This window comes from Solibacillus sp. FSL R7-0682 (genome assembly GCF_038005985.1).
Taxonomy (GTDB): Bacteria; Bacillota; Bacilli; order Bacillales_A; family Planococcaceae; genus Solibacillus.
In genome coordinates this window covers 107,501-222,843 of record NZ_JBBOUI010000001.1, presented here as the reverse complement: position 1 = coordinate 222,843, position 115,343 = coordinate 107,501, and the positions used below count along the sequence as shown (strand labels likewise).

The 115,343-nt window shown below is 35.7% G+C and carries 109 protein-coding genes, 6 tRNA genes, 2 rRNA genes, 3 pseudogenes, 5 riboswitches and 1 other annotated feature (2 of these 126 running past the window's edge); of the genes and pseudogenes, 30 read left to right on the top strand and 90 right to left on the bottom strand.

Features of this window, described 5'->3' with window-relative positions:
* From MKZ17_RS01160 to MKZ17_RS01145, 4 genes are all read left to right on the top strand, one after another.
* Positions 1–1,582, top strand: partial view of an ABC transporter ATP-binding protein gene (locus MKZ17_RS01160; protein WP_340721994.1) — the 3' portion only. 161 nt of this gene lie to the left of the window's left edge; 1,582 of the gene's 1,743 nt are visible here — the last part of the coding sequence; the start codon falls outside the window, past its left edge; the stop codon is at positions 1,580–1,582.
* Entirely contained in the window at positions 1,579–3,315 is a 1,737-nt protein-coding gene (locus tag MKZ17_RS01155; protein WP_340721993.1) for an ABC transporter ATP-binding protein, read from the top strand. The genes MKZ17_RS01160 and MKZ17_RS01155 overlap by 4 nt, the downstream gene beginning before the upstream one ends.
* A 140-nt stretch (positions 3,316–3,455) precedes the next feature.
* Positions 3,456–3,773, top strand: coding sequence for a hypothetical protein (locus MKZ17_RS01150; protein WP_340721992.1), 318 nt, complete (start codon positions 3,456–3,458; stop codon positions 3,771–3,773).
* Positions 3,774–3,784: 11 nt separating this feature from the next.
* On the top strand, positions 3,785–4,618 hold the full coding sequence (locus MKZ17_RS01145) for an IS3 family transposase (RefSeq protein WP_340721991.1): 834 nt from the start codon (positions 3,785–3,787) through the stop codon (positions 4,616–4,618).
* 125 nt (positions 4,619–4,743) lie between these two features.
* Here the strand turns inward: MKZ17_RS01145 and MKZ17_RS01140 are convergent, their stop codons facing one another.
* Complete coding sequence (locus MKZ17_RS01140) at positions 4,744–6,942, bottom strand: MMPL family transporter (RefSeq protein ID WP_340721990.1); 2,199 nt, start codon at positions 6,940–6,942, stop codon at positions 4,744–4,746.
* Positions 6,943–7,074: 132 nt separating this feature from the next.
* Between MKZ17_RS01140 and MKZ17_RS01135 the strand changes: the two genes are divergently transcribed.
* A complete protein-coding gene (locus MKZ17_RS01135; RefSeq protein ID WP_340721989.1) occupies positions 7,075–7,938 on the top strand; it encodes a MerR family transcriptional regulator in 864 nt (287 codons plus the stop codon).
* A gap of 29 nt (positions 7,939–7,967) precedes the next feature.
* Here the strand turns inward: MKZ17_RS01135 and MKZ17_RS01130 are convergent, their stop codons facing one another.
* From MKZ17_RS01130 to MKZ17_RS01120, 3 genes and pseudogenes are all read right to left on the bottom strand, one after another.
* Positions 7,968–8,552, bottom strand: coding sequence for a CueP family metal-binding protein (locus tag MKZ17_RS01130; RefSeq protein WP_340721988.1), 585 nt, complete (start codon positions 8,550–8,552; stop codon positions 7,968–7,970).
* Positions 8,553–8,677: 125 nt separating this feature from the next.
* Positions 8,678–8,893: a hypothetical protein gene (locus tag MKZ17_RS01125; protein ID WP_340721987.1), complete on the bottom strand. Its 216-nt coding sequence runs from the start codon at positions 8,891–8,893 to the stop codon at positions 8,678–8,680.
* Positions 8,894–8,998: 105 nt separating this feature from the next.
* Positions 8,999–9,304 (bottom strand): annotated as a pseudogene (locus MKZ17_RS01120) (DNA-directed RNA polymerase subunit alpha C-terminal domain-containing protein); the annotation flags it as partial.
* A gap of 175 nt (positions 9,305–9,479) precedes the next feature.
* Positions 9,480–9,661: riboswitch (cobalamin riboswitch) on the top strand.
* A gap of 281 nt (positions 9,662–9,942) precedes the next feature.
* Positions 9,943–10,126: riboswitch (cobalamin riboswitch) on the top strand.
* Between the two features lie 162 nt (positions 10,127–10,288).
* On the opposite strand from MKZ17_RS01120, the gene MKZ17_RS01115 reads away from it, so the two are divergent.
* Positions 10,289–10,468 (top strand): hypothetical protein, encoded by a 180-nt coding sequence (locus tag MKZ17_RS01115; protein WP_340721986.1) that lies wholly within the window; start codon positions 10,289–10,291, stop codon positions 10,466–10,468.
* Positions 10,469–10,583: 115 nt separating this feature from the next.
* Here the strand turns inward: MKZ17_RS01115 and ahpF are convergent, their stop codons facing one another.
* From ahpF to MKZ17_RS01090, 5 genes are all read right to left on the bottom strand, one after another.
* Complete coding sequence (ahpF, locus tag MKZ17_RS01110; protein ID WP_340721985.1) at positions 10,584–12,140, bottom strand: alkyl hydroperoxide reductase subunit F; 1,557 nt, start codon at positions 12,138–12,140, stop codon at positions 10,584–10,586.
* A gap of 326 nt (positions 12,141–12,466) precedes the next feature.
* Positions 12,467–13,030, bottom strand: a complete 564-nt coding sequence (gene ahpC / locus MKZ17_RS01105; protein WP_340721984.1) for an alkyl hydroperoxide reductase subunit C — start codon at positions 13,028–13,030, stop codon at positions 12,467–12,469.
* Positions 13,031–13,449: 419 nt separating this feature from the next.
* Positions 13,450–13,995 (bottom strand): GNAT family N-acetyltransferase, encoded by a 546-nt coding sequence (locus MKZ17_RS01100; protein WP_340721983.1) that lies wholly within the window; start codon positions 13,993–13,995, stop codon positions 13,450–13,452.
* A 125-nt stretch (positions 13,996–14,120) separates the two neighbouring features.
* Positions 14,121–14,243: a hypothetical protein gene (locus MKZ17_RS01095; RefSeq protein WP_340721982.1), complete on the bottom strand. Its 123-nt coding sequence runs from the start codon at positions 14,241–14,243 to the stop codon at positions 14,121–14,123.
* Between the two features lie 14 nt (positions 14,244–14,257).
* Positions 14,258–14,380, bottom strand: a complete 123-nt coding sequence (locus MKZ17_RS01090) for a hypothetical protein (RefSeq protein ID WP_340721981.1) — start codon at positions 14,378–14,380, stop codon at positions 14,258–14,260.
* A 520-nt stretch (positions 14,381–14,900) separates the two neighbouring features.
* Here MKZ17_RS01090 and MKZ17_RS01085 point away from each other — a divergent pair.
* On the top strand, positions 14,901–15,446 hold the full coding sequence (locus MKZ17_RS01085; RefSeq protein ID WP_340721980.1) for a glutathione peroxidase: 546 nt from the start codon (positions 14,901–14,903) through the stop codon (positions 15,444–15,446).
* 100 nt (positions 15,447–15,546) lie between these two features.
* Here the strand turns inward: MKZ17_RS01085 and MKZ17_RS01080 are convergent, their stop codons facing one another.
* The gene (locus tag MKZ17_RS01080) at positions 15,547–15,951 is read right to left on the bottom strand and encodes a DUF948 domain-containing protein (protein ID WP_340721979.1); all 405 of its coding nucleotides are present in this window, start codon (positions 15,949–15,951) and stop codon (positions 15,547–15,549) included.
* A 333-nt stretch (positions 15,952–16,284) separates the two neighbouring features.
* A riboswitch (SAM riboswitch) is annotated at positions 16,285–16,384 on the top strand.
* Between the two features lie 112 nt (positions 16,385–16,496).
* On the opposite strand from MKZ17_RS01080, the gene MKZ17_RS01075 reads away from it, so the two are divergent.
* From MKZ17_RS01075 to MKZ17_RS01060, 4 genes are read left to right on the top strand one after another with little or no spacing between them, the layout of a single operon-like run.
* Complete coding sequence (locus MKZ17_RS01075) at positions 16,497–17,522, top strand: methionine ABC transporter ATP-binding protein (protein ID WP_340721978.1); 1,026 nt, start codon at positions 16,497–16,499, stop codon at positions 17,520–17,522.
* Positions 17,512–18,174 (top strand): methionine ABC transporter permease, encoded by a 663-nt coding sequence (locus tag MKZ17_RS01070; RefSeq protein WP_340721977.1) that lies wholly within the window; start codon positions 17,512–17,514, stop codon positions 18,172–18,174. The genes MKZ17_RS01075 and MKZ17_RS01070 overlap by 11 nt, the downstream gene beginning before the upstream one ends.
* A gap of 12 nt (positions 18,175–18,186) precedes the next feature.
* On the top strand, positions 18,187–19,041 hold the full coding sequence (locus tag MKZ17_RS01065) for a MetQ/NlpA family ABC transporter substrate-binding protein (protein ID WP_340721976.1): 855 nt from the start codon (positions 18,187–18,189) through the stop codon (positions 19,039–19,041).
* Between the two features lie 15 nt (positions 19,042–19,056).
* Complete coding sequence (locus tag MKZ17_RS01060) at positions 19,057–20,262, top strand: M20 family metallopeptidase (protein WP_340721975.1); 1,206 nt, start codon at positions 19,057–19,059, stop codon at positions 20,260–20,262.
* Positions 20,263–20,301: 39 nt separating this feature from the next.
* On the opposite strand, the gene MKZ17_RS01055 is transcribed toward MKZ17_RS01060, so the two are convergent.
* Complete coding sequence (locus tag MKZ17_RS01055) at positions 20,302–20,658, bottom strand: hypothetical protein (protein WP_340721974.1); 357 nt, start codon at positions 20,656–20,658, stop codon at positions 20,302–20,304.
* Between the two features lie 86 nt (positions 20,659–20,744).
* On the bottom strand, positions 20,745–21,401 hold the full coding sequence (locus MKZ17_RS01050; protein WP_340721973.1) for a phospholipid phosphatase: 657 nt from the start codon (positions 21,399–21,401) through the stop codon (positions 20,745–20,747).
* Positions 21,402–21,547: 146 nt separating this feature from the next.
* Here MKZ17_RS01050 and MKZ17_RS01045 point away from each other — a divergent pair, with 146 nt between their 5' ends.
* Both MKZ17_RS01045 and MKZ17_RS01040 read left to right on the top strand, forming a co-directional pair.
* Positions 21,548–22,762, top strand: a complete 1,215-nt coding sequence (locus tag MKZ17_RS01045) for an NAD(P)/FAD-dependent oxidoreductase (protein ID WP_340721972.1) — start codon at positions 21,548–21,550, stop codon at positions 22,760–22,762.
* A gap of 226 nt (positions 22,763–22,988) precedes the next feature.
* A complete protein-coding gene (locus MKZ17_RS01040) occupies positions 22,989–24,176 on the top strand; it encodes a M20 metallopeptidase family protein (protein WP_340721971.1) in 1,188 nt (395 codons plus the stop codon).
* A gap of 101 nt (positions 24,177–24,277) precedes the next feature.
* Here the strand turns inward: MKZ17_RS01040 and MKZ17_RS01035 are convergent.
* A pseudogene (locus MKZ17_RS01035) lies at positions 24,278–25,389 on the bottom strand (YhgE/Pip domain-containing protein).
* A gap of 240 nt (positions 25,390–25,629) precedes the next feature.
* Here MKZ17_RS01035 and MKZ17_RS01030 point away from each other — a divergent pair.
* The 4 genes from MKZ17_RS01030 (at position 25,630) to MKZ17_RS01015 (ending at position 29,621) form a co-directional block, all read left to right on the top strand.
* A complete protein-coding gene (locus MKZ17_RS01030; RefSeq protein ID WP_340721970.1) occupies positions 25,630–26,904 on the top strand; it encodes a histidine--tRNA ligase in 1,275 nt (424 codons plus the stop codon).
* A gap of 168 nt (positions 26,905–27,072) precedes the next feature.
* Positions 27,073–27,813: a class I SAM-dependent methyltransferase gene (locus MKZ17_RS01025; RefSeq protein ID WP_340721969.1), complete on the top strand. Its 741-nt coding sequence runs from the start codon at positions 27,073–27,075 to the stop codon at positions 27,811–27,813.
* Positions 27,814–28,004: 191 nt separating this feature from the next.
* The gene (locus MKZ17_RS01020) at positions 28,005–28,433 is read left to right on the top strand and encodes a MarR family winged helix-turn-helix transcriptional regulator (RefSeq protein WP_340721968.1); all 429 of its coding nucleotides are present in this window, start codon (positions 28,005–28,007) and stop codon (positions 28,431–28,433) included.
* Between the two features lie 9 nt (positions 28,434–28,442).
* Positions 28,443–29,621 (top strand): MFS transporter, encoded by a 1,179-nt coding sequence (locus MKZ17_RS01015; RefSeq protein WP_445326891.1) that lies wholly within the window; start codon positions 28,443–28,445, stop codon positions 29,619–29,621.
* Positions 29,622–29,696: 75 nt separating this feature from the next.
* On the opposite strand, the gene aac(6') is transcribed toward MKZ17_RS01015, so the two are convergent.
* From aac(6') to MKZ17_RS00920, 19 genes are all read right to left on the bottom strand, one after another.
* Positions 29,697–30,131: an aminoglycoside 6'-N-acetyltransferase gene (gene aac(6') / locus MKZ17_RS01010; RefSeq protein ID WP_340721966.1), complete on the bottom strand. Its 435-nt coding sequence runs from the start codon at positions 30,129–30,131 to the stop codon at positions 29,697–29,699.
* 36 nt (positions 30,132–30,167) lie between these two features.
* Positions 30,168–30,839, bottom strand: a complete 672-nt coding sequence (locus tag MKZ17_RS01005; RefSeq protein ID WP_340721965.1) for an HAD hydrolase-like protein — start codon at positions 30,837–30,839, stop codon at positions 30,168–30,170.
* Between the two features lie 54 nt (positions 30,840–30,893).
* On the bottom strand, positions 30,894–31,436 hold the full coding sequence (locus tag MKZ17_RS01000) for a GNAT family N-acetyltransferase (RefSeq protein WP_340721964.1): 543 nt from the start codon (positions 31,434–31,436) through the stop codon (positions 30,894–30,896).
* Between the two features lie 161 nt (positions 31,437–31,597).
* Entirely contained in the window at positions 31,598–32,077 is a 480-nt protein-coding gene (locus MKZ17_RS00995; RefSeq protein ID WP_340721963.1) for a GNAT family N-acetyltransferase, read from the bottom strand.
* Between the two features lie 35 nt (positions 32,078–32,112).
* Positions 32,113–32,682, bottom strand: a complete 570-nt coding sequence (locus MKZ17_RS00990; RefSeq protein WP_340721962.1) for a histidine phosphatase family protein — start codon at positions 32,680–32,682, stop codon at positions 32,113–32,115.
* A 16-nt stretch (positions 32,683–32,698) separates the two neighbouring features.
* Positions 32,699–32,935, bottom strand: a complete 237-nt coding sequence (locus MKZ17_RS00985) for a DUF3977 family protein (RefSeq protein WP_340721961.1) — start codon at positions 32,933–32,935, stop codon at positions 32,699–32,701.
* On the bottom strand, positions 32,932–33,471 hold the full coding sequence (locus MKZ17_RS00980; protein ID WP_340721960.1) for a GNAT family N-acetyltransferase: 540 nt from the start codon (positions 33,469–33,471) through the stop codon (positions 32,932–32,934). Before MKZ17_RS00980 ends, MKZ17_RS00985 begins: the two co-directional genes overlap by 4 nt.
* Before the next feature lie 92 nt (positions 33,472–33,563).
* Positions 33,564–34,562, bottom strand: a complete 999-nt coding sequence (locus MKZ17_RS00975; protein ID WP_340721959.1) for a DUF4097 family beta strand repeat-containing protein — start codon at positions 34,560–34,562, stop codon at positions 33,564–33,566.
* A 3-nt stretch (positions 34,563–34,565) separates the two neighbouring features.
* Positions 34,566–34,880, bottom strand: a complete 315-nt coding sequence (locus MKZ17_RS00970; RefSeq protein WP_340721958.1) for a PadR family transcriptional regulator — start codon at positions 34,878–34,880, stop codon at positions 34,566–34,568.
* Positions 34,881–35,015: 135 nt separating this feature from the next.
* The gene (locus MKZ17_RS00965) at positions 35,016–35,771 is read right to left on the bottom strand and encodes a class I SAM-dependent methyltransferase (RefSeq protein ID WP_340721957.1); all 756 of its coding nucleotides are present in this window, start codon (positions 35,769–35,771) and stop codon (positions 35,016–35,018) included.
* Between the two features lie 31 nt (positions 35,772–35,802).
* On the bottom strand, positions 35,803–36,177 hold the full coding sequence (locus MKZ17_RS00960) for a peptidylprolyl isomerase (protein ID WP_340721956.1): 375 nt from the start codon (positions 36,175–36,177) through the stop codon (positions 35,803–35,805).
* A 93-nt stretch (positions 36,178–36,270) separates the two neighbouring features.
* On the bottom strand, positions 36,271–36,834 hold the full coding sequence (locus MKZ17_RS00955) for a hypothetical protein (protein ID WP_340721955.1): 564 nt from the start codon (positions 36,832–36,834) through the stop codon (positions 36,271–36,273).
* 223 nt (positions 36,835–37,057) lie between these two features.
* Positions 37,058–37,876 (bottom strand): hypothetical protein, encoded by an 819-nt coding sequence (locus MKZ17_RS00950; RefSeq protein WP_340721954.1) that lies wholly within the window; start codon positions 37,874–37,876, stop codon positions 37,058–37,060.
* Between the two features lie 217 nt (positions 37,877–38,093).
* Positions 38,094–39,401, bottom strand: a complete 1,308-nt coding sequence (locus MKZ17_RS00945; protein ID WP_340721953.1) for a glycoside hydrolase family 18 protein — start codon at positions 39,399–39,401, stop codon at positions 38,094–38,096.
* A 128-nt stretch (positions 39,402–39,529) separates the two neighbouring features.
* Positions 39,530–39,886: a hypothetical protein gene (locus MKZ17_RS00940; protein WP_340721952.1), complete on the bottom strand. Its 357-nt coding sequence runs from the start codon at positions 39,884–39,886 to the stop codon at positions 39,530–39,532.
* Between the two features lies 1 nt (position 39,887).
* Entirely contained in the window at positions 39,888–40,553 is a 666-nt protein-coding gene (locus tag MKZ17_RS00935) for a uridine kinase family protein (protein ID WP_340721951.1), read from the bottom strand.
* A gap of 35 nt (positions 40,554–40,588) precedes the next feature.
* Complete coding sequence (locus tag MKZ17_RS00930) at positions 40,589–41,251, bottom strand: HAD family hydrolase (RefSeq protein WP_340721950.1); 663 nt, start codon at positions 41,249–41,251, stop codon at positions 40,589–40,591.
* 18 nt (positions 41,252–41,269) lie between these two features.
* Complete coding sequence (locus MKZ17_RS00925) at positions 41,270–42,031, bottom strand: hypothetical protein (RefSeq protein ID WP_340721949.1); 762 nt, start codon at positions 42,029–42,031, stop codon at positions 41,270–41,272.
* A 376-nt stretch (positions 42,032–42,407) separates the two neighbouring features.
* Complete coding sequence (locus MKZ17_RS00920; protein ID WP_340721948.1) at positions 42,408–42,860, bottom strand: GNAT family N-acetyltransferase; 453 nt, start codon at positions 42,858–42,860, stop codon at positions 42,408–42,410.
* A gap of 93 nt (positions 42,861–42,953) precedes the next feature.
* On the opposite strand from MKZ17_RS00920, the gene MKZ17_RS00915 reads away from it, so the two are divergent.
* On the top strand, positions 42,954–43,364 hold the full coding sequence (locus tag MKZ17_RS00915; protein ID WP_340721947.1) for a VOC family protein: 411 nt from the start codon (positions 42,954–42,956) through the stop codon (positions 43,362–43,364).
* A gap of 42 nt (positions 43,365–43,406) precedes the next feature.
* Here the strand turns inward: MKZ17_RS00915 and MKZ17_RS00910 are convergent, their stop codons facing one another.
* From MKZ17_RS00910 to MKZ17_RS00865, 10 genes are all read right to left on the bottom strand, one after another.
* On the bottom strand, positions 43,407–43,928 hold the full coding sequence (locus MKZ17_RS00910) for a GNAT family N-acetyltransferase (RefSeq protein ID WP_340721946.1): 522 nt from the start codon (positions 43,926–43,928) through the stop codon (positions 43,407–43,409).
* Between the two features lie 31 nt (positions 43,929–43,959).
* Positions 43,960–44,451: a tetratricopeptide repeat protein gene (locus tag MKZ17_RS00905; RefSeq protein ID WP_340721945.1), complete on the bottom strand. Its 492-nt coding sequence runs from the start codon at positions 44,449–44,451 to the stop codon at positions 43,960–43,962.
* A 2-nt stretch (positions 44,452–44,453) separates the two neighbouring features.
* Positions 44,454–44,801 carry a MazG nucleotide pyrophosphohydrolase domain-containing protein gene (locus tag MKZ17_RS00900; RefSeq protein WP_340721944.1) on the bottom strand — a complete coding sequence of 116 codons (348 nt, stop codon included), beginning with the start codon at positions 44,799–44,801 and terminating at the stop codon, positions 44,454–44,456.
* A 57-nt stretch (positions 44,802–44,858) separates the two neighbouring features.
* Positions 44,859–46,052: a hypothetical protein gene (locus MKZ17_RS00895; RefSeq protein WP_340721943.1), complete on the bottom strand. Its 1,194-nt coding sequence runs from the start codon at positions 46,050–46,052 to the stop codon at positions 44,859–44,861.
* Positions 46,053–46,214: 162 nt separating this feature from the next.
* Entirely contained in the window at positions 46,215–47,027 is an 813-nt protein-coding gene (gene thiD / locus MKZ17_RS00890) for a bifunctional hydroxymethylpyrimidine kinase/phosphomethylpyrimidine kinase (protein ID WP_340721942.1), read from the bottom strand.
* A 96-nt stretch (positions 47,028–47,123) separates the two neighbouring features.
* On the bottom strand, positions 47,124–47,813 hold the full coding sequence (gene tenA, locus MKZ17_RS00885) for a thiaminase II (RefSeq protein WP_340721941.1): 690 nt from the start codon (positions 47,811–47,813) through the stop codon (positions 47,124–47,126).
* A 74-nt stretch (positions 47,814–47,887) separates the two neighbouring features.
* A riboswitch (TPP riboswitch) is annotated at positions 47,888–47,985 on the bottom strand.
* A 49-nt stretch (positions 47,986–48,034) separates the two neighbouring features.
* Positions 48,035–48,131, bottom strand: a riboswitch (TPP riboswitch).
* Positions 48,132–48,211: 80 nt separating this feature from the next.
* Complete coding sequence (locus MKZ17_RS00880) at positions 48,212–48,685, bottom strand: GNAT family N-acetyltransferase (RefSeq protein WP_340721940.1); 474 nt, start codon at positions 48,683–48,685, stop codon at positions 48,212–48,214.
* Positions 48,686–48,710: 25 nt separating this feature from the next.
* Positions 48,711–48,935 (bottom strand): DUF3923 family protein, encoded by a 225-nt coding sequence (locus tag MKZ17_RS00875; protein ID WP_340721939.1) that lies wholly within the window; start codon positions 48,933–48,935, stop codon positions 48,711–48,713.
* A gap of 99 nt (positions 48,936–49,034) precedes the next feature.
* Complete coding sequence (locus tag MKZ17_RS00870) at positions 49,035–50,003, bottom strand: quinone oxidoreductase family protein (protein WP_340721938.1); 969 nt, start codon at positions 50,001–50,003, stop codon at positions 49,035–49,037.
* 117 nt (positions 50,004–50,120) lie between these two features.
* Positions 50,121–51,095 (bottom strand): hypothetical protein, encoded by a 975-nt coding sequence (locus MKZ17_RS00865; protein ID WP_340721937.1) that lies wholly within the window; start codon positions 51,093–51,095, stop codon positions 50,121–50,123.
* 359 nt (positions 51,096–51,454) lie between these two features.
* Between MKZ17_RS00865 and MKZ17_RS00860 the strand changes: the two genes are divergently transcribed.
* Positions 51,455–52,153, top strand: coding sequence for a class I SAM-dependent methyltransferase (locus MKZ17_RS00860; protein ID WP_340721936.1), 699 nt, complete (start codon positions 51,455–51,457; stop codon positions 52,151–52,153).
* Between the two features lie 310 nt (positions 52,154–52,463).
* Here MKZ17_RS00860 and MKZ17_RS00855 read toward each other — a convergent pair whose 3' ends face one another.
* A complete protein-coding gene (locus MKZ17_RS00855) occupies positions 52,464–53,345 on the bottom strand; it encodes a helix-turn-helix domain-containing protein (RefSeq protein WP_340721935.1) in 882 nt (293 codons plus the stop codon).
* Positions 53,346–53,926: 581 nt separating this feature from the next.
* On the opposite strand from MKZ17_RS00855, the gene MKZ17_RS00850 reads away from it, so the two are divergent.
* The gene (locus MKZ17_RS00850) at positions 53,927–54,634 is read left to right on the top strand and encodes a hypothetical protein (RefSeq protein ID WP_340721934.1); all 708 of its coding nucleotides are present in this window, start codon (positions 53,927–53,929) and stop codon (positions 54,632–54,634) included.
* A 46-nt stretch (positions 54,635–54,680) separates the two neighbouring features.
* Here the strand turns inward: MKZ17_RS00850 and MKZ17_RS00845 are convergent, their stop codons facing one another.
* From MKZ17_RS00845 to MKZ17_RS00835, 3 genes are all read right to left on the bottom strand, one after another.
* On the bottom strand, positions 54,681–55,142 hold the full coding sequence (locus MKZ17_RS00845; RefSeq protein WP_340721933.1) for an NUDIX domain-containing protein: 462 nt from the start codon (positions 55,140–55,142) through the stop codon (positions 54,681–54,683).
* Between the two features lie 48 nt (positions 55,143–55,190).
* Positions 55,191–55,676 carry a DinB family protein gene (locus tag MKZ17_RS00840; RefSeq protein WP_340721932.1) on the bottom strand — a complete coding sequence of 162 codons (486 nt, stop codon included), beginning with the start codon at positions 55,674–55,676 and terminating at the stop codon, positions 55,191–55,193.
* Positions 55,677–55,908: 232 nt separating this feature from the next.
* Positions 55,909–56,733 carry a sulfite exporter TauE/SafE family protein gene (locus tag MKZ17_RS00835; protein ID WP_340721931.1) on the bottom strand — a complete coding sequence of 275 codons (825 nt, stop codon included), beginning with the start codon at positions 56,731–56,733 and terminating at the stop codon, positions 55,909–55,911.
* A gap of 102 nt (positions 56,734–56,835) precedes the next feature.
* Between MKZ17_RS00835 and MKZ17_RS00830 the strand changes: the two genes are divergently transcribed.
* On the top strand, positions 56,836–57,711 hold the full coding sequence (locus MKZ17_RS00830; RefSeq protein WP_340721930.1) for a LysR family transcriptional regulator: 876 nt from the start codon (positions 56,836–56,838) through the stop codon (positions 57,709–57,711).
* A gap of 61 nt (positions 57,712–57,772) precedes the next feature.
* On the top strand, positions 57,773–58,114 hold the full coding sequence (locus MKZ17_RS00825; protein ID WP_340721929.1) for an NIPSNAP family protein: 342 nt from the start codon (positions 57,773–57,775) through the stop codon (positions 58,112–58,114).
* 75 nt (positions 58,115–58,189) lie between these two features.
* Here the strand turns inward: MKZ17_RS00825 and MKZ17_RS00820 are convergent, their stop codons facing one another.
* Positions 58,190–59,278, bottom strand: a complete 1,089-nt coding sequence (locus MKZ17_RS00820; protein WP_340721928.1) for a PQQ-dependent sugar dehydrogenase — start codon at positions 59,276–59,278, stop codon at positions 58,190–58,192.
* Between the two features lie 192 nt (positions 59,279–59,470).
* Here MKZ17_RS00820 and MKZ17_RS00815 point away from each other — a divergent pair, with 192 nt between their 5' ends.
* Complete coding sequence (locus MKZ17_RS00815) at positions 59,471–60,268, top strand: metallophosphoesterase (RefSeq protein WP_340721927.1); 798 nt, start codon at positions 59,471–59,473, stop codon at positions 60,266–60,268.
* 248 nt (positions 60,269–60,516) lie between these two features.
* Here MKZ17_RS00815 and MKZ17_RS00810 read toward each other — a convergent pair whose 3' ends face one another.
* Complete coding sequence (locus tag MKZ17_RS00810; protein WP_340721926.1) at positions 60,517–60,948, bottom strand: GNAT family N-acetyltransferase; 432 nt, start codon at positions 60,946–60,948, stop codon at positions 60,517–60,519.
* A gap of 624 nt (positions 60,949–61,572) precedes the next feature.
* Positions 61,573–62,034 carry a hypothetical protein gene (locus MKZ17_RS00805; RefSeq protein WP_340721925.1) on the bottom strand — a complete coding sequence of 154 codons (462 nt, stop codon included), beginning with the start codon at positions 62,032–62,034 and terminating at the stop codon, positions 61,573–61,575.
* Between the two features lie 296 nt (positions 62,035–62,330).
* On the opposite strand from MKZ17_RS00805, the gene MKZ17_RS00800 reads away from it, so the two are divergent.
* Positions 62,331–62,528, top strand: a complete 198-nt coding sequence (locus MKZ17_RS00800) for a hypothetical protein (RefSeq protein WP_340721924.1) — start codon at positions 62,331–62,333, stop codon at positions 62,526–62,528.
* A 52-nt stretch (positions 62,529–62,580) separates the two neighbouring features.
* Complete coding sequence (locus tag MKZ17_RS00795; RefSeq protein ID WP_340721923.1) at positions 62,581–62,826, top strand: hypothetical protein; 246 nt, start codon at positions 62,581–62,583, stop codon at positions 62,824–62,826.
* 288 nt (positions 62,827–63,114) lie between these two features.
* Here the strand turns inward: MKZ17_RS00795 and MKZ17_RS00790 are convergent, their stop codons facing one another.
* From MKZ17_RS00790 to MKZ17_RS00760, 7 genes are all read right to left on the bottom strand, one after another.
* On the bottom strand, positions 63,115–64,128 hold the full coding sequence (locus MKZ17_RS00790) for an LCP family protein (RefSeq protein ID WP_340721922.1): 1,014 nt from the start codon (positions 64,126–64,128) through the stop codon (positions 63,115–63,117).
* A complete protein-coding gene (locus MKZ17_RS00785; RefSeq protein WP_340721921.1) occupies positions 64,118–64,645 on the bottom strand; it encodes a sigma-70 family RNA polymerase sigma factor in 528 nt (175 codons plus the stop codon). The genes MKZ17_RS00790 and MKZ17_RS00785 overlap by 11 nt, the downstream gene beginning before the upstream one ends.
* 359 nt (positions 64,646–65,004) lie before the next feature.
* A complete protein-coding gene (locus MKZ17_RS00780) occupies positions 65,005–65,148 on the bottom strand; it encodes a hypothetical protein (protein WP_340721920.1) in 144 nt (47 codons plus the stop codon).
* Between the two features lie 116 nt (positions 65,149–65,264).
* Entirely contained in the window at positions 65,265–66,041 is a 777-nt protein-coding gene (locus tag MKZ17_RS00775) for a YqjF family protein (RefSeq protein WP_340721918.1), read from the bottom strand.
* Positions 66,042–66,105: 64 nt separating this feature from the next.
* Positions 66,106–66,510, bottom strand: a complete 405-nt coding sequence (locus MKZ17_RS00770; RefSeq protein ID WP_340721917.1) for a hypothetical protein — start codon at positions 66,508–66,510, stop codon at positions 66,106–66,108.
* Positions 66,511–66,670: 160 nt separating this feature from the next.
* Positions 66,671–68,581 (bottom strand): copper amine oxidase N-terminal domain-containing protein, encoded by a 1,911-nt coding sequence (locus MKZ17_RS00765; RefSeq protein ID WP_340721916.1) that lies wholly within the window; start codon positions 68,579–68,581, stop codon positions 66,671–66,673.
* A 191-nt stretch (positions 68,582–68,772) separates the two neighbouring features.
* On the bottom strand, positions 68,773–69,882 hold the full coding sequence (locus MKZ17_RS00760) for a cysteine desulfurase family protein (RefSeq protein ID WP_340721915.1): 1,110 nt from the start codon (positions 69,880–69,882) through the stop codon (positions 68,773–68,775).
* Between the two features lie 97 nt (positions 69,883–69,979).
* On the opposite strand from MKZ17_RS00760, the gene nadB reads away from it, so the two are divergent.
* The 3 genes from nadB to nadA are packed head-to-tail and all read left to right on the top strand — an operon-like array spanning position 69,980 to position 73,464.
* Positions 69,980–71,560 (top strand): L-aspartate oxidase, encoded by a 1,581-nt coding sequence (gene nadB, locus MKZ17_RS00755; protein WP_340721914.1) that lies wholly within the window; start codon positions 69,980–69,982, stop codon positions 71,558–71,560.
* Entirely contained in the window at positions 71,517–72,377 is an 861-nt protein-coding gene (nadC, locus tag MKZ17_RS00750) for a carboxylating nicotinate-nucleotide diphosphorylase (protein WP_340721913.1), read from the top strand. The genes nadB and nadC overlap by 44 nt, the downstream gene beginning before the upstream one ends.
* Positions 72,364–73,464: a quinolinate synthase NadA gene (gene nadA / locus MKZ17_RS00745; protein WP_340721912.1), complete on the top strand. Its 1,101-nt coding sequence runs from the start codon at positions 72,364–72,366 to the stop codon at positions 73,462–73,464. Before nadC ends, nadA begins: the two co-directional genes overlap by 14 nt.
* Positions 73,465–73,635: 171 nt before the next feature.
* Here nadA and MKZ17_RS00740 read toward each other — a convergent pair whose 3' ends face one another.
* The 4 genes from MKZ17_RS00740 to MKZ17_RS00725 form a co-directional block, all read right to left on the bottom strand.
* Positions 73,636–74,730 (bottom strand): S-layer homology domain-containing protein, encoded by a 1,095-nt coding sequence (locus MKZ17_RS00740; protein ID WP_340721911.1) that lies wholly within the window; start codon positions 74,728–74,730, stop codon positions 73,636–73,638.
* 354 nt (positions 74,731–75,084) lie between these two features.
* Entirely contained in the window at positions 75,085–75,402 is a 318-nt protein-coding gene (locus tag MKZ17_RS00735; RefSeq protein WP_340721910.1) for an inner-membrane translocator, read from the bottom strand.
* Between the two features lie 413 nt (positions 75,403–75,815).
* Positions 75,816–76,139, bottom strand: a complete 324-nt coding sequence (locus MKZ17_RS00730; RefSeq protein WP_340721909.1) for a cytochrome C biogenesis protein — start codon at positions 76,137–76,139, stop codon at positions 75,816–75,818.
* Positions 76,140–76,336: 197 nt separating this feature from the next.
* Complete coding sequence (locus tag MKZ17_RS00725) at positions 76,337–76,963, bottom strand: Type 1 glutamine amidotransferase-like domain-containing protein (protein ID WP_340721908.1); 627 nt, start codon at positions 76,961–76,963, stop codon at positions 76,337–76,339.
* A 232-nt stretch (positions 76,964–77,195) separates the two neighbouring features.
* Here MKZ17_RS00725 and MKZ17_RS00720 point away from each other — a divergent pair, with 232 nt between their 5' ends.
* On the top strand, positions 77,196–77,792 hold the full coding sequence (locus MKZ17_RS00720; RefSeq protein ID WP_340721907.1) for a hypothetical protein: 597 nt from the start codon (positions 77,196–77,198) through the stop codon (positions 77,790–77,792).
* A gap of 139 nt (positions 77,793–77,931) precedes the next feature.
* On the opposite strand, the gene MKZ17_RS00715 is transcribed toward MKZ17_RS00720, so the two are convergent.
* From MKZ17_RS00715 to MKZ17_RS00675, 9 genes and pseudogenes are all read right to left on the bottom strand, one after another.
* A protein-coding gene (locus MKZ17_RS00715; protein WP_340723839.1) for an IS3 family transposase occupies positions 77,932–79,505 on the bottom strand; the annotation gives its coding sequence in 2 pieces (ribosomal slippage) (positions 77,932–78,866 and positions 78,866–79,505; 1,575 coding nt in all).
* A gap of 387 nt (positions 79,506–79,892) precedes the next feature.
* A complete protein-coding gene (locus tag MKZ17_RS00710; RefSeq protein ID WP_340721905.1) occupies positions 79,893–80,399 on the bottom strand; it encodes a GrpB family protein in 507 nt (168 codons plus the stop codon).
* Positions 80,400–81,410: 1,011 nt separating this feature from the next.
* Positions 81,411–81,650: a hypothetical protein gene (locus tag MKZ17_RS00705; RefSeq protein WP_340721904.1), complete on the bottom strand. Its 240-nt coding sequence runs from the start codon at positions 81,648–81,650 to the stop codon at positions 81,411–81,413.
* A 28-nt stretch (positions 81,651–81,678) separates the two neighbouring features.
* Positions 81,679–86,490: an RHS repeat domain-containing protein gene (locus tag MKZ17_RS00700; RefSeq protein ID WP_340721903.1), complete on the bottom strand. Its 4,812-nt coding sequence runs from the start codon at positions 86,488–86,490 to the stop codon at positions 81,679–81,681.
* A gap of 409 nt (positions 86,491–86,899) precedes the next feature.
* Positions 86,900–87,285 (bottom strand): annotated as a pseudogene (locus MKZ17_RS20540) (IS21 family transposase); the annotation flags it as partial.
* Between the two features lie 479 nt (positions 87,286–87,764).
* Positions 87,765–88,949 carry a spr1629 family repressor/antitoxin gene (locus MKZ17_RS00690; RefSeq protein WP_340721902.1) on the bottom strand — a complete coding sequence of 395 codons (1,185 nt, stop codon included), beginning with the start codon at positions 88,947–88,949 and terminating at the stop codon, positions 87,765–87,767.
* 27 nt (positions 88,950–88,976) lie between these two features.
* Positions 88,977–89,747 (bottom strand): spr1630 family ClpXP-sensitive toxin, encoded by a 771-nt coding sequence (locus tag MKZ17_RS00685; protein WP_340721901.1) that lies wholly within the window; start codon positions 89,745–89,747, stop codon positions 88,977–88,979.
* Between the two features lie 100 nt (positions 89,748–89,847).
* On the bottom strand, positions 89,848–91,374 hold the full coding sequence (locus MKZ17_RS00680; protein ID WP_340721900.1) for a Tn7-like element transposition protein TnsE: 1,527 nt from the start codon (positions 91,372–91,374) through the stop codon (positions 89,848–89,850).
* Positions 91,349–93,196, bottom strand: a complete 1,848-nt coding sequence (locus tag MKZ17_RS00675; RefSeq protein WP_340721899.1) for a TnsD family Tn7-like transposition protein — start codon at positions 93,194–93,196, stop codon at positions 91,349–91,351. Before MKZ17_RS00675 ends, MKZ17_RS00680 begins: the two co-directional genes overlap by 26 nt.
* Before the next feature lie 233 nt (positions 93,197–93,429).
* Positions 93,430–93,667: a binding site (T-box leader), on the top strand.
* Between the two features lie 61 nt (positions 93,668–93,728).
* Here MKZ17_RS00675 and ileS point away from each other — a divergent pair.
* Positions 93,729–96,800 (top strand): isoleucine--tRNA ligase, encoded by a 3,072-nt coding sequence (gene ileS / locus MKZ17_RS00670; protein WP_340721898.1) that lies wholly within the window; start codon positions 93,729–93,731, stop codon positions 96,798–96,800.
* A 79-nt stretch (positions 96,801–96,879) separates the two neighbouring features.
* On the opposite strand, the gene MKZ17_RS00665 is transcribed toward ileS, so the two are convergent.
* From MKZ17_RS00665 to MKZ17_RS00565, 21 genes are all read right to left on the bottom strand, one after another.
* Positions 96,880–98,550 carry an ATP-binding protein gene (locus MKZ17_RS00665; RefSeq protein ID WP_340721897.1) on the bottom strand — a complete coding sequence of 557 codons (1,671 nt, stop codon included), beginning with the start codon at positions 98,548–98,550 and terminating at the stop codon, positions 96,880–96,882.
* Positions 98,543–100,705 carry a Mu transposase C-terminal domain-containing protein gene (locus MKZ17_RS00660; protein ID WP_340721896.1) on the bottom strand — a complete coding sequence of 721 codons (2,163 nt, stop codon included), beginning with the start codon at positions 100,703–100,705 and terminating at the stop codon, positions 98,543–98,545. Before MKZ17_RS00660 ends, MKZ17_RS00665 begins: the two co-directional genes overlap by 8 nt.
* Complete coding sequence (locus tag MKZ17_RS00655; RefSeq protein ID WP_340721895.1) at positions 100,702–101,541, bottom strand: TnsA endonuclease N-terminal domain-containing protein; 840 nt, start codon at positions 101,539–101,541, stop codon at positions 100,702–100,704. Before MKZ17_RS00655 ends, MKZ17_RS00660 begins: the two co-directional genes overlap by 4 nt.
* Positions 101,542–101,695: 154 nt before the next feature.
* Complete coding sequence (gene glmS / locus MKZ17_RS00650; protein ID WP_340721894.1) at positions 101,696–103,495, bottom strand: glutamine--fructose-6-phosphate transaminase (isomerizing); 1,800 nt, start codon at positions 103,493–103,495, stop codon at positions 101,696–101,698.
* A 556-nt stretch (positions 103,496–104,051) separates the two neighbouring features.
* On the bottom strand, positions 104,052–104,576 hold the full coding sequence (locus MKZ17_RS00645) for a type 1 glutamine amidotransferase domain-containing protein (RefSeq protein ID WP_340721893.1): 525 nt from the start codon (positions 104,574–104,576) through the stop codon (positions 104,052–104,054).
* A gap of 145 nt (positions 104,577–104,721) precedes the next feature.
* Positions 104,722–106,074 (bottom strand): phosphoglucosamine mutase, encoded by a 1,353-nt coding sequence (gene glmM, locus MKZ17_RS00640; protein WP_340721892.1) that lies wholly within the window; start codon positions 106,072–106,074, stop codon positions 104,722–104,724.
* Between the two features lie 92 nt (positions 106,075–106,166).
* Entirely contained in the window at positions 106,167–107,183 is a 1,017-nt protein-coding gene (locus MKZ17_RS00635; RefSeq protein WP_340721891.1) for a CdaR family protein, read from the bottom strand.
* The gene (cdaA, locus tag MKZ17_RS00630) at positions 107,176–108,012 is read right to left on the bottom strand and encodes a diadenylate cyclase CdaA (protein WP_340721890.1); all 837 of its coding nucleotides are present in this window, start codon (positions 108,010–108,012) and stop codon (positions 107,176–107,178) included. The genes MKZ17_RS00635 and cdaA overlap by 8 nt, the downstream gene beginning before the upstream one ends.
* 153 nt (positions 108,013–108,165) lie before the next feature.
* A complete protein-coding gene (locus tag MKZ17_RS00625; protein ID WP_340721889.1) occupies positions 108,166–108,777 on the bottom strand; it encodes a zf-HC2 domain-containing protein in 612 nt (203 codons plus the stop codon).
* A gap of 13 nt (positions 108,778–108,790) precedes the next feature.
* Positions 108,791–109,354 (bottom strand): RNA polymerase sigma factor SigW, encoded by a 564-nt coding sequence (gene sigW, locus MKZ17_RS00620; RefSeq protein WP_340721888.1) that lies wholly within the window; start codon positions 109,352–109,354, stop codon positions 108,791–108,793.
* A gap of 169 nt (positions 109,355–109,523) precedes the next feature.
* Positions 109,524–110,429: an arginase gene (gene rocF / locus MKZ17_RS00615; protein WP_340721887.1), complete on the bottom strand. Its 906-nt coding sequence runs from the start codon at positions 110,427–110,429 to the stop codon at positions 109,524–109,526.
* A gap of 196 nt (positions 110,430–110,625) precedes the next feature.
* Positions 110,626–110,698 (bottom strand) — tRNA-Lys (locus tag MKZ17_RS00610).
* Between the two features lie 17 nt (positions 110,699–110,715).
* A tRNA-Gln gene (locus tag MKZ17_RS00605) sits at positions 110,716–110,790 on the bottom strand.
* 14 nt (positions 110,791–110,804) lie between these two features.
* Positions 110,805–110,888, bottom strand: a tRNA-Tyr gene (locus MKZ17_RS00600).
* Positions 110,889–110,915: 27 nt separating this feature from the next.
* A tRNA-Val gene (locus MKZ17_RS00595) sits at positions 110,916–110,991 on the bottom strand.
* A gap of 43 nt (positions 110,992–111,034) precedes the next feature.
* A tRNA-Glu gene (locus tag MKZ17_RS00590) sits at positions 111,035–111,109 on the bottom strand.
* Positions 111,110–111,251: 142 nt separating this feature from the next.
* Positions 111,252–111,326: transfer RNA gene (locus tag MKZ17_RS00585), tRNA-Asn, on the bottom strand.
* Between the two features lie 226 nt (positions 111,327–111,552).
* The gene (locus MKZ17_RS00580; protein ID WP_340721886.1) at positions 111,553–112,848 is read right to left on the bottom strand and encodes an alpha/beta hydrolase; all 1,296 of its coding nucleotides are present in this window, start codon (positions 112,846–112,848) and stop codon (positions 111,553–111,555) included.
* Between the two features lie 112 nt (positions 112,849–112,960).
* Positions 112,961–113,593: a FusB/FusC family EF-G-binding protein gene (locus tag MKZ17_RS00575; RefSeq protein WP_340721885.1), complete on the bottom strand. Its 633-nt coding sequence runs from the start codon at positions 113,591–113,593 to the stop codon at positions 112,961–112,963.
* Positions 113,594–113,802: 209 nt separating this feature from the next.
* Positions 113,803–113,918: ribosomal RNA gene (rrf, locus tag MKZ17_RS00570) — 5S ribosomal RNA — on the bottom strand.
* A gap of 59 nt (positions 113,919–113,977) precedes the next feature.
* Positions 113,978–115,343: ribosomal RNA gene (locus tag MKZ17_RS00565) — 23S ribosomal RNA — on the bottom strand; it runs 1,562 nt beyond the window's last position.

The window sequence follows — 115,343 nt, the reverse complement described above, 5'->3', positions numbered from 1 at the left end:
TAGTCAACTTTGGAAGTATGTTGGATTCATCCTTATAGCAGCAATTAGCAGCTATGTACTTAACTTCTTCTGGCAATATCAATTATTTGGCGGTTCGATAGCACTCGACCGAATTTTACGAAAAAAATTAATGCACCAATTTTTGAAAATGACACCGACGTTTTATGAAAAAAATCGTACAGGTGACTTAATGGCAAAAGCGACAAATGATTTAAACTCTGTGACATTAACAGCCGGTTTTGGGATTATGACTTTAATTGACTCAACGGTTTTTATGGCACTGATCATTTTAGCGATGGGATTCTTCATCTCATGGAAACTCACATTTTTTGCAATGCTCCCTATCCCGATTATGGCCATTATCATTCAATATTTAGGTAAAATTGTGCATGAACGCTATATGACAGCGCAGAACGCCTTTGGTGAAATGAACGATAGCGTGCTTGAATCGATTGCAGGTACACGCGTAATTCGCGCCTATGTACAGGAGAAAAAAGATGAAGACCGCTTCGAAGGTATGAGTGAAAACATCTTCGCAAAAAACATGCAAGTCGCCTATATTAACGGTTTATTTATGCCGATTACGAAAATCGGAACAGGTATTTGTTATGTGATTGCACTTGGTTACGGGGCTTTCCTTGTTTCAAATAATGAATTAACGGTTGGGCAGCTTGTATCCTTTAATGTGTATTTAGGTTTAGCGATATGGCCAATGTTCGCAATTGGTGAATTAATCAATGTCATGCAACAAGGTAGTGCCTCACTCGACCGTGTTCAGGAAACATTAGAATATGAAGCTGATGTTCAAAATCCTGCTTCTCCAACAAAACATACTATTCCAAATTCAATTGGGTTTTCAGAGTTCACGTTCCAATACCCTCTGTCTCAAATGAAAAACTTACAGCAGATTTCACTTAATCTGCAAAAAGGGCAAACACTTGGGATCGTTGGGAAAACGGGCGCCGGGAAAACAACATTCATTCGTCAATTATTACGAGAATACCCACTTGGCAATGGACAAATTGTAATTAATGATACAGACCTTGCCCAAATGACGAAGGAGCAAATATTAGACTGGATTGGTTATGTACCACAGGATCATACACTGTTTTCAAGAACCATCCGTGAAAATATTTTATTTGGTAAAGAGGACGCAACTACAGCAGATATTGAGGAAGCAATACGCCTTGCCTACTTCGAAAAAGATTTAAAAAATTTACCACTTGGGATTGAAACACTTGTTGGTGAAAAAGGAGTTTCTCTATCAGGTGGGCAAAAGCAACGTGTATCGATTGCACGTGCCCTTATAAAAGATCCAGAAATTTTAATTTTAGATGACTCGCTATCTGCAGTCGATGCAAAAACAGAATCAAAAATTATCGAAAACATACAAACTGAGCGTGCTGGGAAAACAACAATTATCTCTACTCACCGCTTATCTGGTATTCAACATGCCGATGAAATTATCGTATTAGATGACGGCTTCATTGTCGAACGTGGTACCCATGAAGAGCTTCTCCACTTAGGTGGTTGGTACAAAGAGCAATTTGACCGCCAGCAACTAGAGGAGGTGAGCGAATGAGTACATCTAAACGACTGTATTTATACGCTTTAAAATTTAAAAAACCGATATTAATTGGTTTATTTTTATTAACACTTGGTGTTGCGACCGATATCGCAGGACCGTTTATAGCAAAATATATTATCGACCATTACATGACGCCAGGCAATTTACAGGTTGAGCCAATTGCGATACTACTAGCAATCTTCTTCCTGCTTTCAGTTTTAACTGCGGTATTTCGTTATTTAATGAATATATACTTACAGCGCGGGGCCAACCATGTCATTCAGCAACTGCGTAAAGATGTATTCGGACATATCCAAACATTACCCATCGAATACTTCGATAATTTGCCAGCCGGGAAAATTGTAGCCCGTGTCACAAACGATACTGAAGCCATTCGTAACTTATACGTTACTGTTCTTTCTCAATTTGCGAATAGCTTCATCACAATTGGCGGCGTATATATTGCATTGTTTATTTTGAATTGGAAGATGGCTTTATTTGCATTAATATTAATGCCCATCGTTTATTTATGGATGATTTTATACCGTAAGTATGCGTCCCAATACAATCATGTCATTCGTACAAAAATCGCCGACATTAACGCGATGATAAATGAATCCATCAATGGAATGACAATTATTCAAGCATTCCGACGCGAAGATCAGATGAAGCATGAATTTGACGAGCTGAATAATGAGCATTATGACTATAATCGTAAATTGCTTATTTTAGATTCTGCGACGTCACATAACTTAGTTAACATTTTACGATTAGGGATGTTTGGTGTATTTGTATTTTACTTTGGTACACAGTCCATGACATTACCAGAAGCTGTATCAGCAGGTACTTTGTACGCCTTCGTTGATTATATTACGAGACTTTTCAACCCGATTACAAACTTAGTGAACCAGTTCTCACAGCTGGAACGTTCACTTGTTGCAGGATCACGTGTATTTGAGTTACTAGATCAAACAGGTGAAAAAGTAAGTGAAGAGCGTGTTTCACGCTATAAAGGGAATGTTGTATTTGATCATGTTTCTTTTGCTTATAAGAACGACGAATACGTATTAAAAAACATTAACTTTGAAGCAAAACAAGGTGAAACCGTTGCGCTCGTTGGTCATACTGGCTCTGGGAAAAGCTCGATTATGAATTTACTATTCCGCTTCTATGACCCTCAAAAAGGACGTATTATCATTGATGGTCAGGACATTACAAAGCTTTCTCGCCAAGCAATTCGCGAACATATGGGTATTGTTTTACAAGATCCTTACCTATTTACAGGGACAATTGCAACAAATGTCAGCTTAAATGATGCACGTATTTCAAGAGAGGCAGTCGAAAAAGCATTAGAAGCAGTTGGGGGAGACCGTGTATTAGCGAAATTTGAAAACGGAATCGATGAACCAGTCATTGAAAAAGGTAGTACCCTATCCTCTGGTCAGCGCCAATTAATTTCGTTTGCACGTGCATTAGCCTTTGACCCAGCAATCTTGATTTTAGACGAAGCTACATCAAATATAGATTCAGAAACAGAGGAAATCATTCAGCATGCGATGGATGTATTAAAGCAAGGTCGTACAACATTTATTATTGCCCACCGACTATCTACTATTAAAAATGCAGATAAAATTTTAGTTTTAGATCGTGGCGAAATTGTTGAACAAGGAACACACGATGAACTTGTTGCTCTTGGCGGCAAATATGAATTAATGTACAGATTACAATCTGGTGCCTTGCATCAATAGAAAACGAGGCAGGAACAAAACAAAAATACAATTTTTCTCTGCGGAGAAAAGGACTAACCTAATTTTATAAGACAACATAAAACACCACTAAAATGGGTATGTATGTAATACATGCTTAATCATTTTGGAGGTGTTTTTTTATGACAAGAGTAAGTTATTCTTCAGATATTAAATGGTCGGTTATAAAAGATAAATTAGCAGGTAAATTAACGACAAAAGAAATTTTGGCGAAATATAACATTAAACATCGCTCTCAAATTAATACATGGATGCGGTGGTACAAAAATAATGAACTTTACCGATTCGATCAACCTGTAGGCAAGCAGTACAGTTATGGACAAGGGCCTGAAGGGAAAAGCGAACAAGAAATGAAAGACCGCAAAATGATGCATCTAGAAATGGAAAATGAAATCCTAAAAAAGTTTTTGACCATCAAAAAGGAGTTGAACGGCAAGTAATTTTACAAACTGTGGAGAATCTGCGTAAGAAATATACAGTCACATGTATTTTAAAGGTGCTAGGGATTCCTCGTGCAACCTATTATCGTTGGATGAAAGAAGGAATCCGAGGATTTTCAGCCATTGAAACAGTACTGATTGAGCTATGTAAAAAAACGAAATATCGTTACGGTCATCGTAAGATAAGATATTTACTTCAAAAAGAATATGGTTATCAATTGAATCGCAATACGGTACAAAAGCTGATGCAAAAGCACAACCTACAATGTCGGGTGAAAAAGAAACGAAAATTTAAAATAGACCAAGGGCCAGAAATCATTGCCCCTAATTTATTAGCACGCTGTTTTACAGCTACGGCACCCAATGAAAAGTGGGTAACAGATATAACGTACATTCAATATGGTTCTACAACGATGTATTTGGCAACGATTTTAGATTTGTTTAACAATGAGATTGTCGCATATAAATTATATGACCATCAACAAACACCACTTGTGATGGATGTGTTAAAGGCGGCTTTAGAAGAAAGAAATTATCCAAAAGGAATCCTTGTCCATTCAGACCAAGGAAGTGTGTATACATCGTATGCCTATCAAAATTTTTTAGAGGAAATGAATTGTCGAGCAAGTATGTCACGACGAGGAAACTGTTGGGATAATGCGGTGATTGAGTCATTTCATTCACATATCAAAAGCGAAGCATTTTTACGTGTGAAAGTTCATTCACTAACAAACGAAGAAACGAAATTACGTGTAGCAGCATACATGTGCGAGTATAATCAAGAACGTATACAAGAAAAATTAGGCTACTTAACTCCCCTTGAATATGGAAAGCAAGTAGCTTAATTAGGTGTTTTATGTGTGTCTCAAATGACTAGGTCAGTTCAAAAAATTGTATTTTTTAATGCGCGTAAATTGGTTTCCGTTATTCAAATTTTGCAAAATACAAATGCTTGCTTCTTATGTCCCTCTTAGTGTACTTTTTTATTTGGCCAATAAGACCATTTACCAAACGCTGTAATAATTGCAGGTACTAAAAGTGGTCGTACGATAAATGTATCGAGCAATACGCCAACAGCAGTAACGATACCAAACTGTACCAATAACTGAATCGGTAATGTCGCTAATACTAAAAAAGTACCCGCTAAAATTAAACCAGCTGATGTAATAACAGCCCCCGTAGAAGCAATACCGCCAGCAATGGCCTCTTTATGTGCAATACCGCGCTTACGATTTTTCCAAATATCTGAAATCATAAAGATGTTGTAATCATTTCCTAATGCGATAATAAATACGAAGCTATAAAGTGGAATCGCACTTGCCATCGCCTCATGTCCTAGACCGTAATGAATAATTAACCACCCTGCTCCAAGTGCTGAGAAGAAAGAAATAACAACTGTTACCATTAGTTGAATCGATGTCACAACTGCCCGTAGATATACTAACAGGACAATAAAGATAATTACGATCATTACGGGTTGAATTAATTTTTCATCACCTAACTGAACAACCTTCTTATCTAACTGTGCACTCGTTTCCCCACCAATCCAAAACGCTGCATTATCTACATTTTGAGCGGCTAATAGTTCCTTCATATCTTCTTTCATTTGTTCTACATCATCCATAGCCTCGTTCGAATATGGATTCTTTTCTAAATCAACTTCATAAAGCTGAATGTTTGGATCTGTTTGGCCTGTTCGCATTTCTTTTACAAGCGAAATGTACGGAAGCTCTTTCAGCTGCTCTTCTAGCTGAATATCCTGCCCTCTTGTATCGACTAATACTTGAACTGGCGCAAGCTCACCAGCTGTGAAATTTTCTTCAATTATTTTAAAACCTTCACGAGAAGGCATATCTTCCGGAAATGAAGATAGTAGATCATAATTATATTTAATATTTGTCGAAGTTAATGCAAGCCCTATTAAAATGGCACCTGCTACAACAATTACTAGCCAAGGCTTTGAAGTTACAAAGTCACCGATTGCTCGCATAAAACGGTGATTTTGTTTTGGTTCTTTATATACTTTGTTTTTCTTCTCTGCACGCTCTTTTGCTAGCTTCTCTGTTCGAGGAATGAATGGCCAAAATGCTGTTCGGCCTAAAATTGCTAATACAGCTGGCAACAATGTCACCACAGCAAATCCTGTAATTAATACTCCAAAGCTAAATGGAACAGCAAAGCGTTGGAAAGCTCCATAATCTGCTAAAGCAAGTGTTGCTAAACCTATAACTACCGTTAAGCCACTCATTACAATAGCTCCTATTGATTCGCGAACAGCTTTTGCCAGTGCAATAAACTTATCGGATTCCTCCAATAATTTATCACGGTAGCGCGTAATTAAAAATAAACAGTAATCCGTTCCTGCACCAAATAATAGTACAATCATAATGGAGACTGCTTGTGCATCTTTATCAATCCAACCGTTTTCTGCCATCGCTCCAAGCAAAGGACTTACAACTAAATACGCGATACTTACGACAACTAAAGGAATTATTGCTAAAATCGGGGAACGATATATAACTAATAAAATAACTAATATTATAATAACCGTAGCAATCATTAATTGTACGTCTGCTGATTTAAATAAATCTGTTGCATCTACCGAAATTCCAACAGGTCCAGAAAAACGGGCATGTAACCCTTCACTCTCTAGGTCAGTATCAAATGGATTTTCACCAAACTGTGCATCGGTTTTTTCTCGTAAAATAGCCAAGCTTTCTTTTAATGTTTCAGTATTTTTATCAGGCGAAAAGAAAATTGGTGTCACAATTGCAGACCCATTTTCAGAAAGTGAACTCATCAAAGCTTGAACAGGCATTTCATGAAATGGTGGAATCGTTTGCTGACCATCTAGTGGCTGTTCAACTAATTGCTTATATAATTGCTGAATATTTGTTAAATCTCCTTCAGTCAGCCCTGACTCTTTATACCACGTGATAAGTAGAGGTATTCCACTATCAGAAGCAAATTGTTCTTCAATAATTTTTCCTGCCTCTACGGACATATAGGTTTCAGGAATTTCTTCTCCTGCGAAGTTTTCAACACTATTAATTTGTGGAAACATTAAAGCAAAAACAATGGCAAATATTATCCATAATGTGGCGACTACCCATCTAGAATTTTTGCCACCCATTAGTTGCCCCCATCTTTCTAAAGGATGATTATTCATCTTTTTTCCTCCTGGAATATTTTCTTCAAAACATTATACAAACATTATACAAAAACACAAAAACATTTGACAAGTAATTTATTATTCGTTTGAATAGTAATAATAATTGTTTTATTAGGAGGTGCTATAAAATTGAAGCCAACAACTTACTCTATTCAACAAGTTTCGGAAATAACAGGTCTTTCAAAACAAGTTATCCGGAAATGGGAAGATCGCTACCATATTATCCAACCACAAAGATTAGACAATGGTTACCGTATCTACACGGATAACGAAATAAAAATTTTACAACAACTTATTAAGCTAACAAATACCGGAATGACAATTAAACAAGCAATCAACAATTATTTAGAACAAAGGACTTCCTCACAGATCAACCCAATTTTTCAATTTCGGGAAGCACTTATTCAAGCCGGAACGAATGCAAACGAACATGAAATTCTTCACATTCTCGAACAAGCACACCATAAATTCGGTGTTGAAAAAATGATAAGCCAAATTGTCATCCCCTTTTTACATGAAGTAGGTCGACTTTGGTGTGAAAAAGTTTGGGGAGAATATCAAGAAGCAATTAGCAGTCAAACAGTGCGAGATTTTTTAAGTAATGTAAGACGCCGCTTTTTTGTCGCAGAGGACGCCCCTCTTGTTATAGGAAGTTGTCTACCTGGAGAAAGACATGAAATTCCTATGCAAATATTGCTTATTCAGTGCATGCTTAGAGGCTATCGGACAATAATGCTCGGTCCATCACCTGCGGAAAGCGCGATTGAATCTGCCGTACAACTAAAAGGACCCGATATCGTCCTGTTAACAGGCTCGACAGAAATCGCCTTTACCGAACACCTAGAGAACATACAGACTCTTGAAAAATTCGCTTTAGAACATCCCCATATTTCCTTTTTCATCGGTGGGGCTGGCTCAGAAAGCTATTACGATCAACTTCAATTACACGCAATTAAGCTATCACGAACAATTCAGGATATATTACCTGACTAAAAAAGGTTGCCCCGTAGCGAGGCAGCCTTTTATAATAATCGTAACGTTGTAACGCATGTCCCATCTTCGTCAAAGGTTGCCAGATCCCCTTCAACCTTCTTACCGTCATATTCCATTTGAATAATGAACGCTTCATTTCGTGGCAACCACAGATCAATAAAACCATTTTCTAACGTTGTAAGCTTTTCATCGACAATAATTTCACCTTTCTCATTTTCGATAAATACATCAATTTCTTGCCCGACCAATTCCCCTTGGCAGCCTGTTAAGCTATGATCTTTACAAGGATGTGTTTCGTTTATGTACGGTGCAATTGACACGAAAAATTCATCTTCTGGCAAGTCATATACTGTTTCATTATTTTTAATATCTGTAACAATTAACTGTCTTGATGTTATAGATGCTTTTTCATCCGTTTGTTTGTTAGCACTATAACTTTCTACCAATTCTTTAATATTATCCGTTTGCCCTTGTGTAACGACCGGTTCATTTATTTCATTTGTCGTTTCGCCCACTACAGTCACTGCAGAATCTTCAACTTTCTTATTTTCTTCTCCACATGCGGCTAAAACACCTGTAATTAATAAACACATTGCAAATAACTTCCACTTCATTTTCCATCATCCTTATCTTTTTACTATTATTGTAATCTAATCATTACTCAAAATTGTGAAGAAAATAAGGATTTTAGTATAATTAAATACCGTGCCAGAAAATCATTCTCCCGGCACGTTCTTCATTATTCTGGTCGATTTTTACGTTCACTGCCCGATGTCTCCTTAGTTTTACTTTTATTTTTTTCATCCTTTACTTTATCGTTTAATTCCTCAACCGGTATTGGATCAACAAATTTCATTTGCTCATCTCGGTCAAAAATGCTTTCTTTATCCGTATTGAGCAAATCTGGATTGTCCATTTTTTTATATTGATTATTTTCTTTATTTTCTTCTTTCATAGTGAAATAGCCTCCCTCTATCGTTCTAGTTATACTATTCCCAAAACTAAGGAAAAATAGTCATTATTTTTAAGGATAGTAATTTCCGATTACGTAGTAGCAGACTCACAATCTGTTTATAAATTTAAAATTTCCCATAGTGTTACAAAAACATAAATTCTCCTCCTCAAGTGCACGCTTTAAAAGTGGCAACGTAGACGGACCGATACCGTGAAATGATAAAATTTCTTCTTCTGTGTACTTTGCAAGCTGCTGTACTGTCGTTATATCTTGTTGCAACAATGCATTGCGTGCTGGTGAAGAAAGCCGCGCAAACAATCCTTCTGTCGGTTTGTTTAATTGCGCACACTTCGGACATGTGCTACATTCAGCGCTCTTATAATAACGGTGACCTTGAGAACAAATTCGTAATGTTTTTTCTTTTTTTTGCCATTTCCATTCACTCCTATTCCATTAACTATTTCCACTTAACTTTTCAACTTTGATTGTCGATTGAATAGAAAAACCCATACATCGGAACAATATTTTTACTATTCTTGAAAAACGTTATAAAATATTTTATTAGTATGTTATAGTTAAATTAATTACATACCGTGTAAGAATTGGTGCTTATGAAAATAAGCTTAAAAGGGAAGTACGATGAAAATTCGTCGCTGTCCCGCAACTGTAATTCGAAAGTTCCTTACGATATACCACTGTCATAAAGATGGGAAGGGGTAAGGCGCGTTGTCGATAAGCCAGGAGACCTGCCAGTTCCTAGTACACACCATGTACCTACGTGGAAATAGGTGGTGAAATTAAACGTACGATAAACGAGCTTGAACAAGCACTTATTTAGTGTGCTATTTAACTTGATTTTTTGTATATAAAGCCATCTTCCATTGTAGAAGATGGCTTTTTTAGTGCTTGCAAGATAGCTATTTGTCTCAACTCTCCCCTATAAGTTGATTAGAAAAACAGTTTTTGCATTTCACGGTGTAAAAGAGTGTTCTTCTGTCGATTTGAATATTTTACGATTCTATCGACCAAGTAGCTATCTTGGAATCCCTAAGATTCTACACGGAAAAGGTTCGAGCTTGAACGCTTGATGAAAAGGGAAGAACGGTGTAAATCCGTCGCTGTCCCGCAACTGTAATTCGAAAGTCCCTCACAATTACCACTGTTGCCGAAAATGGGAAGGGGTGAGGTGCGTTGTCGATAAGCCAGGAGACCTGCCTTTTCAAGTACAAACCAATAACCTACGCGGATAGGAGGTGCTGAGTATGAAACTTACCAACCATACTCACTGTGCGAAACCAAACAAAAAAGATGTTTTATTGTTTAGAAAACTTCTTTCTAATTGGTTTCAATGTACAATGTTACAAGTGTAATTGAAATCAAAAGGAGGATATTTCAATGACGTTAAATTATGAAGCACTATTAAAAGAACAAGTGATGCAGCAATTTTTAGGAAATGATTTACGTAGTCTAAAATCAATAGCGCAGCATTTAATCGACGAAAATAAACAAGACCAAAAGCAAATTATAGCCGCATATAAAAAAGTAAACACTGAGCTTTTTGGTGAATCTTTATAAATAATAAAAACCTGCGTTGCCCCTTTCTTTTAAGAATAGTGCTAACGCAGGTTTCATTATTTTTACGTTGATATTTAATAGAAGTATCTGACTCAGCGCTTATAAGCTATACCTATTAAGCATTTACCATTTCACGTTGTTCTATTGTGTTACGAATCATATAATCAAATGCTCCAAGTGCTGCTGTTGCACCAGAACCCATTGAAATAACTATTTGCTTGTATGCAGTATCTGTGCAGTCACCCGCTGCAAAAACGCCCGGTAAATTTGTAGCCCCGTGTTTATCAACAATGATTTCACCATGCTCCGTCATGTTAACTGCACCATGTAGGAATTCAGTGTTAGGTAATAAGCCAATTTGAATGAATACACCTTCAAGTGCAATATGTTTTTCTTCTCCCGTCACACGATCAACATATGTTAATCCATTCACTTTAGTATCACCAGTAATTTCTTGTGTTAAAGCATTTGTAATGACTGTTACGTTTTTCAAACTATTCACGCGTTCTTGCAATACTTTATCCGCCTTTAATTCTCCACTACGTTGAATTAACGTTACATGTTTCACTACTCCAGCTAAATCAATTGCGGCTTCAACACCCGAGTTACCGCCACCAATTACTGCAACGTCTTTTCCTTTGAAAATTGGACCATCACAGTGCGGGCAATAAGCTACACCTTTGTTTTTAAATTCCTGCTCACCCGGAACACCTAGCTGACGGTAACGAGCACCCGTAGAAAGGATTACAGTCTTCCCTTTTAGTACGGCACCGTTTTCTAATGTCACTTCAACGAAATCCTTTTTCTCGATCTTTGTAGCACGCTGAGATTTCATCACATCGATGTCATAGTCTAACACGTGCGCTTCTAAACTAGATACGAACGCTGGACCTTCTGTAGCCTTTATTCCTACAATGTTTTCAATTGATAATGTATCATTTACTTGACCACCAAATCGTTCTGCAACGATACCTGTACGGATCCCTTTTCGTGCTGAATAAATCGCCGCAGCAGATCCCGCTGGACCGCCACCAACAACTAATACATCATAAGGTTCTATATCCGCAAACTCAGATCCATCCGATACTTCACCAAGTTTTGTTAAAATATCTTCTAATTCCATTCGACCACCACCGAAGTTTTCACCGTTTAAGAAAACTGTAGGTACAGCCATAATGTCTCGTTCTTTAATTTCGTCTTGGAATGCGCCACCCTCAACCATCGTATTTGAAATGTTTGGGTTTAATACAGCCATAATGTTTAACGCCTGGACAACATCTGGACAGTTGTGACAAGTTAAGCTTACATATGTTTCAAACTTCATAGGTTGTTTAATTGCTTTAATACGTTTAATTACCGCATCATCTACTTTTGGTGCACGGCCTGAAACCTGTAATAACGCTAACACTAAAGATGTAAATTCGTGACCTAGTGGTAAGCCTGCAAATACAACACCAGAATCTTCTCCTACTTTATTAACGCTAAAGCTCGGTGTACGTTCTAATTGTGTTTGTTCCATTGTGATGCGTGGAGACATTTTTTCTAATTCTGTTACTAGTTCTAACATTTCTTTTGATGTTTTATCTTCGCCAACACTTACTTTTAATACTAAGTCTCCTTCAAGCATTGTTAAGTATTGCTGCAATTGTGCTTTAATTTGATTATCTAACATTGAGTTTGCTGCTGTATGACGTGAATTTATTGTTTAAAACAAAAAATAAATCCTCATTCTCTCTCGAATACAGCAAGCGAATCACCTCGTTTCTTGTTGTTTGAAACGATAGAGAGTTTATCGTTAGAAAGATACACCTTCCACATAAAACCGGAAAAGAATTTTCTTCCTTATGTCGAAGAGAAATTACGTTTCCCTTTCTACAATACTGCGTTCTTCCGTAATGAATTAAAAACAGAGCGACAAAAATCAATCGGTGAAGATTGTTCTTTGTCGCCCCTGTTTGCTATTTAAAGTGTTTCCACTTCGCGTTCGTTCGCTAAAACTTAGATTTTACCTACTAAGTCTAGACTTGGTGTTAATGTTTCGCCGCCTTCTTGCCATTTAGCTGGGCAAACTTCACCTGGATTGTTACGTACGTATTGAGCTGCTTTAATTTTGTTAACTAAAGTCGATGCATCACGACCGATACCACCAGCGTTGATTTCGTAAGCTTGTACAATACCATCTGGATCGATGATGAATGTTCCACGCTCTGCTAAACCATCTTCTTCATTTAACACGTCAAATGCCTTAGAAATAACGTGTGATGGATCACCAATCATAATGTACTCAATTTTACCGATTGCATCAGAAGTGTCATGCCAAGCTTTATGAGTGAAGTGAGTGTCAGTAGATACTGAGTAAACTTCAACCCCTAAAGATTTTAATGTAGCATATTCGTTTTGTAAGTCTTCTAATTCAGTTGGGCAAACGAAAGTAAAATCTGCCGGATAGAAGCATACCACTGACCATTGTCCTTTGAAGTTTTCTGAAGATACGTCGATAAACTCACCTTTTTGATAAGCTTTCGCGTTAAATTCTGCAATTTCTTTACCGATTAAAGCCATTATATTTTTCCTCCTTAAAGTTCCAAGTACCTAACTTATAATTATTATAAAATAATTATAATTACCATTAAAATTATCTTATAATATACAACTCCCGTCAACTGTTTGGAACAAGTGAATAATACTAATATCCCCACATTGGAAAATCAACAATCCCTTTCAAACCCTTTCATTCAAAACGATTTTTTACAAAAAATAAACAAAACTAATATAATTTTATACATAATAAAGAATTATTTTGAATTAACATTATTGAAAAATCACAAGAAGTAAATGCATTTATGTTTTTTATTTTCATTAAAAAAGAAAGAATTCTACATACTACAATAGAATTCTCTCCCTCTAAAATATTTGTTTGTTCTCATTTATCATGTTTTGAAGTTAAAAATCTCTACCTATTCTATCTACAAGCGAGATATTTATTTATTTTCCCATTCTTCTGCAAGCATCCCGTAAACTGCATGATCTACATAATGATTATATAACCACTCAGCGCTACGTATTGTTCCTTCGTAGACGTAACCTAATCGTTCCGGAACACTTCGACTTTTTTTGTTCTCGATTGCAGCTCGAATTTCAACCTTATTCATATTAAATTCATCAAAGGCTATATTTGTCAGCCCTTTAGCAACACGTGTCATAATACCGTTTCCTTGATAAGATTCGCCTAACCAATAACCAATATATGCTGTTTTGTTTCCCCAGTTCAATTGGTTAAATCCTGCAATTCCTACAATCTCTCCCCTATACAAAATCGCTGTATTTAATCCGTTGTTTTCTGCAAAAAGCTTCATTGAAAATTTCACATAGTTTTCTGTATCATATACGGTGTTCGTTGAATCGAGCCAAGGTAACCATTCACGTAAATAAGTTCGAGACTGTTCTGTTAATTCAAAAATTCTCGGTGCATCTAGAAGCGTAACTAATTTTAATGATAGTTCTTCATCAATTGAGTATGTAAACATATTTTCCCCTCCAGAATTTTTAATGATTATTGTACCATATAAATCTACCAAAAATTTGAATTTTTACTTAAAGCGGAAATAATATAAAATGAACAAACAAAAAACAGTAGCAGGGCTACTGTTTTTTAGTTCGTATATGATAATACAGCATTCGAATATTTGGCTAATTCTTGTGTTGCTTCATTTTTTGTATTGTACTCGAACATACGAATATCGTTTCGATTATTGAAAACAGTAATGATCCACATATTTTTTGCTCCTTTTATTTTGTATATGATAATACGGCATTTTTATATTTGGCTAATTCTTTTGCCGCTTCTGCTTTTGTTGTGTATTCAAACATACGAATATCATTTTGATTATTAAATACTGTCACTACCCACATGGTTCATTTCTCCTTTGATTTCAAATTTTCATTATAAAATCGTTCATTCCCCACTGACTTTTGCAACTTGTTATATAACATCTTATTCCTCTCTCATTCTACTCCGATTTTTTTTAAATAAAAGAGATATTTGTTGGTTTTCACAATGTGTTCATAATTAAAACGCTTTCTTTGAACACTTTGTGACATCAATGTTTTTTAAGGAATAACCGTATTTCAGAAAAGCAAATCGTTAAGTAGCAACTTTTGTTATATAACAGAATAAAGCGTTTTCTCTTTTACTTTTATAGTAAGGAGAGATGTAGGGAGTAATTTTTTAAATTAGTTGAGTAAATATGAATGAGGAAAAATAATTAATTACTAGCTATCTCGTTTTTGCCATCGTAGTAATCAAACTCTTTGAATTTTAAGATTGATTAAAATTTGAAGCGTTTACTCTTCTAGTTAAGGCGAAATTCTGGAAACTATATAATTACGCCTATATAATTAATATAAAATAACTTTATATAGGAGAATGCTCATGAGTATATATAATTACTTAATTAAAAAACCAAATGGTGAAATTTTATCAATGGAAACATACCGTGATAAAGCAATGCTAATCGTTAATACTGCTAGTGAGTGTCAATTTACTTATCAATACGAGGATATGCAAAAGCTATATGAAAAATATAAAACAAGCGGCCTAGAGATTTTATCGTTCCCTTGTAATCAATTTGGCAATCAAAACCCTGAAGATGGCCAAACTTCTGCTTCAAAATGTAAACTTCAATTCGGTGTACAATACCCTATTTTCGAAAAAATTGAAGTGAACGGTAATGCTACTCACCCACTTTTCAATTATTTAAAGCATAAAGTAGATTGCCCTCCTTTTGCGCAACAGACGATGCAACAAAAAATGCTATTTAATCATATTCAAGAAAACTTCCCTGACTATTTAATCGGGCGTAATATTCGTTGGAACTTCACAAAGTTTTTAGTTGATAAAAAAGGTAAGGTTATTCAACGCTTTGAGCCAGATACATCTATGCTTGATATCGAATTGGCAATCGAACAATTACTTTAAGTACATAAAGAGCATCTAGAAAAAGCGGAAGCAATCTAGTTTAATTACCCTTTTCAAAAGTGTGAAAGGGCACTCCAATTGTAGAATGCCCTTTCCACCACTACTGAGCTTTGCGATTTATAAATTTCATCGCGGTATTTATCCATTGCTCTGTCTGTGCCTGTTTTTCTGAATCTGTATTTAACTGCCTTACAATTGCCGTTGTTGCAGCTTGTGAAGATTCGCTTACTTTATTTAATACGGTACTCGTCTCTTTTACAGATTGAATAACCAATTGAATGGTTTCCTTTTTATTATCAATGTCCTTTTTTATCCGATCCATTGTCACTGTTAGCGCTACAGTTTGTGTTTGTATACCCTCCAACTGCTTTTGAATGCCCTGAACATGTGTTAAAAGTACTTTGATTGTATTTCTTAACGGGACTACAACTATAGCCAAGCATCCTACAAATACTACGACCGCGAGTATCAAAACAATAATTGCAGCTAATAACCATGCATTCATTAGAAAACCTCCCATTTACAACATTTTATTTCCTTTATCTTATTACAACTACCCTAAAAATGGCTAATGTACCCTTTAAGGATGTGTTTATTTATAAATTTTTTTACTACATTAATCATTATTTTTTGTACAAAAATTTTTAAAAACTATTATTTGAAATAAGGGTTTCTTCTTACTTATATAACCGCATAAATTTGGATAAAACAGCATTTCCATTACTTGTTTTCAGAAAAAAAGTTTTACTCGGAAAAATTAAAATATTTTTATTTTTATATTGACAACCAGTTTACTAGGCTTTAAGATTAGGGACATATTAAACGCAACTAAATATTTTTCTTATCAAGAGAGATGGAGGGACAGGCCCTTTGAAGTCTCGGCAACAGCTATTATGCAATGTGCCAAATCCTGCAAGTGCAAACTTGGAAGATAAGATCAAAAGCGGTGAAAATTGTCCTTTCAACCTTTCGTATCTTATTTTTTATGATGCGGAAGGTTTTTTATTTTTCAACAATAACTTTAGTAGCGGAATGAAAGTAGGTTTTAATATGATTGAATTTTCAAATGTATCCAAAGTATTTAAAGCGAAAGATCGGGACGTACATGCAGTAAAAGACGTTAACTTAACGGTCAATCAAGGCGATATTTTTGGCATTATCGGATTTAGTGGCGCTGGGAAAAGTACCCTGCTTCGTCTCGTCAATTTACTTGAAAAGCCTTCAACAGGCTCCATCAAAGTCCAAGGTATTGACTTAGCGACGATATCCCAAAAAGATCTTCGTCAATTGCGCCGACGTATTGGGATGATTTTTCAAAACTTTAATCTAATGACGTCACGTACTGTCGCAGGAAATATTGGCTATCCATTAAAACTAGCTGGGGCCCCAAAAGCTGAAATTGAACGACGAACAGCGGAACTATTGAAATTCGTTGGCTTATCTGAAAAAGCAAAAGACTACCCTGAACAGTTATCAGGGGGGCAAAAGCAACGTGTCGGCATCGCCCGCGCACTTGCGACGAATCCGGATATTTTAATTTGTGATGAAGCAACTTCTGCACTCGATCCGGAAACGACTGCCGATATATTAAAACTATTAAAGCAAGTAAATCAAGAACTCGGAATTACGGTTTTATTAATTACACATGAAATGCATGTTATCCAATCGATTTGTAATCGCGTTGCGGTCATGGAAAAGGGGCAAGTCATTGAGGAGGGGGAAGTATATGAGGTATTTACACAACCACAGCATCCAACTACACAGCGCTTTATTCAATCCGTACACCAAGACATTCCGTCCGAGCAAATATTAAAAGAATGGCAACAGTCTGGTGGTCAGCATTTATATCGTATCTTATTTAAAGGCTCATTAACCCATAACCCGCTACTTTCTGAAATCACCCAAAAGCATCAAGTACCCTTCAACATTATTTACGGTTCTGTACGAGAGCTCCAAAATAAAATGTTCGGGAACTTACTTATTTCCTTCCAAGGGAATGATGCACAGGTGAAACAAGTGATCAACGAGCTTTCACAGCGAGTAGAAGTAGAGGAGGTTATTTTAAATGAAGGTTGATTGGAATACATTTTGGCCAAGAATTATTGAAGCAACTGGCGAAACGCTCTACATGGTTATTTTAACGCTTATTTTTGGCTCTATTCTTGGTATAACAATAGGTTTACTTTTATTTGTAACACGAGAAAATAATATTTTGGAAAGTAAAATTACATACACTGTGCTGAATATTTTAATCAACATTATTCGCCCGATTCCATTTCTTATTTTCTTAGTTGCGCTATCTCCTCTAACTCGAATCGTTATGGGGACAACAATTGGAACAACTGCAGCTGTTTTCCCTATGACGATTGCAGCCGCCTTTGGAATTGCGCGCATTGTTGAAACAAACTTAATTAGTATCGATCCAGGTGTTATTGAAGCGGCAAAAGCGATGGGGGCAAGTCCACTGCAAATTATTTTTACGGTATTAATTCCGGAAGCGTTAGGTCCCCTTATTTTAGGTTTAACCTTCGTCACAATCAGCTTAATCGACTTCTCTGCTATTGCAGGAACAGTTGGCGGCGGTGGTTTAGGTCACATTGCAATCACCTATGGTTATCAGCGATTTGACGGTAGCGTCATGATAGTGACAGTTATTATATTAATTATTCTTGTACAGCTAGCTCAGTGGTTAGGTAACTTCTTAGCAAAAAAAATATTAAGACGATAGGAGAAAAATAACATGAAAAAATTATTATTATCAGCAGTAACAGCCGTATCAGCCTTTACATTAGCAGCTTGTGGAGGCAACGAAAATGAAGTCGTAAAAATTGGTGTAAATGGTGCAGACGGTGCACAGTGGCCGATTTTAGAAGAGAAGTTAGAAAAAGAAGGTATCGAAATTGAATTGGTTGAATTTGCCGACTATACATTACCAAATAATGCATTAGCACAAGGCGAAGTCGACTTAAACGCCTTTCAACACATTTCATTTTTAGCAAGTTATGTCAACGAAAGTGGCAATGATTTAATTCCATTAGGCTCAACTGTGTTTGCCCCACTTGGCTTATATTCAGAAAAAATTAAAGATATAAAGGAAATAAAAGAAGGTGACAAAATTGCCATCCCTGATGATCCTTCTAACCAAGCACGTGCATTGCGCCTATTAGAATCAGCAGGCTTTATCCAATTAGCAGAGGACTTCGGGTTATTCGGAGATCCATCAAAAATTACTGCCAACAAACTAAACTTAGATATCATTCCAATGACCGCACAGCAAACACCACACGTTTTACCTGATGTTGTAGCTGCTGTTATCAATAACGGAATCGCTGGACAAGCGGGTTTAAATCCTGGTGAGGATCCAATTTACCGAGAGCTAGCTGAAGATGAAAGTGTTTTCCCTTACGTGAATATCATTGCTGGACGAGCAGAAGATAAGGACAATGAAGTATATCAAAAAATTATTGAGCTCTATCACACAGAGGAAATTGAAAAAGCAATTCACGATGATACAAAGGGTGGTCAAATCATGACGGTCCTATCAGATGGTGAACTACAACAAACTTTCGAAGATTTAAAAGTACAATCAAAATAACGAGGGGGAATTATCATGTCAGTTACAGTTGAAAGCAAATCAGTTATTGCACAATCCGTCTATCAAAATAAAGAGGCTTACATCACCGTAAGTAAAGCAATACACGCAAATCCTGAAATCGGAAATCAAGAAGTTTTCGCTAGCGAGCAGCTAGTAAAAGTTTTACGCGAGGCAAACTTTATAGTAGATACAGCTGTAGCGGGCCATGAAACTTCCTTCTATGCACATAAAGATAGCGGTAAACCCGGCCCAACCATTGCCTATTTAGCAGAATACGACGCTTTACCCGGTCTTGGTCATGCATGTGGTCATAATATTATTGGTGTCACAAGTATTGCGGCAGCTATTGCCCTTGCAGAGACAATTGATACGGTAGGTGGTAAAGTAATTGTGCTAGGTACACCAGCTGAAGAAGGTGGCCCTAATGGTAGTGCAAAAGGTAGTTTCGTTCGTCATGGTTTCCTTAAAAATGTTGATATTGCGATGATGCTCCACCCTTCTGGCAAAACAGGCGTGACAAATGAATCTCTTGCAGTAGATCCCCTAGATTTTCACTTTTACGGAAAAGCAGCACACGCTTCTGCTTCTCCAGACAAAGGAATTAACGCATTAGATGCAGTGATTCAATTATTCAACAGCATTAATGCTTTGCGTCAACACGTGCCGTCGGATGTTCGTATTCATGGTATTATTACACATGGTGGGGATGCACCAAATATCGTCCCTGACTATGCATCCGCACGCTTTTATATTCGTGCTACTTCTTGGTCAAAAACAGAGGAAGTATCAAATAAAATCCGTCAAATTGCAGAAGGTGCAGCACTTGCTACTGGTGCAACAGTAAAAGTGGAACGCTTCCAAAATGAAGTTAAGGACCTTGTTGTGAACGAAGTAATAGACCGCATATTAGCTGAAAAATTATCTACGCTTGGAGAAGACGTACACCCACGTGGTCACCGTTCTCCTGGCTCAACAGACGCTGGAAATATAAGCTATGAAGTGCCGACCTCACATGGCTATATTAAAATTGGCACAGATGATTTAGTCGCTCATACAAATGAGTTCCGTGATGCTGCCAACTCTGATAAAGGTTATGAAGCACTGATTACAGGTGCTATCGCTCTTGCGGAAACAGGCTTTGCGTTTTTACAATCTCCTAAGCTTGTAAAAGAAGCAAAAGCAACTCACCAACAAGCATTAAAGGCGAAAGCACTTCTATAATTAAACAATTTTTTAAATTATTAAAAGCTTAGCACTGCGCTAAGCTTTTAATAATTTTATTTCGATATTTTTATTATATTTTTTCAGTAGTTCTAACACTTCATTCAATTTCGCAAGCTCATCCTTTTCTACCATAAACGCATTTTCATCGTGCTGGGCTACATAAGAGCTACTAAGATACTCCTCATTTTCTTTCGTAATAAATCGTACATAGCCAAAAGTAATGCCTGATTCTTTATAATCAATGCGAATCAACTCGTCAAAGGCAATCGTCTTCTTACGCGGTTTAGCTCTAGTAATAATCCACCATTTCTCACCATTATAATCAATCGCCACTTCATTTTTATCGACCTCTACTTTATATCCACCAAATAATTTAAAACTATATGTCTTCATTTGTTAAACTCCATTTCAAAACGTCATTACTTAAATTATACGAACTTTACCGCTAAAATTCTAATTTCTACCGTTATAAATGAGTGTTAATTATATAAGTAGGATTTATTCGAAAAATGAATAGCTGTTAACATGAGCATTATAATTAAAAACAGTTCAAATGCGTTTGTAATAGCGTTACTTCCAACATCTATTGGTATAGCACTCCCTAAACTCATTACGACCGTACCAACTAGCATCCACCACCATTCTACCTTCCACCATAACGCTATAGATGCAAACAGCAATGCTACAAGTACAATTACGATCATCGGCGGTGGACCAGAAGCTTCTTGTGTCGATACATAGCTCAGTACACCATATGCATCTTGAATTGCTAACCGAAGTCCATGTAATTCTACAAAATACTCAGCAATTATTGCGACGATGGTCAAGCTACTATACAAATAGAGCATCCAGTTTTTTTGTGCCAGATGAATACCTGCTTCCCTCAAAATAAAGTAAGAAAACAAGATAAGGGTTGGTGTAAATAAAGCATGAAGCCAATATCGCCCGTAGTTCAGTAGCTCCAATAGCTCCCCTCCCCCAATTAAATGACCAACAGCTAAAACCCCATTATCATAAATTAATGCAATGACCACTAAAAATAAAATGGCCGAAGCGGTTTTTTTATGTCTCTTTACCCCCCAAATTAACACGAATATATATAGCAATGTAAATACACCAAAAAGGATTGGATCCAAAATCATTCCTCCCATTTCTGTTATTTCTTTTTATTACCCTTTTTTACATTTTATTAAGAATTTTTATCAAAAATAAAATAATTAACAAGTGATTATATCTCCAAAAATTCGGGGAAAAACATAGAAAAGTTTTGAGGAGGATAAAAATGAACTTACACAGTGGAACATTATTTTGGCCAACTACTTTTTCTAAACCAACTCATATAAACCCTCCTATTAAACCCCACTATGATGCGCTTATAGTCGGAGGTGGCATGAGTGGAGTTCTTACTGCAAAAGCATTACTAGATGAAGGACTTCAAGTCGCATTGATTGAAAGAAATGAAATCGGTTCAGGGAGCACATTAGCTAATACAGGTCTATTACAATATTCCAACGATATTCAGCTACATGAATTAGCCGACTTAATTGGTGAGCAAGATGCAGTTACATTTTATAAATTTTGCTATGAAGCCGTAGATTCTATAGAAGAAATTGCTTTAACATTACCAAGTCACGCAGATTTTATTCGAAGACCTAGCATTTGTTTTGCAAGTAAGAAGATGGATGTAAAAAAATTAGAAAAAGAGTGTAAAACATTGATTAAACATGGTTTCCCTGCAGAATATTGGAATGGCATCGTCACAAAAAAAAGACTACCATTCGAAACCGAAGCCGTACTTTTTACAGAAAATGATGCAGAAATTAATCCTTATAAATTTGTGGTTAGCTTAACAGAGCAATTAAAAACACGCGGTCTAGATGTTTTTGAACAAACGATTGTCAATATTATTGAAGACGAAGAAACCCATGTAGTCGTACACACAATTGAGGGAGTTTTTACAGCAAAAAGGATGATTTACACAACGGGCTATGAAAGACTGCCTTATGGAAGGATGAAGGGGACTGATGTTAATCGTTCTTATGCCATCGTAACAGAGCCACAAACTAGAGAAATGGATTGGTTTGAAAATGCCCTCATTTGGGAAACTGCCCGTCCTTACATTTATATGAGAAAAACAATTGATAATAGAATTATTATCGGTGGATTAGATGAAGGGAATGCAACCCCTTCTAATAGCGAAAGTAAAATTGACCATATGGGGCAACTATTACTGAATCGGTTACATGAACTTTTGCCCGGTGAATCTTTTGAAGCACCTTATAAATATTGTGCATCATTCGGTGAATCCGTCGATCATTTACCGTTTATCGGTGAACATCCGAGTAAACCGAATCACTTTTATTTACTTGGATATGGGGGAAATGGCACGGTTTATAGTATGCTCGGCTCAAAAATCTTAGCCGATTTAATTATGAATCGACCGAATGATGCTGCACGAATTGTGACACTCGACCGAAAGCATGGAATAAAGGAATAAGAAATATGCATGAGTGAAATCATTTCACTTATGCGTATTTTTTATTTTATTGAAAAGTATTCCGTAAAACGAAATATTGAGTTATAATTACCGTTAATTATCTAAATATACAGAATTTTTATACTTATTTGTATTTTAAAAGGAATATCGTACTTCTTAGGAATAACTACTCATATAAATTAATAGCATTTTCTAAATTCATTATTTAACACAAGGAGTGGATTGAATGACTTTAAAAGAAAGTTTACATGTGGATTTACAGGCAAATTACACGGTTATGGTGGAGTTACGGAGACATTTACATATGTATCCAGAGCTATCCTTCCAAGAAGTCAATACACCCAAGCTCATTGCGGAAAAGCTTACTTCTTATGGCATCGAAGTAAAGGAAAAAGTCGGAGGAAATGGAGTTGTTGGTTATTTAAAAGGCGCTTTTGATGGGCCAACAATTGCCTTACGTGCAGATTTTGATGCTTTGCCAATTCAAGATGAAAAGGATGTTCCATACAAGTCTAAAATAGATGGTGTAAGTCATGCATGCGGACATGACATCCATACTGCAGCACTTCTTGGTTTGGCAAAAACACTTTCATCCTTCCGTGATTCATTACACGGTAATATTGTATTTATTCACCAATTTGCGGAAGAATCCGCTCCAGGCGGTGCCATTTCCATGGTGAAAGACGGTTGCCTCGACGGTGTCGATTACGTTTATGGTGCACACGTTTCATCAATAAGCCCACTCGGTACAGCATTATTTTGTGAAGGCTATTCGATGGCAGCTGCAGACTTCTTTAAAGTTACGATTCAAGGCCGTGGAGGACATGGGGCTTCCCCACATGAAACTGTTGATCCGATTGTGGCCGCAGCACAGTTTGTATTTGGCGTACAACCAATCGTTAGTCGAAATACAGACCCTCTTCAATCTGCTGTTATTACAGTGGGTAAAATTGAGAGCGGCACAGCAAACAATGTCATCCCAGATACGGCATTTTTAACTGGAACAGTTCGTACCTTTAATCCAGACGTGCGTAATTTAATTGAACAAAAGCTCATAAATCTATGCAAGGCAATCGAAATTCAATACGATGCAAAGCTTGATTTTACTTATACACGCGGCTACGATGCTGTATATAATCATCCTTCTGAAACGAAGATATTACGTGATGCCGTTGCGCAAAACTTATCACACCTAGTTACAATGGATGTTCCTCCACGCATGGGTGCAGAGGATTTCACTTATTACCTACAAGAAAGACCCGGTACCTTCTTCTTCGTCGGCGGAGGTAATTCAGAAATTAATGCGACGTATCCGCATCACCATCCAAAATTTGATGTCGATGAAAAATCGATGGTGCATATTGGAGAGGTCTTTTTACAAGCACTAAAATTACACGGTATCATCCAAGAATAAGAACAAAAGAGTTAGTGTGTCTATCCACCCTAATTGTAAATAAGCACAATTACATGACAGGCGACTAGAGGAAGCGCATTCCTTCTAATCGCCTTTTTATTTTAAGCCTCTTCTTGTTCTTTCACTTTATTCGGTAATAAAGCTGATAATAAAATGACTAGTAAGCCGACTACTGCAATCCACACAAGTACTGCGATTGACATACTCCATGATAGGCTTTGACCAAAGAAGAACAGCTCACGTAAACCCTCCACCATGAAGCGCATTGGTAACCAGGAGTATATCCAATCACGATAAAATACTGACATCATTTCTGGTGCCATTGCGAGTAGCGGGGCCCCGAAAAATAGTAATAATACGAAGATCGGGATTCCTTTAATCCCAGTAAAGAAAGAACTGCTAAAATCATCATAATAAAACTAAAAGATGTAATCGTTAAAAAAAGTGCTGTGTCCATAAAATCTGGAATGGTAAAGCCGACCATTGAACTTGCAAGCCATGTTAAACCAAAACCAATAATGATGGCTGTCACTAAGCTAATACCTATTTGAACTAATTTCAAAATAAAGCCTTCCTTACGAGTATTGACGGCCGTTTTACTTGCAGCAAAGAATAAAAGAGCTGCAGTTGCTAAACTTCCAATCCATAACGGTTGAAATAGAGACATTGGTGAGTTACCATTTGCACTATTTTCACCTATTTTATTGACAGTTGTTACTACTTTTTCAATTGGAACTGCAACTGTTGCCGCCTGTTTAGCCGTTAACGTCAACCCTTGAGCAGAGAAGCCTTCTAAAATTTCTGACCGCACATTCATATTTAAATTATCTACAATACCATTTAATAGTTGATTGGCCACTGTTGCAGCCGCTGTATTCATCCCTTGGTTTATATAAATTTCAACATTCGGATTTGTCGGCGCAATTGTTCTTAAAGATACCTGCTTAGCACTAAAATCTTTTGGAATAACGAAAGCCGCATAATATTCCTGTTCATCTAATCCTTTTTTCATATCCTCTACAGAGCCTATTTCTACCCATTTAACAACCGGCTCTTCATCGTCTTTTGCAGTTACATTTTGTTGCATCATTTCAACCATTGTTTGCCCCATATTCCCGATGGGAGCATTTATATTTATTCCTCTGAAGTATGTATTAAATGTGCACACTCTCAAAATTTTATTTACAAATGTTAAATTTAGTAAAAATAAAATTGCTTATTTCCAAAAAAACCTGTAAAGTAATTGGAAATAAAGGAGGAATTTGAATGCCAATAGTTTGCATACGTCTCTTCACAACAACGCATCATCATATGAAATAGTCTTGCTATCTTTATTAATTTATTTAATATCGCATAGGAAGACTATTTTTCGTTGAATCGTATAAATAAAGCCGATTAGGAGCTTTATCGTTATACGGTTTTTTTATTTGCCAAAAAAGGAGGACTACTATCAATGAAAAAGATGGATTATCAAAATGTAAGGGGCACACAGGATTTCTTACCTGAGCAAGAGGTTGTACGCCGTAAAGTCCGACGCACTTTAGAAGATACATTTATCGCTTTTGGCTGCAAACCACTAGAAACGCCTATTATTAACTATACCGAGCTCATGGCATCTAAATATGCGGGCGGAGCAGAAATTTTACAAGAAATGTATACATTAAAAGACCGTGGTGAGCGCGAATTAGCACTACGTTATGATTTAACAATTCCCTTTGCTAAAGTCGTTGCCATGAATCCTAGCCTTCCGATGCCATTTAAGCGCTATGAGATTGGAAAAGTTTTCCGTGACGGACCAATCAAGGCAGGTCGTTTCCGTGAATTCACGCAATGCGATGTAGATATCGTTGGTGTCGAATCTCAGGCAGCTGAAGCCGAGCTGCTGATGATGGCAGTAGATGCTTTTAATAAGTTAGACGTGACAATTACTATTCAGTACAACAACCGTAAATTACTTTATGGCATGCTCCAGCTTTTTGAAGTACCACAGGAAAACATGAATCGAGTCATTTTAATATTAGACAAAATGGAAAAAGTCGCTCGCACCACTTTAATAAAGGAATTACAACAACACGACCTTACACCTAAAACATTGCGGTACATCACACAATTTTTAGATGCCGAGCCTACGATTCATTATTTTGAATCCTATACAGCTCAAAACGAATACATTAAACAAGGATTACGAGAATTGAAAGAGCTAACGGATTACTTAATTGCCCTTCGCATTGATGAAACATGCATTTTCAATCCGTTTTTAGCACGTGGTTTAGAAATATACACAGGGACAATTTACGAAATCTTCTTAGCAGACGGTCAAATTACTTCAAGTATCGGGAGTGGTGGTCGGTATGATAATGCCATTGGGGGATTACTAGGAACAGATACTTCTTATGCGACCGTTGGCATATCCTTTGGTCTGGATGTTATATATACGGCTTTTGAGCTTTCAGGAAAAACAAATATGAAGGAACCCGACATCGATATTTATATCATCCCTATCGGAACAGAAAAACAGGCCCTCTCTTTAGCAACAAAATTGCGCATGGATGGCTATCGGGTTGAAGTAGAGCTAAGCAGGAAAAAGGTGCGAAAAGCATTGGATAAGGCAAATCGTAAAGGAATACTAAAGACAATCGTACTTGGTGAGGATGAAGTAAATTCAAATATGTACAAAGTGAAGAATATGGAAAGTGGTTCGGAAGAGCAATTTGCGTTTCAATATTAAATAGCTGGTATTCCCTTTTACGGAAATTCCCCATTTTTTCTAAAGAAGACATGCCTCTATCTACATGCTACCAAAAACTGAATTATAAGTCTATTCTTTATTTTTTACTCATGCGACAATAGACTTGCGCAAATCTTTTCTTAACGTTAAGATCCATTGGAGGTTTTTATGAGGCAAAATATTTATGATAATGACGAATTTTTCAAGAAATACGAAGCAATCCGCGCCCGTAATTACAATTATAACAACTTACTCGAGCAGCCAGGCTTCCGCGCGAATTTGCCTGATTTGCATGGGAAGTCTGTCCTCGATATTGGCTGTGGCTCTGGAGATTTTGCAGCGTTTTGCTTAACGAAAGGTGCAAAAAATGTTTACGGAATTGATATTTCACAAAACATGATTGCACTTGCCAATGAGAAATACAATGATATCCGGTTAAACTTCCAGCAAATTGCTTTTGAAGATGCTATATCCCTTGCTGAAAGTATGGATTTCATTAGCAGCTCACTAGCTTTTCACTACATGGCTGATTTTGGCACGGTTATTCAAAAAATTAGCCGAGCTTTACGAATGGAAGGAGATTTATTATTTTCGATTGAGCATCCAATTATGACGGCCAATAAAGGCAATGCAGATTGGGTTGAAGATGAAGAAGGTCAGCTACTACATTATGCAGTTGATCAGTATCAAGTTGAAGGTGCCCGCACACAAAATTGGCTTGTCGAGGATGTCGTGATGTATCACCGAACCCTTTCAACAATTATAAATACTTTAATCGAAAACGGGCTACAAATCGAGAAAATAATAGAGCCGCTACCAAGTAAAGATGCCGTACAAAAATTACCGAGCTTAGTGAAACAATTCCGTGCTCCCTCCTTTTTAATTATCCGCGCAAAAAAAGTTAAATGAGAATTGAATTACAATCCAATATCTATCAAAATGGTGTGAATTAAAATTCACACCATTTTCAACCTACACCCCAAATCAAAACACGCTATTAACGAATTTAAAAAATAATTGCCTTCCCAAAAAAACAGGTCTATAATCATTTTCATGGCATTTTACTTGTCATTGACAACTATTTTCTGAGCGAGGTTCCCATGAAAATTAACAAACAACTATTTTTCGATTTGATTTTGACATTCCATCCCTTTGCACGACAATTAAATCATTTTCTAGAAACGTATGAACTACGAAGACCAGAATGGGCTATTTTTTACTATTTAATAAATGAACCACATTTGTCCCTTACTGAAGTTGGACATTTATTAAATATGGACCGTGCAAATGTGACACGCGCAATTAAATATTTAACAAAAATCGATCTTATTGAATTGCAGCCTTCTATAATCGATCGCCGAAAAAAAGAAATTTTCATTACCGAAAAGGGATATCAAGTTTATGAGGTACTGCAGCAAAAAATAACACAATTTGAAAATGAATTAGTTGAAGGGTTTTCACAGGAGGAACTTGAAATTACACAACGAACTCTTGAAACTATTCGACATCGTTTATTAGAGAAAGAGTAGGTGACTAATTTGAATGAACAAAAAGAACCGTTATGGACAAAGAACTTCGTAACGATTGCACTTATTAACTTTATTATTATCGTCATTTTTTACTTGTTAATGGTGACGATCGCTTCTTATGCAGTACAAGAATTTGATGCTTCAGCTGCACAAGCTGGTCTTGTATCGGGAATCTACATTGTAGGGGCACTTATCGGGCGACTTATTACAGGTCGCATTATTCAAAGTGTCGGTGCAAAAAAAATATTAGTAATAGGACTTACACTATTCGTCTTTACACTGCTTCTTTATTTCATCCCAGCAGGTATTACTGTTTTACTTGGCATACGTCTTTTAAATGGGATTGCGGTAGGGATTGCTTCCACAGCAACAGGTACGATTATTGCACAAATTTTACCGATGGCACGTAAAGGAGAAGGTATTGGCTACTATAGTATGAGTTCCACTCTTGGTACTGCTGTTGGACCATTTATCGGACTTTTGCTTATTCAGCAAACAACCTATTTTATCATTTTTACAATGTGTGTTGTACTAGCCGTTATTTCACTTGCTGCTTCCTTCACAACAACAATTTCTCAGCAACCAAAATTAGAGAATACTACGCAAAAAGACTTTCACATTTCACAATTTATTGATCTTAAAGCGTTGCCAATCGGTATTCTAATCATGTTATATGCACTTGGTTATGCAGGCATTTTATCATTTATTAACTTCTTTGCAGAGGAGCGAGATGTTGTAGCCGCTTCTAGCATGTTCTTCCTCGTTTATGCAATTGCACTTCTAGTAACACGTCCATTTACTGGTCGATTAATGGATGCTAAAGGCGCTAATATTGTCATGTATCCAGGTATTGTTTTATTTGGGATGGGTTTAATTTTATTAAGTACAACTCATTCTTCATTTACATTATTACTTGCAGGAGCAATTATTGGGGTCGGCTATGGCAACGTTGCTTCGACATTCCAAGCACTTGCGATTAAAGTAACAACACCTGAAAAAATGGGATTGGCGACATCAACCTATTTCATTGGTCTCGATATCGGACTTGGCTTTGGACCTTATTTCCTTGGCTACTTAGAACCAATGGTTGGCTACGGAACACTCTATTTTTCACTTGGTATTTTTATTTTCTTCTTTTTACTTTTATATTATTTTTTACATGGACGAAAAGACCATCTACTAACATAATAATAGAAAATAAAACGTTATCATTTTGAATTATCAACATGATAACGTTTTGTGATTAATGACATCTTCTTATCTTTATAGATTCTTTTTAAAACAAATAATTCGATTTGCTTCTTCAAAGCCTAACTTCAAATGCATTGCTGCACTAGCGAGATTCGTTAATTCGCAATCACTTGCAAACTCTATACAACCCTTTTCTTTTACCCAGCCTTCACAGGCCTCGACTAACTGTCGTGCAGTCCCTTTATTTCTAAATGTATCCTTTACATATAAGCCTTCTAAATAGCCGACTGGACTCGAATCAGTTCCTTCTACATAATCGTAACGCAATTGACACTGGGCAAATCCAATTGCCTCTTCTTGATCATAAGCTAACACAATAAAAGCATCTTCTTTAGAAATGAATTGCTCCATCTCCTTAATAAAATCTGATAATTCATTGTCTGGCCAAAGTAATAACGCCAATTCGGCTGCTTGTTTTGCATCCGATATATGAGCTTCCTTTAACATGGATAATCCTCCTTACAAAATTTCATCGTAAAACGGTTATACTTTATTCAACTTCAGAAGTTCACTTTTCACAATGCTTTGTAATTCTCGGAAATCTTCTATTATAAAATCTGCCGCCGCTAGCTCCTCTTCTTGGGCAAAATCAAAACGCACACCAATTGAAGTGAAACTATTATCTACGGCTGCCTTAATATCTGACGAGCGGTCCCCTATAACAAAACCACAACCAATTTGATTTTCTTGCTTAACCAAACCAACAAGCTCCGATTTATTACCTGATGCAATCAGGTCAATGCTATACACCGATTTAATCCATTGATCTAGCCTATAGTATGTAACAATCTCCTGTAAATACGCAGTTTGCCCATTACTCGCAATAAACAGCGGGTATTTTTCTGAAAGCTGCTCGAGTGTATTCGCTACCCCTTTATAGAGGGCACCCTTCCCCTGCTTAATGAGCTCAATTAACGCTTGCTGGAAAAAGCTATTACTATCATTATGCTGATCGATCGAATGCATCGGGCACAGCGCTTCCCATACAACGGATAACGGAACGCCCATTATTTCACGATATTGCTCAATCGGTGTTTCACCTTTCCATTGCCCTTTAGCTCGCAAATAATCAAATGTCGCTTCTAGTGCTGGCTCCAATATTAAATTTGTTTGAAAAAGCGTGCCATCCATATCAAAAATGATTGCCGATTTCATGAGAATTCCCCTTTTTTCAAAAAAGGACGTACTAAACATGCCCTTTTAAATACTTTATAAATTTTTGATTTGCTCCCATTCTTCGCGTAGCATACCCATACGAATCGAGTCATAGTATTTACCTTCGTAATAACGCACTTTGCGAATACGCGCTTCCATTTGCATGCCAAGCTTTTCACCAACACGAATCATCCGTACATTTCCTGACCAAGTCGTGAAGCCTACCCGTACAAGGGGCATCGTCGTGAACAGCCGATTCATCCATAACTTTAATGCAATTGTTCCTAGACCCTTCCCCCATGAATGCGCTTCATGAAAAACGATACCCATCTCTAGCCATAAAGACGGCTCATGTTCCCAATAATACGAGACAATCCCGCAAACCTTTTCTTCTACTTCAATCGCCCATATATGTTCTTGTCCTATCCACCTTTCACCGTTTGGCAAAAATTCTTCATACGTTTTTGATGTATGTGGATAGTACGGTGCATCCCATTTTTTCCACTCAGGCTGTTCTTCCTTATAAATAAGCTCCCAAAGACGTGGTAAATCTGCTTTTTCAATTGGACGAATCGTCACGTATTGTTGTGTATACATAGAGTTCCTCTTTTCAATTGTACTTTTTGTGTTCCGATTGAAAAGAACATTTACTATTACTTTTCAATCACCGTCATTGTCTGTTTCATCATCTATCACTCCCTAACAATTATTACCATTATTATACCTTCCGAAATGGAAATAACAACCTAATTAATCACTTACTTCACATGCAATACCATGCGAATTGTCTTTAATATATGGCCTGCAAAATCTTCATCAAATTCATTTACGACTTCAAATCCTTTTGCTTTATAAAACTGCTTACCAATTTCATTTTTTGATTCAACATTAATATATATTTTAGTAGGCTGGAGCTCTTTGCAGCCATGAGCAAGAAGTGCAGATCCAATGCCCCTGTTTTGCACCGCTGGATCTAAATAAATAGCGCCAAGCTCTACTTCCCCTGTTTCTTTTTTGTTAGAAAAATTTGCGAAGCCAACGATTTCCCCTTCCTGCTTCGCGATATAAAAAGGCGTCTCAGTCAATCTTTTTAGCAGCCTCTCCTCATTGTAGGCCATTGCCAAAAAATCATTTTGTACATGAAGTGGAATAATCCCTTCATATGTTGCATGCCAGCTTTTTGTTGCAATAGTTTTCACTTTTGGAATATGTAATTCAGCCATTCTAATAATTTTCATATAGTCCCTCCATATTTATGCCCACTGTTTTATCTTCAAGCTTTTAGATGATTTACCTGATTATATTCACCGACTATCCACTTTTCATGATTAAACTGCAAGTAAGATATACATGCATTTTTTAATATTGTTCTCCCTGAACCAATTGCGTTGTTTGTTAATGCAGCTAAAATTGCATTAATGACTGCACCATGGGCGACGACGATTATTTTTTTAGCTTTTTTTTGCTCATGAATAAGCGATAAGGCTTGGAAAACCCGAGTTGTTAAACGTTCCCTTGATTCTTGATTTGTATAATTTCCTTCAGGGAATTTAATCGTTCGTTCTTCTTTAGTAAGTCCTTCTGCGTCTCCGTAATGCCGTTCAATCAGTTCTCTCATTTCAATAAGAGGGACATTTAATTGTTTAGCAATAACTTCAGCTGTTTGCTTCGCCCGTAGTAACGGACTCGTAAGGACTAGTTCATAAGGAAGCTGTTTTAAAAATTCGGCACAGCAATTTGCCTGTTGTATTCCAACTTGATTTAATGGTATATCCGTATGTCCCTGTAATCTTCCTTCTTTATTCCAATCTGTCTCACCGTGTCTAACTAAACAAATTTCCATTTAACCAGTCCTTTCTTTATAAACTTTTAATCCCCAAAATCAACTTCACCGCATTTCGAGCTTTTCTTGATTTTTTCAGGCCTTCTTTTGAATCCAGAATGACGACACGTTTGCCTATCCAAACTCGTATATAACAAGATAGATATTTAATCGGTCCTACTATGCCCTTTTGTTCATATTCGGTTCCGTCTTGTTGTTCGATTTCAGTTCTTAATAGCCATCTATTTCCTACACCAAATTCAACGAACTTCAATGATTTTCCTCCTGTACAACTTTTGCAAAAATATTTACATCATGCGCCTTATCATTTTGATAAATATACTTTTTTAATACCCCTTCTTTTTCAAATCCTTGCTTCATTAATAATTGATTAGAAGCAACGTTTTCGATAAAAACAACGGCACCAATACGTGTTAGCTTCAATTCTTGAAAACCATAATCGACTACTTTTTGTAAAGCCTCTGATATATAACCCGCTCTCCAAAAATCCGGATGAATTTCATAGCCAACTTCTGCTTTTCTATGCATCGGTGACCAGAGATTAAAACCGATTGTTCCAATGATGCCTTTCGTCCCTTTCCTTTCAATGCCCCAGCGTATACCTCTTTTATGAAGAAAACCCGTTTCAAATCCTTCAATTAACTTCTTCGCTTGATCGATTGTTTCAAATGTGGGAATTCCATAATATTTCGTTACTTCATCTAATGAAAAATAAGAAAAAATATGCTCTGCATCTTCTAAAACAATTTCCCTTAAAATTAATCGTTCCGTTTCTAAAGTTGGAAACATATTATAAGCTCCTCTCAATTAGTTATTTTTAATAAAAAATAAGCCATCATTTAAAACGTTGCTGCTTTAAATAATGGCTTACTGTTTTTATATTAAACGGTTACTGCACTGCTATCTGCGACGACAATTCGTCCGTTACTTGTCTTTAATTTAATTGTATGTTCTTTTGTTCCACTTTCATAGCTAGTTGTTTTTTCATCATATATTGAAACAGACCCCCAGCTTGTATTCGTTAATATTGTAACATCTTCAAGCTTTCCAGGACTACTTAGCATAATACGCCCATTATCTGTTTTTAATTCAATTGGATGCGTCGCTTTTTCAAGTTCGGCTTCAATTCGGCCATTATCTGTTTCAAGCTCCATGTCATCTGTTGTACAATGTTCGATAACGATTCGCCCGTTATCTGTTTTTGCCTTTACATTCTGTACGTTAACATTTGATAACACTATTCGGCCATTATCCGATTCTGCTCTTACTGTTTCTCCAATTAAATTTTCCAATACAATGCGACCATTGTCTGCTTCGATATTAACATGCCTTACTTCTGCATTCATCACTTTAATCGAGCCGTTTCCGCTTGTAATTGTCATACGTTCATACTGTTTTCTTGGTAAATGCAGCACGACATTTGCACTGTTGAACGTACCTTTCACAAATATAAATAAAAAACGGAATGTTTTCTCTCTACGTCGGGCCTTCACTACAAGGGTATCATTTTCAATAACCATTGTTGCATCCGTTAAATTTTCTTTATCCTTCACTTCTATGAATGCATTCTGAGCATCTGTAGGAACAATACTAAAATTCACATCATCCACATCTGCTCGAATATGTTGATACGGCACCGCTGACTGTGCATCTGATAAGGAGATGGCATCTGTGAAATCTTTTTCATCATATGCAGCCATTAATTCTTCTGCAATTTCTTCTATACTTCCTAATGCTTCTATAATTTCCTCTGTCGTTTTTCCTTCCGCACGACCATTTTCAAAGTATTCCTCAAAGTCTCGTCGAATATCATTTCGTTCATTTTGCTGTAACTTCATTAATTGATTATCAAGTAAATCTAAAAATTGCTTTTCATTCATTTTTTATTCGCTCCCTTGAATTAATTTGTTTACACCAGTAATAAAACTTTCCCATTCTGCCTTTAAGTTCTTTAGTTCTTCAATACCTTGCTTTGTAATTTGATAATATTTCCGAGGTGGTCCTTCCGATGATTCTTTTAAATACGTTGTAAAAAAGCCATCGTTTGTAAGCCTTCGAAGTAGTGGATAAACTGATCCTTCAGAAATTTCTATTTGTGTAGAAATGGCTTGAACAAGCTCATAACCGTACATATCCTTCTTCTCTAAAAGCGACAAAACACAGAGGTTAAGTACGCCCTTTTTAAATTGTGGGTTCATAAAATCACCTCACTACTGTTTTATATACAGTAGTGTATAAAACACTATTGTTCATTGCAAGGTACTAATCGTAAAAATAATCCTAATTTTAAGAAAAATTTCTTGAAATTAGGATTACTCTTCCTCATAAACGGTTCACGGCTTCTTTCTCGCCTTCACAATAAATGTCGTCGGGAAATGACTTGCTTTATGTAATGAATAATACGTCTCTGAATAGGGAATATCCTGCCCTTTCTTCCCTTCTGAAATATCACTTTCTATTAATTCTACAAGCTCAAAGTTTGCTTTTAAAAGTGCATTGATGAAGGTTGCCATTTTATATTTTGGAATCATCATTGGAGCATCCTCACCTTTAAAGGATGTCGTTTCAATATATCCCTCTTGTTGATAAGAGCCGGTTAAATAAAATTGATGCTCCCTACATTTAATTTGTGAATAGTATGGGTGCTCCCAGCTAAATACAAATTCCCCACCCGGCTTTAAGTAGCTGTGGATTAGTTGAAAAGTTTGTGTTAAATCGTTTGACCAGCCAATCGCATAGATGGAGAACACAAGGTCAAAATAATTTTTTGGTAAACCAATTTCCTCTTCCATTGGTGCTGTAAATAGTTTGGCCTCTATTCCATTTAACGTTTGTGTCGCAATTTCTTTTTGAGCTGCTGAAAAATCAACACCCCATAGTTCAGCTGCCCCGTTTTCTTTCATATATAGGAGAGAATGACCGCTTCCAAAGCCGATTTCTAATACTTTTTTATTTGTACAGGAGCCGATCAAATGGAGCTCCTGTTCCGTTTGTGAATATGGACCATAGCTTGGCAAAGCATCTACCCCATTAAAATGCTTTGCGACGATATTCCAGCTTGTTTGATTATTTTCAATTGCTTTCTTCATTTTTTACCGGCTCCCTATCTAACGTATGTCTTTACAAACCTGTAGTAAAATTATCGAAGTGCGTAGACTTGCCATTTACTGTTACAGCAATCATTTCTTGCACAGGATCCCTCTCCAAAATATAAACATGTTGCTTCAATGGATGTTTATCTTCATCTTGTACTTCGAACTGAATAGTCAATGTACGGTCTGTAAATACAACATTGCCTGTAACTATGCCGCTCGAATGAAATACAACATAATACGAGTTTTCATCTTTATAAATTAATTGAAGAGTATTGTCTGTATTTATTGTACTTTGAACGTTTTTAGGAACATTTTCTATTTCACTAAAGCTTAATGTCGAAGAATTGCACCCTGTTAATAGAAATAAGGTAAGCAATCCTAAAAATAAAATACGCCTCATCATTCATCCTCCTTTATTAACTGCAGGGCAAATTCCCCACAAATTAGAGAGTCCTATAAGTCGAGTTGAGAAAAATAAATATCCGCCTTTCTTTTATCTCTTCCTATACTCATAAAGGTACATGCCTTTGTAAAACACCGTGAAGCCATCTTCAATCTGATCGATTTGCTCTTTACTTATACCAAATGAAAAATCTGAGTTTGGGCCACTACCAGTTTGCCCAGCATCAATTGACTCGTCTAATGCGTTTATTAGCTCAAATTCTTGCCCAGTTGAATAGCTCGTAATTGACCCGTCTGAATTTAAAATGCCATTGTATAAAAAATTCCCTCTTCGATAAGGCAAGGCATAATCTGTCGTAAAGCTAAAATACACATCATCATCTCTTCGAATGATATGTTCTAAAATAATTTTCGTGTTGTACTGTTCATCCAATACAATATTCAAATTTTTTTCCTCACCATCTCTTAGCTGAAACAATTCCTCTTCAATGTATAACTTGATTGGTTTGTTTTCCTCGATAATTTCCAGTTCATAGCCTTTAAGCTTCGAAACATTATTTAAAATTGCACGTGATGAAAAAAAGAAAGAATAAATAAAATAAATGCCACCTATTAGAACTAGTGCAATTAATAAGTTCCTTCTTAAATTTTTCAATTTACACCCCTCCACTTACCATATATAGTAAATTAAATATGTATGGTTTAAAATAGGCAATACGAATCTCTCTAAGACATATATTTACTTTCGCCATTATTAAAATTAGAAAACCACTTGAAGTTTATGAATCTCCATTCTAAAAATGACGCCAATAAGCAACATAAACTAAAAACAACCACCTGCCCAAAAATGGGTAGATGGTTGCTACGAAAGGAATTATTTACATTTCATTTATTAATTTGGCATTTGCTGGTGCAACGATTGCTTCCATTCCAGTTGCTTTATAGCTCACACGATAGTCAGCGTCTTTTTTATAATTTTTTTGTTCAAATAAAAACTCTCCGTTCTTATTTAATGACGGTGTATAAATAACATCATAATGGAATTGAATATTTGTCGCATCACTTGGCATATCCGGAGCGGGCGTAAACCCATCTGGTATTTCATCAGTTACATATCGATAACTAAAGGAAATATTATTTTCCTCTTCCTTAGTAAAAAGTTCGTACCTAAACCTTTGTGACTCATACCCATCATAATATGTTGTAAGTCTTTGCTTCTCTGTAAGTGGAAGATTCGAAATGGCATCCTTTGCTAATTGTTTAATATCCACTTTGTTCACCTCTTGCCCACCCTCATCATAAACGGTCAGCACACCATCTCCTTGATCCACTAAAAGAGCGTGCTCAAAAGGAATTGCAATAGAATTAGTTGTCAAATTCACATCATATTGTTTAGAAATAGTATTTATTTCTCTACCAGAAAGCTCATCTTGAAGCATATATTTTAACTTCCCAATCCCTAATGAAGGTGTAATAAATGCAATTACTAAACTTAACATAACAAGACCTATCTTTTTCGATACGCTTGCTTGATTTTTAATAAAAATGATCGGGATGCTTATGATTAACGTAAAGCCCACTAAATATATATGGGCAAAAAACGCAGCTAGCCCTAGCTCATCCTCTATATAATAATTGAAATACACGACATGCCCTAGTAAAAATATAACTAGCATTCGTATTAATGTATGTTTCATCTCGTTATCCTTTCTATTGAGAAGTACTAGATCTCAATACAGCTCATAACTTAGTAGGAATACTAGTTGCAAACTATTAATATATGGGAAAAATAATAACATATCTCACTCTTCCGCGCATCGATTATATAGTTAAAGCATAGGTTTAAAGAAATACGATTCCCAATTAAAATACAAAAAGACACAAAACCTTGTTAAAGATTTGTGCCTTTTGCATTTATTTTCTAATGATATTAAAATTATCTGCAAGCAATAGCCAGTTTTGTGGGAAGGGTAAGCCTAATTTCCAATAAGCAATGCCTCGAAGATTGTATCGTTTTATCAGATTAAACTTTGCTTGAATTGATCTCGCATCCTCAAACCATACGATGTGCTGAACTCCTTGCTCATTTACATAGTAAAAGTATGGTGCTTGGGCAATTAAATCATATTGAATCGCTGCATTATTTTGCTTTGCAATTTCTATAGCACGTTGAGGACTGAGTGCCTCTGCTCTAGTTTGACCTTGTATAAATGGTAACGGCCAATCATAGCCATATAAGTTTTGTCCCATCATAATTTTACTTGCAGGCATAACCGACAATGCGTAATTAACAACCTTTTCAACCTCATTAATTGGCGAAACTGCCATTGGTGGCCCTGCAATATAGCCCCATTCATAGGTCATTAACACAACAAAATCTAATATTGCACCAAGCGCTTCGTAATCATGAGCTACTTGCCATGGACCTTGCTGTGCTGAGCTCGTTTTCGGAGCTAATGCAGCAGAGACTAAAAATCCTTCAGGGTGGAATTTTTCAACAGCTTTCCTTAAAAAATCAGCATAGGCTTCTTTTTGATCTGCCGGCAACGCTTCAAAATCAAAATGTATATCCTTCACATTCCCTAACCGTTTTGCCTCGATTAGGATATTGTTTAATAGTTGTTCTTGTACCGCGCTACTTTGTAAAATATCTCTCCCTAAATTTCCACTAAAGCTACCTTCCTCTAAGTTCGTTACTACCATCGATACAACTGCTTGCGCTTGTTCAGCGATTTGCGGAATTGTACCAGACGGAGGGGGCTTTAATGTCCCATCACGTCTTGCTTCATAGCTAAATAAAGCTAAATACGTTAAAAATGGGCTTGCTTCCATTGCTTGGTTGAGCACTGCCTCACTTACTGTAGTACCTCGTGGCTCAATATAAGCAAGTGATTCCGCACTAGCTTTCATTAGAGGAGGGATATACAGCCTTAACCCAATCGGTAAAATTTGATTTGGATTTAAATTATTAATTTGCGCTAACGTTAAGTAATTTATATGGAATCGTTGCCCGATTAACCATAGGCTATCCCCTGGTTGCACCATATAAAAGCTCCCATAAATCGGTATAACAAGCGCTTGACCAACGACAAGTCGATTCGGATCAGGAATTTGATTTGCTTCTACAATATCTTCAACTGACGTGCCATATGCATGCGCAATTACCCACAAAGACTCTCCCGGCGACACTACGTGTATTTGAATAGCCTTTCCTCCTATCATCTACAATCCCTACAGTTTATGATGATGATTAAAGAGACATGTTAATGTAGGTGGAAATTTCTATTCTTTCATAGCATGAGGCTGCCATCTAGTAAGTTATTTCCCTTCATAACATTCTCCTTCTAACTTCAAATTTCGATCCTCACTTGCATATCCATCCAATAAGGTGGATTATTGGGAGCAATGAGATGGGAATGGCGACTAATTGTAACTTTTGCGTTTGACAATGGGAATGTGCCTTCTTTATTGCTAAATATATAATTCAAATCTACCGAATAATATTTATATTTTGCGTCTTCCATATAACAAGACACTTCATCTGCCTTTAATGCATCTATTCCAAACGACTGTAAAAAAGCTATAAGCCCTTTGTTTTTAACTATATTGTCTGCATAAAAACGACAGTGATCACAGATACAAAAGTCAGTACTACCGATTTTTGGTTTTTTTGCATACAGTTGCTCATTTAATTCTAGAATACTCATTTTACATTTCTTCCTTACTTAGATTCAGATCCATCTTCTCTATCACAATCCCTTCATTCGTAGTATTTATGACAACATCAAATTGTTCCCTATAGGGGTGCATAAAAACTTCATATTGAATGCGCCGTTCTTCATGAGACTGACGTAAATAGTCGATATTCATACCGCGCTCGTTAGTATCACGTTCTGATCTTCGTTTAAATTCTGTATCTCCATCTGTATAAAAGTAAATTGTAATATCAAAATACTTTGGCTGAAGGAAAGCAACACTCATACCTTCTACAATTGTTAACTGGTTTTGTGCAGAGATGAGCGTTCTTTCCAAATACGGCACATCTATCGTATAAAAATCTACACCCTCTCTTATCATACGTACATCTCTTTCTAACGATGGTAAATGGTGTGCACCAGGGTGGCAGGCGGTCATTTTAAATGAATGGGGTTCATTTTCATATGTATACTGAATAATCGTTTTTTTACGAATTGTCGAATCTACGATATATGGATCGGTGTTAATATAATTTACTTTATGTGGCTCAAATTGCTCAATCAGCTCTGACACAAATGTCGTTTTACCTGCAGCACCATGCCCTGAAACGCCGATTATGACTGGCTTTTCTGACTTGAAAACCCACTCCCTTATATTTTTTGTAAGTTGCTCTAGCATTTCGTAATCCCCCATTTCTTCTCTTTCTCCTAAAACTAACGCCAGCCTTCAATAATAATTGGTAGCTCCAGTAGGTCCTGAACAATCGCATCTGCTTCTACATTGTCCCATTGAAAATCTTTTTTCCAGACAGCTTTCATTCCCACATTTCGAGCAGCCTTCACATCATTTTCAGGATGATCGCCAATAAAAACACATTCATTCGCTACAAGATTTAGCTTATTTAATGCTCGATGAAAGATTTGTGGGTCAGGCTTTTTCATCCCTTCCCATTCGGACACTATAATTGTGTCAAAATATTTTTCAATTCCTAATGCCCTCACATTATCCATTTGAAATTGTCCATAGCCGTTCGTAATCATTCCTAAAACAATCCCACTATTTATCAATTGCTCTAGCATCAAAATTAAATTAGGGAATGGAACACAGCTATTTTTAAATTTATTCAAATAATCTGCAAGTAACTGCTCCGATGTGATGGTTGTCATGTGAAATTCATCCACTAGTTGCTTATATACTTTATCTTTCCACACATACCCTCGTTGATCTAAATGAATAAAACGTGACGTAAATGTTTCTTTTGGAATATGATTTAGTTGTTCAATTAACCGATCATATTGCGTTTCAATGAAATGCTTAACAGACTCATCTCGATTTAACAACGTACCATCTAAATCAAATAAAACAGCTTTTATCATTTGTAAGCTCCTTTTCCTCTAAAATTGAGCAATCCGTAGCAATCTTTCATCAAAGGAAATTGAATGTTGTTCATTTAAAGTTTTTAAAAATAAATCTCCTAAACCATTTGCAGCTTTTAAAATTCCTTCTCCATCTATAGCTATTGGATATGTCTTTAACATTGCCTCCATAAATTGTGTGTCTAGAGTTTCATAAGCCTTAAATTGGTGTAGCTTCTTCTTCTCATTGAGTACTTGAACATCTAATGTAAATCCACGTACTAGCATTTTTATAGCGTAGACAAAATTTCCCCTTGCTACTTCAATCTTTAGCTTTCTGAAGTGGTAATAATATTCAAAGACAACATCATATTGCAATTTATAAGGGGTAGGCTGTGCCTGAAATTTTTCATTTTCAATCTGCATTTTAGTCTCAACTTTCCCTGTACGGTCAAAAATAATTTGCCACAATGGTGATTTTACATTTAATAAATGTGTCGGTAAAATCGATATATCCATCTCTAGTCCATTTTCATAGAAAGGTATAAGTAAAAAAATCTCTTCACTAAACTTACCTTCCTTTATATAAAAAGCACCCATCCCACTTAATAAGTTTATAATTTCTTCCTTTGCCTCGTGTGCATCTCCTTGAATGGCAACCATTAAATCAATATCTGAATAGCGATCTTTATAACCCTTCATCCCCGACCCAAGTTGAATTATCCCTTCAATTTTTTCAAGACGTCTTAATTTTGAGGTTACTTCCGTAAAATACTGATCTCTTTCTAGTGAACTATACATTTTATCATCTCCAGAAGGTTTATTTGACATAAAATTATGATAATTAAAACAGCGATGGTAATTGGTATTTTTAAACATTTTATAAAATCTTAACGGAAATCAAATTATTTGAGAATAAATTTTTCTTTGTTTCGTTAGCGTTTGCAAAATGCCTCGGCTCTTCCCCTTGCACTAGCATTGTCAGAAAATTTGAGCACACTCGTAGCAGCCATCATCGTTACCCAAATGATAGTAGTTTTTGTTGGAGAGCTTGTTTATATTCACCTTGTACCTCGGGTGATTTTACGGGAATAATAAGTTTTAATTAATTTTGTTTAAACAAAATTAAGCCCTGCATTCATTCCATTTAAGTAGTCATGCAGGGCCTTCTTTAATTTTATAAATCCTGAGATAACCGAATCATATCTCTACATTGAATGTCATTTTCAAAAATTTCTTCTTCGTAATGTCTAATGAAAAAGTCGATATCTACTCCTGTAATTCTAAACCCACATTTTTGATAAAGTGCAAGCTGACCAATACTTGAATTGCCCGTGCCAATTTCAATTGTTTTGAATCCCTCTACCTTGGCTTTTTGTACGGCATGCATAACTAACATCTTCCCTATACCTTTCCCGTGATGTTTTTCTGCGACTGCAACATTCACTAACTCAACCGTTTCAGGCCTTGTAGGAAGTAATACATAAACGCCGATTACCTCATTATCCATCTCTGCAATAAAGCAATCGCCTCGATTCACATACTCTTCCACAATCTTTATAGAAGGATCCGCTAGTAATAGTAAATCCATAGGTGGGATTTCATTTTTATTTAGTATTCGAATATCCATGTTGTACTCCTCTCTTAAATCGGTTGTTTTCAGCCAAACGTTGTAGAGTAATCAACTCCCTTTCCCATTATAATGAAAAAAAGGGGGATGTTTATGAAACAGTGGACAGAAACATTACATATTGCTCAATTTCGTATCGCACGACCAACGGATAAATTAGAGGAAATAGAACGTTTTTATTGTGAAGGTGTTGGTCTTACAAAAATCGGCGGTTTTGAAGGACATCGCGGTTACACTGGCATTATGATTGGCTTACCAGATGCCTCGTATCATTTAGAATTTACGCAGCATGTTGATGGAAGTCCATGCCCTGCACCGACAGAGGATAATCTACTCGTTTTTTATATGCCCGATCTCTCACAAGTTCAGGCTGTACAATCTCGACTTGCTCATATGGGCTATCCTGTAGTCTCTCCAGAAAATAAATACTGGGCGGAAAAAGGTGTGACAATTGCAGATCCAGATGGTTGGCGTATAGTGTTAATGAACACTGAGGGGATTTAAAAAAGCTTCCCGATAAAAAATATAGCCACGAACTGTCCTTTTTTAACACTTTGTGGCTTCCTCGTTATTTAAATTACATTTCGTATTCTTGGAGCATGAGCCTAATAACTTTTTCAAGTCTATTCTAGTGTAAGTTTTATCGTAGGTGCTACCATCTGTACGGTAGTAAATTGCGGTTTTTAAATACGGTCGTGATATCGCATTGTAGCCATGTTTATTAATAAGCCTTATCATTTTGGGATTTTCAATAGGGTCTACACTTACAAATATCTCTAAAAAATATAAATCTCGTGCGATTTCTTCTCTATATTTTATTAAAGCTGAACCTACACCATTCCCTCGGAACTCTTCTTTTACATAAAGATCACTTAACTTAGGAGCTAAGGCACCTTTTATTTTGAGAACTCCAAATCCTAATAGATGATATTCATCTTCTGCAATGACAAGGTATATTTCTTTCTTTTCTTGTAGCTGTATATAACGGGAAAATAAATCCCGATTATTTCTGATACTACATAGTTTATTTAAATCTTTCACACAAGCTAGCCTAATGTTGTATTTCACAAATCATCCCCACCATCGACTTACATTTTGTTTATTCCCATGTTTGATCCAGCTTATCTGCATAAAATTGAATTGCTCTATTATACTTCTGAATATTGAGGTCAGAAGTAGTATTGGCAATAGTATTTAGTAGAATATTCATTGATTCCTGGTGCTCATTTAAATTGTACAACGTCATGGAATAAAACACTTGTAATGCATGGTTATTCGGGAATCGTTTTATTCCCTCTTCTAGCACTGCTTTTGACTTCTCATATTCACCTATCGTTCTAAATGTACTACCTAATCCTAAATATGCATTTTCTAAATCGGATTCTTCTAAATCACCTTGAATCGCTTTTTCATAGTATGGTACGGCTTTTTTTTCTTCCCCTAAAACATCAAAGCTCCAGGCACACTGATAATGCAAGTAAGCATTTTGTGGATTGAGTTGAGCCAGCTCTACAAATAACTCATTCGATTCCTTAAGGCGATTTTCTTTTCTTAAATCTAGAGCTACCTTAAATTTTTCTTCTGCTGACATTGTTACACCCCCTTTATTGAACTACTTTTATGTTGTATCATTAAAAACTCCTCTAAATTTGGTGATTGATTATATTTAATAGCTGCTTGCTTATCTTTTTCAATAATCGTCTTCGATAGATCAATATTGTTTATACTAGCAATGGCTACTGCGTAATGAATAACATCTGCTAGTTCCTTTTCTAATGAAGCGCTCACCGTATTGGATTTTCGCCCTTCTAGCTGATTTAAGACCTCTGCAACCTCACCCATCTCCTCTACTAATTTCATAAATAGACCTGATGAAGTACCATTTTGTTTATATTTTAATAATAAGTAGCTCTGTAGTTCTTGAAATGTTAATTGCTTCATAGTTAACCCTCATATTTAAATTTATTTTTTTTAAAATTACTTTCTCTGATTTGGAATTTAAACCTTTACTCGATATAAATTCGAATCCAATAATTTAAGCATCCCTTTCACTTCCCCAATATTACTAATACTTACTTGATTTCCGACTTGTCTCGGACATTCTGTTACATACATTTGTATTGACTCGATTTGCATGAAGTGCTGTTGAAACTCCGTACATACAGGGCCTTGAATAACATATTCTTCGTCTGCTATTTTTACTTTTAAAAAGGTACGATGAAGTGCTTTATTATTAAGTAAAGTAATATTCATTGGATCAAAACCTGTTATCTTTATTGCACCTTCAACAAATAATTTAACCCCTGGTAATTTCTCGAAATCATCGAATGATTTTTTCCTTTCGCTTATTACGTTTTGTATTATTTCATTCACTTCTCTTGCATTCTCAGGAAGTGCTATTGGTACAGCATAATAATTAGGGTAAATTTCTTTGAAAAAACTATATACATCTAATTTTGATTTCATAAATTCAACTTTCCAGCTTTCTGAAATCTTATCTAGCAATAAGCAAATAAATAAGCCGGAACTATAGCAGCTTCGCCTAATATTCAGCTGGCTAGCTTCACTATCAAGTAACATGGAAACATATTGGTCAAGAGAGTTTTGTTTATTTTTTTGTACATCCTTTAAAGCCTGATATTCTACATAAAAAGCTGGGCCTTCTACTGTTTCAATCAAATTTTCGTATTCTACATACTCTGGAAATAACCTTCTTCTTTTTTCCCGAATTTCAATAAATTCATTTATATACTGGGCTTGCATCTGTAAATCTTCAGCAATAAATGCTTCATAAAGATTCGTTCTCTCCAGAATACGGAGTTGAATATTATTAAAATCAATCGGATAGGTAAATCCACTAATTTCATTCGGAAGGCGACTTTCATTTAAGAGATATTGGAAACCATGAAATGATTCATGAACAATTACTGAATATATTGTTTCATACGAATCACATAATCTTGTATCAACAATCGCTGTTGGGACACCTTCAAATATAATACACGTACACGCTTGAAATTCAGATGTTTTAACTAGTTCTATGTATGGTTGGTCCTTATAATTTGGATGATTAAACAAATAAACTTTTTCACTATCATAAATCGCAAAAGCAACTTGCTCGAAATGATCCCAATAACTATTTAACTGTTCTGTTGGCAAATAATTTACTATTTTAGATACGATACTTTGCATAAAATGCCTCCCTTTCAATGCAAAATGTTTACATAAACCTAATTTAATTATCCAATAATTCTCAATATTTTTATAGCTAAAAATAAAAAACCATCTCCTTATGAAAATTATTCAAAAAAGAGATGGTTTGAGCTTGATTTTGCACCTTTTTAATTATCTAAATCAAAATACATGTACCGGACACTTCCCTTCAAATTGGCGATAGGCAAAATGGTTAGTAGGACCGAAACCATGCCCAATATTCAACGGCTCTTGGATAGCAAGATGGACAAACTTTTTCGCTTCAATAATTGCGTCTTTTAAATTTTGTCCCTTTGCTAATTGAGCAGTTAAAGCGGCCGAGAAGGTGCAGCCTGTTCCATGTGTTTGTTTTGTATTTATTCGTTCGGTCTCTAGATGAAAAGGAGGCTCGTTTAAAGTAAATACTGAATCCTTAGCCATTGCTCCATCTAAGTGTCCACCCTTCATCACAACACAGGAAACGCCTAACTTTAAAATTTGTTGAGCGGCTTCGTAAACATCTTGTTCTGTTCTAATTTTCATCCCTGTAATGACTTCTGCTTCCGGGATATTCGGTGTACAAACTGTTGCTAACGGCAGTAAATTTTCCTTTAATGCTTCAACGGCTTCTTTTAATAACAAGCTTTCTCCACCCTTTGCTATCATCACAGGATCAATAACGAGTGGTATTTGATATTTTTTTAAAATAGTTGCAACAGCTTGAATAATAGAAGCATCGAAAAGCATGCCTGTTTTAATTGCTTTTATATTAATGTCCTCAAGAACGGCACATAATTGCGCTTCTACAAATGCGGTGTCTACTGGAAAAACACCATGGACGCCTAATGTATTTTGCGCCGTTAAAGCAGTGATGACACTTGTACCAAATACATTTAACTCCTGAAAGGTTTTTAAGTCAGCTTGAATTCCAGCCCCTCCGCCACTGTCAGACCCGGCAATTGTACAGGCAATCATAGTTGCACCTCCGTTAAATACTCTATCTCGATTTGAAAGGTTCCACTATCATCATAAGTAAACTTTGCAGCTTGCTTATCCCCTGGTTGTTGTTGATTAATCAATTGAAGGCTCATACACGTACACTCCCTGCTTCCAATCTTGCATCGTCCATGACATCTCCCAAAACATCCATTCATAATAGCAACTCTTCTCAAAATGCTTTATAAAAAGTTGCTCTTTAGCAGGTTCTTCTTTTACAAACCGATTCAGCATATCTTTTTGTAATTGAATTGATGCCTTCATTTCATCGGAAGCGTAAAATTCAATCCATTGCTTATAAAGGGGAATTTGTGGTTTTGCATCTTTTAGTCTTTCCCCAATTTCTTGATATAGCCATGGACATGGTAAGATCGCCGAAAATGCTTCTGCTATTGTTCCGTTATGCAACGCATTATACATATGACTGACGTAGTTATAAGCAGCAGGCGCAGGATGAAATTCGCTTAGCTCCAGTTCACTCACTTGTAATACTTTAAAAGTAGTTTCGTGCAGCTCTAATTCAACTGTATGAATCAATTCCGCCGACTTTAAAAAATATTTAATATCTTCGTCATTACTCGCCTTTGCTGCTAACAATGCTAAAAGCTTTGTATAGTGCTTCAAGTAGTACGCATCTTGCAACATATAATACTTAAACTTTTCAAGTGGTAGCGTTCCATCTGCAATTCCCTGTACAAAAGGGTGTGTAAAGCTTGCCTCCCAAAAATAATCCGTTTCTTGTCTTACATTTTCACAAAAATCCATTGTTAGTCCTCCTTTTTGGTGGACGTAAGCGCAAAAAGGCGTCTCTAAACATAGAGACGCCTAAAAAGTGTAAATTACACCTAAGCATTGCTCCCTACGCCAGTATTAACTGTCAGGTTCTAAGGGTCAGGTTTTAACCTTCTCAACACAATGTGTCCCCCCGCAATTAAAAGATTTGCAAAAGAAAAGCCCTCCAAAAATGGAGAGCTAAAGTACATAATAATACTGTGCACTTTGCTCCCTACGTCCGTATTAACGGTCAGGTTCTAAGGGTCAGGTTTTACCTTCTCAACACAATGTGTCCCCCTGCAAATACATTTAATTGATTTCAGTCTACTGAATCTGTTTGTTATTTGCAATCTAATTTTTTACGTTAATTGCAAAATAAGCAAACCTTACTATAAATTTTTGATAAGCCGTAACTCATCTCGAATTGGGATCCCATCATTACCGATCAAAGGAATCGTAGGCTTAATTTTTCTAGCCTGTTCGACCGCATTTGGAAAAACTGCATCAATCTTATAGCCTCTTTTTTGATAGAACTTCAGTGCATTTAAATTATCATTCGTTGTCACTAAAGAAATCGTTTTAATGCCCTTACGTTGCACTATCTCTTCCACTTCTTTCGTTAAAAGAGATCCAATGCCCTTCCCTTCTAAAATGCTATCTAAAGAAATAATTTCTACTTCTTCATCATGAAATACATATGTCACTAAACCAAGTAATTGATTATTTTCTTGAAATACAAAGCCATCTAGTTCGCTGCAATTATAAGTCCCTGAAGAAATAACCATTTCCGGAGAACCCCAATGCTCATTAAAAAATTCAATGACCTTTTCTCTATTATGTTCTGTAATTGTAAATACCGTCATAATGCTCCTTCTCTATTCCTTTTCGTTATTCAACTGAAGCGGACTTTCCTTTTTTAATGAAATATAAAAACCCTAATTGGCACAATAAAATAAAGGCAAAAAACGCTACCAAAACAATAAAAGCAACTAATCTTAGTTCCGGCGTTTGCTCTGCTCCTGTGCCATCCACACTCCTAATACCGATAAATACAGATAAAGCAACAAATAAAATGAACCATAAAAAGTTTGTCACCCACCAAAGTTTCATCATGAGCTCATCTCCAAGAAATTTATTTTGCATTCAAAAATAAAAGATGTTTCTATGTTAAGCAAATTTCTCAAAAAATAATCCGGTATTTCTATGCTATATTCATTCAATTTTAAGTAGTACTTTTCCTTTATACTTACGGCTTTCGACTAAGCGATGCGCTTTTGCGGCATCACATAAATTGAATACTTGTGCAATTGGCAGTGTGATTTGATTAGATTCAAAAAACTGAATCACTTTTTCCGCAACTGGTGCTAGGCGAGCAGGGTCGTATTTTCTTGTTGTCCCTAAACTAAAGCCTCTAATATTTCTACAGCTACTATGTACATCACTTGTTTTAAAATGTCCCTCTTCTCCACTACTATTGCCAAATTGAACAAGGGTTCCATAAAGCGCTAAGCATTTTAAACTTTCACTTGTCACATCCCCTGAAACAGAGTCAAAAATAACATTTGCCCCAACTTTCTCTGTTTCCTTTAATACTTCCTGTGAAAAGGATGCATACGTACAGATGACATCTGCCCCTAATTCTTTTACGTAACTAGCTTTATCTAGGTTTCCAACTGTTGCAATGATTTTTTGTACGCCCGCTAACTTTGCTAGCTGTACGAGCATTGAACCTACTCCCCCCGCCGCACTATGAACGACGATCGTATCGCTTTTTTGTACTTGCCCAATTTCATGAAGCAGCATGTAGGATAAAATCGAAACAGTCGGCATTGTAGCGGCTTGTTCAAACGAAAGGGTATCCGGAATTTTATACACTAACAGCTCATTGGCTACAACGTACTCTGCATAGGAACCCGCTTTAGGAAATGCAATAACTCGGTCACCAATAGCAAATTTAGAATTTACATTTGTCTTTAAAATCGTCCCTGCGGCATCCAATCCTACCGTAAAAGGAAAATTGCCTTTTGCTTTATTTCCTGTTCGAGCTTTAATATCTGCATAGTTCACACTCGTATAGGCCACTTGGATGAGACATTCCCCATCCTCTATTTTAGGGATATCTACCTCAACATATGAAAGAACATTCGCATCACCAAATTCATTTTGAACAATTGATTTCATTAGAAATCCCTCCAATCACTTATAACCAAACTTTACCAATATTTAGTCCATAAGGAAAATTGAAGAACTTTATTGAAAGCTATAAGAATTAGTTATACATTTTCTAAAAGAAAAACTTTATCGGGCATATAATTTCAATAAAAATGCCCGAATATCTCGAATGTTATTTTTCATACTAGCTCTAGAATAGAAATGATAAATCTTATTATCGCTCTCCCAATGGAGCATCCAGCTTTTATATTTCGTATTTTGTCTACACAAAACAACTTCATTTATTGGAATATGTAAAGTAGAACCTCCCACTTTTTTTACGTTCCAACTTTGTCTACCTCCGACTTTACGCCCCATTTTTGAAGGTAATGGATCGGATATTCCTTTAGGAGCAATCCATAACCAAAATCCGTTTGTATAATCTTTTTCGGATCGATATAAAAAATGAAACTCTTCACCAATATAATGACTTTTATAACCTATTGAATCTAAGTAATATTCATTATGAAACTGAGGTAATTCAATTCCTAGTTCCCTACTTTTCTCAATTAAATTACTTTCCTTAGATTCATACCATGATACACGAGTAATTTCGTCATAACTGTCCCATTTTGGGAGGTTAAAACGAGCAGTATGGCTACATGTTGAAAAAGATTGCTTACCTATTTTATGAATTGCATCTTTATCTACCACTTTTAAGCTTTTAAATATTGTTATGATTTCTTCTTCATCAAAATTACCTGTCAAAACAGACACTTCAATAGTAGTAAACCACTTAGAAAAGCATGCTGCTTGATGCCCTTTATAATCTATACCGATAAACCCAATGATACCGTCAATTTCAAAGGACTCACCTTGACTTATTAAATTTGTGTCAGCAGTAATTACTGGAATTGCCCAATCATAAAAAAACTGCTTTACTCGAATGATGCGTCCGTTATTATGTAATTCAAAACGAATAGAAGAGCGTTGTTCATTCGTTTCTTTTCTTACCGTAATATTTTGAATCGCATATGCTTCAGATAATATTGGCATTAATATAACAAAATTAGTATGTTTTTGAGCCTCTTGTATTTCATTAATAGAAAGATTGTTAATCATTAAATTCCCCCTTGGATAAATTTTACACAAGAGGGTTGCATACTACATCATTAATAAGTCTGAATGCCATCAAGCAAACCCAAAATCAAGTAATATTTGTAATACTTGTAACAATTCTTTGTTGTTGCGTCTTCATTATACATATTTATAGGGCTCGTCAGTCTATTATTAATGGTTATTGAATATTAGTACTCCTTAGCCCCCATCAACTCTTATAAGCTATACAAACTTGATTTAAGTTTACTTTTTAATGCTTTGTATCCTCTTTATAACGATGTATTTAATATTTTCTTAAACGGTATGTAACAAAGAAAGCCCCTCTTTTTATTACAATTATTAGGAAAAGGAGGAGGTCATTCATGATAGTGAAAAGTGAGCATGATTTAATGCAATTATTAGACTCTCTATTAAGAGAGCCTAAAGAATTTTGGGATTCATTTTATAAAGAAAAATCAAACGATATTCCATTTTTTTGCGACACACCCGACGAGCATTTAGTCAAATATGTTGAAAGGGAAAATATAAGGCCATGCCATGTACTTGAACTCGGCTGTGGCAATGGACGAAATGCCATTTACTTAGCTAAGCAAGGGTTTTCAGTTACCGCAGTAGATTTATCAAAAGAGGCGATTGCGTGGGCAACTGACCAGGCAGCCAATGATAACGTACAAATTCACTTTGTTTGTGAAAATATTTTTGATTTAGATTTACCATGCCAAAAATTCAATTTCATTTATGATTCAGGCTGTTTCCATCATTTAGCACCACACCGAAGAATATCTTACATACAATTAATTCAGAAGCATTTAGCAAATAAAGGTCAATTTTCTATAAGTGCATTTAAAGAGAATGGAAAATACGGCGGCTCTTCCTTATCTGATCAGCAATATTACATTGATCGAAGCTTACATGGGGGGCTGGGGTATAACAAAGAAAAATTACAAGCAATCTTCCACGAATTTATGGAAATTGAAATAAGAGATATGCAATATGAGCATTTACACGAAAATGAATTCGGGCTGGAGGATTTCATCGTAGGTTTGTTTAAAAAAGCATGAGTGCTTTGCAAAAGATTTAAAAATTTCATAATGATTTGTAGCATCGATATTTCTTGGAAGAGGCAGAGGCTGGACATTATAAAAAAATCAGGTTTTTCTATAAGAAAAACCTGATTTTTTTGCTATAGAAGGTATTGATTTACGTTCCGGGTACGCTTTCCAGGGGAGTGGCCTGAGCCTGTAGTCTCAGGCGTCACGCTCTCTTCCACTAGGAGTCGACCATGCACTCCAATCAATTCAATAACTTCAAATTTTTATTGACTGCAATCCTGATTTCCATTTATTAATATAGTTATGCCCAGCCTTTATCTTATGTTCTACTAGAAGAAATGTTTTGATTTTTATTGTAAAGGTCAATTTCGTTTTGCATGATTTCGAGGGCATCAACTTCATCAAACATTTGCAACCAATGAATTCCTTTTTCTATTAAATCATCGCCATTTTTTTTAAGATTATTTAAGCATATGCCTTTCCTTATATAAATAATAGAAAGTTGAAAATATTGACGTTTTTTTGTGCATATCTCTTCAACAATTTCTAAAGTGTCTAAGGATTCCTCATAAAGTTTATTTTCCAATAGAAGCAAAGAAATATTAATATGTAGGTTAACAAAAATGGCTAAAGTATTCGGAAAGTCCTGATACTTTTTGTACGCTCTTAGTAAATAATGTTTAATATTCAGTACTTCCTCTAGTGAAAAAATATAGAGAATTGCATTTAGAAAATATATATCATAAACAAATAATTCATCATTTTTGCATAGACGATTCCAAATTGGTGCTACGATTTGTCGCCCCTTAGCTAAATCATTTTCAATATAAATAATCTTAAGTGCTTCTATTAATATTAAAATATCTTGAATTAATACACTATTTGATTGCTCTAAATACTTTATGCACTTATTTTGTAATTCGGAGAGTGCAGATAAATTGTGAAATGGTAGTTTGAAAAAATTTAAAAGAATTGCCTCTTTCTTTGATAATTGGTGGTCATTTTGAATGTACATAAATTCTTGAAGCTGTACATCCATAGTTTCAAGAATTCTTAAAAATGCCTCACTTCCCATATCAATATTTCCTTTTTCATATTTGGAATAATTACTTTGAGTAATCTCAGCTTCTTTAGATATATACGTTTGTGTAATACCCTTTGCCAATCTTATTTCTTTCAATGTTTCTCCAATTGAATTCAAAGTTACCCCACCTTTAGTTATATTTGACTATTTTATTATACCATTGGAAAATATGGTATGTTAATAAAAGGAGGTGATTAAATATGTTAGAATTGCTACTTTTAAATGATGCAATTACTACTTTTGGTATGTGGTTAATTGGCGGTGAATTCTAATTTAAAGGAAAGTTTTATGATTATTATTAAACTCTTTCTAAAAATAAAATTCGCTATTATAGCCTTTGTCTCCATGTTATCAACACTACATGGAGACGCATTTTTAATTTCAATGAACCCCCATAATCTAAATTCTACCTTTCCCTCAGCCAACACTCTGCCATTACTTTCATCCCATTAATCTTTAAATGGTAGCTAAAAAAATGAACCGCAGTTTTAATCTTTCGATTTATCTCCAACAATACAAAACCACTCCAACCATTTAGTTAAATCTAACTATTTTATTAAATATCCGCAATAGGTGATAAATTTATTAATAGAACTTATAAATATATGTTGATAGACCTAATTATTAGGTTCGATTTATATTTTGGTTAGCTATTTACATTATTTTTAATATATTTTTAGGGTATTGGAGGTATTAGATTGAATAATGAAAGATTGATTCCCCTTCATACAATTAACAATGAAAAATTTGCAGCTCTAGTTTTAAGTGATAATAAAATTGCATTAAGTAAGATCAATTTAATGGACGGAACAATCAATGAAATCCATTCAACCACTCTCCGATATAATGAATATGCGCTATCGCCTACGCGATTATTTTTTTACTTTAGTGCATTTGACTGTAAGCATCAAACAATTCATTTCTATCGTTATAAATCAACTGACTTTTCAAACCCCCAAAAAATGAGCATATCTCTCAAACAATTTGTTCTTGATTTGGAATATCGACAATCAATTTATTCCAAATTGGTTTATTTAGATGAACAGTATGTTTTAATTTTCATAGCTTTAAAACCAATTCAAGATGACTTATCTTTTTATGATTGCATCTTATTAATTAATATTGAAAATGGTGAAGTGAGTTCCATTAATCCGAATTCACCTAATAGTGATTCATTATTGCCGGCGGACTTTTTTCAAAATACTACAGAAGTCATAAAAAAAAGGGAATCCGACTTGAAACCGTTTGAAATTAAAGAGACCAATCTTTACAAAAGTTTTGTAAATGACGCCAAACCTATTTATTATCCCTATGTGATGGATTTATATCATCGAAAACAAGGTCGAGAATTTCTCTTGTATGATGGTGAATTAAGTTATAGCTTACACTTAACAACTATAAATTAGAGTTCCTCCATTTATTTTTGGGGAACACTTTCTAAAATTTATGGCTTCAATTAATATCCCCTAAATAAACAGGTGCGTTCTCATTATAAAAATGCTGCATAATATATTGTCTTAATTGTTTAGGGTATATCTCATATTCCAGTAGTTCACGAATAGGTAGCCATACAATCCCAACCTGTTCAGGATCAGGCTGAGAAGGCTTGAAGCTCTCTGTTTCATTGATGATGTTACAAATAAAATAATATTCTACTTGATGAACAGCAGAATGAAATGCAGCATACTCATGATTTTTTCCTATGTACTCTCGAATGTGTAGAAGCTTTCCAACCTCTACATGCTGACCAAGTTCCTCTATACATTCTCGGATTAATGCTTGATGAAGTGTTTCACCATGTTCTTGACCTCCGCCTGGAAGGATGTAAAAAAAATCGTCGTTCCCGAGATTTTTCGTTAATAGCACTTTATCATTTTGAATAATAATAGCTTTAGCCGAATTGCGAATATGCATGTATATCCCTCCGCGCGTCATTTTCTTATTTCATTATTTTTGAATCCTCTATTCCATATATTGCCCTTTTAATTTCACAAAATCTCTTCCGATATAGTTTGCAGCAACCGGGTTGAGATCCAATTCTCTTGACCAAATTGAAAGTTGACCTATATGGTGAATTTCATGGGCAATTATGTGATGTACTATTTCATCAACCGTATATACATCCTCATCCCAAGGAACACTTACAACCTTCTCTTTTATTTCAGCAAAGCTCTCCTGTAAAAATTCAGCTATTTCATCACGCAATCTATGTGACAGAGTTTTTACCTTTTCAAGGGTTGCATAATCAGCAAACTGTATAACTACATCCTCCTTTCCTTGAATGCCACGAAGCCAACTATATTCAACATCAATAATGTGAAAAAGTGTATTTAAAATACTTCCTACGCCACCAGTTCGCTCTTTTAGCAGCTCGTCTTGCGGTAGTTGTTTACACCATTCAAACCATTCATCTCTTACTTGCCAGTTATAGCTAAAAAAATTTATCAAAGTAACACCCCACATGATCATCTAAAGCTTTTGAATAAAAATTAATACGACTCCTACACTTAATTCCACATAGCCGCATCTCTTCAATTCCAAATTCTACTTTTCGGACAAGGATTCCTTCTTTTATTAATCAATCACTCCTTGAAATTCCATAAAGCGGTTATTTACTAAATTCCTTATAAAGAAAACTTGTATCCTTTTCTTTTCAAAGGGATACAAGTTTTATGTAATACTAAAATAATTGCCATGTTACTTGACCTACTAATAAAATTAAAATGGTTGTTAATAACCACTTTGCAAACTGTAAAGGTATTTTCGAGACAATTTTCAGTGCCAGTTGGGTACCAATTATAGAGCCAGTTGCCAATGCAATCGCGTAGTCCCATTGTAAAAATCCGGTTTGATAAAAAATAATAAATGCACCTAAGCAACTGCCGAAGTTTAATACTCTACTCATCTGTGTTGCTTTAACATATGTATAGTTGGATTTTATAAAATATAAAATACTAAACGTAGACGAACCAGGCCCAAATCCTCCATCATATATACCAATAAAAAATGACATAACTTTAGAAGAACGTTCATCCATGTGACCCTTATTAACGGATTGGATGTCGCTGTACCATTTCTTCCCTTGAATAGATAAAATAAAGGCAAATAAAAGTAAGCCAATCGCCACGATATTTAGCCATTTTTCGGGGATAAGCGATGCAATAAGTGCACCAATACCTCCTCCAACGATTGAAGCTATTATAATAAATTTTATTTGCTCCCATTTCATTTCTTTTGTCCTTAGTAATATGAGTAAACTCGAGAAAGATGCGATTCCTGATGAAAATTTATTCGTTGCGATACTATAGTGAATCGGTATACCAAGTAAGATCATTGCTGGTAATGTAATTAACCCTCCTCCCCCTGCTAATGTTCCAATAAATGATCCAAACATCCCTATACAAATAATCATACTAAGAAAAGTCACACTTGCTGTTGAATTAATTTGCATTAAGATGAGAATTCCACTAGCTAGGATAAGTGTTAACCTAAAAAATGTAGCCATTTGATTTCCCTCAGCTTTTTTCTCTAAACAATACTTCATCCCTTTTGATAAATCTAATATATAATTAATACACATTCATAAATTATATTTATAGGAGGCTTTATGAATCTTCACGCACTGAGAATTTTTAAAGTAGTGGCTGAATTTGAAAGTGTTACTAAGGCAGCAAATTATTTATGTCTTAGTCAGCCTGCTGTAACTATACAAATCCGTCATTTAGAAAAAGAACTTGATGTGGCATTACTTCAAACAAGAGGGCGTGGCATTCAATTAACCGAAATCGGAAAAGTCCTCGCAAAAGAAGCAGATAAACTATTTTCCTTAGAAGCTTCTATTGAAGAAAAAATAAAAGATGCGAAAAAACAACTAACCGAGAAGATTGTCATTGCTTCTACCTATCTACCTTCGAGTTTTCTATTACCTACATATATTGCAAAATTTAAAGCTGAAAATAGCAACACTCAAATCATTTTACAAACTGGCAATTCTACAGATACAATCTATAAATTATTAAACTACAAAGCGGATGTTGGAATTATCGTTTCAGAAAATATAAATGAACCTCAATTATCAATCCAACATTGGAAAGACATTGAATTTTATTTCGTCACACATCCTGAACATGCGTTAGCAGATCAACTTGTCTCTATTAAAGATGTTGTCACATACCCTTTCGTTCTACGAGAAAAGGGAAGTTCAACACGAGAACTATTAGAAGCTATCTGCTTAACGCAAGGTGTACCAGCACCTGAGGAAGGCTTAGTATTTGACGGACTAATGGAATCCGTACAGGCTATTTTATCTGGATATGGTATTATGCTTGCACCATCTATAGCAGTAGAACAGTATTTAGTTAGTAATCAACTACGGCGAATTTATATAAATGAGCTCCAAATTATGCGTCCTGTTTATATATGCACACGTCAGAATTCTCCTAATGCCAATACTGAAACATTTATTAACACACTATTAATGTAAGCATGTTACTGTTTTAAGGAAGTAGCAACAACTATATGCAACACTATGAGGGGTGAGAATTTTGTTTTATAGAAGGAAATTCTATATTGTAAAAAATGATTTTGTAGAAGTATTTAACGCTCACTTTAATGAGAATAATTTACCTAATCAACTTAAACATGGTGCAAGATTAATAGGTAGATGGATGACACCCAATGATGAGAAAACTACTGAAATATTCGCCATCTGGGAATATGATAGTTATGAAAAATATCTAGAGATTGAAGCCAATGTTCGAGCTGATCAAGATCATGTGAGTAAAGTTAAGGATTGGTATAATACACATGGTGGGAGAGATTATGTTCTAAACAATTATTTAGTAGCGATACGAGACGAGCCGTTAAAAACTACATTGTCTAAATAAGAGATTAAAGGGGGCAATTTAAAAGGATTAACCCCCTTTTAATAAAGCAATGGACATCAGAATAGGTATTTCAAATCAAAGCTTCATTTGAAACAGTTGATCGTCTTTACTAGAAGGGGTTCCTCGTCCATCGGTGTTGTTTGTTATCCAATAAAGCACACCCTGTTCAATCCATACATCCCGAATGCGACCAACATCAGCCACAATTTCTCGGACTTCCTCTGTTTTTAAATGAAAGGCGAGTAGCGCTTCCCCCCTTAATGCAGCAACAAATAGCTCATCTTTATAAAAATCCATACCTGAAGGCGCCCATGTTATGTTCTCTCCTGAAGTAAATAAAGGTGTAATGAGCCCTTCTTGCGTTTCTATTCCTTCAATTATTGGCCAGCCATAATTTTCTCCTGCATAAATTTTATTAATTTCATCATTTGCACTTTGTCCGTGCTCACTTGCATAAAGTGATCCGTCCTGTGCCCAGCCGATTCCTTGTGGATTGCGGTGCCCATAACTATATACATAGGAGCTAGGAAACGGATTGTCCTCAGGAATTGTACCATCTAAATTTATCCGCAAAATTTTACCGCCTAATGAATCGACGTCTTGTGCAAAATCAGGATTAGATGCATCTCCAGCAGTTGCATAGAGTTTTCGATCGGGGCCAATTTTCAAACGCCCTCCGTGATGATATGTACCACTCGGGATTTCATCAACCAACACTACCTTCTCATGCCAAGTATCTTCGACTAACTGCAGCAATACAATACGATTAAACTGCTCTCGTCCTTTTTCATACGTATAATAGGCAAATGCTTGATTCGACTGTTCAAAATCAGGCGCTAATACTAGTCCAAGTAAACCTGCTTCTGACGCAGTAGAAAGTGTTTTTGTTAAAAGAACATTTTGTCGTGTCACTTCTCCATTCTTGATTTTGGCAATTTTCCCTGTCCGTTCGGTAATGTAAAAGGTTTCTTTTAGCTTATTAATTGCCCACGGAGCTTCTAAATGACTAGCTATTACTTCTATTCGTGCTTCATTACTTGATTGCAGTACAGCTGACTCATGTCCATTTTCATTTCGAGTTGAATTAGACTGATTATCGTTCATTGAAGAGCAGCTAGAGAGAAAAGCTAATGCCACACCTGATAAAATAAATGATTTCTTCATAAGATTCACTCCGTTCGAAAAATTTGATTCGCTGCAAATTAATATTTATTTACTTCCCTTAGTACTTCATTTATTTTTTATTTTTACAATATTTGTTATAAACTATAAATAACCTTTTCTCAAACATACTAGTTTCAAAAAGTAACAGAAATTTTTTTAACGCCGATTAAAGTAACATGGGGAGGAGATTACATGTACATTATTTATTTATTAATTATTTTTCTTCTCTTAGGATGGCTTATATTTAATACGCATTTTTATAAAAAAACAACACATTCCTTATCGTTCAATCTATCAAATCATCTCACTGTCTTACATATATCCGATTTACATGGGAAAACACGTTTTATTAATGGTCGTCTATCAAGTATTGTTCTAAAAAGCAATCCCGATATATTGATAATTACTGGCGATCTTGTTAGTCGAAAGCGTCAACTACCTTCTGTTATGAAAGAGATTAAAAAAATTAAAAATAGTGGTATTAAGATTTATTTCACACCTGGAAATTATGAACGTGAAACGATGAATTTTTTCAATAAAAGGGCCATTCATGACAAGGAATATATTGAAAATAAAAGCTTCATAGAAGACTATATGTGCGTATTAGAAAACAAAGGGGAAATGATTTTCATCAAAGATACTAAAATCAATATATATGGATTTGATAATTCAATCTATGGAAATGAACGAAATAATACATGTAATTTGCCATCAAAAAGCGACCTAACATTTTATTTAGCACATTCACCAAATATTATTTCTTACATTGAAGATAAAGGATTATTTTTTAATTTTCTATTTGCTGGTCATACCCATGGTGGACAAATACGTCTATTCGATAAAACAGTAGGTCCTTATAAAGACTTTCATCTTGGCCTAAAGAAAATCAATAAGAACCAGTATTTTTTTATTACAAGAGGAATAGGCACAGTTAAAATTCCGTTTCGTATAAACTGTTATCCAGAAATAGCAGTATTTAATATCCGTTAACTTTACTAAGTGACTCATGTTACTTAGTATTTTTTTATAGTAAGGTATAATAACTGTTATTCAACTTTTGACTTTACCATCCCTTCTGCTTACATAAAGAAGTAATATGTGCAAAGGGCTTAATTACAGGGTTTTCTATATTTACTAGTAACACTGGGACATTCAAACTGTCTCTCGGAAACTCATTCAATACTATTGCAAAATCCATTATTATTTCTCCTCGCAAATAAAACTGAATTGCAGCCATACTAAAAATTGTTTAAGTCTTTTTTTAAATAGTAATGTGTAAATTCTCTTCCCACATTATCTATACTCCCGTATACTTTATATCCGTTCTTCTTATAGAAATCTAACGCTTGGAAACTTAAAGTATCTACCTTAATAAAATCACATTGCTTTTCTAAAGCGATCATTTCTATTTCTGCTAATAATTTTGTTCCAAACCCTGATTTTCGGATGTCTTCATCTACCATAAACGTATGAATTTCCAACCAATTCCAGCAAACTTCTGTGAGGATTCCACCGCGAACATTGCCAGCTTCGTCTTTAAGAAATAAATTGATTTCTTCATACCTCCCACTTAAATCTTCTGGAAAATGCTTTAAGTTAAACTTATAAAGTGCCTCATCAATATATTGTTTATCCTCTTTATTTAATTCTCTCGTAATATATAGATCCATTTTTCACATTCCCTCACAATTTATAAGATTTTACTATATTATACATCCCCTACATTAATTATAAAAACTCACCGTTAACATTAAAAATATAAAGTTTAACTATACGTAATAGGGGTATCTAATAATTGTATTATCAACACAACAAGGAGGTTGGGAAAATACATGAACAATTTAAAGAATGTATCGAAGAATGCCTTTCTTGTTTGACCGAATGTAACCATTGTTTTGAGGCATGTTTAAAAGAAGAAGATGTAAAAATGTTGGAAACATGGATCCGACTTACTCGAGAGTGTGCTAATATATGCGGGTATGCAGCGTCTGCCATGTCGCGGGGAAGTCAGTTCGCTACTGAAATCTGTAATCTATGTGCCGATATTTGCAGAAAAATGGCTAGCTAATCGAATGGTAACGAGCCTGTTTCTTTTTGATTTTTAACCCAACGGTCCAGCGCAGATAGAGTAAGCCCATATTCCTTAACAATTTCAATTTCTGCGCGTGACCTGTCGTTTTTATACAGTTTTATAGAAATTTATATGTGGGTGTATAAATTTTACATTTATTTTTCAAAGGGGGTGCACTCCTTTGAATATAATCGTTTTTTTACCCGCTATGATTAAATACTGCCTATTTAGCCTGTACTTCTAAAACAAATGAATAAAATGCATCTCCATGAGATACGTTTTCCTCTTTGTCATCCATCCACCATACACCATAAGAGTAATAATATACGCCTTCTTCAGTAGGGGCCGAGAAACTATTTTCCTCTATCATAACTTCCTTATCATTACCTCCACGTATTTGCATAAGATGGAACTCACTTGGCTTTGGTTCATAATCCATTAAAAAAGATACTTTCTCTCCGGGGCTTACTTTAATTGGCTCTTTCCCTTCTAAGAGATCAACAGGTCCAACTGTATCAACACACCCATTTTTCCAACAATATGTTCCCAATTTAGTTTCATAATTTTCATTTCCTATATTTATTTGAACGGCTGGAGGCTTTTCACCTGATAATACCTCATTTGAACAACCCATTATGGTTAAACTACTAAAAGCGACTAATAAATAAAGAACATATTTTTTCATAATCCTCCTCCTTTTAAAAAATTTGACGTATTGAGTTGTTGTAAAGTTACTTATGCTTTACAACAACTTTAATTTCCATTTTTAATTTCTATCTCAGAATCTTAATACTAGGCAGTAGAAAATAAAAAGCGACCACATTTACTATAGAAAACTATTTTTATAAAGCACTACATCAGCCTTAATCAGCTCTAAAAAAACTCATAATATAGATAGACTTTTCTTTCAAAAAAAGTCACTCATGTACCTCCTTACTTAAGGTTAAGAGGTATAAAAATAGCTTAAAGGGGGGATTTGAAATGAGTAATAGAGATATTGAAGTATTAGTAAATCCAGTTATCAACAATGTGGATACGCAAGTACAAGCTCAGTTGCAAGCTCAATTTGAAGCTCAAGCTCAATTACAAGCACAGTTACAGGCTCAATTTGAAGCTCAAGCTCAGCGACAAGCACAATTCCAAGCTCAGTTACAACAAATTATTGAGAGGCTTAGATAGTTGTCAATAATGCACGACTCAACCCAATTATGTTTAGAGGAGGTGATTTGAAATGGGACTAGCAAAAGATTGGAACTCTAATGGATATGAAAGAAATGATGCTAGAATTAAAGTTCATGTAAATCCAGAAATTACAAACCGTGATACGCAAGCTCAAGCTCAATTCGAAGCTCAAGCTCAGTTACAAGCACAGTTACAAGCGCAGTTCGAGGCTCAAGCACAGTTACAAGCCCAATATGAAGAGCAGGTAGAAGCTCAATTCCAACGAATTTTTGAGTTACTACAAATAAGAGACTAACCTCTTTCCCTTTTAGAGATTACTGATTTTGATAGAAAATGTATATTTACAATTTTTCATTTTCCAATTAACTAAATCAGTTTGTACTTCAATTAACTCTTTTGTTAATTGAAGTACATTTCTTCACCGTCTATCTTTCAATATTAATGTAAATCTCTAATCTAACCTTTTACTAAGGATTAGTGTATTTATTTCTCCCACCTAATTGCTATATCATTGGAAGGAAATTCAATAACCAATTTATTTTGAGGTGCATTAATGTATCCAATTGTTTGCATTGCACTATTTTTAGTTAAAAATGGTTAATTCTTCTGACACGGAATTTAAAAAATCCTTCCCAAACTTATAATAGTGTTTGCCTTCTGTACTGCTTAATATTTCAGCTTCCGATACCATCCCATCACTTAAAGGGATTGTTTTAATAGTATTAATTTCGATTTGATTCTGTAACAAACCGTTTAGTGACACATTCGCTTCTATTTTAGAAAACAATTCTTTTAATTGTGTTGGTGGAATTTCGTTTTCAGTTTTATTCATAACAGCATTCATTAGATTTAAAAGGTTTTCTTCCTCTAAGCTGATTCCTTCCGTAGCAGCCATCATTAATGCTACTACCTCTTCTCCATTCAAATGATTCGTTCCTTTATCAAATTCAAATGCCACTTGAGATATTGCTCTTATTCGAATATCTTCTTGCAAGTCGTAATCTATCCCATCCATTGCGTCAATTAGAGCTGAAATGGTTTCTAAATCGATTACAGCATAATAATCAATTGGTAAATCTACTAGTTTTGAAACTGTTGATCTTACATTTTCAGCGCCTCCAAAACGATAAGCAAATAGTAATTTATCATACATCGTAGACCCATCATTATTAATTCCTATCGGTGCATACGTATCATGAGGGATTGATACAATTTTCACCATCTTTTTATCTTTACTATAAGTAAGTAAAAGGTTCAGATAGATTCGATTTTCCATTTCTATCGACTTCACCGTAATTAAAGAAGTTAAGAATTCAGTTTCCCCAACCACCGGTTCCCTCGTAACACTTGGGCTCGATTCATTAATTACTTTACTCGGGAGAATAGAAGGCATAAATAAAAATAGACACAAGCCTACTACTAATAGTGAAACCGTAAGAGGAACAAGATTTTTAGAAAAAATAAAGGATTTCTTTTGTGCTTTATTTTTCTCTGGATTATGAATTTGTTCAAATACTTTATTACGGTCTTCTTTTGTAAATCTTAAATCTTGATCAGACGAATTAAAAATTTGATCTCTTATTCGTTTATCTTCCATTAAGCTCTGCCTCCTTCATAATCGACACCAACCTTTGCTTTGCCCTTCTTAATCGAGTTTTTACTGTATTAACGGGAAGATCTAACACGTTGGCAATTTCCTCTGTACTTAATGAATCGTAGTAGTATAAATAAACAACTTCCCGGTACACCTTTGGTAAAGAGAATATTGTATCCTTTATTTCTTCATTGCTATATTTATCGATTACTGCTTTTTCTGTTGATGGTAATATTGACTTTGTCGTTTCATTTATAAAGCTTTTCACCTGAACCATTCTGTAGTTCCAGCTTTTTAAATAATCTTTGCATTCGTTGATGGTTATGCGATAAAGCCATGTCTTTACTTGTGCATCAAATCGAAACGAATCAAGGTTTTTATAGCATTTAATAAACGAATTTTGAACCATATCTTTAGCAATCTCTACATCTTTTACATAAGAAAATGCTAATCGTACCAACTCATTCCCATATTCAATCATGATTTTTTCTAATATGTAATCTTTTTCTTCTCGGTCCAATTTACTCCCCTCCCTTTCAACTTATTTTAAATTTGCTATTAGACGACTCCCGATTCATAATAGGTTCAATTTCAAAAAAATATTTAAGTGAATATTCTCTTCTTTTATCTGAGTTCACCGAAATTGATTTATATGGATAATTATAGCTGAAGCGAAAGAACTGAATGTGAGACAACTAATTAATCATAAACTGGCTGTTATTATTTACAGTTCTTCAAACAGTAATTAACGACAAAAAATCACCCCTCCTCTAAGAAATGGAGAAATGATTTTTTGAAATATCGCTCAAAAATGGAGGCTTTTCAAGTTAATAAATTGTCTTAATTTGCATGTTAAATTTAACTGTTAGTTAAACATTTTTACCAAATGTCCTTTATTAATTGAATCAGCTTTCTTGGTATATACATTAAAATTCTCCAAGCCACTTCAAATAGCATAGAGGCACTAAGTTCACCTAACATTTCTTTAAAAAAGCCGGTTCTCTTTTCGTTATTCTTTTTCATTTTATAACTCCCAATAACACCATATTAAAATTATAAATCCATCTAGTGTTGCAATTATACGGTTTAGCATAACATCTTGTAGGATATAAACTACTCACACAACTTTAATAAAAACATTAAATACTAAAACGATTCGTAGAATGATGAACTAATGGCCAAGCAAGTACCTCTATCATTTTAGCAAAATGCACGATTGGCAAATCGGTCTCAACTGCAATACCTTGCTTAGAAAGTATTGTATTATGCTTAATCTCCGCCTGTGCTTTTTGTAATCTCCAAGGTTCATGTAAAATGTCACAGCGCAGCGGTACTCCCGATGAATTTAACGTGTAGAAGCAGTAACGCTCGACCATCCATTCCTCGAAAGATCCTTTTGTTGATAGAAATGGTTCTGAAATCGGTTTATAGCTACATGCAAATTTGATTTCATGATCTTGTAATCTCTTACTTTCAAATTCAATGCTTGTTCCACTATTTTTAATTTTCATTTCAGCATGCCAATATGGTAAATAATAGAGTGTTTTTGCACCTTTAACAGCAAGCCAATTGGCAGCATCCAAACTAAAAAAGTAAACACCTGGCTTTCCATCTAGCGTTACATATGTCCGAACATTGAGTTCAGGAAATTGATCTGTTCCCGGAATAGGTGGTAATCCTCGCAGTCTAACACCCGACATCCGAAACGGCACAACGCCAATCCAGCACATTCCATTATATGAATCCAAGGGCAGTGCTTCAGGAACTAACTTTCGTAACACCTCAAATTTTATTGGATAATGTGCAAATAGTAGATCGCTCCATATTTGCTTCATCGTCCAAGGTAAATTAGGGAGAGCCCATGGGCGATGACTATCATCCCATTGATTTGGTTTAGTTTTCAGGAATTTTCCCAAAGCAAGTCACGTCCTCAACAACCATATTTTTTTGGTTTTCGAATATTAATGTTGTTTATATACACTATTCTAATTTAATCTTAATAAATTCATTCCCTTCTTCGTCTGTTATAATATGATTCATAAATTTTTTAAAGGTAATGGATAATCCATCTGCCGTAATTGAATAGTTTTCAGCGTCGGTTTTAACTTTTACATTGTCATATTCTTTCCACACTTTTGTATTTGTTGATCCACCTTCAGGGAAATAAATTTCATCAAAGGTATATTCTTTCTCCATAGTATTATAATGTCCAATCACTTCCAACTTATTATCTATTAACGTAAATTGATAGCGGTCGCTTTTAAATAACGAATTTTCAAGATCTTCTTTTTTAGCAACAAGCCCCGATTCACTCTCATTCGAACAACCAACAACTAGAAGAACAGACAAAATACAAATTCCCCATAAGTAAATCCACTTTTTCAAAAAAACATCTCCTTTTATTGAATGTATGGTTTAATTCTATTTACGAATAATTCCGAAAAAAGTTTTCATTTTTATATAAAATTATTTCCATTACACAAAAAGCACTCTGCAACATGCAGAGTGCTTCAATCAGAATAACTATAATGTTAAAACCTACTCATTACTCTGTCTCAATATAAATCGCTAAAGGTAAATTACTTCCCCCAGAGTGCATAATTTCTAAAGTGATGTGCTCATTACTGTCAAGAATCGTGTAGCTCGGAAGTTCAATATATTCTTTGCCTGGCTTTAACGTAGGAATTAAGTGAACTTGCCCGTTTAATTTAACCGCGCCACTATATAAACCGCCACGACCTGAAAGCTTTAATTTCACATTTTTAGCTTGTCCAGTTGGATTGGCTACAGGGATTTTGACAATATAATTTAAACCAAAATGCCCGGAGTTGCTAACGCTGCCATTGATTTGTTCTAAAGAATTTTCTTTCGTTAAGAAATGATCCGTTTTTCCGTTAGAAATACTGTAACCTACTTCAGCACTTCCAACTGTATACGTTGGGAATTCTCCAACAATCGTGGAGCTCGTCCAAACACCACGCGGGTGAGCTGCCGATGCATTAATTGGTACAGGGTTTGAATGAATGGTTGTTAAATTTTCATTATTTTTTGCCATAACTGTTCGAATCGTGTAGTTGCTTTCGCTCCCATTTACCGCTTGGATATCGAAGTCGTGTAATAAACCAATAATGTAGTTGTGATGCAATTCATAGGATTGAATTACTTTCGTTTCACCTGGTGCAATCATAATACCTTCGTTTTCCGCTTGCTGTAATTGATTGTTTAACACTTGATCGGCAATAGGTAAACCAATGTCATAATTTATCCAGCTATGGCTACTCTTTTTAAAGGTTCCTTTAGAATTCACTACTTGTAAAGTCGTTGTTGTAGACTTATTTTCAACTGTAATACCTAATTGTATCTGTTTTCCAAGTGTATTATAATGCCAACCAAATACGCGGTGTTCATTTACTGCTTTATCGGATTGCACGTTTTGTGCAGCAAGTGTTGCAGTTGAATTCGGGACAACAGCAGCAGACAACGTTTCTGGATTATCACTTACTAATAACGTACGATTCCCCGATAACTCGGCTGTTGGTATACTTTGTGGCACGGGCGTTGTACCGAACGATTTTTCTAGGAACTTACTTGTAAACATCGATTGATATAAGTAAATATACATTTCCTTCTGTTTACTTAAATAACGCAAGTTTCCTCCCTCATCGACTGCATTAACAATAAATTTTACAGGTACGTACATTTTTTCAGATTGAATAAACGGCTGTTCCGCTGTAACCACCATCTCGTCATTTACTTGTATGATGTTACTGCCATTTGTGAATACAAATATTAAACCTAAAATTTGCAACTCAAATTGATTTTTAGAAAGCCACTTACCAGAAGCGTTTTCTAGATTTTCATAAAGATATTGTGCCGGTATATATGTTCTATCCTGCTTTGTAATGATTGGATCATTCATTACGATACGCTTGTTATTGATATGTAGATAGTAGGGATCGCTAACGATTGGCGGCGTAGTTTGCCCATCATTTAAGGAGATCTCCACCTTACGGGATTGTTGATTCCATTTGACGCTTCCACCTAAATTTTCACTTAAAAAGCGAATTGGTACGTACGTTTTATCCTTATAAAGGAATGGAGGAACATTGACTGCTACTGTTTTACCGTTGACTATAGCAGTTTTTGAATTAACTGTAACAGCCACTCGATTTTCATCTCTTTTTGCACTTGCCGTTTTAGTTTTTTGATCCCAATGTACTGTTGCGCCAATAATTTCATATAAATTTCGCATTGGTAAAAATAAATGGCCGTTTTTATTTAAAACAGGATCTTTAAACGTCACTTTCTTCCCATTTACTATGACTGTAACGTTACTTTCTAAATATAAACCATTGCCAATACGTTGATTAGCAAACGCGGAATTCTGACTTAGGAACAATAGCGAAGTTGTGAGTATAATAGTCACAATCCAATATTTTTTTAGCTGTTTTAACATAGTAGTTTTATTTACTCCTCCTCTAAAAAGTTGTTACCACGGTTAGTCTCAATGTAATTCGAATCAGCGAAGAACTAAAAATCATTATAACAATATCCGGATTCAAACGATACTAATCCATAGTATTGTTTTTAGACACGATAAAGTCATCTATATACCTACAGCATGAATTTTGATAATTTAAAACTTACTTATACGATGTTAATAATGTTATGCAACGCCTCATTCACCTTAGCTATTTCCTCCCGCTTTGTTTCGCTACCAAAAGAAATGCGGAAAAATTGTCTTGCTTCCGTCAATGATTTCCCCATCGCGAGGATCGCCTTCGTTCCTGATGCACTATTAATATCACAGGCACTCCCAGTTGAAATGCATATACCCTCTCCATTTAATTTTAGCATTACATATTGTCCTTCTACCCCTCCCATACAAATCCCACAAATATTCGGTAACTGATTTTCAAATGGCGCTTCAATTACTTGAAATAATCTTTTATCAAGTGACTCTATAAGGTCTTGGCGAAGTTGCCATTGATAGCCGATATTATAAACAAATTCCTCAACTGCGACTGCCATTGCAACAATGCTTGGCGTATCAAGTGTTCCCCCACGCAAGCCCTTTTCATGTGTGACTCCAGGAAACACCGGTGTCGCTCGCACACGTGGATTTATATACACAGCTCCACAGCCTTTTGGTCCGCCCACTTTATGTGCAGAGATAGTGATCGCGTCAACCTGTCCAGAAAGACCAGTTACATCTAACTTACAAAATGATTGCACACAATCGACATGAATAAGAATTCCAAAATTCTTTGCTAGCTCAGCAATCGCTTTTACGGGCTGGATGCTGCCGATTTCGGAGTTAACATGCTGAATCGTAATTAAAGTTGTATCTGGACGAATAGCCTTTTCTAAACTATCTAAATCGATAATTCCCTCTTTTGTTAGCGGAAGCTTTGTAATTTCAAATCCCTCTCGCTCTAACGTATTTAACGCTGCATGAACGGAAGTATGCTCTGCCAGACAAGAAATGATATGTTTTCCACGATGCGCCTCCCTCGCTATAGATAAAATCGCTAATATATTCCCTTCTGTTCCGCTTCCAGTAAAAATCATGCCATCCTCATGTACACCAAGCTTGTTTGCAATTACCTTTCTTGCCCATCTGACAGCTGCCGATGCCCTGCCTCCCATATCATGTAAGCTGGACGGATTGCCAGAAAGTTTTCGTGCGGCTTCACTATAGGCTTCGATTGCTCCTTCAGTCATTGGTGTCGTTGCCGCATAATCTAAATAAATCATTGCCTGCGCCTCTTTTCTAACGAAGTAATAAATACTTGTTTATTTCATTATTTTATGTAAAGATATGTGTCAAGACAACTGTAAAGAAGGGGCTAATATGAATATTCATACGGATATTGTCATTATAGGAGGAGGGATTGCTGCACTCAAAGCTGCATCAAATTTAAGCCGACGTTTTGATGTACATATCATTACAAAGGCTGATTTAACCCACAGTAGCTCCTACAAAGCACAAGGCGGGATTGCTGCTGTTATCGCTGCTAACGATCATACTTCCCTACATATACAAGATACACTTGAGGCCGGTGAATTTCATCATCACGAGGAAAATGTAAAAGCACTAATCGAAAACGGGTCTTCTCTCGTAAAAGAGCTTTTGCAAGAAGGATTTAAGGCAGATTTAAATGAGGATGGCGAAATTTCTCTTGGCTTAGAAGGCGCTCATAGTAAGCACCGAATCGTCCATGCGGGTGGAGATGCTACAGGCAAAAATCTTATCGATTATATTGCGCGCGAACTAGCGCCGAATGTTCATATTCATACATATGAGTTTGCTTATGAACTTCTCTTAAATTCGGTTGGTGAATGCTGTGGTATTCGGGTGAAAACGAATGAAGGCGAAAAATCATATTACGCCTCGTACGTGATCCTTGCTACAGGAGGAGCTGGTGCACTTTATGCTTGTACTTCTAATTGTGAGAATAGCTACGGAGATGGTATTGCATTAGCTTATTTAGCTGGAGCAGCGATCACAGATATGGAGTTTGTACAATTTCATCCAAGCCTGCTATATGTTAATGGAGCAAAAGGTCTTGTTTCCGAGGCGGTTCGAGGGGCAGGAGGTAAATTCGTTGATCAAAACGGGCAATCTATTATGGACGGAAAGCATCCTTTAGGAGATTTAGCACCACGCCATATTACAGCCTATGAAATGAACAAAATGCGAGCAAATGGACAAGAAGTATTTATTGATATTTCGAAAATTGAAAACTTCGATCAAAAATTCCCAACAATTCACGCCCTTTGTTATCAAAACGATGTGAATCTATCGAATGGCAGGATACCGATTGCACCTGGCAGTCATTTTTTAATGGGTGGTGTAATTACTAATCTCTACGGTCAAACTTCTATCCCTCGATTATTTGCCATTGGTGAAGTTGCTTGTACGGGGGTTCATGGGGCAAATCGACTTGCGAGTAATTCATTATTAGAAGGCATTACTTTTGGGCAAATGATGGCAACCTATTTACTAGAGAACGGAAGTAAGCAAAACAATTTTATAAGTAATAATGAAACCGGCACTCCTCTGCCTAAAAACTTATACCCAAAAGAATCTTTACAAAAGGCAATGCTAAGCAATGCTGGCATTGTCCGCTCAAATGAGAGTTTACAAAAATTGATTAATCAATTACCTGTCATCTCATGCAAAAAAGTAAATTTACAGCATTATTCTAAGGAACTTATAGAGTTATATTTTATGAATACAACCGCTTCTTTAATTGTTCACGCTGCACAAGCAAGAACAGAATCAAGAGGTGCACATATACGTGGAGACTATCCTTCGAAAGACAGACTTTGGCAAAGAAAATGGATTGTGTTTGAACAAGGAAAAATGAATGTGAGGAAAGATTTGTATGAATGTAATCAAACTGAAAGCTATGTTAACGAGTTTTTTTAATGAAGATATTGGTGATGGTGATTTATCGAGCGAAACAATTTTTTCGGCAGATGAACAAGGTTCCTTTACGTTTTACGCAAAGGAGGACGGCATTTTTTGCGGTGCACAAATTATCGAAATTGGCTTTCCAATATTAGATTCAAATTTACTTATACACGTATTAAAGGAGGACGGCGAGCACATTTCAAAAGGAGATCGGCTTGCGATTATTGAAGGATCTCTTCGCAGCTTACTAACAGGAGAGCGTGTCATTTTGAATTTAGTACAACGGATGAGTGGTATTGCCACAAAGACGAATCAGGCAGTCGCTCAAACAATTGGCACGAAGGCTAAAATTTGCGATACACGCAAAACCATCCCAGGTCTTCGTATGCTCGACAAATATGCTGTTCGTACAGGCGGAGCTTATAATCATCGTAGTGGTCTATATGATGCCATTATGTTAAAGGACAATCACATCGCTTTTGCCGGTAGTATAACAAAAGCTGTAGAAACAGCACGAAGTAAAATTGGGCATACTGTAAAAATTGAGGTAGAAATCGAAACGAAGGCGCAGTTAATAGAAGCGATCCATGCAGGGACAGATATTATTATGTTCGATAATCGGACACCTGCAGAAATTTATGACTGGATATCACTAGTCCCACCTCATATTGCAACCGAGGCTTCAGGCAATATAACGTTAGACAATTTGAGGGATTATGCAGAAAGTGGTGTAGAGTGGATTTCCCTTGGTTCCCTCACTCATTCCGTCCCTGCATTTGATATTAGCGCACTCGTACAGCCAAAAGGAGAGATTAGCTATGACACTCGCTAAATTTATGGAAAGCTCTATGCTTCCAGATAAGTATAAATCGATGACTCAGGAGGAAATGGAAACACGCATTCATGAAATAAAAAACAAGTTAGGTGACGATCTATTCATTCCTGGTCACCATTACCAGCGTGATGAAGTTATTCAATTTGCTAATATTACAGGAGACTCCCTACAGCTCGCTCAAGTGGCCGCCGCAAATAAAAAAGCAAAGAGTATCGTATTTTGTGGTGTACATTTTATGGCCGAGACAGCTGATATGCTAACGGAAGACGACCAAATAGTCTATCTACCAGATATGCGTGCTGGCTGCTCTATGGCGGATATGGCGAATATTTATCAAACAGAGGAAGCATGGGTAGCGCTAACAAAAACATTTGGGGATACAATCATTCCATTAACTTATGTGAATTCAACTGCGGCTATTAAAGCATTTACAGGGCGTAACGGTGGTGCTTGCGTTACATCATCCAACGCTAAAACGATGGTACAGTGGGCATTTACACAAAAACCTCGCATATTTTTCCTACCTGATCAGCATTTAGGGCGTAATACTGCTTTTGAACTTGGTATTCCTTTGGAGCATATGGCTGTGTGGAATCCAACTTCGGGCCAACTAGAGTATGATGGTGCACTTGAAGATGTGAAGGTCATTTTATGGAAGGGACATTGTTCCGTACACGAAGGCTTTACTGTATATAACATTAAGGATGTGCGTACTAAATATCCTAACATGAAAATTATCGTCCATCCGGAGTGTAGTCGAGAAGTAGTTGCTTTATCAGATGAGAATGGCTCTACGAAGCATATATGTGATGTAATCGAGGCTGCGCCTGCTGGGTCAAGCTGGGCCATTGGGACAGAGATGAATCTAGTCAAGCGATTAATCGCTAAAAACCCCGATAAGCACATTATTTCATTAAATGAAAATATGTGCCCTTGCTTAACAATGAACCGGATCGATTTACCCCATTTATTATGGACACTCGAAACGATCGAACAAGGTCGACAAGGGAATGTGATTTCGGTTGATAAAGAGATAACTGTTCAGGCGGTATTGTCGCTAGAGCGTATGCTCGCACATGCATAAAAGAAGTGTATGTTATACCTTCATTAGGGGTTAACTTTCTAGTAGATCGACCTTATTTAATTCGCTTGTCACCTTGCGATGTTCTTGATCTTTTAGACATACAAACACCCCTTTAGATGACTATAATCTAAAGGGGTGTTGTTGTTAGTTAATCTCTGTTTCCAATGTTTCTTACCATTCTAGTTCATAGTCCTCTTCATCAAGAACAACATTATAAATTTTCCATTTACTTTCATCGCTTTTCTTAAGATAAGCAGTTCCTGATAAGTCAACTGTCGTGTTAAAAGACATGTCTGGCGCTGTCATAGATACTTTATATACTAAGTTATCCATGCGGACTTGAGCAAAATGATTACTTACAGAAACAGCACTAATCGCGTATTCACCAATCTGTTCCATCGTGATTGTTGCATCTGATTCTTCAATCATCCCTGCCATATCCAAACTATCAAGTGAATAAGCTAGTTGATAACCAATTGTCGTTTCACGATAAAGAGCCTTTAATGCTTCTACGTCTTGTTGTTCTGTAAATTTCATTTCATCTTGAATGTTACGATCAACTGTTTGAATGATTGCATGTTGATCTCCATCTGTTTCAGGCACTAGATGCAAGGCACGGTCAATCATCACGATAGCTTCAGCACGAGTTGCATCATTGTAAGGTTTGAAGACATCCCCATACCCTTTGATAATTCCTAAAGCTGCCGTTTTTAAAACCGCTTCATAAGCAAAATTCTCCTGTGGTACATCCGGGAATACTTTTCCTGTTGCTGAAAAATCAAGCGTTGACTCGAATGCACGATAAATCATGACTGCCATTTCGTTACGTGTAATCTTATCATTCGGTCGGAAAGTACCGTCTGGTTTACCATTGATGATGCCTTGGCTACTGGCAATCTTAACATACTCGTAATACCAATTTGCCGGTTTTACATCAGGGAATGATTTAACTGTTTCACCTGCATGTAAATTCATCGAATTCACTAAAATTTTTGTGAATTCAGCACGAGTAATGGAATTTTTTGGTTTTATAGAAACGTATGTATATTCATATTCCTCTCCATCTTCCTCAAACGATTCTGTTTCCACATATCCGTCTATGATATCTGAATATAAGAAACGTTCCAATTCATTGTATGCCCAATGATCGTAATCAACATCATCCAAATAATATAAATCGATGGATTTTTCTGCTGCTACTACTGGCGAAACAGTAATAAATCCAAATAAAACAAGGGAAGATAAAAAAACATATAGTGCTTTCATTGGTTTGCCTCTACTTTCTTCTATTAAAATTTTTCCAATAGACGTAGTTTACAGGACTGTTACAAATATTAATAGAGCGAAAAATATGGGAATAGATGATTTTTTTGGCAATAATAAATCTCATAACTGGAGGAGACCGGGTTTGGGAAGTGATCAAGAGTAGCAGTTGAAAACACAAAAAGATGGAACGAATTCCATTCCATCTTTTAATAATTTGTATTCGTTAACTACTTGTTGGTTTGGAATAAAGATTTACTAATTCGGGATGTGAATATTCAATTAAAGCAAATAATTTACTAAGAAAACTCAATACAGTCTTATTCTTCTTACTTCGATAATTCACTACGACATATCTTATTTCTTATTATATTTTGCAATCAACTTAATCCCCCACCTAATAATTCCAATTACGATTATGAGAACACCATTAGCTAATGTTATAAGCCCTAAAATTGCACCACCATACCCAGCACCCTCTCCAGTTCCCCCTGAATTCCAATCATAAAAGTAATGAAATAATGAATAACTTGAAAAACCAAAAACTGGAGCAAGCATCATCATAATGATGCCAGATATAATAAGATTTAGTTTTCCTTTTTTAAACAGTATATAACTAGCGATATTAAGCGATATTATGACTATGATAAATAAATATAAAATCAAAGTATCCATTATAATTCCCCCTTAGTCAAATTCCACCGCAAAAAAACATACTTGCCAAAACATCCCGTCACTTAATTTAATACGTTTAATATGTATGTAAATTTCAATATTAAGTGAATTAACCAGCTTTAATTAACAAAAGTCCATTTCTGCTTATTGAACTAAACTGCTTACGACATTACACATTGTTATGACAGCATTTTAAGTGTTCTATTGTAACCCAAACTTTGATTTGGGAACGTTATTTGGAATTATTTTGTATACGTTATAAATGCTTGTTGCATTTAAACCTCCATAGGGTGAAGATGGAAAATGAATCGTATTAAACAATCGCGCCCGATTGTTGAAAATCGTTATTCATATGTACTCAAACTTTCATTTGGGAATGTAAATAAATGAATGAATGAATGAATGAATAGCAATTAAATATCTAATAGTGGGATAATATTAATTATTGGTTCTTCATACGGATGAATTTCTTTAATTGTTTTTAAAGTTTCTTGTATCTTTGAATACTCACATTTAAATTCTAATTTACATTCCGAGCCAAATGAAATTTCATTTTTTTCTCCATCATAAGGAATTGCTTTATCTAGAGGTCTCCAATACCCTTTGGTTTCCGTATAAGAAATAACATGATCATAATTTCCGACAGTTAATATACCGATAGCATTTAACTGATTTCTAATATTTTCTATAAACATTTCTGGTAGTAAAACTTCTACTTTCACTGTGGTAATATTCATAAAGCCCCTTCTTTCATTAAGTTATTGTTTACATATTATCTAATTTTAAAAGCTACCAAAGCGACGTTTCGGAATCTGGTATAAAAGGCTTTTATCTAGCTGAAGAAGACACAATTTCTTTTTCAAGAATTGCGCCCGATTGCTGAATATCATTATTCACTAAAGTCCCCCCATTATTGGAAAAATGTTTAGGTAAATCATTCAATTATAATTACTTCTCCATCCTTTAATGCTTTAAATGGTATTTTATTATTAATCATATATTCAATTGTCTCGTCTATATCCTCAGACTCTGGATGGTTTGATTTATAATGCGGGACAATTGCATATTCCAATATATTTAGTCCATCCCAAATAGTTTGATATTCATCTCCATATGGCTTTTGATCTGTGTCATCAGTTAAATGTATACCTTTTAGCGTTGGTCCAAGGATGCAAACACCAGCACTATAACCTCCATATAGGATGTTCCTATTTTCCTTAAAATACTTTTTAATTATTTTATCGAACCCACTTAACTTCATCGCCTGTGCAAGAATAAAGGTATTGCCACCCCTTACCCAGATAACGTCATACTGATTAAGGTATTGTTCTAGTTTCTCTGCATTATGAAAATATTCTTTTAAATCTAAAATATCCACTGTAAAACCGATTCTTTGAAGATCCGACACGTCAATGGCATCACTTTTATTCTTTCTTTCTAAATCCGTCGCAAAGTCTAATGCATTGTTGAGATAAGCAACTTTTCTATTGCCGTTTTTCGTTATTTCAATTAATTTTTGCTCTTCGTTACCAATTTTAAAAGACGATAGATAAAAATTCATATTATCCTCCTATTTTAAATAATCCCCTATAAATTTTATCATAATTTACCAATTTTTTTATAATAGTATTCCATTTACCTGCTGACCTGTTACCAAACATCGCAAGGAAGATTTAGGCAAGAACTTTTAATTCTTTAGAAAAAAACAATGGCATACCTTAAAAAAGGGAGGTGTTGTTATAAAAAAAGGGAAAATTAATGTAATCAGTTTGGTCTCATTATTGTTGATATTAGTGTCCTTATTTTTATATATACAGGTTTCTGGCAAGGAAAAAGAAGGTACGAATAGGAGTTCTCATTTATCCGAAGAGGAAAGACATGAATTAAACAGTTTGATGTGGCAGATCAGAAATAACTTAAATAGCGAAAATTATGGATTAGTTTTAGACCATGCTGTTTTGCCTAACGGAAACATTGAAGTAATCGTGAAATTAGGAAGTAACAAGATTGATAAAAAGACCAAAGAAGATATACAACAAATAGCAACTAACGTTATTAAACAAAATGATTTTGATTCTGATATATTTCAATTTAACATTACAAGTTTTTATAACTCCGAAAAAGAAGGCAATCATATTTCACAAAGGCTAAGTTACAATGATTTAATGGGAGACATCATGCTAAGTTTAAATGAATTAGGCTATGATGTTGCCGTACAGGGGGAAGTATCTTCAGACAAAAACGTTATAATATCATTAGCATTACCACACGATAAGTTCGATAAAAACACTAAAAAAGAAGTACAACAGTTTGCAACTGACGTTATTAAAAAATATAATTTTGAAACTGAAATATTTCAATTTAACATAACAAGTTACTATAATTCGTAAGTAACAAGAACTAATAACGTATACAAAACAAACTGAATAAACGTTCCCATACGCAAGTTTGGGGTCAGCAGAAAAATTGGTAAACGTTTTAGTATGAACTGCACCCCGTCAAGTAGACAGTCGAAATAATAAAAATTCATCAAGCGGCTTGAGACCTGAATTCCTTAGGACTTAAGCCGTTTAATGTTTCTTGATATCGTTCGTTGTTATAGAATTTTATGTACGTATCAATCGCATTTTTTAACTCTTCATACGTCTCAAATTTATGTAAATAATACTTCTCTACTTTTAGAGTTCCCCAAAACGCTTCTATCGGTCCATTATCAATACAGCGGCCGACTCTCGACATACTATGTGTCAGATTGGCTTTCTCCATGATTCGTTTAAATTCTTTTGATGTATATTGATATCCTCGATCACTATGTAGGATAGGAAATTCCTGTTTATTTAATTGGCGTATAGCTGGTTTAAGCGTCTTGAAAACTAAATCATTGTTATTTAATTGTCCAAATTTGTAACTCACAATAGATTTGTCATAAAGATCAATAATCGCACTTAAATAAGCCTTTTTACCGTTTCCATACTGGAATTCAGTTACGTCTGTACACCATTTTTGATTTGGCTTTTCGGCCGTGAATTCACGTGCTAATACGTTCTCAGCTGTGTAATCTGGTGTTACCTTACGGTACTTTTTGGGACGACGTCGAATAACTGCCTGCAATTCGGAAATCTGCATAAGACGATAAATACGTTTTTTATTTACTTTATTTAAGCCATTCTTTTTTCGTTGGCGATTGATTGTCATCGTGATTCTACGATAACCGTAAATACCATTTACTTGCTTATATAAATGTTCAATCGATTCGATTAACTGCTTGTTTTCTAGTTCATGTGATGTCGGTTGGCGGTTTAACCATTTATAATAAGCTGCTCGTGAAACATTCACTAATTTACAAAGTAATAGAATCGGAAATTTTTCTTTTTCTGCCAGTTCTTTAATAGCTAGATAATGACTTTGCGTACGAAGTTTACTTAACGAAGCCTCCTTTCGATTTCCTCTAACTTTTTTAAAAGTAAATTTTCAGCACGTAATCTTTCATTTTCACGTTCTATTTTTTTGATTTTTATACGTAATTTTTCTTCTGGTGTACGTTCATCTGCTGATTTCATTCGCCCACGGCGATCTTCAAGAGATGCTTCGCCACCATCTTCAAACTTACGCACCCACTGATATACTTGTTGATAAGTCACATCATATTGAACCGCTGTTGTTTTATAATCCTTTTCATTTGTTAAGCAAGCTTTCACGATTTCAATTCGTTCTTCAAAAGTAGTTTTTCTTCCTTTAGTCATAGTTTGGCTCATCCTTTGATTCGAGTCTTTTAATTCACTATGACTATTATATTTTTTTAACCAGCTATTGAATACTTTTCGACCACTGATTCCATATTTAATCATGATCTCATACTTTGAATAATTGCCTGTTAGGTAATCTTCAACGGCGTTTTTTTTCAATTCTTTAGGGTATCTTTTATTTTTAACGGGACGAAGTAATGCATCTGTGCCCCCGAATTGATATTTAGCGCGCCATTCATATAAGCGATTTGGATTCAAATTAAACATCTTGCAAATTTCTCTTGCAGAATAACGACCTTCCTCTAGGTATTTAAGAGCTGAAATCTTCGTCTCTAATGAAAATGTTTTATTAGACAAAAAAATGCCCTCCATTCGATAAACAGATTTTATTTTTTAATCTGTCTACCTAATGGGGAGCATATCAAGTAGCAGCGTTTACCGATTTTTTATTGGAATATTGTTTATATGAGCTTTTATGCATGTCAATGAAACGTTACAAAAGCAGCTCTTATACTTGCTGTCATAATCTTTAATTTGCATAAAAAATTGTATAGCTATTCTTATTGTGGATCCTCTCTAACCCGCCCCAAAGAAAAACGTTGCTTCACAATATGGCCCTATAACGGAAAAACGTGATCTTCTTATTGAAGAATCGCGCCCAAATTGTTGAAGATTGTTTTTTTCAACTTAGATACCCGTTTGTGAATATAAAAATTTCCTTCTCATCTTTCGTCAAATATTTATTTATTGTTTGCGCCAACTGAGAGCTTTTAGTTCCAATTCACTAACAAATTTCTTTTTTGCTGGGCTGTACTCGCTTGTATGCTCGAAGCGTTGCGCTAATTCTTCTTTAAAGCGACTGTAATTAATTACCTCTTGAGGATGAGCCCTTAAATAATCTCGAAAGATTAAATGCCTTTGAATTTCAGGATTATCTACCTCATAAAAATGAATATGGTGGGTTCTATTTTCGCCACCTTTTCGAAATAACCTTCTACCTGCAATCCCCCATTCTCCAGCAACATCATAACTAAGATCTGCCATCTGACTGTTGAATAAATCAACTTTTTCAATGCTTTTAACAATACACATCATATCAATAACAGGTTTTGCTTTCATTCCCAAAATGGATGTACTTCCAAAATGTTCGCACTGAATTATTTCGTCACCAAATATTGTTTTAAGAAACTCTGCTTCATTCTGAAACATTTGAGTCCAATTTACACTATAGTCTGTAAGACGAACTTTCATCGTGTCTTAACCTCCTTATATAATTGTCTATATATGGATAATTATAACAAATAAAGGGGTTCAAAATATAAACTGAATGAAAAACATCCAAAAAGCCTCGTTTGGATGTTGGTTTGGAATAAAGTTTGATTAAACATTAGCTGCAAAAGTTGATTTTATAATAGAAGAAACCCACGCATTTTGAACAAAAATTGATCAAAATGCGTGGGTTAAATTTAAGTACCGATACTTTTTTATAAAAAAATTTGATTAAACTTAGACTTTATTGAATATCTTTACTACATCTTGCTTAATTTCATTTACCCAATAATTATCTAGTAGAATAAATGTATTGAATATACTGTAATCTATACCATCTAATATAGATAAGCTGTTACATACCTCAACGAAAGATTTATAATCTCTAACTACACGGTTTAATGTTGCTATCACAGATTTATTCTTTTCCAATAAAGCCTTAGAGTTATTAAAAATTTCAATAGGATCTAAAGAGAAATTATCAATTAAAGTGTTGACTTGGAATAAAGTTTAATTAAAACACAGCTATAAATGATGTTTCTTATATAAAATCATAGCCCTATTTTGGAAAGAGTTTGATCAAAATAGGGGCTATTTTTCATATCTGTATAGGGCTTTTTTTAATAAAGATTGATCATTTCGGAAACCGAAGCGGTAGGGATTTTCCTCTGATAGATTTACTTTAGCTTTCTCATCTAAATCTTCTTGCTTTAAAATATTGCCCCATGCATCATATGTGTACTCAGCGACTAATTGGTCATTGTCGGTTGCAGGAAAAATTAGGTTGCTTGAATCCCATCAAGTGAGGAAATCAAACAACCTAACAAGTGTTTATATGTGTATCAATGCAAATATTGATTGGACGTTTGACTATCTTTTTGCTAATGATTTATCAAAAGTTGTAATTGTAGTTAATTTTCATAATTGCTTGTGCACCTGGTGCAGGATACTATAATCCTAAATATTAAAAGCAAATCTTTCTATAATAAATAATTATCCTATTATTTTTTCTCTATTAAATATTATTATCAAGCCAGTTAAAATAAACAGAATTCGATATCCCCGTACTATAAATTTACTATCTTTCTTAAATCCTATAATATTAAAGTGAAATTCTAAGGACATAAAAAAGAAATATAAAAAAGTCAACAATAAAAAATTGAGTTTATCTACTAATAAGAAAAATAATAAAATAAAACTATATATAATCATCCGTAAAAATTGATTTTTCATTATAACATCTCCTTAAGAAGGGTTTTTACTAAAATCCATTAAAATATCCATTTCTAGGGTACTTATCTCTCCTATCTAGAAACTTAAAAATAGATGTTCCAGGGTCGGTATAGAATCCTGCGATGTTAGTAGCTGCTGTTAATGCAGAAACTATATAACCAGTGATTTTTGCTGATATCCCCTTTCTAATTAATGATTTTTTTATATTATTCGCAAAAATAACACGTTTAGCTGCACTTAATTGTTTTTTGGAATAGCTCGCCAAGATTTTAGCAACACTTCCTCCAAAAGATACAGAAGCGATAAATAATACTGCATTTATTGTTTTAGATAGAAAAGCTTTTTTATTCCACCAAGCATTTTTCCAATACTCCCCACTGGGATCCACAAACATCAGTGGATTATTATTCGCATAACTATACCCATTCAGCGTAATCGGATTCATTGTATCGCCTCGTACAGGATCTAGTGATAGAAATACCCCTGTATCCGGGTTGTAATATCGCGCCATTAAATAATAAAGCTTCGTTTCCTCGTCATATCGATAGCCAGCGTAACGGTAGGGATTTTCCTCTGATAGATTTACTTTAGCTTTCTCATCTAAATCTTCTTGCTTTAAAATATTGCCCCATGCATCATATGTGTACTCAGCGACGATTGTCCCGCTTTCATCTGTTAAGGCGAGCACGTCCCCTCGGTAGTTTGTTAGATAGTAGTAAGTTACACTATCGTACGTCATTGTTAGAGGATGCCCTTTATCGTCATATGTGTAGGATTTTGTTATCTTGCCACTTGCATCTTCCTCGAATAATACGTGATTACTTGTCCCGTCATAGCGATAGAACGTGTCTTTACTATTAACGTTACTATATATACGGCGACCGTTTTCATCGTATTTATACGTTGCCACCGTTGCGCCAGCTAATGTTTTCACTTGTGTTAATTGATCAAATGCATTCCACACGTATTCATAACGCCCGTCATTTGTCACATTGCCGTTGACATCGACGGCAACATTCATCGCGCCGGCCGTTGTCATTTGGTTGGCATCGTTATACTTATAATCCGTTTTTGTAGTAACACCATTTTGCGTGATTGACTTCGACAAACGATTTCCTACATGATCGAATGTGTAATCGATCGTTACGCCATTGCTCGAGTGCTCTTGCTTTAATTGATTTAATGCATCATAGGAATACTTAACTGTCCCTGCATTGCTTGTGACCTGTGTGATTTGCTTATTCGCATCATAGTCATACGTATGTGTATCGCTTTTATTCGTTGTTTTAAATGTTTGTGTTTTTAGTAATGTCTCATTTCCAATATAGTCATTGGTAACCGATGCCCCGTTATCGAGTGTAGTCGTTTTTGGTAAACCATTGGCATTCAGTGTAAAGTTGGCAATTGTTTTTTCGTTTAAAGATAGGCTCTTTGTTTGTCCATTTTCATCTGGTGTATAGTTGATTGTATTTGTACCAAACTGAATCGTTTCTAATGATTCTTCATTTTTATAACCGTACGTAATAGCATTGTTTTTAGGCGCGCTAAAGTCAATACGCTGTAACAAGCCATTTTCTGATTCCGTGTATGTTACCTTTTGATTATTTAACGTATGGTTTGTCACAGTTGTAATTAAACTATCTTTTTTAGTTGTAAACTGATTAACATTGTTAATTTTCACAACTGACGTTTGTGTTTCTTCATCATTCGTATATCCAATGACAGCTCTATCCGCTTTAACTACCTCGGTTAATTCACCATCAGCATTATAGTGATATTTTGTTATCTTTCCTTCTGCATTTTTCTCTTCTTTCACTGCATTTTGTTCATTGTATTCTAAACTCGTTTGTTTGCCCGCAGCATTTGTAACTGTTACTAAATTCCCGTTCCCATCATATTTGTAGTTTGTTATCCCATTGGCGTCTGTTACTTTGATTAATTCATTTTTTAAATTGTAATCATACGTCGTTAGTTGATTTTTTCCATCTTTATAAGATGTCATATTGCCATTAAAATCAGTAATCGTTTCCGTCGTAATACCTAATTCAACGTCTGTATGCACAGTCCGTTTTTGATCCTTTGAATAATCATTGTCAAATGAATCCATTTTCCCTGAAGGGTACGTAATGGACTTTAAATCGCCCCGTGTATCATATGCATAGGAAGTTTTTTCCCCCTTCGGTGACGTCGTTGTTTTTAAATTGCCATTTTCATACGTATTGGTCGTTATTTGATTTTTAGCATCCGTATGCTTTAAAACATTACTAAATTGATCATACATAAATGACTCACTTACACCTTTTGAATCTGTTGTGCTTAACACATTCCCTTTTGAATCATAATTATAATCTTTCTTGTATGAAGAGCCATCTGCATAACCTACCGTTTCAGTTAACACATTATAAGTATTCTTGTCTAACTTATAAGTTGTTGTTTCACCTGAAGCATCGATTATTTTTTCCGCAACGTAGTTATCATTCAATTCATATTGTGTAATGGAACCTTCCGGGCTTGTAACCGTCATCACTTGAGGAATGTTTGTTCGATTTAATGCATAATTGGTAATGGAAGTTACTTGTCCTTCCAAAGATGGTTCTGTTACAGAAATTAAATCCCACTCATTATTATATTCGTAAAGCATCGTTTTTTGATTACTATCGATGATTTTTGTTAATTGCCCATTCGTCGTATAATAGAATGAGGTAGCTGTTGTCGTAGTTGCATCTTTTTTCACAACTACTCTTATTAAATTCCCATCTGTATAGGCGTAGGTAATCTCTTGATTATTTAAGTTAATTTTTGAAATAAACCCGTCTGCATCATAATTAAATTTCAGTTGAGTCCCTAAATTCGTAGTAATGAAAGTAAGCTGATTCACCGTATTGTATGAGTACGTAATGGTATTGCTGTTTCGATCTGATTGCGTCGTTATATACGCTACTTTTACATCTGTATCCGTTGAATTTTCTCTTACTGTAAATGTAGTTGTATAACCCGTTTGCGTTGTTAACTTATAACTGATCGCATCCACTTTTTCTAAACGATCATAATTGCCAGCTGGGGCAACATAATTGCTTCCGTCCCATTCAAACACATGGACCGTCCCATCTGCATCCTTATAATCAATATCGCTACCATTTGTCCCGATATAAAGCTTTTGAGAACCTGTAAAGCTCCACCCATATCCAAAATCTGACTTTTCAAAATCCTTACTATTATACGTTCTTGTAAAATCCAATCCGAAATCGGCATAGTTGAATAAACTGAAATCGGTATATTGGATGATATTATTATTTGTGCCTAAATTGACGTAATTGGATCCATTTGAAAGATTATGTGACGCATAATCCCAATAGCCTTCTAAGCCTAGTCGGTTCGGTGTTTTAAATGTGACCACGAGCTTCGGTTTATAAGCAAGGGGATTTGTTGTGCTTTCACTACTAATGAATTTTTTATAAATCAATGTACCTTCTGTTGTACTCTTTAATAGTACACCTAAATTCGTATTTGAATTGACAACCCAATCTCTTACTAAATCTGTAGGAAGTGCCCATCTTTTTAACCCGTCTTCTACCTTACTCGGAACGGAAGAAATACCATTAACTGTTGAAAGTGCTGCTGTATTGTAATCCCCACCTACAGCTGTCCATTTACCAGCTGTCGCATAGTTATTCCATGTTGCTGTATTTTCATCCCATGAACGCTTCATTGAATGCAAGCTTAAATCAATCGGATTTGGTGAATTGCTAGAAGATAAATACAAATTTAAATCAGCAGATAAAATCACACTATATTTTGGAATTGGTGAAACATCAAATTTCATTAAGCTGCGCACAATATTACCATCAGTTGCCGTGCCAGTCCCCAATTCAGTATCATTTCCGCCTGTTTGCGTTGGGAAATTTTTACGAATCGTTGTATCAACCATTTTTGAGTTTCCTTGGATGCGTATAATGGTTGGATCAATGACAATTGGAAATTGACGTTCTTCCCCCTGTAGCCAAGCTGAATCCGGGATTAAATCGATCCATATGGAATTGTTTTCTTTACGTGTTTGAAGCGTAATATCATAGGATTTCGCTTCTTCTGGAATCGCGTCTACCCCATCAATCGATTGGAATCCTGCGGGTTCAAAAGCATCATACATAAACGGTGCCTCAATGACATAAACCACTTCACCCGAAGACGCATCCTTCAAATAAATTTGATTATTGATTTGTTCATAGGTCATATTTTCTAGCGACAGTTGATACGAAAAGCTTTGTGGCAAACCATTCTCAGGCTTTTTATCAATAATAATATCTTCTTTTACAAAGTTTTCTCCAACAGAGTATGTAGTCGAAATATTTTCAAAAACATCCGTGTACTGAATTTGATTCTCTGTAGCAACCCCTACAACCTCATTGGCAAGTATTACTTCACCATTTTGTTGAATTTCCTTTAAGCCCATATCGAGGGTATATTGGTTCTCTGTCACTTGTACATGATTCGTGTCATCTTCTAATTTTTCATCAAACGTGACAACAAAGTTATTGTCCTTATTTTTGAACTGGCCTTTACCATTGACCTTTTGCTTTTGAAGGTCATTATCAATTTCCTTCCAGCTGCCATTATTCCCTTTAAAATGAATCGGTGCCTCATAGATTTCTGTTGAAAAGGTACCGTCATGATTGTTATACGTTTTTGAGGTTTCTGTACGTGCCTCTAACACTTCTATTTTTTCTAGTACATTTTTTGTGGACTGTTGTTTAGTACCACTTGCACTTGCAAAATTCCCAAAAGGAATAAACCCAATGAACATTGTCAAAACGATCATTTGAGCTACTATTTTCTTAAGCAAATTTATTTCCTCCTATAATTTATTGACTTTAAAACCTTTTCAATTCTACATTTTATTACTCAAAAGTAACAATGCCGAACTGTTTATAATAAATAACACATTTAGGAAATGAATATACCAAAAGACTCATATGCGCCCCTAAAGGAAACCCCCGTGGGACTTGCTCAAGCGATTTATGTGTCCATTGTTCAATTAAACTGCTCCGTTAAAAGTTCAATAAGATCATTGGGTTGCATATGCAACTCAATGATCTTCAAATTGGAATGGCAACAGATTTGGACAACCTCCTACTCCAGAGCCTCTACCTTCTTTAATCCATTTTTCAACTTTAGATACCCTAGCTCTTTTAGGCATAAAAAAACACTCCTTTAGATTATAGTAATCCTAAGGAGTGAACCGGTGGTGGCTAGGCAAATCGGTAATTACTAAAAGGAAGCGTAAATACAGCTAAAGAAAAACTTTTCAGTTTCCCATCAATATAAAGCTTCACTTCGCCCCAATCGAATTCAATTTCACGTCCAGCAGTCGGCTCTTGGCGAATAAATACTTCTTTTGTTCGTTTTTCTTCACGCTGTACAAAATTACGTACAGTCTCTTCGTTCCTTTCTTTTTTATAGGCCGGAGGCGTTAAGTAGTTATCTGTAATAGGTAGATTTCTTGTATCCTTCTGCCTTGTTGCTAAATCTTGTTCAATATATTTATAGTATTTCGTGACATTTTGAGCTTTAAAGCTATTTGATGCTGGCTCATATTGTGTTTATGATAAGCTAATAATACTTCTTGCTTCTTTTTCAAAGGAATCACCTCTATATCCTCCTAACTATTTACAGTTAGGAATAGTTTGGTATAAAGTGGCTCTCATTTCAATTGCGTTAGTGGCTCAGTTTTAGCTTAACAAATACAAGCAATATAGTTTATTAACCTATAATGTTGCAGCATTCTCACCTTATTCGTTCAACCCAAGCACTATGATTTACAACCCCCCCCCTAGCGGGAGTAGAGCGTGGAGATAGAAATATCACATTACAAACATTAGAAAAAATTACAGTTGGTTTGGAAATTAACGCAAAAGATCTTTTCGAATTAGAATCACCTATGAAGCAATTGCCTATTGAATCTGAGCAGCTTATACATATGTTTGCTGAGCAATTAAAATTAAAATCTGATATAGAAGTAAAATTAATCATCGACTTAGCCAATAAAATATTCGAGACATATTCAAAATAAAAAGAAGACTGCATTCAATTCTGAATAACAGTCTTCTAAGTTCTACATTATTTAATGATTTTCAAATCATTAATTGAAAATCTTTGCTGGTTATTTTCAAGATATTTTGCAAAAAATTCGTCTTCAATACCAGTAATACTTGCTACAAACTTTATATCTACTTTTAATTCCTCTGTTAATTGTTCTAGATCAATTATCTTCTTATCCAGAATTAGCTGAAGTATACTTCTTACTTTCATTGGCTTCTCGATAGTAAGAATAGTATCTAACGGTTCTTCTTTTCTATATCCATTTTTATTTATGGACATAAAAAAATAGCGAAATTGTTGATGCGTAATTAATTCCAAGTTTCTAGCTCTCATAGCCATAGCTTGTAACGAAACTAACCACTTCTCTTTTAATTCTTTATATGCATCAGGGTTGGATACCTTACTGATTTTTAAAATATCCTCAGTAAACGCTTTTCTTGGCATAAGAAACTCCGAAGCAAATAAATGAGCCTCATCTTCTTTTAATTTATAAGATGGTTTATCAAGCATATTAAATTCTGTTTTATAATGTAATAATAAATGTCCTAGTTCATGAGCCAAATCAAAGTTCCGACGTGCTGCTGATTTTTTTATATTCCCTAATACAATGTACGGAATATCATCTTCTGTCCATAAACTATATGCATCAATCGTTTCGCCAATAGATTTTTCAAAAATAAACACACCTGATTTTTCTAAATGAAATAAAAAGTTTTTATTGTTATCCTCTGACAAATTAATATGTTTTCTAGCCATTTCTGCTATATGACGAATTTGCAGATTACGTTCAGCCTGTTGATTAGAATTTAAATACTCTAATACCTTTTGTCGTAATGACAATATTTCGTTTTTAGGGTACTTTATTTTTTTACCTATTTTCTTTATAAATGCATCTAAAAACTTTACATGCATTAGTTCACTTTGAGTCTTCATTGCTGTATTGATTGACTCTGAACGATAGGCAATTCTTTCGATGCGAATATTCTCTGGTTGATTGTTCTCTAATAAATCTTCCCTAAAAAAATAAGCTGATTTAACTTTAAATAAAGTTTTCATCTTATTTACTACTTCTAATTTAGGAGACACATAACCATTTTCATATTGCCAAACAGCTTGTTCTGTAATACCCAATTCTTCAGCTAACTGCGAACGGCTTAGCTCATTTAAAATTCGGATATTAGTTAAGCTTTTACCAATAAACAAATTAGTAGCTCCTTTCTTAATTCGATATTAACTTTCTCCAGTTGCTTCATCGATATCATCTTCAACAATTTCAATATCATATAAACTTGCATCAGGCATTTCAGTTGAATTTTGTAATATTGCTTTAGTTTGTTCTTCCATTTCAATTATATGAGATGTTTTAGTATTGATATGGTCAGATAAGTCTTCAACCAAATACGCTTTATTATCTAATGGATTAGGCATCCATAAATTAACAGCGTTAATTAAAAATTCGTCATCAATTTCATAAGTAACAATATAAAACCTGTCATACTGTTTAGCTATTTCTGATACTTCTTCATTCGTTAAAGAAGCGAAGGGTAGCTCGTCAAACAATACTAACTGGCGTGATTGTCCACTTGGAGTTTTATTAGTCTTACTAGGAAACTCTACATCTTCATTAATACTTATAAACTCCTCCATATAAGCTGATTTCTTACTTTTAGAACGTCCATACGTATCTTTACCTCTATCAACAGCTTCTGGATCAAAATAACGTGCATTTTTAATCAAAAAGAGTGTTTTGATATCATCAACACTGAATTTTAAATACTGCCATGTAACCCCAGCTTTTGAAAGCTTACTTTCTACCCCTAATTTTTCACATTGAACTGCCACGTGGTGATCAATATGATTTCCTTTTACCCATGCATAAGCACCATGAACTTTTAAATTACGCGCTGCTTCTTTTCTTACACGTAAATAATCCTTATACCCTTCGATAATTCCATCAACAATGCTTTCACTTAGCTCTTCTGACAAACGAAACTTTTTCATCAATAAACCAATCCCCTTTGCATTTCATGGATAAAATCACAATAAAAAATGATTTTCTTTAATTATAATTAAAGTTTAAGTGTATTAAAAGGATTATCTATTAAACGTCAGAGATTTTATTGAAGACCAAATTTTTAAAGTTACTCGTGTGCTTTACTTTATAAATTGCTAGGCTCTTTTCCCATTTAACTAAACCTTCTTTTAACCAACTACCTGAGCTGAATATAATGTATTTTAGTAATGGTTCAATATGCAACTTAATATTTGAACCATCTAAGGATGTAATAATTAAAGTAGAAACACTACGTCCAGCGCGTTCAAGTTCTAACAATGCCACTTCTTTTCCATTCCTTAGTTTTACATAAGCCACTATATACTTTCTAGGAGTAATGCCATCATCTAAAAACGCAAATGAACGCTCTCGTATGTCAGTTAACTCACCAACATATGCCTCCACACTTTCTACAAAATAAGCTCTTGATAACTCATTTAATACATCTTTAAAGTCCGCTAATTCACCATTAACATATGTATTTTGTAAAGACTTTACTTCTAAGCCTCTTAATATATTTGTTCCGCCAATATCCCCCATTGAACGGCTATTATTATCTACTTTTACTGTCTTTTTTGTATTATCATCAATTCCGTCACGTTGTTTAGTTGAGACCGTTCTTTGTCTAGTGATCAATAGAGCATCTGTGTACTCATGAGTTAAAATATCTGTTACTACCTCATCAAATTCATTTGTACGTCCATCAACTGTTGCATCGGCTTCATAATCACCTGAATTGGAAAGGGGGAGAATTATACGTTTTCTTGGCTCATTCGATTTTTCCTGACGTACAAGGCTAGGATGAGTAATTTCTAAATTAGAAACCTGTAGTTCTTTTTCTAGCATCGATTTAATATTTAAAACTGTATATCCTGTGGCCGTTTTTTTCACACGTAACTTCAATTTAATCGGTGTTTGAAATGGCCAATCAAACCTAATAGAGTTATTAAATTGAAAGTTACTAGCCATACTTTCATAAACTTTACGAACAGGATTGGTCATTAACAACCAAACTAAGTGATGCAAGTACTCGTTCTTTAAATACTTTGCATTATATGAAGATGTAAAATGTAATCGTAATAAATCAGGTTCATATTCCTCTGTAAAATATAACGGGAACGAGTTCATTTCAAAGATGCGATTTAGAAGGAACGCATTCGGTGCAATTATCCCTCTCATTACTTCAATTAATGGTAAATTCAAACGTTCTCGGTTATGTTTGATAACGAAAGTTTGCGATCTTTCTATATAGTTTGTTTTATGTATTGTATAGTCTCTTTCAAAATATCCAACACAATTTGGCTCTATGGTGATAATAATTTCTTCAGTTTGATTAGGTGAAATAGGCTGCGTAATGACTCCATCTATGTAATAATGTTGGATTATTAAAGAAGTTAGTGTAGTCCAATCAACTATTAACTTTTCAGTTGTATAATAGCCACTAACTTTTCCACTAAAATAAACTGGCAACACAACCTTTTTTTCGTCTCTAAAAGGCGCACCGATCCACTCTAATTTTACACGTGCACCTTTATCAAATGGCCAATCTTTAAGTTTTATACCTTTGTCGCTCATCAATTCCACCCAGTTCCTTTTCTATATACCTTACTAATATTGGTTGAATCTTTTTAAAATCCTTTGATTTTACTCCAGCCAGCCGCTGAACATGCCAAAGCTTTATTTCGACTTCCTCACGTTTCATGTCATCAATCACTTTATAACAACGACGTATCTGAAATTCCTGTACACTTTCTGTAATTTGCGTTAACAAATTTTTTGTAATAGGCAACTTTTCTAGATGTTTCTCCAAATTGGCTAATATTCCTACCCGTTTCCCCAAAATAGATGAGGTAATTCGAATCGGCTTCTTAGACGCTCGTAATTGTTCATATATCTCTTTTATTCTCATTGAATACTCTTTATCTCTTTTATTCCAATCAACGGTTTTAACATCATTTCTGCGCTTTTGAGTTGGTGGTAAGGCATTAAATAACCATTGTTTATCATGTCTATATAAATACATAAATTGCTTTTGATATGCTTTACGTAATTGTGAGCGACTAAATTGAGGATTATTTTGCATAATCTCAATAAATTCAGCTCTGTATAAGAGTAACTGTGAGGTTGGAATAGGGCATATTTGTAGTTCCGATTCCTTTAATGGTTGCTCTAGATACTTTTTAACAGTTTTCGAATCAACACCTAATTCTCGCGCCATAGCTCGGATGCTTAATGTGTCATTAGATAATTCATTTAACCTTTGATGCCAAACCTCGCCAAAAGCTTTCACTCGACCAAGCTCGAACATATCTGTCGCTTGTTTTCTTGCATAAGTAAACCCACATGAACATGTAAATGTACCAATTAAATTTTTAGTTTTATAATCCCTTGATACATCTACATCTTGAATTACAAACTGCTTATAATGTAATGCAGCTTTATTTAAACAAGGAAATGGACCAGCACCAAATGTACCTTGATCTGTTGTTAATTGCGCAAACTCTGAAATATTTTGTTGTAAAAAGTGCAATAAAAACAAATGACGTAACGGATGTACATGTCGCTTTGAATTACGTGTTAATACTTTCAACCAGTTGTACTCATCAAATTCATTTAGCTCGCTCTCATATTCTTGAAGAAAACCTGATGGAAAGGAGGAGGCTACAACTTTATACAGTTCTTTCTGACGTACATGATTAGATGCTGTAATTAAATTACGCACTCTCAATAAACTTCTGTATTTCGTACTTACAACTTCCCTCGAAAGTTCATGTAGTGGTAGTTGTAGTAATTGATAAGCTTGTTTTGCGATTTCAACAGCAATTTCCTTATAGTTATCCACTTCATAAATGGCTGTTAAATTCATATGTCTCATTTCAAAACGGACATATGCTATTCGGCTATCACTTTTAATCGGATATTGGCGCAATGGGATTTCGTGATTTGGACAATAATTGATGCCTTGTAACTGATGCTCTCTATGAATATATGGTTCACCATATTGCGCATTATCGTCCTTAGCACATTCAGCACAATAATATAGACCATCCTTTCGGCAAATACTTCCGGCTACAATACCAAGTCTTGTATATAAAGCTTGTCCATCTTCTAATACGTCCTGCAATATCTCTTGCTGCCGAGCTTCCGATAAAAATGAAGCATAGTAGGGGTAAATCGTATGATGAGCTAAAAGGGACTCAACGGAATACTGCGATCCTATTTGCTCAGCCAAGACGGAAAAATAACTACCAATCTCCACACTCGGTATTACAGAACGACTGCCAAACAACTCTTCTAAGGTGTCCTTACAATCAATATTTCCACTGTAAAAATGATAACGGGAAATGGCTGAATACAACAATTCATTTGGATATGGAGTTGGGAAGAAGGGTAGCATTATTCATCATCCTTTTCACAATTTATGGTAAAACCATACAGAACGTACGTTTCTTTTTTTATAAAGTATATTGTTTTTTATTATAATTTTCCATAAAAATTGAAAAATAATGACATTGTCTTAGTGTACCTTTGGATTCGGAACATCTGTCTACTATGGTTTCTTCTTAAATACAAATTTTATATAATTGACAAAATATTCCGCATTTGTTACGATTCCTTTAATAAAAGCATACAAATTCGTTGAAGAGAAAAAGTAATGTTTCGTCTTGTTCCCCAGAGAGCTGATAAATTGGTGAAAGTCAGTGTTCAAGTGTTACATGAAAATCCTCTCTGAGAAGGTTAGCTGAAATCAGTAAGCGAACCCGGGTGTCTACCGTTAAAAAGAACGCGTATGATTGTACGTTGCTAAGTGCTATTGGATCGGCTTCAATAGAATTAGGGTGGTATCGCGGTTAACCCCGTCCCTTACTTGGGACGGGGTTTTTTGTATGCCTTTTATACACTATGGTATAGGAGGAATTGATATATTTATGGTAAAAGAAACAATGCAACAAAGAGAACAAAGAATTCGACTGTTTTGGAATGCATCAAATATCTTTGAAAAATCCATTAAAAATCGTCAAGAAAGCACACCGTTTGTATTTTATGAAGGGCCACCGACTGCTAATGGATTGCCACATGTAGGACATGCTTTAGGAAGAACTGTTAAGGATGTTGTTGCTCGTTATAAAACGATGCAAGGTTTTTTAGTTGAACGTAAAGCTGGTTGGGACACTCATGGTCTGCCTGTTGAATTAGGCGTTGAAAAACAGCTTGGAATTTCCGGGAAACAAGAAATTGAAAGTTATGGCATAGAACAGTTTGTTGAAAAATGTAAAGAAAGTGTATTCACATACGAGAAAATCTGGCGTGCATTTACAGAAGAATTAGGCTATTGGGTAGATTTGGATTCTCCCTATTTAACCTTAAGTAATGAGTATATCGAAAGTGTATGGAATATCCTTAGTAAAGTACATCAAGACAAGTTACTTTATAAAGGCCATAGAGTATCACCGTACTGTCCTAGTTGTCAAACATCATTAAGTTCACATGAGGTAGCACAGGGTTATAAAGATGTTAAGGATTTATCAGCAACTGTAAAATTTAAACGTACAGATTGTAATGAGTTCTTCCTTGGCTGGACAACAACACCATGGACATTACCAGCGAATGTTGCCCTTGCCATGCATTCAGATTTAACCTATGTAAAAGCTGAACTAAATGGAAAAACATATATCGTAGCAAAATCTCTTGTGTCAAAGGTCCTTGACTCCGAAGCTAAAATTATTAGTGAGCACAAAGGAATTGAATTTGAAGGTGTTGCATATCACCCTCCATTTAATTATGTAAAAATAGAAAAAGGTCATATCGTAGTAATGGCTGACTATGTAACTGAATCAAGCGGAACAGGTATTGTTCATATTGCGCCTGCATACGGTGAAGATGACTATCGAACTGTAACTCAAAATAATCTTTCGTTTGTCAATGTGGTAAATCAGCAAGGCAAATATACTGATGCGGTTTCCGATTTAGCTGGTCACTTTGTAAAAGATTGTGATGTTGAAATTATTAAGCTATTAGCAGATTTAAATTTACTTTTCCATAAAGAAAAGTATGAACACAGCTATCCATATTGCTGGCGCTGTGATTCACCACTACTTTATTATGCAAATGATAGTTGGTTTATCAAAATGTCATCACTAAAAACCAAACTACTTGAAAATAATGCAACTGTAACATGGTATCCAGAACATATTAAAGAAGGTCGATTTGGAAATTTCCTTGAAAATGTAGTCGATTGGAATATTAGCCGAAATCGCTACTGGGGGACTCCTTTAAATGTATGGATTTGCACATCTTGTGGACATGAAGAAGCACCTGAAAGTATAGAAAAATTAAAAAGCTTAGCAATGAAATCTCTCCCAGAAAACTTAGAATTGCATAAACCATATATAGACGAAGTGATCTGTAGATGTCCTGAGTGTCAACATGAGATGAAGCGTACATCAGAAGTAATAGACGTGTGGTTCGACAGTGGTTCTATGCCCTTTGCTCAACACCACTATCCATTTGAACTAGAAGTATTCAAAAAACAGTTTCCTGCAGATGTAGTTATTGAAGGTATTGATCAAACTCGAGGTTTTTTCTATAGTTTGTTAGCTGTTTCGACGCTTTATACGGGAGGCGCACCTTATAAAAACGTTTTATCATTAGGACATGTTTTAGATGAACATGGGCAAAAAATGTCGAAAAGTAAGGGGAATGCTCTAGACCCCTTAGAATTAATGCATGATTATGGCGCAGATGCATTACGTTGGGCTTTGCTAGTAGACAGTTCACCTTGGAACCCTAAACGATTTTCAACAAAAATTGTACAGGAAGCTAAGTCGAAGTTTTTAGATACACTTGAAAATACCTTTAGTTTTTATCATTTATATGCGTCCATTGACGGATATAAATTCAACTCAACTCTACCCGGAAAACAAACAAAGATGGATGAATGGATGTTATCACGCCTTCATAGCACAATCTTTAAAGTAACAACATTCATGGATGATTATCAATTTACACAGTCAAGTCGTGAAATTGCCAAGTTAATTGATGATCTAAGTAATTGGTATATCCGTAGATCCAGACAACGCTTCTGGGCTTCTGGTTTCTCAGAAGATAAACGTGCAGCTTTTAATACATTACATGAAGTACTCAGTACAGTCTGCAAGTTATTAGCACCTTTTACACCATTCATAGCTGAACATATTTATATGCAATTGCATGATGAAAGTGTTCATTTACAGGACTATCCAAAACCAAACAAAGTAGTAATAAATGACAGTCTTGAAAATGAAATGAAAGATGTAATCAAAATCGTTGAACTTGGCCGTAGTATACGAAATGCTGAAAGTCTAAAAGTAAAACAGCCCTTAGCTGAAATGGTTATTTGTTCGAACAGACATTTCGATGCATATCAAAGCATTATTCAAGATGAACTAAATGTTAAGAAAATACACTGGACAGAAAACTTAGCTGGTTTAGCAGATGTATCATTAAAACTAAACTTTAAAACAGCTGGTGCTGTATTTGGAAAACATGTAAATGATCTGAAAAACTATGTTGAAAATATATCATTAGATGAAAAAGAAACATTAATAAGAGAAGGGAAATTGGAGGTACAGATATCTAGCCAACGCTTTATATTAGACAACACACACGTTTTAACAGAAACACACGTGAAGGATGGTTATACTCTCGCCAAAGAAGGAACTTTAACTGTACTATTGTGTACTCAATTAACACGTGAACTGGTTGATGAAGGACATATCCGTGATTTTATTCGCTGTATCCAAGATAACCGTAAAAAGTTGAATTATCCAATTGAACAATATATTGACCTTCATATTCTTTGTTCCTCAGAATGTCAGGAATTGATTAATAAATTTAAAAAATTAATTAAGGCAAGTGTATTGGTACAAGATATAGTATTTGTTTCAACAATGAATTCACAACCCGTTGTGAAATATGAATTAGATAAAAATGGTTTAGAATTTACTATGAATTTAAAATAAAGATTGAATTATTAAACGCATTTTACGCAATTACTGTAAAATGCGTTTTTAACAATTGTATTCTTGGTTAAAAATATAATTAATAAAACTCCTGCAATGTATTTTTTATATATCCATGACTTACTAATAATTCATATGAATGTTTTTTCTGTTTCAACGCACGCTCTCTTACGTCTAATAATGGAAGTAATTTCTTAGATGAGTTTGGCTTCTCTTTCCATTCTTTCGCTTTTTGATTCAATATAACTAACTCTTGGATTACTTGAAGTTTAATCGTATTGTAATCTATGTCAATTGCTGATGCCTTTACAACCTTATCTACTAACTTTTGAATCTCTCTAGTAGATAGTTCATCAAATATACCAATGGAGACTATATCTATATTCAAGTTCTCTATCATGTCGTGTCTTTTATATTCCAATGTATTCCGACGCTCTTTCATGGCAGCCTTAACTCGACCTTCATACACTGTATTTTGCTTATGATTTTGCATTAATTCGTCCAAATTAATCATAATATCCTCATATTTATACATAGCGGCAAAATCGTTATTGCGAATAGCGTTTAACATCGGCTGAATAATTTTCATATCCTTCTTAGCAGTTTGCTTCAACACTTTTGCTGTAATAATCTCTTTCTCATTGCTTTCATCAAACAAAGCTCTTTCTTGGGCCAATATAAAGAGATTTACAGCTACAGACGTAATACCCTGGCTTTCCTCATAAAATGTCTTTTTTACGTTTTCTGTTAGCTCAGAACGTGTTTTAAGGCATTGTAATTCCCATAATGTTTCTAAAAAGAAGTCCCATTCCTCACTATCTTCTGCCATCCGATCCCAAATAATAGCTCCATCACTTGCAGCACGTCGAGCTTGCCTAAAATTCCCTTTAAATAATTGCTGGGCTTTAGATGTACCAATCAGAACGGTTGGAATGCCTACCGTATTAGATAAAGTAACAAAGAAGTTTAACATTTCTTCTTGATCATTCTTTGCATGTAGCAAATGTTGAATTTCATCAATCACTAATACACCAATGCCGTACATACTCGCTAAAGAAGTCATATGTAAAAGCATTGTAGATGTAACACGATTTAAATAGCCGAATTTCTCTAAATAACGTGTACCTAACAAATCATCAATCGCTTTAAAAAAGCTTTTGCAAAGTGTTGAAAGACTACCATCGTACGGACAATCTATCTTTAGCCAAACAATCTGTGTGCGGTTAAACGGCTGTTGCTTATATACCTCATGCTTAATTACTTGAGGATACATTAATAACAATCGTTCGATTGCAGTTGTTTTACCAATACCTGAGATACCTATTATTGATAAACTATCTGCTGTCGAACGAATGTGATTTAATCGTTGATCAATATATTTATGGGCCTGATCTTCATCTTCACGTAATTCATGTAGTAATCGAATTTTTTCAAAAAATGTTTTATCTAAAGGGTTTCTAGCTAAATAACCTCTACGGATTAATGTTGATAAACGTCGCTCTACCTCAAAATGAATCGGTAATGGCTGAATAAAATTCTTCACGCGTTTTAACACATGGTAACGAATATTTGTCTCGCTTTGCTTATCTTGTTCACTAATGCGTGGTGTCACCATAAATCGATCTAGTACATCATCTTCACTAAAAATTGGTGGGAGAGCTTCAATAAAAGGATTTTGAATATATTCGGGAAGCAGTTGTTGCTTATAGTGAGCTTCCTCCATATCGCCTTTTAAGACGACATTATTCATCTTTTCCAAATTCCTCATCTCGCTTTCTCTTCAACTTTTCCATAAGACGTGAAGGTGACTTCTCTTCCTTTTGTTCTTCTAATTTTGTCCTAGATACAAAATCTATAACCTCTGTCGGCTGCTCAGCTACAGAAGAGGGAAAAGATAAATCGAACTTTTCTTCCTCCCGATTAACTTGTTTTTCATTTACTTTATTTTCTCTAATCGCCTCTAGCTTCTCTTTTTTACTCGTTGGTTGATGCAATGCCTTTTTCTTCTTTTTCTCAGCTCCCCTAATAATTTGCTCCATCATTGCGTCTGCATTAATAGTCAATTGCACTTGCTTTGAGCGTTCCTCTTCTTCTAGCTCATTTCTTAGTTGATGCTGAAAAACAACATCCTCTAAAAAATCCAATTTATATTGTTTACTTGGCTCTAGCAAAATACATGTTTCGTAGTCCATACCATTGTCACTTGGGATGTAAATTTTATCTATAGAACGTGGATCATACACAATTTCAATGCTTTTATTTTTCAACTTGGCATACCACTGTTCCTCTATAGCACGTTTTGAACCATATAATAAATTTTTAAATTTTATACCAGCTCTTGAAATAGTCGCCTTCTCACGTGGTAGTACATTCAATCGTAAAATATTTCTATCTATTGTACGCAAACGGCCTTTACGGTTTTGAATGCCCCAATTCCATAAATTAATAGGTGTTGGTACAATTCCATCTGTTATCATTTCTTTTTCCATTGGATATTTATCAATAATCTTATGATTGTGTTGTAGCACCATTGTAATAATTAATGAAGTGAATTCTTTTAAGTTCAATGTAGCGTTTAACCGATAATCTATGTCTCCACGTTCTCGGTATTCCTTTTGAATTGCACCTGGCGCTTTTTGTTTTACTTTTCCGTTGAACGTCCTAAATTTACGCTCAACAATCCCTTTTAAATCACCACGATAAGCCGTTGTATTTTCAATTTTTACATTCAAATTATTAATCAGCCCAGCTACTGAATACCCTTCAAATTCCCCTCTATCTGCAATGATAATTTCAGGTAAATGATACGTCGGCCATTGTTCTTCTGTAATCTCAATATCATATTGCTTACAAAATTCAACCTTATCAGCAATCATATTATCCAGTGCCATCATTGCACCTATCCATGATGGTCCCTCTAAACCAACATAAATTCCCGTAATAATACGTGAGTAGACATCTACGACTGCATAAACAACAGGTCTACCAATAACTTTATTTACATCATAAGAGCTTACTAAATAGATATCTGCAGCCGTTGCATCAATTTGAAAACGCGTCCCTGGACCATTTGTTTCTACTTTAGAATTACTAATAAGTGGTCGATGCTTTAACTCATATTCCTTAGTACTTTGACGGAATTCAATATCTTTCTTAGGATCTTCAAACTTTTTGAACCAGTAGTAAAATTGCTGGTAGGATGGTATACGATTCGCTTCCCAAATTCGATATTGAAGCTCTCCGTTTTCTTTATAACGTTCCGAATAGAAATCACGCAAAATGAAATGATACACATCTTTTAATGAGTAGTTATTCGTTTTACGATAATATTTATTAATGGCATGTTCAAATTGTGTTTTAATCTCATCCGTTATATTAATACCACTTCGGTATTCACCATTTACTGTTACTCTACGTGGTCGTCCAACCTTATCCTCACTTAGATTTTTTGTTTTTCCTCGACCACCTGAGTTTGCATAATCAGGTAACATGGCATTTTTATTCATACCTCGCTGCCAATAGCGACTAAGTATCTTTTTAACTTTTGTTGGAGTAACATCCAGCGTAGTTGCAATCTCTTTAATTTTTGTTTCCCTACCACTTTTTTGGAGTAAATTTCCCATATGTTGAACGCAATTCATTTGAATAATTTCCCAGTCTGTATTACGTTTGTAAATTTGAACCTCGGTTAATTCTTCCTCCTTCACAACACGTGCAAAGGGATCAGTTATAAGAAGCCACTCTTTTTGTTCAATATCGGTTAATAATGAGGAATACAGCTCTTTTTTGGGCATAGATGTGTTAGCGTCAATATTGACAAAATACACATAGGATTCTTCGATTTCAATAATCCGAATACGAGTTGAATCTTTTACAGATTGAAGTACTTGATTAATATATATCATCCGTATTTCACCTTTTCCAACTTACCTTCATCGATTGATTGAATGACAATAGGTTGTTCAACATTGAAAACCTCTGACATATCTATTCGTATAATTTTCTTTGCCAGTAAATGATAAAATAACGTCATTCCACTACCTACAGGCATATGCGTTTCTTTATCAAATACGTTTGTAATCTCTCTAATACTCAGACTTTCATTTAAGATCCTATGTAACAATGCCATTACTAAATCCTCAATATGTTGTTGATTTATATTTTGAAAAGCGTCGTAGCTTTGAATATCATAATAATCGTGAATATAGCTAATGTTCCGCGCCATTTCTTTAGGAATCTCTAGCTCTGTTACTATACCCCAATCAATTTGTCGTCTTTCCCAGTAAACTCGCTCTATTTCGAATTTCTCAAGAACTCGCTCATTTAAAAGATCATCCTTCATCTTTATTGTTCTCGCAACTTCTACTAATCCATCACCTTTATCTATAGTGAGGAGAAAATCAGTTGTCATCACAATTGGCTCATTCGTCTGGGGGTCTGTAGGATGTTTAATACCTAACTCATCAGCAATAACAATTGTTTCTTCTAATTGTAATAAGGGGAATTGTTCTCGAATATCCACAACATAATCAGAATACTCTGTCACAAAAAAATAGTTTCGCTCTAAATCCGATAGAAATTCATGTTGTCTATTTGTTTTAATACCTCTTAAGCGTGTAGACCTACCCAACGATGAAACATCCTGAATATTTAACCACGGTTTATAATCCGCACCTATTCCAGAACCTCGACCTTCTTTAATCCACTTCTCAACTTTAGATGTCCTAGTTCTTTTAGACATAAAAAAACACTCCTTTAGATTATAGTAATCTAAAGGAGTAAAACGGTGCAACTTTTTTAAAAACGGTATAACTTTATTTAAAACGATACATCTTTTTTAAAAACGGTATAACTTTATTTAAAATCTACATAAAGAAATACATTTATCATATCCACTACTCTACCGTAACTGATTTCGCTAAGTTACGTGGTTTATCTACGTCACAGCGACGGTGTAATGCTGCGTAATAGCTAATTAATTGCAGTGGAACAACGGCTACTAATGGTGTTAATAGCTCGTGAACAGAAGGGATAATTAATGTGTCGCCTTCCTCTTCTAAGCCTTCCATTGCAATGATGCAAGCGTTCGCGCCGCGCGCTACGACTTCCTTCACATTACCACGAATGTTTAATGCCACATCTTTTTGCGTTGCTAATGCGAATACTGGTGTGCCTTCTTCGATTAACGCAATTGTACCGTGCTTTAACTCCCCACCAGCAAAACCTTCTGCTTGAATATAAGAGATCTCTTTTAGCTTTAATGCGCCCTCTAATGATACGTAGAAGTCTACGTTACGGCCAATGAAGAATGCATTACGTGCAATTTTTAAGAAGTCTTCTGCGATTTGCTCCATTGTTTCTTTTGAATCAATGATTGTTTGAATGCCGTTTGCCACAATCGCAAGCTCTTGTTTTAAATCAAAGTCAATTGCTACACCTGTTTTCTTCGCAACTGCATAAGCTGCTACTGCTAAAACTGCTACTTGCGCTACATATGCTTTTGTAGAAGCAACTGCAATTTCTGGACCCGCATGTAATAATAATGTGTAGTCCGCTTCACGAGAAAGTGTAGAACCTTGTACGTTTGTTACTGTTAGTGCTTTGTAGCCAAGCTCTTTAATTTTTACTAATACTTGGCGGCTATCTGCCGTTTCTCCTGATTGAGAAATGAAAATAAATAATGGTTTTTTCGATAATAATGGCATGTTGTAGCCGAACTCACTTGAAATGTGTACTTCTACTGGAATACCTGCAATTTTTTCAAAATATTGCTTACCGATTAAACCTGCATGGTAACTCGTACCTGCTGCAATAATATATAAACGATCTGCCTCAGCAATGGCCTCTAAAATATCTGCGTCGATTGAGACATCATCGCCTTGCTCATAAGCTTGAATAATTTTTCGGATAACTGTTGGCTGTTCATCCATTTCTTTTAACATGTAGTGTGGGTATGTGCCCTTTTCAATATCAGAAGCATCTAATTCCGCTTTGAATGGTGCGCGCTCTACTGGGCGACCATCTAATGTTGAAATTTCTACTTTGTCTTTCTTTACGATTACTACCTCTTTATCGTGTAACTCGACAAATTGATCTGTTACTTGTAGCATTGCCATAGCATCAGATGCAACTACGTTGAACGTATCGCCTACCCCAACTAACAATGGAGATTTGTTTTTCGCTACGTAAATTGTTTCTACGTCTTCGTTATCTAATAGTGCTAACGCATAAGAACCATGTAATAATGATAACGTTTTACGGAATGCTTCAACTGTTGATAAGCCTTCTTTTGCAAATAAGTCCACTAGCTGAACGATTACTTCTGTATCCGTATCTGACTGCATTTGGATGCCTTTTAAATACGCTTTTTGTAATAAGTGATAGTTTTCGATTACCCCATTGTGTACTAATGTGTAACGACCTGAAGCACTCGTATGTGGATGTGCGTTTAAGCGGTTTGGTACACCGTGTGTTGCCCAGCGTGTATGACCAATCCCTACATTTGCTTCTACATCTTCGTCTACTGCCTTACGTAAATCCGCAATACGACCTTTTTCTTTGAAGATAGTAATACCTTCTTCGTTATGAACAGCAATACCAGCTGAGTCATAACCACGGTACTCTAATTTCTCTAAGCCTTTTAATAAAATTTCCTTCGCGTCTAATACGCCGTTATATCCTACAATCCCACACATAATTTCGTTTCCTCCGAATCAATCGGCTACATCCTGAATGTTTTTTGCAATAAGAAAACAGACTACACTCTGCCCTTTTGCCCATTCGCTTCAAGCACTCAACGAATGGTGATGAGTTACTCTGTTTAGTAAATGCATCACTACTGTTGGCGCTTTTTTGTAAGAGAGGATGTAGCATACGATAATTTTTTTGTATTATGCCTTTTCGTCTTCTTGTGCAGCAGATTGCTCTACTGTTTTAAAACGAAATTACAACCGGGCATATGCGGTCGGGAGGTACCCGCCGAAATTTCGATAAACCTCCACCTCGTCAACTAAGGATTACATGGTCCGCTCTATTTCCTTAGCTCAGGCGCTATTATTGTTTTTCCGATTTTTTTTGCGCAATTATTCACTCCTTTTAGCGCACTTGCAAGCTATTAATCTCACAAGTATTTTCATCATACATTAAGTATATTTCATTCGTCAAATAAAGGTCCATGATGGGGGCAATTCAGCAAAAATACCTCGCTTCAATCATTTAAGCGAGGCATTTTCTCAAACAAATCTTGTATTTTTAAAGACCCTTTTCTTCTAAAAGCTTCACAATTTCTCGGTTGAATGCTGGTAAATCATCCGGTGTTCGGCTCGTGACAAGCTGCTTTTGACAGACGAAAACCTCTTCATCATGATAGGTTGCACCCGCATATTCTAAATCAACTTTAATTGATTTGTATCCTGTTGTATCGCGACCTTCTAATGATTTTGCTGTTATTAACAATTGTGGCCCATGACAGATAGCAAATACTGGCTTCATTTCATCCATGAAATGCTTTGTAAATGCGACAACACGGTCATCATCGCGCAGTAAATCCGGTGAAAATCCACCTGGGATAAACAACGCATCAAAGTCTGCAGGATTTACATCTGCTACGCCTTTATCAATTTGTACCGTTGATTCACCGCGCTTACCTTTCACTGACTTATTCCCTTCTTTGTCAATCGTCACAAGTATATGGCCTGCAGCCTCTAGTGCCTCTTTTGGACTTGTGAATTCCACATCTTCAAACTTATCTGTAATCAATGTTGCAATCTTTGCCAATGTAAAACACTCCTTTGTATTTAAGGTACATTTAGATGAATTCCCTTTCAACAAGCATTTTAAACGTTCAATTTTGCTTCATCGCATCTATGAAAAAAGCGCTAGAAACAAATCAATTTGTTTCTAGCGCTCTAGTGTTTTTTTATTATTCAGCTAATCCCATTTCCGCGCGTACTACATCGGCAATACGGTTTACATAGTTTTCACAAGCTTCTTCTGTAGCTGCTTCGACCATTACACGTACTAAAGGCTCCGTGCCAGATGGGCGGACTAATACACGACCATTTCCAGCCATTTCTGTCTCTACCTCTGTGATGACAGCAGCCACTTTTTCATTTTGAGTTACTGCATGCTTGTCTGTCACACGAACGTTTACTAAACGTTGTGGGAAGATTGTCATTTCCGCTGCTAGCTCAGATAATTTTTTGTCAGTCGCTTTCATAATGGCAACGAGCTGAATCCCTGTAAGTAAACCATCACCTGTTGTATTGTAATCTAAAAATACGATGTGCCCCGATTGTTCGCCACCTACATTGTAGTTGTTAGCACGCATTTCTTCTACAACATAACGGTCTCCAACGGCTGTTTGAACACTTGTCATTTCATTTTCTTCTAACGCCTTGTAGAAGCCCATGTTACTCATAACTGTTGAAACAACTGTATTTTTATTTAAACGACCTTTTGCATTTAAGTACTTCCCAATAATGAACATAATTTGGTCACCATCAACGATTTTTCCTTCTTCGTCTACTGCGATTAAACGGTCCCCGTCACCATCGAACGCAAGGCCGATATGTGCACCACGCTCTACGACAAATGCTGCAAGCTTTTCAGGATGTGTAGAACCAACACCCTCATTAATATTTAAACCATCTGGTGAAGCGCCCATCGTTGAAATATCAGCTTCTAAATCTGCAAATAAATGAGTTGCTAAAGCCGATGTTGCACCGTGCGCACAATCTAATGCGACATGTAGACCGATAAAGTCTTCATCAACTGTTTGTTTTAAGTATGAAATATATTTTTGACCACCTTCGAAGTAGTCTGTAACTGATCCAATGGCAGCGCCTACTGGACGCGGTAATGTATCTTCTTCTGCATCAATTAAGCTTTCAATTTCTGCTTCTTGTGCGTCTGTTAATTTAAAGCCGTCTGGGCCGAAAAATTTAATGCCGTTATCTGCGACAGGATTGTGTGATGCTGAAATCATGACACCCGCTTCTGCATTCATCACGCGCGATAAGTATGCGACACCTGGTGTACTGATGACCCCTAATCGCATTACTTCTGCACCGATTGAAAGTAGACCCGCAACTAATGCGCCCTCTAACATTTCCCCAGAAATACGTGTATCACGTCCAATTAATACTTTCGGGCGATCTTTTGCATCCTTCGTTAACACGTAGCCGCCAATACGACCTAGTTTAAACGCGAACTCTGGTGTTAGCTCACTATTAGCGACACCACGGACGCCATCTGTTCCGAAATATTTACCCATTACTTTTTCTCTCCTTCAACGCTTGACATTTCATACGTTTGTTTAAATTATCCGCCTCATCAAGCGGATGCTCGTTCATACATTGCTGTAATTCAGTTGTTTCCCTCTGCTTCGTCTACATTCGTATCTGCATCAACTTGGCTATCCGTTGACTCCTCTATATTGACTTGCTCACTAATTACGGTTGCATGAATCATAATTTTATTTTTTGATAATTTTGTTGCGCCAGTAGGCATTGCTACCTCAAACTCATATGAACCTGATTCTGTAATTTTAGCTAGATCCACTTCTACTTCTACATGATCTAGAACATCTAATGATGCCTTTGTACCAAAAACAGCGATTTTTGAAGGCTCCACTGTTAACTTTTCAATTGTTACACCTTCATTAGCTTCCCCTATTTCTTTAATTGTAAGCGGGAGCTCTCGACTATATTCATTAATCTCTACTTGTACTTTTATTTTTTCAGGATTAATTCGTACATCAAGCTTATTTAAATCTCTATCTAAAACTTTTACAGTAGTTTCTTGCTCAAATGATTTGTTTAATCCCTTTTCACCTGTAACAGTGGCTTTTACATAGCTTATGCTATCAATGACACTTTTTGCTCCTGTAATGGATACACGGCCAGGCTCAGCTTTCATACCCTTTACGAAGTGATCCTCTGCCACAAGGCGATTGTTCATCTCTGGCTCAACACGAAACTCTTCTGTTATTTTCTCTTCTATTTCAATATTGATTGTTCGTGGTTCAATTGCCACTTCTAGTTTTTCAGAAAAGTTTTCTTGCTGTATTGTAACGCTATGTTCGCCAATTAACAATGAGTTTAAATCAACAAAAACTTTAAAATCCTTTTCAAGCTTTGTTTTTAATACAATTGGCGTCGGTCCAGAAATTTTCACATCAACTGTTTCTGGTACACCAGTGACGAATAAATTCTCGTCATCATAATACACTTCTAATGGGACATTTGTAATAACATCTGTCTCATTTGATGTACCATTTTCATTTTGACGATTGGCTTCTGTTTGAATATAAAAGAATAATAATCCTGCTAATAAAAGTGATGCTATACGTAGCATCCACGGGCTATCGAATAACTTATCCATTCTTCTTCCCTCCCCAAGTCCACTTAGATGCTAAGTTAGAATCTTGCTCAGGGCCAAACCACATTTTACGTAGTAGCTCTTCAAATTCCTGTATAGAAATATTGCGGTGCAAGTTGCCATTTGCCGTAATACTTATGGCACCTGTTTCCTCAGAAACAACAACTGTTATAGCATCAGTCACTTCACTCAAGCCAAGTGCTGCTCGGTGACGTGTCCCTAGCTCCTTTGAAATAAACGCACTTTCTGAAAGTGGTAAATAACATGCTGCAGCTGCAACTTGATTTTTTTGAATAATGACCGCACCATCATGGAGTGGCGTATTTGGAATAAAAATATTAATCATCAGTTCTGAAGAAATTTGAGCATCCATTTTAATACCCGTTTCTACATATTCATTCAGACCTGTTTCTCTTTCAATGGAAATTAACGCACCAATGCGACGTTTTGCCATGTAACTAACAGATTTTTTCATCGCTTCAATTAAACGATTTTGCTCATCATCTTGCTGATTATTTGTCCGCTGAAAAATTTTCCCTCGTCCAATTTGCTCAAGTGCCCTACGTATTTCTGGCTGGAAGATAATGATGATGGCTAAGAAACCCCAATCGATGACTTCTTGTAATAACCAATCTAACGTGTCTAACCCTAACACATAGGTAGCCAATTTTGCTAAAACAATAACAAATAGACCATTTAATAACTGTACTGCTTTTGTTCCTTTGATCAGGGTTAATGCTTTATAAATTACGTACCACACGAGCAGTACGTCTAATAATTTCAATATCACTTCGATTGCTGTGATATCTGTAAATTGCTCAATTATTTGCACGTGGCATCCCCCACTTTTAATAGCTAATCCATACTGCCTTTAGTATAGCACAATTTGGCAGTAGATTAACTTTCTCAAAGAAAAAAGTCTACTCAAACGAGTAGACTTTGCTTTCTTTTATAGAACGTCATTTTTTAGTAAAAAGTTTCAACATTATTCAAATAACCCAACAAAATCATTAAATCCACTTTTAATGTTGTACCATAGCCATTCAAACACTTCGTCAATTTCTTCCACTTGCCCTGTCACAACTGCTGTCGATGCCATGTAATTGCCGTTAATCACAGTTACATTCCCATCAACTTCACCTTCAATGACAATATCCCCATTTTTTACGACGATATCTCCTTTTACAACTTCACCTGCTGGCACCGTTACGGTTTGGCCATCTACAACTAAATTAGGTTGCTTTGTAACAGAGAATTGATTGTCATTTGAGTAGTTACCTAGCAATGTAGCACTCATGAATAAGCAAAATACAGCTGCTGCCACTAACACTGGATGCTGGCGGAACCAACGTTTTATGCCGACAGAACTTTTGCGTTTCGGTAAACGACCTATTACTTGTTCCTCAAAGCCAGGAGGGGCAGTAATATGCGCTGCACTCTTGATAAACGCAACCGTGTCACTTAATTCATGCATATGTTGTTGGCAATCAGGGCATGTTTGTAAGTGAAGCTTCAGCTGTTGCTCATGCTCACGACTAATATCACCATCTAAATATTCGTGCATATAATTGACGAATTCTGATGCACACGTTTTCATGCGTATCGTCCTCCTATAAATTATTTAACTGCTTTCGTAAAGCTTCTCGTCCACGGTGGATACGCGTTTTTACCGTCCCTAGTGGCATATCTAAAATTTCACTAATTTCTTGAAGCGACATTTCTTCAATATATTTTAAAACGATTACCGAACGATATTTGTCTGGTAAGCGGCTGATTTCATATTGGATACGATCTTGAAGCTCCATTTGCTCAACGGCTTCCTCAGGAAGTTGTTCGTCTGCAGCAATTTGTGAGTACATATCAAGACCATCCGTACCGGCGACCTCAGCATCTAAATAATAATCTGGCTTCTTCTTTCGTATACGGTCAATACAAAGATTCGTTGCGATTCGGTAAAGCCATGTAGAAAATTTCCTTTTTTGGTCGTAAGAATGTAAGTTAATATAAGCACGTATAAAAGCTTCCTGTGCAATATCCTCCGCTTCTTGTTTGTTACCAAGCATCCGGTAACATACTTGATACAGCTTGTGCTGGTAGAGGTTAACAATATCGGCATATGCGTTTTGATCACCTTTAAGCACTTGCTTTATTCTTTTATTCACTAACGCATCCATTGTCTTTTCTCTCCACCTTTTTAGCTGTTCTATATTTACGGTTAGGTTGCCAAAAGGTTTCACTTTTAACGTAAAACTTTTTTGAAAAAAAGGCTACATTTCAACCACCGCAAAATCCGTTATTTATTATAACAAATTTCTCGGTAAAGAATGGGATATTTTTCAATTTTCACACTAAAGTTTCCCCAAATAACGAACCAATCAACGCGACCGCAACATCTGCTGTTTTATTGCGCTCATCTAAGATTGGATTTACCTCTACAAATTCTGTCGATGTAAGGAGGCCTGACTCTTGTATCATTTCCATTGCTAAGTGGCTTTCCCTGTACGTAATCCCACCTGCTACTGGCGTCCCTACACCCGGTGTATACAATGGATCTAAAGCATCTAAATCCAATGATAAGTGAAGCCCATCAATTTTACGCTCTTTAAAATATTTTATTGTTTCTTCCATTACATAGGTCATTCCTAAACGATCAATTTCATGCATTGTATACACTTTAATGCCGCGCTCTTTAATAAGAAGACGTTCACCCTCATCAATTGAGCGACCCCCAATAATAACAATGTTCTCCTGTTTAATTTTTGGTGCACCATGTAAAATTGACGTCAATCTTTCATGACCAAGACCTAAGCTTGTTGCAAGCGGCATACCATGGATATTTCCAGAAGGAGTTGTTTCGGGTGTATTTAGATCTGCATGAGCATCAAACCAAATAATGCCCATATTCTCATATTTCATAGAAAGGCCTGCTAACGTCCCAATTGCAATACTATGGTCGCCACCAAGCACTAAAGGAAATCTATTCATTTCAAGTACGTCTCGCACTTTCTCAGCTAATGCTGTGTTAACCTTAACTACCTCATCTAGGTTTAAAAGCTTTTCATCCACTTCACTTAAAACATCTCGGTCTACTACTTGAATATTGCCTTCATCCTCGACATCGTACCCAAGCATAACTAAACGATGTTGTAACCCCGCATATCGAATTGCGCTTGGACCCATATCGACTCCACGCCGTTGTTGACCATAATCACATGGTACGCCAATAATTGAAACTTCTTTTTTCTCCATGATTGTCATCTCCCAATTGTGCTCAAATAAGTCTCATACTTCCCTTTTCTCATCTCCACTATTACTCTTACATCAAATTCGAGACAAGGTTATCATTTCCCTTTTTGAACGCAAAAAATCCTTTACTAAGTATTTTAAGTAAAGGATTGGATTTTTATATTTAAGTACACTTCATATTATAATTATAAATGAAAAGTGAGCCATGAAGGACTCGAACCTTCGACCCTCTGATTAAAAGTCAGATGCTCTACCAACTGAGCTAATGGCTCATAAAAAATAAAAAAAATGGCTGGGGTACTAGGATTCGAACCTAGGCATGACGGAATCAAAATCCGTTGCCTTACCGCTTGGCTATACCCCAATCATTTAATTAGATGGTGGAGGGGGACGGATTCGAACCGCCGAACCCTAAGGAGCGGATTTACAGTCCGCCGCGTTTAGCCACTTCGCTACCCCTCCGACATAAGTACAACACTGTTAAAATAATGGTGGAGGATGACGGGCTCGAACCGCCGACCCCCTGCTTGTAAGGCAGGTGCTCTCCCAGCTGAGCTAATCCTCCATACGTAACAAGTGTTATTTTTATTTTTTTATGAAGCCTTAAATGGTGACCCGTACGGGATTCGAACCCGTGTTACCGCCGTGAAAGGGCGGTGTCTTAACCACTTGACCAACGGGCCATTCGTAATAATCTTTGTCCTCTTTAAGACAAGATTTATAATATCATCTTTTCTCTGTTAGCGCAACTCTTTTTTTGAAACTTTTTTTAAAATATTTATTTTCTATTTAAACTTGAATTTTTTCTAAAAATAAGCAAAAAAATGGCTCCGAAGGTAGGACTCGAACCTACGACCAACCGGTTAACAGCCGGTTGCTCTACCACTGAGCTACTTCGGAACGTTACTATATTATGTATGTACTTCAACATTCTTTTGAATACATTTATTATTATAACAACGAAAGAAATTTATACAAGAGGTTTTTTATAATTATTAGAGTATTTTTCGATATTTTTCGAATTTTTTGCTTAAACGAGAATTTTTTTGCTGTACTACTAATATCTAGGGAGATCCCCCAAAAAATAAAGCTGAATTCTCGCTTTGAATCCAGCATTTTTCTTATTTTACTTAATAAATTGAACTATTTTTTCTATTAATCCACTTGCTAATGGAAGTGACGGATTTGAGTAGCTCGCTACATTTTCTTCTCGGTCAACAGAAACATCTTTTAATACGTGATTCATTTTTTCAAAATAATAAACCGTCGCATCAGGCTTTGCTGCTTTTAGTGCTTGCCCATCTTCTTTTGTCACTTGGATATCATTTTCCCCTTGTATGATTAGAACAGGTACCTTAACTTTGCTTAACTCATTTTGAGGTGCGTATTTTAACCACGAGATCAAATACGGTTGTACAGATGGCCTAAATAGAGATTGTAATTCAGCTGATACGTTCGTAACCTTTTCTCCTGCCTTTAACTTTTCTAAAGTAGCTTTTGCCTCTGTCAACAAATTCGGTGGTAAGTTTGATGTTAATTGCTCATTTAAAATAATATCTGCTGCTCTTCCGGCTCCTGCTAAGAGTGTTAAAGAAGCTATGTCTACTTTATGCGCAACTAAGGTCATAATTAGTGCCCCTTCGCTATGCCCTATTAAATGTATTTTATTAAAACGGTCATCTTCTTTCACATAGTCAATAATGGATTCTACATCTTCTACATAAGCTTCCAATACTAGATTTTCTTCCTTAGTTAGTAACGCTCTATTCTCACCAATCCCCCGTTTATCAAATCGAATTGAAGCAATACCCTGTTCTGCTAATTCTTCTGCAATCATCTTTAAACTATTATTCGAGCCACCACCTAATGTATTGCCATCTTTATTTGTTGGTCCTGAACCAGCATGGATAATAACAATTTCACCAGTAGGTTGTTCTGGCATTTGAAGCGCTACCTTTAAATCTCCACCCTTTACAGGAATGGCTAGGGAGTCATAGGATAATGGCTGCTCTTTATAGATCTTTAATTTTAGCGGAAACGACTGTCCGTTTTGCGTAAACGTTCCAATAATTTGATCTCCAACCAATTCCCCGTCAATTTTTATAAGGGCACCTGCTAAATCAATTTGAATGGCTACACTTGTATCATCATATTTTATCGATTCAAATGGAAAATCAGTTAAACCTTGTACAGGTACTGACATGCTTCCTTTATCTTTCCCTAGCGTTAATATAATTTCTAAAGGCGCCTGAGGAATGTCGATCATTCCTTGCCACTTACCGAGCATCACGTTTGACACTTCCATCTCTCCCTCCTCCTTCACTAATTCTGTAGACGAGTTCGATTGCTCCTCTTTTGATTCATTTTCTCCACATGCAGTTAATAATAGTGACATACTTGCTAAGCAAATAATTCTTTTCATAATTCCCTTCCTTCCAATATAGCTTTACCATTTTTACGGAAGTAATAGGAAAAAGTTTCAAGTATGTTATAAATAAAAAAGATCAAGGTAGTCTATACCATGATCTAAAATACTATATGATATTACGTGCAACAAACGCCTCAAGCTTAGTGTAATTGCTCACATTGGAATTACAACTTTCGACATTATCACAAATATAATTACTATATGATGTATAAGCATCTGCCTGCCCCTTTACAGTAGCCGTAAACAAATGAACATCACTATGCTGATTACAAATCGCACAAACACCCTTAATAGGCTTTTGAAGCTTTACCACACCTCTTAAGCCAATATATTCATCTTCTTTCTCTATTACGATATATTGGCGATGCGTACTTACATCAAGCCAAGATAAATAGCTAATGCCATACCAATTTACTCTCTCTAAATTAGGTAGTCTTAGCTTTTTCTCTTTTCGAAATAACTTTTGTAGTTCCTTTTCCGAGATTGCTTTAAATGGAACTGTGTAGGCTTTTAAGCTATTAATAAAGAGTTCTGCTCCTATAGTTTCTGAAATAGTTTCAACTTCGGACAGGATTGTTTCATCCACTACTGTTAAATTTTCACGAAGTTCTGCTGTAGCGAGCCCTCGAACAGTATTAATTATATGAGGATCTTTTGAGGTCATATAAGCAGACAAAATTTTGTTAACTTGTTTTTCAATTAATCTTACATCAGCAACGGTTAAAAAGGGTATAGTCATTTCACATTCCTCCCATCTTGCTTATTATCATTGAAAATGAATTGAAACGCCATTAAAAGTATATATGAATTTTAAATGAGTTATTGATGACTACTATTTTAAATAATTTATAGATGAAGTATAAAAGAAAAGGCAAAGAGGAGGATAACTAATATTTTTTGTACAAAATAAAAAAGCCACTACTGATAAAATCAGCAGCGACTTTTTGAGCGAAGCGACGTCCTACTCTCGCAGGGGGAAGCCCCCAACTACCATCGGCGCTAAAGAGCTTAACTTCCGTGTTCGGTATGGGAACGGGTGTGACCTCTTTGCCATCATCACTTCACTATGAAAGTTTGTTCTTTCAAAACTGGATAAACGTTTCATTGAATTATGCAATAAAATGTGGTTAAGTCCTCGACCGATTAGTATTCGTCAGCTCCATACGTCACCGCACTTCCACCTCGAACCTATCTACCTGATCGTCTTTCAGGGGTCTTACTTACTTGCGTAATGGGAAATCTCATCTTGAGGGGGGCTTCATGCTTAGATGCTTTCAGCACTTATCCCGTCCACACATAGCTACCCAGCGATGCCTTTGGCAAGACAACTGGTACACCAGCGGTGTGTCCATCCCGGTCCTCTCGTACTAAGGACAGCTCCTCTCAAATTTCCTACGCCCACGACGGATAGGGACCGAACTGTCTCACGACGTTCTGAACCCAGCTCGCGTACCGCTTTAATGGGCGAACAGCCCAACCCTTGGGACCGACTACAGCCCCAGGATGCGATGAGCCGACATCGAGGTGCCAAACCTCCCCGTCGATGTGGACTCTTGGGGGAGATAAGCCTGTTATCCCCGGGGTAGCTTTTATCCGTTGAGCGATGGCCCTTCCATGCGGAACCACCGGATCACTAAGCCCGTCTTTCGACCCTGCTCGACTTGTAGGTCTCGCAGTCAAGCTCCCTTATGCCTTTACACTCTTCGAATGATTTCCAACCATTCTGAGGGAACCTTTGGGCGCCTCCGTTACCTTTTAGGAGGCGACCGCCCCAGTCAAACTGTCCGCCTGACACTGTCTCCTACCCCGCTAAGGGGCATGGGTTAGAAGTTCAATACAACCAGGGTAGTATCCCACCGACGCCTCCTTCGAAGCTGGCGCTCCGAGATCTCTGGCTCCTACCTATCCTGTACAAGTTGTACCAAAATTCAATATCAGGCTACAGTAAAGCTCCACGGGGTCTTTCCGTCCTGTCGCGGGTAACCTGCATCTTCACAGGTACTATAATTTCACCGAGTCTCTCGTTGAGACAGTGCCCAGATCGTTACGCCTTTCGTGCGGGTCGGAACTTACCCGACAAGGAATTTCGCTACCTTAGGACCGTTATAGTTACGGCCGCCGTTTACTGGGGCTTCAATTCGCAGCTTCGCTTGCGCTAACCACTCCTCTTAACCTTCCAGCACCGGGCAGGCGTCAGCCCCTATACGTCACCTTACGGTTTTGCAGAGACCTGTGTTTTTGCTAAACAGTCGCCTGGGCCTATTCACTGCGGCTCTCATGCGCTTGCACGCTCAAGAGCACCCCTTCTCCCGAAGTTACGGGGTCATTTTGCCGAGTTCCTTAACGAGAGTTCTCTCGCACACCTTAGGATTCTCTCCTCGACTACCTGTGTCGGTTTGCGGTACGGGCACCTCTCACCTCGATAGAGGCTTTTCTTGGCAGTGTGAAATCAGGAACTTCGCTCATACGAGCTCGTCATCACAGCTCAA

Bases quoted from the DNA above. Each gene is read 5' to 3' on its own strand.
- MKZ17_RS01155 (WP_340721993.1), top strand. From the start codon at position 1,579: ATGAGTACATCTAAACGACTGTATTTATACGCTTTAAAATTTAAAAAA.
- MKZ17_RS01150 (WP_340721992.1), top strand. From the start codon at position 3,456: ATGACAAGAGTAAGTTATTCTTCAGATATTAAATGGTCGGTTATAAAA.
- MKZ17_RS01140 (WP_340721990.1), bottom strand. From the start codon at position 6,942: ATGAATAATCATCCTTTAGAAAGATGGGGGCAACTAATGGGTGGCAAA.
- MKZ17_RS01130 (WP_340721988.1), bottom strand. From the start codon at position 8,552: ATGAAGTGGAAGTTATTTGCAATGTGTTTATTAATTACAGGTGTTTTA.
- MKZ17_RS01125 (WP_340721987.1), bottom strand. From the start codon at position 8,893: ATGAAAGAAGAAAATAAAGAAAATAATCAATATAAAAAAATGGACAAT.
- MKZ17_RS01115 (WP_340721986.1), top strand. From the start codon at position 10,289: ATGACGTTAAATTATGAAGCACTATTAAAAGAACAAGTGATGCAGCAA.
- ahpF (WP_340721985.1), bottom strand. From the start codon at position 12,140: ATGTTAGATAATCAAATTAAAGCACAATTGCAGCAATACTTAACAATG.
- ahpC (WP_340721984.1), bottom strand. From the start codon at position 13,030: ATGGCTTTAATCGGTAAAGAAATTGCAGAATTTAACGCGAAAGCTTAT.
- MKZ17_RS01100 (WP_340721983.1), bottom strand. From the start codon at position 13,995: ATGTTTACATACTCAATTGATGAAGAACTATCATTAAAATTAGTTACG.
- MKZ17_RS01095 (WP_340721982.1), bottom strand. From the start codon at position 14,243: ATGTGGATCATTACTGTTTTCAATAATCGAAACGATATTCGTATGTTC.
- MKZ17_RS01090 (WP_340721981.1), bottom strand. From the start codon at position 14,380: ATGTGGGTAGTGACAGTATTTAATAATCAAAATGATATTCGTATGTTT.
- MKZ17_RS01085 (WP_340721980.1), top strand. From the start codon at position 14,901: ATGAGTATATATAATTACTTAATTAAAAAACCAAATGGTGAAATTTTA.
- MKZ17_RS01080 (WP_340721979.1), bottom strand. From the start codon at position 15,951: ATGAATGCATGGTTATTAGCTGCAATTATTGTTTTGATACTCGCGGTC.
- MKZ17_RS01075 (WP_340721978.1), top strand. From the start codon at position 16,497: ATGATTGAATTTTCAAATGTATCCAAAGTATTTAAAGCGAAAGATCGG.
- MKZ17_RS01070 (WP_340721977.1), top strand. From the start codon at position 17,512: ATGAAGGTTGATTGGAATACATTTTGGCCAAGAATTATTGAAGCAACT.
- MKZ17_RS01065 (WP_340721976.1), top strand. From the start codon at position 18,187: ATGAAAAAATTATTATTATCAGCAGTAACAGCCGTATCAGCCTTTACA.
- MKZ17_RS01060 (WP_340721975.1), top strand. From the start codon at position 19,057: ATGTCAGTTACAGTTGAAAGCAAATCAGTTATTGCACAATCCGTCTAT.
- MKZ17_RS01055 (WP_340721974.1), bottom strand. From the start codon at position 20,658: ATGAAGACATATAGTTTTAAATTATTTGGTGGATATAAAGTAGAGGTC.
- MKZ17_RS01045 (WP_340721972.1), top strand. From the start codon at position 21,548: ATGAACTTACACAGTGGAACATTATTTTGGCCAACTACTTTTTCTAAA.
- MKZ17_RS01040 (WP_340721971.1), top strand. From the start codon at position 22,989: ATGACTTTAAAAGAAAGTTTACATGTGGATTTACAGGCAAATTACACG.
- MKZ17_RS01030 (WP_340721970.1), top strand. From the start codon at position 25,630: ATGAAAAAGATGGATTATCAAAATGTAAGGGGCACACAGGATTTCTTA.
- MKZ17_RS01025 (WP_340721969.1), top strand. From the start codon at position 27,073: ATGAGGCAAAATATTTATGATAATGACGAATTTTTCAAGAAATACGAA.
- MKZ17_RS01020 (WP_340721968.1), top strand. From the start codon at position 28,005: ATGAAAATTAACAAACAACTATTTTTCGATTTGATTTTGACATTCCAT.
- MKZ17_RS01005 (WP_340721965.1), bottom strand. From the start codon at position 30,839: ATGAAATCGGCAATCATTTTTGATATGGATGGCACGCTTTTTCAAACA.
- MKZ17_RS01000 (WP_340721964.1), bottom strand. From the start codon at position 31,436: ATGTATACACAACAATACGTGACGATTCGTCCAATTGAAAAAGCAGAT.
- MKZ17_RS00995 (WP_340721963.1), bottom strand. From the start codon at position 32,077: ATGAAAATTATTAGAATGGCTGAATTACATATTCCAAAAGTGAAAACT.
- MKZ17_RS00990 (WP_340721962.1), bottom strand. From the start codon at position 32,682: ATGGAAATTTGTTTAGTTAGACACGGTGAGACAGATTGGAATAAAGAA.
- MKZ17_RS00980 (WP_340721960.1), bottom strand. From the start codon at position 33,471: ATGTTTCCAACTTTAGAAACGGAACGATTAATTTTAAGGGAAATTGTT.
- MKZ17_RS00975 (WP_340721959.1), bottom strand. From the start codon at position 34,562: ATGAATGAAAAGCAATTTTTAGATTTACTTGATAATCAATTAATGAAG.
- MKZ17_RS00970 (WP_340721958.1), bottom strand. From the start codon at position 34,880: ATGAACCCACAATTTAAAAAGGGCGTACTTAACCTCTGTGTTTTGTCG.
- MKZ17_RS00965 (WP_340721957.1), bottom strand. From the start codon at position 35,771: ATGAAGAAAGCAATTGAAAATAATCAAACAAGCTGGAATATCGTCGCA.
- MKZ17_RS00960 (WP_340721956.1), bottom strand. From the start codon at position 36,177: ATGAGGCGTATTTTATTTTTAGGATTGCTTACCTTATTTCTATTAACA.
- MKZ17_RS00950 (WP_340721954.1), bottom strand. From the start codon at position 37,876: ATGAAACATACATTAATACGAATGCTAGTTATATTTTTACTAGGGCAT.
- MKZ17_RS00945 (WP_340721953.1), bottom strand. From the start codon at position 39,401: ATGATAGGAGGAAAGGCTATTCAAATACACGTAGTGTCGCCGGGAGAG.
- MKZ17_RS00940 (WP_340721952.1), bottom strand. From the start codon at position 39,886: ATGAGTATTCTAGAATTAAATGAGCAACTGTATGCAAAAAAACCAAAA.
- MKZ17_RS00935 (WP_340721951.1), bottom strand. From the start codon at position 40,553: ATGCTAGAGCAACTTACAAAAAATATAAGGGAGTGGGTTTTCAAGTCA.
- MKZ17_RS00930 (WP_340721950.1), bottom strand. From the start codon at position 41,251: ATGATAAAAGCTGTTTTATTTGATTTAGATGGTACGTTGTTAAATCGA.
- MKZ17_RS00925 (WP_340721949.1), bottom strand. From the start codon at position 42,031: ATGTATAGTTCACTAGAAAGAGATCAGTATTTTACGGAAGTAACCTCA.
- MKZ17_RS00920 (WP_340721948.1), bottom strand. From the start codon at position 42,860: ATGGATATTCGAATACTAAATAAAAATGAAATCCCACCTATGGATTTA.
- MKZ17_RS00915 (WP_340721947.1), top strand. From the start codon at position 42,954: ATGAAACAGTGGACAGAAACATTACATATTGCTCAATTTCGTATCGCA.
- MKZ17_RS00905 (WP_340721945.1), bottom strand. From the start codon at position 44,451: ATGTCAGCAGAAGAAAAATTTAAGGTAGCTCTAGATTTAAGAAAAGAA.
- MKZ17_RS00900 (WP_340721944.1), bottom strand. From the start codon at position 44,801: ATGAAGCAATTAACATTTCAAGAACTACAGAGCTACTTATTATTAAAA.
- MKZ17_RS00895 (WP_340721943.1), bottom strand. From the start codon at position 46,052: ATGCAAAGTATCGTATCTAAAATAGTAAATTATTTGCCAACAGAACAG.
- thiD (WP_340721942.1), bottom strand. From the start codon at position 47,027: ATGATTGCCTGTACAATTGCCGGGTCTGACAGTGGCGGAGGGGCTGGA.
- tenA (WP_340721941.1), bottom strand. From the start codon at position 47,813: ATGGATTTTTGTGAAAATGTAAGACAAGAAACGGATTATTTTTGGGAG.
- MKZ17_RS00880 (WP_340721940.1), bottom strand. From the start codon at position 48,685: ATGACGGTATTTACAATTACAGAACATAATAGAGAAAAGGTCATTGAA.
- MKZ17_RS00875 (WP_340721939.1), bottom strand. From the start codon at position 48,935: ATGATGAAACTTTGGTGGGTGACAAACTTTTTATGGTTCATTTTATTT.
- MKZ17_RS00870 (WP_340721938.1), bottom strand. From the start codon at position 50,003: ATGAAATCAATTGTTCAAAATGAATTTGGTGATGCGAATGTTCTTTCA.
- MKZ17_RS00865 (WP_340721937.1), bottom strand. From the start codon at position 51,095: ATGATTAACAATCTTTCTATTAATGAAATACAAGAGGCTCAAAAACAT.
- MKZ17_RS00860 (WP_340721936.1), top strand. From the start codon at position 51,455: ATGATAGTGAAAAGTGAGCATGATTTAATGCAATTATTAGACTCTCTA.
- MKZ17_RS00845 (WP_340721933.1), bottom strand. From the start codon at position 55,142: ATGCATATTCGCAATTCGGCTAAAGCTATTATTATTCAAAATGATAAA.
- MKZ17_RS00835 (WP_340721931.1), bottom strand. From the start codon at position 56,733: ATGGCTACATTTTTTAGGTTAACACTTATCCTAGCTAGTGGAATTCTC.
- MKZ17_RS00830 (WP_340721930.1), top strand. From the start codon at position 56,836: ATGAATCTTCACGCACTGAGAATTTTTAAAGTAGTGGCTGAATTTGAA.
- MKZ17_RS00820 (WP_340721928.1), bottom strand. From the start codon at position 59,278: ATGAAGAAATCATTTATTTTATCAGGTGTGGCATTAGCTTTTCTCTCT.
- MKZ17_RS00815 (WP_340721927.1), top strand. From the start codon at position 59,471: ATGTACATTATTTATTTATTAATTATTTTTCTTCTCTTAGGATGGCTT.
- MKZ17_RS00810 (WP_340721926.1), bottom strand. From the start codon at position 60,948: ATGGATCTATATATTACGAGAGAATTAAATAAAGAGGATAAACAATAT.
- MKZ17_RS00805 (WP_340721925.1), bottom strand. From the start codon at position 62,034: ATGAAAAAATATGTTCTTTATTTATTAGTCGCTTTTAGTAGTTTAACC.
- MKZ17_RS00800 (WP_340721924.1), top strand. From the start codon at position 62,331: ATGAGTAATAGAGATATTGAAGTATTAGTAAATCCAGTTATCAACAAT.
- MKZ17_RS00795 (WP_340721923.1), top strand. From the start codon at position 62,581: ATGGGACTAGCAAAAGATTGGAACTCTAATGGATATGAAAGAAATGAT.
- MKZ17_RS00790 (WP_340721922.1), bottom strand. From the start codon at position 64,128: ATGGAAGATAAACGAATAAGAGATCAAATTTTTAATTCGTCTGATCAA.
- MKZ17_RS00780 (WP_340721920.1), bottom strand. From the start codon at position 65,148: ATGAAAAAGAATAACGAAAAGAGAACCGGCTTTTTTAAAGAAATGTTA.
- MKZ17_RS00765 (WP_340721916.1), bottom strand. From the start codon at position 68,581: ATGTTAAAACAGCTAAAAAAATATTGGATTGTGACTATTATACTCACA.
- MKZ17_RS00760 (WP_340721915.1), bottom strand. From the start codon at position 69,882: ATGATTTATTTAGATTATGCGGCAACGACACCAATGACTGAAGGAGCA.
- nadB (WP_340721914.1), top strand. From the start codon at position 69,980: ATGAATATTCATACGGATATTGTCATTATAGGAGGAGGGATTGCTGCA.
- nadC (WP_340721913.1), top strand. From the start codon at position 71,517: ATGAATGTAATCAAACTGAAAGCTATGTTAACGAGTTTTTTTAATGAA.
- nadA (WP_340721912.1), top strand. From the start codon at position 72,364: ATGACACTCGCTAAATTTATGGAAAGCTCTATGCTTCCAGATAAGTAT.
- MKZ17_RS00740 (WP_340721911.1), bottom strand. From the start codon at position 74,730: ATGAAAGCACTATATGTTTTTTTATCTTCCCTTGTTTTATTTGGATTT.
- MKZ17_RS00735 (WP_340721910.1), bottom strand. From the start codon at position 75,402: ATGGATACTTTGATTTTATATTTATTTATCATAGTCATAATATCGCTT.
- MKZ17_RS00730 (WP_340721909.1), bottom strand. From the start codon at position 76,139: ATGAATATTACCACAGTGAAAGTAGAAGTTTTACTACCAGAAATGTTT.
- MKZ17_RS00725 (WP_340721908.1), bottom strand. From the start codon at position 76,963: ATGAATTTTTATCTATCGTCTTTTAAAATTGGTAACGAAGAGCAAAAA.
- MKZ17_RS00710 (WP_340721905.1), bottom strand. From the start codon at position 80,399: ATGAAAGTTCGTCTTACAGACTATAGTGTAAATTGGACTCAAATGTTT.
- MKZ17_RS00705 (WP_340721904.1), bottom strand. From the start codon at position 81,650: ATGAAAAATCAATTTTTACGGATGATTATATATAGTTTTATTTTATTA.
- MKZ17_RS00685 (WP_340721901.1), bottom strand. From the start codon at position 89,747: ATGAAAAAGTTTCGTTTGTCAGAAGAGCTAAGTGAAAGCATTGTTGAT.
- MKZ17_RS00680 (WP_340721900.1), bottom strand. From the start codon at position 91,374: ATGAGCGACAAAGGTATAAAACTTAAAGATTGGCCATTTGATAAAGGT.
- MKZ17_RS00675 (WP_340721899.1), bottom strand. From the start codon at position 93,196: ATGCTACCCTTCTTCCCAACTCCATATCCAAATGAATTGTTGTATTCA.
- ileS (WP_340721898.1), top strand. From the start codon at position 93,729: ATGGTAAAAGAAACAATGCAACAAAGAGAACAAAGAATTCGACTGTTT.
- MKZ17_RS00665 (WP_340721897.1), bottom strand. From the start codon at position 98,550: ATGAATAATGTCGTCTTAAAAGGCGATATGGAGGAAGCTCACTATAAG.
- MKZ17_RS00660 (WP_340721896.1), bottom strand. From the start codon at position 100,705: ATGATATATATTAATCAAGTACTTCAATCTGTAAAAGATTCAACTCGT.
- MKZ17_RS00655 (WP_340721895.1), bottom strand. From the start codon at position 101,541: ATGTCTAAAAGAACTAGGACATCTAAAGTTGAGAAGTGGATTAAAGAA.
- glmS (WP_340721894.1), bottom strand. From the start codon at position 103,495: ATGTGTGGGATTGTAGGATATAACGGCGTATTAGACGCGAAGGAAATT.
- glmM (WP_340721892.1), bottom strand. From the start codon at position 106,074: ATGGGTAAATATTTCGGAACAGATGGCGTCCGTGGTGTCGCTAATAGT.
- MKZ17_RS00635 (WP_340721891.1), bottom strand. From the start codon at position 107,183: ATGGATAAGTTATTCGATAGCCCGTGGATGCTACGTATAGCATCACTT.
- MKZ17_RS00625 (WP_340721889.1), bottom strand. From the start codon at position 108,777: ATGAAAACGTGTGCATCAGAATTCGTCAATTATATGCACGAATATTTA.
- sigW (WP_340721888.1), bottom strand. From the start codon at position 109,354: ATGGATGCGTTAGTGAATAAAAGAATAAAGCAAGTGCTTAAAGGTGAT.
- rocF (WP_340721887.1), bottom strand. From the start codon at position 110,429: ATGGAGAAAAAAGAAGTTTCAATTATTGGCGTACCATGTGATTATGGT.
- MKZ17_RS00580 (WP_340721886.1), bottom strand. From the start codon at position 112,848: ATGAAAAGAATTATTTGCTTAGCAAGTATGTCACTATTATTAACTGCA.
- MKZ17_RS00575 (WP_340721885.1), bottom strand. From the start codon at position 113,593: ATGACTATACCCTTTTTAACCGTTGCTGATGTAAGATTAATTGAAAAA.